This is a genomic window from Sphingorhabdus contaminans, from assembly GCF_007280415.1.
GTDB classification, from domain to species: Bacteria; Pseudomonadota; Alphaproteobacteria; order Sphingomonadales; family Sphingomonadaceae; genus Sphingorhabdus_B; species Sphingorhabdus_B contaminans.
Map to the genome: position 1 here is coordinate 1 of NZ_VKKU01000001.1, position 114583 is coordinate 114583.

Annotated in this window: 110 protein-coding genes and 2 tRNA genes (1 of these 112 cut by a window edge); 59 read left to right on the forward strand and 53 right to left on the reverse strand. The window is 57.2% G+C overall.

The annotated features are described in order from the left end of the window. The 3 genes from FOM92_RS00005 to FOM92_RS00015 form a co-directional block, all read left to right on the forward strand. Positions 1–289, forward strand: a 289-nt coding sequence (locus tag FOM92_RS00005; protein ID WP_281285535.1) for a transaldolase family protein, incomplete at its 5' end; no start/stop codon positions are given. Between the two features lie 266 nt (positions 290–555). Continuing rightward, positions 556–1176: a GTP cyclohydrolase I FolE gene (gene folE / locus FOM92_RS00010; RefSeq protein WP_143776241.1), complete on the forward strand. Its 621-nt coding sequence runs from the start codon at positions 556–558 to the stop codon at positions 1174–1176. Positions 1177–1259: 83 nt separating this feature from the next. Next, positions 1260–3212, forward strand: coding sequence for an alkyl/aryl-sulfatase (locus FOM92_RS00015; protein WP_143774733.1), 1953 nt, complete (start codon positions 1260–1262; stop codon positions 3210–3212). A 16-nt stretch (positions 3213–3228) separates the two neighbouring features. Here FOM92_RS00015 and mltG read toward each other — a convergent pair whose 3' ends face one another. The 7 genes from mltG to FOM92_RS00050 form a co-directional block, all read right to left on the reverse strand. Next, on the reverse strand, positions 3229–4200 hold the full coding sequence (gene mltG / locus FOM92_RS00020) for an endolytic transglycosylase MltG (RefSeq protein ID WP_143774734.1): 972 nt from the start codon (positions 4198–4200) through the stop codon (positions 3229–3231). A gap of 42 nt (positions 4201–4242) precedes the next feature. Next, the gene (gene fabF / locus FOM92_RS00025; protein WP_143774735.1) at positions 4243–5502 is read right to left on the reverse strand and encodes a beta-ketoacyl-ACP synthase II; all 1260 of its coding nucleotides are present in this window, start codon (positions 5500–5502) and stop codon (positions 4243–4245) included. Between the two features lie 132 nt (positions 5503–5634). Next, on the reverse strand, positions 5635–5868 hold the full coding sequence (locus FOM92_RS00030; protein WP_143774736.1) for an acyl carrier protein: 234 nt from the start codon (positions 5866–5868) through the stop codon (positions 5635–5637). Positions 5869–5949: 81 nt separating this feature from the next. Next, on the reverse strand, positions 5950–6687 hold the full coding sequence (fabG, locus tag FOM92_RS00035) for a 3-oxoacyl-[acyl-carrier-protein] reductase (RefSeq protein WP_143774737.1): 738 nt from the start codon (positions 6685–6687) through the stop codon (positions 5950–5952). Position 6688: 1 nt separating this feature from the next. Further along, positions 6689–7483, reverse strand: coding sequence for a crotonase/enoyl-CoA hydratase family protein (locus FOM92_RS00040; protein ID WP_143774738.1), 795 nt, complete (start codon positions 7481–7483; stop codon positions 6689–6691). 4 nt (positions 7484–7487) lie between these two features. Further along, positions 7488–8426 (reverse strand): ACP S-malonyltransferase, encoded by a 939-nt coding sequence (fabD, locus tag FOM92_RS00045; RefSeq protein WP_143774739.1) that lies wholly within the window; start codon positions 8424–8426, stop codon positions 7488–7490. 32 nt (positions 8427–8458) lie between these two features. Further along, positions 8459–9295, reverse strand: coding sequence for an LD-carboxypeptidase (locus tag FOM92_RS00050; protein WP_143774740.1), 837 nt, complete (start codon positions 9293–9295; stop codon positions 8459–8461). Positions 9296–9384: 89 nt separating this feature from the next. Between FOM92_RS00050 and FOM92_RS00055 the strand changes: the two genes are divergently transcribed. The 7 genes from FOM92_RS00055 (at position 9385) to FOM92_RS00085 (ending at position 14226) form a co-directional block, all read left to right on the forward strand. Then, on the forward strand, positions 9385–10776 hold the full coding sequence (locus tag FOM92_RS00055) for a glutamate ligase domain-containing protein (RefSeq protein WP_143774741.1): 1392 nt from the start codon (positions 9385–9387) through the stop codon (positions 10774–10776). 107 nt (positions 10777–10883) lie between these two features. Continuing rightward, a complete protein-coding gene (locus tag FOM92_RS00060) occupies positions 10884–11957 on the forward strand; it encodes a diguanylate cyclase domain-containing protein (RefSeq protein ID WP_170226750.1) in 1074 nt (357 codons plus the stop codon). Positions 11958–12145: 188 nt separating this feature from the next. Then, positions 12146–12565, forward strand: a complete 420-nt coding sequence (gene rpsF / locus FOM92_RS00065) for a 30S ribosomal protein S6 (RefSeq protein WP_143774743.1) — start codon at positions 12146–12148, stop codon at positions 12563–12565. 3 nt (positions 12566–12568) lie between these two features. After that, the gene (gene rpsR / locus FOM92_RS00070) at positions 12569–12793 is read left to right on the forward strand and encodes a 30S ribosomal protein S18 (RefSeq protein ID WP_143774744.1); all 225 of its coding nucleotides are present in this window, start codon (positions 12569–12571) and stop codon (positions 12791–12793) included. Between the two features lie 11 nt (positions 12794–12804). Continuing rightward, entirely contained in the window at positions 12805–13485 is a 681-nt protein-coding gene (rplI, locus tag FOM92_RS00075) for a 50S ribosomal protein L9 (RefSeq protein WP_143774745.1), read from the forward strand. An 80-nt stretch (positions 13486–13565) separates the two neighbouring features. Then, positions 13566–14072 (forward strand): 2'-5' RNA ligase family protein, encoded by a 507-nt coding sequence (locus tag FOM92_RS00080; protein ID WP_143776242.1) that lies wholly within the window; start codon positions 13566–13568, stop codon positions 14070–14072. A gap of 77 nt (positions 14073–14149) precedes the next feature. Then, a tRNA-Met gene (locus FOM92_RS00085) sits at positions 14150–14226 on the forward strand. Positions 14227–14258: 32 nt separating this feature from the next. Here the strand turns inward: FOM92_RS00085 and FOM92_RS00090 are convergent. Then, entirely contained in the window at positions 14259–15764 is a 1506-nt protein-coding gene (locus FOM92_RS00090) for a tryptophan halogenase family protein (RefSeq protein ID WP_143774746.1), read from the reverse strand. Positions 15765–15919: 155 nt separating this feature from the next. On the opposite strand from FOM92_RS00090, the gene FOM92_RS00095 reads away from it, so the two are divergent. From FOM92_RS00095 to FOM92_RS00110, 4 genes are all read left to right on the forward strand, one after another. Continuing rightward, a complete protein-coding gene (locus tag FOM92_RS00095) occupies positions 15920–19117 on the forward strand; it encodes a TonB-dependent receptor (RefSeq protein ID WP_246087092.1) in 3198 nt (1065 codons plus the stop codon). A gap of 105 nt (positions 19118–19222) precedes the next feature. Beyond that, positions 19223–20200 (forward strand): glycoside hydrolase family 16 protein, encoded by a 978-nt coding sequence (locus tag FOM92_RS00100; RefSeq protein WP_143774747.1) that lies wholly within the window; start codon positions 19223–19225, stop codon positions 20198–20200. 3 nt (positions 20201–20203) lie between these two features. Further along, positions 20204–21265 carry a LacI family DNA-binding transcriptional regulator gene (locus FOM92_RS00105; RefSeq protein WP_143774748.1) on the forward strand — a complete coding sequence of 354 codons (1062 nt, stop codon included), beginning with the start codon at positions 20204–20206 and terminating at the stop codon, positions 21263–21265. Then, positions 21225–22457, forward strand: coding sequence for an MFS transporter (locus FOM92_RS00110; protein WP_246087093.1), 1233 nt, complete (start codon positions 21225–21227; stop codon positions 22455–22457). Before FOM92_RS00105 ends, FOM92_RS00110 begins: the two co-directional genes overlap by 41 nt. A gap of 6 nt (positions 22458–22463) precedes the next feature. On the opposite strand, the gene FOM92_RS00115 is transcribed toward FOM92_RS00110, so the two are convergent. The 6 genes from FOM92_RS00115 to FOM92_RS00140 form a co-directional block, all read right to left on the reverse strand. Next, the gene (locus tag FOM92_RS00115) at positions 22464–23741 is read right to left on the reverse strand and encodes a sugar MFS transporter (protein ID WP_143774749.1); all 1278 of its coding nucleotides are present in this window, start codon (positions 23739–23741) and stop codon (positions 22464–22466) included. Between the two features lie 18 nt (positions 23742–23759). Next, positions 23760–26168, reverse strand: coding sequence for a glycoside hydrolase family 3 protein (locus FOM92_RS00120; RefSeq protein WP_246087094.1), 2409 nt, complete (start codon positions 26166–26168; stop codon positions 23760–23762). 150 nt (positions 26169–26318) lie between these two features. Then, positions 26319–27137 (reverse strand): hydrolase 1, exosortase A system-associated, encoded by an 819-nt coding sequence (locus tag FOM92_RS00125; RefSeq protein WP_143774751.1) that lies wholly within the window; start codon positions 27135–27137, stop codon positions 26319–26321. Further along, positions 27125–27814 (reverse strand): alpha/beta hydrolase family protein, encoded by a 690-nt coding sequence (locus FOM92_RS00130; protein WP_143774752.1) that lies wholly within the window; start codon positions 27812–27814, stop codon positions 27125–27127. The genes FOM92_RS00125 and FOM92_RS00130 overlap by 13 nt, the downstream gene beginning before the upstream one ends. Further along, the gene (locus FOM92_RS00135; protein WP_143774753.1) at positions 27811–28071 is read right to left on the reverse strand and encodes a phosphopantetheine-binding protein; all 261 of its coding nucleotides are present in this window, start codon (positions 28069–28071) and stop codon (positions 27811–27813) included. The genes FOM92_RS00130 and FOM92_RS00135 overlap by 4 nt, the downstream gene beginning before the upstream one ends. Positions 28072–28085: 14 nt before the next feature. After that, entirely contained in the window at positions 28086–29132 is a 1047-nt protein-coding gene (locus FOM92_RS00140; RefSeq protein ID WP_246087095.1) for a GNAT family N-acetyltransferase, read from the reverse strand. 30 nt (positions 29133–29162) lie between these two features. On the opposite strand from FOM92_RS00140, the gene FOM92_RS00145 reads away from it, so the two are divergent. Beyond that, positions 29163–30683, forward strand: a complete 1521-nt coding sequence (locus FOM92_RS00145; protein WP_143774754.1) for an acyl-CoA ligase (AMP-forming), exosortase A system-associated — start codon at positions 29163–29165, stop codon at positions 30681–30683. A 57-nt stretch (positions 30684–30740) separates the two neighbouring features. On the opposite strand, the gene FOM92_RS00150 is transcribed toward FOM92_RS00145, so the two are convergent. Further along, a complete protein-coding gene (locus FOM92_RS00150; protein ID WP_143774755.1) occupies positions 30741–31541 on the reverse strand; it encodes a hypothetical protein in 801 nt (266 codons plus the stop codon). 217 nt (positions 31542–31758) lie between these two features. Between FOM92_RS00150 and FOM92_RS00155 the strand changes: the two genes are divergently transcribed. Then, a complete protein-coding gene (locus FOM92_RS00155) occupies positions 31759–32985 on the forward strand; it encodes a pyridoxal-dependent decarboxylase, exosortase A system-associated (protein WP_143774756.1) in 1227 nt (408 codons plus the stop codon). Here the strand turns inward: FOM92_RS00155 and FOM92_RS00160 are convergent. From FOM92_RS00160 to FOM92_RS00170, 3 genes are all read right to left on the reverse strand, one after another. After that, a complete protein-coding gene (locus tag FOM92_RS00160; protein WP_143774757.1) occupies positions 32982–33176 on the reverse strand; it encodes a zinc-finger domain-containing protein in 195 nt (64 codons plus the stop codon). The genes FOM92_RS00155 and FOM92_RS00160 overlap by 4 nt on opposite strands. Before the next feature lie 39 nt (positions 33177–33215). Further along, positions 33216–33764 carry a DUF4402 domain-containing protein gene (locus FOM92_RS00165; protein ID WP_143774758.1) on the reverse strand — a complete coding sequence of 183 codons (549 nt, stop codon included), beginning with the start codon at positions 33762–33764 and terminating at the stop codon, positions 33216–33218. Positions 33765–33830: 66 nt separating this feature from the next. Beyond that, positions 33831–34373, reverse strand: a complete 543-nt coding sequence (locus tag FOM92_RS00170) for a DUF4402 domain-containing protein (protein WP_143774759.1) — start codon at positions 34371–34373, stop codon at positions 33831–33833. Between the two features lie 83 nt (positions 34374–34456). On the opposite strand from FOM92_RS00170, the gene FOM92_RS00175 reads away from it, so the two are divergent. The 3 genes from FOM92_RS00175 to FOM92_RS00185 all read left to right on the forward strand — a co-directional run bounded on the left by FOM92_RS00175 (position 34457) and on the right by FOM92_RS00185 (position 38259). Next, positions 34457–35374, forward strand: a complete 918-nt coding sequence (locus tag FOM92_RS00175; RefSeq protein WP_143776246.1) for an ABC transporter ATP-binding protein — start codon at positions 34457–34459, stop codon at positions 35372–35374. After that, positions 35374–36948, forward strand: a complete 1575-nt coding sequence (nadB, locus tag FOM92_RS00180; RefSeq protein WP_143774760.1) for an L-aspartate oxidase — start codon at positions 35374–35376, stop codon at positions 36946–36948. The genes FOM92_RS00175 and nadB overlap by 1 nt, the downstream gene beginning before the upstream one ends. Positions 36949–37017: 69 nt before the next feature. After that, the gene (locus tag FOM92_RS00185) at positions 37018–38259 is read left to right on the forward strand and encodes a dipeptidase (protein ID WP_246087096.1); all 1242 of its coding nucleotides are present in this window, start codon (positions 37018–37020) and stop codon (positions 38257–38259) included. Positions 38260–38318: 59 nt separating this feature from the next. Here the strand turns inward: FOM92_RS00185 and FOM92_RS00190 are convergent, their stop codons facing one another. From FOM92_RS00190 to hflK, 4 genes are all read right to left on the reverse strand, one after another. Next, entirely contained in the window at positions 38319–39521 is a 1203-nt protein-coding gene (locus FOM92_RS00190; protein WP_143774761.1) for a M20 metallopeptidase family protein, read from the reverse strand. 43 nt (positions 39522–39564) lie between these two features. Continuing rightward, positions 39565–41061, reverse strand: coding sequence for a trypsin-like peptidase domain-containing protein (locus FOM92_RS00195; protein ID WP_342778146.1), 1497 nt, complete (start codon positions 41059–41061; stop codon positions 39565–39567). A gap of 119 nt (positions 41062–41180) precedes the next feature. Further along, complete coding sequence (gene hflC, locus FOM92_RS00200; protein ID WP_143774763.1) at positions 41181–42026, reverse strand: protease modulator HflC; 846 nt, start codon at positions 42024–42026, stop codon at positions 41181–41183. Next, entirely contained in the window at positions 42023–43159 is a 1137-nt protein-coding gene (gene hflK / locus FOM92_RS00205) for a protease modulator HflK (RefSeq protein WP_143774764.1), read from the reverse strand. Before hflK ends, hflC begins: the two co-directional genes overlap by 4 nt. A gap of 71 nt (positions 43160–43230) precedes the next feature. Here hflK and FOM92_RS00210 point away from each other — a divergent pair, with 71 nt between their 5' ends. From FOM92_RS00210 to FOM92_RS00230, 5 genes are all read left to right on the forward strand, one after another. Then, a complete protein-coding gene (locus tag FOM92_RS00210) occupies positions 43231–44205 on the forward strand; it encodes an Mrp/NBP35 family ATP-binding protein (RefSeq protein ID WP_143774765.1) in 975 nt (324 codons plus the stop codon). Next, on the forward strand, positions 44202–46478 hold the full coding sequence (locus FOM92_RS00215; protein ID WP_143774766.1) for a xanthine dehydrogenase family protein molybdopterin-binding subunit: 2277 nt from the start codon (positions 44202–44204) through the stop codon (positions 46476–46478). Before FOM92_RS00210 ends, FOM92_RS00215 begins: the two co-directional genes overlap by 4 nt. Further along, positions 46478–47476, forward strand: coding sequence for a ferrochelatase (gene hemH, locus FOM92_RS00220; protein WP_143774767.1), 999 nt, complete (start codon positions 46478–46480; stop codon positions 47474–47476). The genes FOM92_RS00215 and hemH overlap by 1 nt, the downstream gene beginning before the upstream one ends. Before the next feature lie 91 nt (positions 47477–47567). After that, positions 47568–48290 (forward strand): acetoacetyl-CoA reductase, encoded by a 723-nt coding sequence (phbB, locus tag FOM92_RS00225; RefSeq protein WP_143774768.1) that lies wholly within the window; start codon positions 47568–47570, stop codon positions 48288–48290. 35 nt (positions 48291–48325) lie between these two features. Beyond that, on the forward strand, positions 48326–48565 hold the full coding sequence (locus FOM92_RS00230; RefSeq protein WP_143774769.1) for a ribbon-helix-helix domain-containing protein: 240 nt from the start codon (positions 48326–48328) through the stop codon (positions 48563–48565). 326 nt (positions 48566–48891) lie between these two features. Here the strand turns inward: FOM92_RS00230 and FOM92_RS00235 are convergent, their stop codons facing one another. Continuing rightward, positions 48892–49500: a PAS domain-containing protein gene (locus tag FOM92_RS00235; protein WP_143774770.1), complete on the reverse strand. Its 609-nt coding sequence runs from the start codon at positions 49498–49500 to the stop codon at positions 48892–48894. A 104-nt stretch (positions 49501–49604) separates the two neighbouring features. Then, positions 49605–50885, reverse strand: a complete 1281-nt coding sequence (gene murA, locus FOM92_RS00240) for a UDP-N-acetylglucosamine 1-carboxyvinyltransferase (protein WP_143774771.1) — start codon at positions 50883–50885, stop codon at positions 49605–49607. Positions 50886–50945: 60 nt separating this feature from the next. Here murA and FOM92_RS00245 point away from each other — a divergent pair, with 60 nt between their 5' ends. Next, positions 50946–51299 (forward strand): energy transducer TonB, encoded by a 354-nt coding sequence (locus FOM92_RS00245; protein WP_143774772.1) that lies wholly within the window; start codon positions 50946–50948, stop codon positions 51297–51299. An 18-nt stretch (positions 51300–51317) separates the two neighbouring features. Here the strand turns inward: FOM92_RS00245 and FOM92_RS00250 are convergent, their stop codons facing one another. The 6 genes from FOM92_RS00250 to FOM92_RS00275 form a co-directional block, all read right to left on the reverse strand. Beyond that, entirely contained in the window at positions 51318–51917 is a 600-nt protein-coding gene (locus FOM92_RS00250; RefSeq protein ID WP_143774773.1) for a 2-hydroxychromene-2-carboxylate isomerase, read from the reverse strand. After that, positions 51917–52645 carry an SDR family NAD(P)-dependent oxidoreductase gene (locus FOM92_RS00255; RefSeq protein WP_143774774.1) on the reverse strand — a complete coding sequence of 243 codons (729 nt, stop codon included), beginning with the start codon at positions 52643–52645 and terminating at the stop codon, positions 51917–51919. The genes FOM92_RS00250 and FOM92_RS00255 overlap by 1 nt, the downstream gene beginning before the upstream one ends. Further along, the gene (clpS, locus tag FOM92_RS00260; protein ID WP_342778147.1) at positions 52642–52971 is read right to left on the reverse strand and encodes an ATP-dependent Clp protease adapter ClpS; all 330 of its coding nucleotides are present in this window, start codon (positions 52969–52971) and stop codon (positions 52642–52644) included. Before clpS ends, FOM92_RS00255 begins: the two co-directional genes overlap by 4 nt. Before the next feature lie 222 nt (positions 52972–53193). Then, entirely contained in the window at positions 53194–53826 is a 633-nt protein-coding gene (locus FOM92_RS00265) for a phasin family protein (RefSeq protein ID WP_246087097.1), read from the reverse strand. Positions 53827–54015: 189 nt separating this feature from the next. Further along, positions 54016–55155: an acyl-CoA dehydrogenase family protein gene (locus tag FOM92_RS00270; protein ID WP_143774777.1), complete on the reverse strand. Its 1140-nt coding sequence runs from the start codon at positions 55153–55155 to the stop codon at positions 54016–54018. Positions 55156–55227: 72 nt separating this feature from the next. After that, complete coding sequence (locus FOM92_RS00275) at positions 55228–56421, reverse strand: acyl-CoA dehydrogenase family protein (RefSeq protein ID WP_143774778.1); 1194 nt, start codon at positions 56419–56421, stop codon at positions 55228–55230. A gap of 209 nt (positions 56422–56630) precedes the next feature. On the opposite strand from FOM92_RS00275, the gene FOM92_RS00280 reads away from it, so the two are divergent. After that, positions 56631–57398, forward strand: coding sequence for a CsgG/HfaB family protein (locus FOM92_RS00280; protein ID WP_143774779.1), 768 nt, complete (start codon positions 56631–56633; stop codon positions 57396–57398). Between the two features lie 64 nt (positions 57399–57462). Here FOM92_RS00280 and FOM92_RS00285 read toward each other — a convergent pair whose 3' ends face one another. After that, a complete protein-coding gene (locus FOM92_RS00285; RefSeq protein ID WP_143774781.1) occupies positions 57463–59142 on the reverse strand; it encodes a PHA/PHB synthase family protein in 1680 nt (559 codons plus the stop codon). A 60-nt stretch (positions 59143–59202) separates the two neighbouring features. Between FOM92_RS00285 and FOM92_RS00290 the strand changes: the two genes are divergently transcribed. From FOM92_RS00290 to FOM92_RS00305, 4 genes are all read left to right on the forward strand, one after another. Then, on the forward strand, positions 59203–61026 hold the full coding sequence (locus FOM92_RS00290; protein WP_143774782.1) for a DEAD/DEAH box helicase: 1824 nt from the start codon (positions 59203–59205) through the stop codon (positions 61024–61026). A gap of 82 nt (positions 61027–61108) precedes the next feature. Next, on the forward strand, positions 61109–62320 hold the full coding sequence (locus FOM92_RS00295) for an LL-diaminopimelate aminotransferase (RefSeq protein WP_143774783.1): 1212 nt from the start codon (positions 61109–61111) through the stop codon (positions 62318–62320). 1 nt (position 62321) lies between these two features. Continuing rightward, on the forward strand, positions 62322–62792 hold the full coding sequence (locus FOM92_RS00300; RefSeq protein ID WP_143774784.1) for an acyl-CoA thioesterase: 471 nt from the start codon (positions 62322–62324) through the stop codon (positions 62790–62792). 4 nt (positions 62793–62796) lie between these two features. After that, positions 62797–63543, forward strand: a complete 747-nt coding sequence (locus tag FOM92_RS00305) for a class I SAM-dependent methyltransferase (RefSeq protein ID WP_425473359.1) — start codon at positions 62797–62799, stop codon at positions 63541–63543. A 183-nt stretch (positions 63544–63726) separates the two neighbouring features. Here the strand turns inward: FOM92_RS00305 and FOM92_RS00310 are convergent, their stop codons facing one another. Continuing rightward, the gene (locus tag FOM92_RS00310) at positions 63727–64263 is read right to left on the reverse strand and encodes an adenine phosphoribosyltransferase (RefSeq protein WP_143774787.1); all 537 of its coding nucleotides are present in this window, start codon (positions 64261–64263) and stop codon (positions 63727–63729) included. Positions 64264–64404: 141 nt separating this feature from the next. Between FOM92_RS00310 and FOM92_RS00315 the strand changes: the two genes are divergently transcribed. The 3 genes from FOM92_RS00315 (at position 64405) to FOM92_RS00325 (ending at position 66363) form a co-directional block, all read left to right on the forward strand. After that, positions 64405–64935, forward strand: coding sequence for a DUF2975 domain-containing protein (locus FOM92_RS00315; RefSeq protein ID WP_143774788.1), 531 nt, complete (start codon positions 64405–64407; stop codon positions 64933–64935). Then, positions 64935–65147, forward strand: a complete 213-nt coding sequence (locus tag FOM92_RS00320; protein ID WP_143774789.1) for a helix-turn-helix domain-containing protein — start codon at positions 64935–64937, stop codon at positions 65145–65147. The genes FOM92_RS00315 and FOM92_RS00320 overlap by 1 nt, the downstream gene beginning before the upstream one ends. A 301-nt stretch (positions 65148–65448) precedes the next feature. Then, positions 65449–66363, forward strand: coding sequence for a hypothetical protein (locus tag FOM92_RS00325; protein ID WP_143774791.1), 915 nt, complete (start codon positions 65449–65451; stop codon positions 66361–66363). Positions 66364–66440: 77 nt separating this feature from the next. Here FOM92_RS00325 and rplL read toward each other — a convergent pair whose 3' ends face one another. After that, positions 66441–66815, reverse strand: coding sequence for a 50S ribosomal protein L7/L12 (rplL, locus tag FOM92_RS00330; protein ID WP_143774792.1), 375 nt, complete (start codon positions 66813–66815; stop codon positions 66441–66443). A 74-nt stretch (positions 66816–66889) separates the two neighbouring features. After that, a complete protein-coding gene (gene rplJ / locus FOM92_RS00335; RefSeq protein ID WP_143774793.1) occupies positions 66890–67405 on the reverse strand; it encodes a 50S ribosomal protein L10 in 516 nt (171 codons plus the stop codon). A gap of 446 nt (positions 67406–67851) precedes the next feature. On the opposite strand from rplJ, the gene FOM92_RS00340 reads away from it, so the two are divergent. Genes FOM92_RS00340 through FOM92_RS00355 form a run of 4 tightly spaced genes read left to right on the forward strand, consistent with a single transcriptional unit; the run spans position 67852 to position 70690 of the window. Further along, complete coding sequence (locus FOM92_RS00340; RefSeq protein ID WP_143774795.1) at positions 67852–68265, forward strand: ketosteroid isomerase-related protein; 414 nt, start codon at positions 67852–67854, stop codon at positions 68263–68265. Continuing rightward, positions 68262–68852 (forward strand): GNAT family N-acetyltransferase, encoded by a 591-nt coding sequence (locus FOM92_RS00345; RefSeq protein WP_143774796.1) that lies wholly within the window; start codon positions 68262–68264, stop codon positions 68850–68852. Before FOM92_RS00340 ends, FOM92_RS00345 begins: the two co-directional genes overlap by 4 nt. Further along, positions 68849–69754 (forward strand): carbon-nitrogen hydrolase family protein, encoded by a 906-nt coding sequence (locus tag FOM92_RS00350; protein ID WP_143774798.1) that lies wholly within the window; start codon positions 68849–68851, stop codon positions 69752–69754. The genes FOM92_RS00345 and FOM92_RS00350 overlap by 4 nt, the downstream gene beginning before the upstream one ends. 27 nt (positions 69755–69781) lie before the next feature. Next, positions 69782–70690, forward strand: coding sequence for an EamA family transporter (locus FOM92_RS00355; RefSeq protein WP_143774799.1), 909 nt, complete (start codon positions 69782–69784; stop codon positions 70688–70690). Between the two features lie 107 nt (positions 70691–70797). Here the strand turns inward: FOM92_RS00355 and FOM92_RS00360 are convergent, their stop codons facing one another. The 4 genes from FOM92_RS00360 to rplK all read right to left on the reverse strand — a co-directional run bounded on the left by FOM92_RS00360 (position 70798) and on the right by rplK (position 74498). Beyond that, the gene (locus FOM92_RS00360) at positions 70798–71916 is read right to left on the reverse strand and encodes an MvdC/MvdD family ATP grasp protein (protein WP_143774801.1); all 1119 of its coding nucleotides are present in this window, start codon (positions 71914–71916) and stop codon (positions 70798–70800) included. An 18-nt stretch (positions 71917–71934) separates the two neighbouring features. Next, on the reverse strand, positions 71935–72786 hold the full coding sequence (locus tag FOM92_RS00365; protein WP_143774802.1) for a hypothetical protein: 852 nt from the start codon (positions 72784–72786) through the stop codon (positions 71935–71937). Positions 72787–73366: 580 nt separating this feature from the next. Then, entirely contained in the window at positions 73367–74062 is a 696-nt protein-coding gene (gene rplA, locus FOM92_RS00370; RefSeq protein ID WP_143774804.1) for a 50S ribosomal protein L1, read from the reverse strand. A 4-nt stretch (positions 74063–74066) separates the two neighbouring features. After that, the gene (gene rplK / locus FOM92_RS00375) at positions 74067–74498 is read right to left on the reverse strand and encodes a 50S ribosomal protein L11 (RefSeq protein ID WP_143774806.1); all 432 of its coding nucleotides are present in this window, start codon (positions 74496–74498) and stop codon (positions 74067–74069) included. Between the two features lie 241 nt (positions 74499–74739). Here rplK and FOM92_RS00380 point away from each other — a divergent pair, with 241 nt between their 5' ends. After that, positions 74740–76035: a sensor histidine kinase gene (locus tag FOM92_RS00380; RefSeq protein WP_143774808.1), complete on the forward strand. Its 1296-nt coding sequence runs from the start codon at positions 74740–74742 to the stop codon at positions 76033–76035. 45 nt (positions 76036–76080) lie between these two features. Further along, on the forward strand, positions 76081–76527 hold the full coding sequence (locus FOM92_RS00385) for a response regulator (protein WP_143774810.1): 447 nt from the start codon (positions 76081–76083) through the stop codon (positions 76525–76527). Between the two features lie 30 nt (positions 76528–76557). Here the strand turns inward: FOM92_RS00385 and FOM92_RS00390 are convergent, their stop codons facing one another. From FOM92_RS00390 to secE, 4 genes are all read right to left on the reverse strand, one after another. After that, positions 76558–77055: a DUF2846 domain-containing protein gene (locus FOM92_RS00390; protein ID WP_143774812.1), complete on the reverse strand. Its 498-nt coding sequence runs from the start codon at positions 77053–77055 to the stop codon at positions 76558–76560. After that, on the reverse strand, positions 77052–77639 hold the full coding sequence (locus tag FOM92_RS00395) for a hypothetical protein (protein WP_143774813.1): 588 nt from the start codon (positions 77637–77639) through the stop codon (positions 77052–77054). Before FOM92_RS00395 ends, FOM92_RS00390 begins: the two co-directional genes overlap by 4 nt. Positions 77640–77772: 133 nt before the next feature. Continuing rightward, positions 77773–78309: a transcription termination/antitermination protein NusG gene (gene nusG, locus FOM92_RS00400; RefSeq protein ID WP_143774815.1), complete on the reverse strand. Its 537-nt coding sequence runs from the start codon at positions 78307–78309 to the stop codon at positions 77773–77775. 27 nt (positions 78310–78336) lie between these two features. After that, positions 78337–78537, reverse strand: a complete 201-nt coding sequence (secE, locus tag FOM92_RS00405) for a preprotein translocase subunit SecE (protein ID WP_143774816.1) — start codon at positions 78535–78537, stop codon at positions 78337–78339. 219 nt (positions 78538–78756) lie between these two features. Between secE and FOM92_RS00410 the strand changes: the two genes are divergently transcribed. Further along, on the forward strand, positions 78757–79662 hold the full coding sequence (locus FOM92_RS00410; RefSeq protein WP_143774819.1) for a DUF808 domain-containing protein: 906 nt from the start codon (positions 78757–78759) through the stop codon (positions 79660–79662). A 30-nt stretch (positions 79663–79692) separates the two neighbouring features. On the opposite strand, the gene FOM92_RS00415 is transcribed toward FOM92_RS00410, so the two are convergent. From FOM92_RS00415 to FOM92_RS00435, 5 genes are all read right to left on the reverse strand, one after another. Further along, positions 79693–79768: transfer RNA gene (locus FOM92_RS00415), tRNA-Trp, on the reverse strand. Between the two features lie 124 nt (positions 79769–79892). Next, positions 79893–82133 carry a TonB-dependent receptor gene (locus FOM92_RS00420; protein ID WP_143774820.1) on the reverse strand — a complete coding sequence of 747 codons (2241 nt, stop codon included), beginning with the start codon at positions 82131–82133 and terminating at the stop codon, positions 79893–79895. Positions 82134–82284: 151 nt separating this feature from the next. Next, complete coding sequence (locus FOM92_RS00425) at positions 82285–83658, reverse strand: glutamate--cysteine ligase (protein ID WP_143774822.1); 1374 nt, start codon at positions 83656–83658, stop codon at positions 82285–82287. A 49-nt stretch (positions 83659–83707) separates the two neighbouring features. Continuing rightward, a complete protein-coding gene (locus FOM92_RS00430; protein ID WP_170226751.1) occupies positions 83708–84562 on the reverse strand; it encodes a proprotein convertase P-domain-containing protein in 855 nt (284 codons plus the stop codon). A gap of 162 nt (positions 84563–84724) precedes the next feature. Beyond that, on the reverse strand, positions 84725–86659 hold the full coding sequence (locus FOM92_RS00435; protein ID WP_246087099.1) for a proprotein convertase P-domain-containing protein: 1935 nt from the start codon (positions 86657–86659) through the stop codon (positions 84725–84727). 186 nt (positions 86660–86845) lie between these two features. Between FOM92_RS00435 and FOM92_RS00440 the strand changes: the two genes are divergently transcribed. Further along, positions 86846–88711 carry a CshA/CshB family fibrillar adhesin-related protein gene (locus FOM92_RS00440; RefSeq protein ID WP_143774824.1) on the forward strand — a complete coding sequence of 622 codons (1866 nt, stop codon included), beginning with the start codon at positions 86846–86848 and terminating at the stop codon, positions 88709–88711. A 9-nt stretch (positions 88712–88720) separates the two neighbouring features. Here the strand turns inward: FOM92_RS00440 and FOM92_RS00445 are convergent, their stop codons facing one another. Continuing rightward, on the reverse strand, positions 88721–89461 hold the full coding sequence (locus FOM92_RS00445) for a 16S rRNA (uracil(1498)-N(3))-methyltransferase (RefSeq protein WP_143774825.1): 741 nt from the start codon (positions 89459–89461) through the stop codon (positions 88721–88723). A 93-nt stretch (positions 89462–89554) separates the two neighbouring features. On the opposite strand from FOM92_RS00445, the gene ubiA reads away from it, so the two are divergent. Together ubiA and FOM92_RS00455 are read left to right on the forward strand one after the other, a co-directional pair. After that, positions 89555–90466 carry a 4-hydroxybenzoate octaprenyltransferase gene (gene ubiA / locus FOM92_RS00450; RefSeq protein ID WP_143776249.1) on the forward strand — a complete coding sequence of 304 codons (912 nt, stop codon included), beginning with the start codon at positions 89555–89557 and terminating at the stop codon, positions 90464–90466. A 9-nt stretch (positions 90467–90475) separates the two neighbouring features. After that, positions 90476–91495 (forward strand): aldo/keto reductase, encoded by a 1020-nt coding sequence (locus tag FOM92_RS00455; protein ID WP_143774826.1) that lies wholly within the window; start codon positions 90476–90478, stop codon positions 91493–91495. Between the two features lie 181 nt (positions 91496–91676). Here the strand turns inward: FOM92_RS00455 and FOM92_RS00460 are convergent, their stop codons facing one another. Together FOM92_RS00460 and FOM92_RS00465 are read right to left on the reverse strand one after the other, a co-directional pair. Then, complete coding sequence (locus FOM92_RS00460; protein ID WP_143774827.1) at positions 91677–93143, reverse strand: Ppx/GppA family phosphatase; 1467 nt, start codon at positions 93141–93143, stop codon at positions 91677–91679. After that, a complete protein-coding gene (locus tag FOM92_RS00465) occupies positions 93140–95296 on the reverse strand; it encodes an RNA degradosome polyphosphate kinase (RefSeq protein ID WP_143774828.1) in 2157 nt (718 codons plus the stop codon). Before FOM92_RS00465 ends, FOM92_RS00460 begins: the two co-directional genes overlap by 4 nt. 173 nt (positions 95297–95469) lie before the next feature. On the opposite strand from FOM92_RS00465, the gene FOM92_RS00470 reads away from it, so the two are divergent. The 4 genes from FOM92_RS00470 (at position 95470) to FOM92_RS00485 (ending at position 101127) form a co-directional block, all read left to right on the forward strand. Then, entirely contained in the window at positions 95470–98286 is a 2817-nt protein-coding gene (locus FOM92_RS00470; protein ID WP_246087101.1) for a TonB-dependent receptor, read from the forward strand. Then, positions 98286–99317: a phytase gene (locus FOM92_RS00475; protein WP_143774829.1), complete on the forward strand. Its 1032-nt coding sequence runs from the start codon at positions 98286–98288 to the stop codon at positions 99315–99317. The genes FOM92_RS00470 and FOM92_RS00475 overlap by 1 nt, the downstream gene beginning before the upstream one ends. A 47-nt stretch (positions 99318–99364) precedes the next feature. Further along, positions 99365–99802, forward strand: coding sequence for a hotdog fold thioesterase (locus FOM92_RS00480; RefSeq protein ID WP_143774830.1), 438 nt, complete (start codon positions 99365–99367; stop codon positions 99800–99802). A gap of 89 nt (positions 99803–99891) precedes the next feature. Next, entirely contained in the window at positions 99892–101127 is a 1236-nt protein-coding gene (locus FOM92_RS00485; protein WP_143774831.1) for an alpha/beta fold hydrolase, read from the forward strand. Positions 101128–101151: 24 nt separating this feature from the next. Here the strand turns inward: FOM92_RS00485 and FOM92_RS00490 are convergent, their stop codons facing one another. Beyond that, positions 101152–102351 carry an FAD-binding domain-containing protein gene (locus FOM92_RS00490; RefSeq protein ID WP_143774832.1) on the reverse strand — a complete coding sequence of 400 codons (1200 nt, stop codon included), beginning with the start codon at positions 102349–102351 and terminating at the stop codon, positions 101152–101154. A gap of 168 nt (positions 102352–102519) precedes the next feature. On the opposite strand from FOM92_RS00490, the gene FOM92_RS00495 reads away from it, so the two are divergent. Both FOM92_RS00495 and FOM92_RS00500 read left to right on the forward strand, forming a co-directional pair. Continuing rightward, complete coding sequence (locus FOM92_RS00495) at positions 102520–102702, forward strand: hypothetical protein (protein ID WP_143774833.1); 183 nt, start codon at positions 102520–102522, stop codon at positions 102700–102702. 1099 nt (positions 102703–103801) lie between these two features. Next, on the forward strand, positions 103802–104278 hold the full coding sequence (locus tag FOM92_RS00500; protein WP_425473369.1) for a TspO/MBR family protein: 477 nt from the start codon (positions 103802–103804) through the stop codon (positions 104276–104278). Between the two features lie 33 nt (positions 104279–104311). Here the strand turns inward: FOM92_RS00500 and FOM92_RS00505 are convergent, their stop codons facing one another. Both FOM92_RS00505 and FOM92_RS00510 read right to left on the reverse strand, forming a co-directional pair. Then, positions 104312–104824, reverse strand: a complete 513-nt coding sequence (locus tag FOM92_RS00505; protein WP_143774835.1) for a DUF4188 domain-containing protein — start codon at positions 104822–104824, stop codon at positions 104312–104314. After that, positions 104821–105480, reverse strand: coding sequence for a TetR/AcrR family transcriptional regulator (locus FOM92_RS00510; RefSeq protein ID WP_170226752.1), 660 nt, complete (start codon positions 105478–105480; stop codon positions 104821–104823). The genes FOM92_RS00505 and FOM92_RS00510 overlap by 4 nt, the downstream gene beginning before the upstream one ends. Before the next feature lie 293 nt (positions 105481–105773). On the opposite strand from FOM92_RS00510, the gene FOM92_RS00515 reads away from it, so the two are divergent. The 10 genes from FOM92_RS00515 to FOM92_RS00560 form a co-directional block, all read left to right on the forward strand. Beyond that, on the forward strand, positions 105774–107897 hold the full coding sequence (locus tag FOM92_RS00515) for a TonB-dependent siderophore receptor (RefSeq protein ID WP_143774837.1): 2124 nt from the start codon (positions 105774–105776) through the stop codon (positions 107895–107897). Next, positions 107897–108607, forward strand: a complete 711-nt coding sequence (locus FOM92_RS00520) for an ABC transporter ATP-binding protein (protein WP_143774838.1) — start codon at positions 107897–107899, stop codon at positions 108605–108607. Before FOM92_RS00515 ends, FOM92_RS00520 begins: the two co-directional genes overlap by 1 nt. Further along, on the forward strand, positions 108604–110049 hold the full coding sequence (locus FOM92_RS00525; protein WP_143774839.1) for a DUF3526 domain-containing protein: 1446 nt from the start codon (positions 108604–108606) through the stop codon (positions 110047–110049). The genes FOM92_RS00520 and FOM92_RS00525 overlap by 4 nt, the downstream gene beginning before the upstream one ends. Next, a complete protein-coding gene (locus tag FOM92_RS00530) occupies positions 110046–111296 on the forward strand; it encodes a DUF3526 domain-containing protein (protein WP_143774840.1) in 1251 nt (416 codons plus the stop codon). Before FOM92_RS00525 ends, FOM92_RS00530 begins: the two co-directional genes overlap by 4 nt. Before the next feature lie 354 nt (positions 111297–111650). Then, positions 111651–112898, forward strand: coding sequence for a tyrosine-type recombinase/integrase (locus tag FOM92_RS00535; RefSeq protein WP_143774841.1), 1248 nt, complete (start codon positions 111651–111653; stop codon positions 112896–112898). A 146-nt stretch (positions 112899–113044) separates the two neighbouring features. Further along, positions 113045–113242 (forward strand): helix-turn-helix transcriptional regulator, encoded by a 198-nt coding sequence (locus FOM92_RS00540; RefSeq protein ID WP_143774842.1) that lies wholly within the window; start codon positions 113045–113047, stop codon positions 113240–113242. Continuing rightward, a complete protein-coding gene (locus tag FOM92_RS00545) occupies positions 113239–113553 on the forward strand; it encodes a hypothetical protein (protein ID WP_143774843.1) in 315 nt (104 codons plus the stop codon). Before FOM92_RS00540 ends, FOM92_RS00545 begins: the two co-directional genes overlap by 4 nt. Beyond that, positions 113546–114109, forward strand: a complete 564-nt coding sequence (locus FOM92_RS00550; protein ID WP_143774844.1) for a helix-turn-helix domain-containing protein — start codon at positions 113546–113548, stop codon at positions 114107–114109. The genes FOM92_RS00545 and FOM92_RS00550 overlap by 8 nt, the downstream gene beginning before the upstream one ends. Beyond that, positions 114102–114332, forward strand: coding sequence for a hypothetical protein (locus tag FOM92_RS00555; RefSeq protein ID WP_143774845.1), 231 nt, complete (start codon positions 114102–114104; stop codon positions 114330–114332). Before FOM92_RS00550 ends, FOM92_RS00555 begins: the two co-directional genes overlap by 8 nt. Positions 114333–114345: 13 nt before the next feature. Next, positions 114346–114583: the 5' portion of a hypothetical protein gene (locus FOM92_RS00560; RefSeq protein WP_143774846.1), read on the forward strand. 56 nt of this gene lie beyond the right edge of the window; the window shows 238 of its 294 coding nt (coding positions 1–238); the start codon lies at positions 114346–114348; its stop codon lies off the right edge, out of view.

Consider the following 114583-nt stretch of genomic DNA (forward strand, 5'->3'; position numbering starts at 1 on the left):
TGCAAGTTTTGTCTCGCCTTTCGTCGGCCGGCATGACGATAACGGCTTCGATGGAATGCAGCTGATCAGCGACATCCGGCTGATCTACGACAATTATGACTTTGGTACCGAGATATTGGTGGCAAGCGTGCGCCACGGCATTCACGTGCTGGAGGCAGCGAAGATTGGAGCTGATGTCATGACGGCGCCGCCTGCGGTCATCAAAGGACTGTTTAAGCATGTCCTGACCGACAAGGGCATCGAAGGCTTCCTTGCCGACTGGGCAAAAACAGGTCAGGCAATCGGGTGAGAAATGCTTGAGGGAGAACGGAACGGGTCGCAAAAATTCCGTTCCCCCCCAAAACCCCCGTAAAACGAGGAACTGGATAACGAATCAAAATTAGCAGGATTCGGAAGCCATCGCTTGTATGTTTCCGACATCGGTTGAAAATCTTCTACACTTGCGGACAAATGCCTATGGGCTATTGTCTGTATAGGATTGAAAGGCGGGCGGGAATATTAGCCAATCCACGCAGACAGCGCGTTTGCGGGAGTCTAAATATGAACAAGCCCGAAATGGTGTTTCCCATCGCACATATTCATTATCACGACGAAATCGACGGCAATGGCAAGGTCATTGTCCCTGAAGATGTTCAGGATGCCATCCGCACTCTTATCCGGTGGTCGGGTGATGATCCAAGCCGCGAAGGTCTGCTGGATACACCGGCACGGGTCGGACGTGCTTGGCGGGAATATTGCGCGGGCTATGCCGAAGACCCTGCTGCCCATCTTTCCCGTACATTTCAGGAAGTCGGTGGCTATCATGAACTCGTGCTGTTGAAGGACATACCTTTTCAGTCGCATTGCGAGCATCACATGGCACCCATTATCGGCAAGGCATCGATTGCTTATATGCCAACCGATCGAGTTGTCGGAATATCGAAGCTTGCACGTGTGCTCCACGGATTTGCACAGCGCCTGCAAGTACAGGAACGCCTGACAGCCGAAGTTGCAAACTGTATTTGGGACAACCTGAAGCCCGAGGGTGTTGCTGTCGTCATTGAGGCGCAGCATGGCTGTATGACTGGCCGGGGCGTAAAGGTGCACGGGGTTGGAATGGTGACATCCAAACTGATTGGTTGTTTTCTGGATGACCAATCGAGCCGCAAAGAAGTCATGAGTCTGATGGGTTATTAATCCCCCCAACGCGTCGGGGAAATGTCTAATCAGCTTTACATTTTCCCTGTGCGCGCGCAATCTCCCGTGTGAGGGAGAGTGAAATGATCAGGAAAGCTTTGTTACTCTTAGGCTGCGCCAGCGGTTTCGCCGGGGCTGCTTTTGCCGAATCTGCTGAAAAGCCCGCATCGACCGCTACGATTTCCGCGCAGCGCCTCAGCGCGCAAAGTCTGCCTGTCGATGACGGTCGTGATGCCGACTTTTCGGATCGGGGGTTCATTGCCACTTTATCCGATCCCCAGATCAAGACAAAAGACGGCAAAATTGTATGGAATCTGGGTGCGTATGACTGGATGGCCAGCAATACCGCTCCTGACTCGGTAAACCCCAGCCTTTGGCGTCACATGGGATTATTGCGAAAGCATGGTCTGTTCGCCCTGTCCGAAAACATGTGGCAAGTCCGCGGTTTTGACGTGTCCAACATGACGGTCATCAAGGGGCAAAGCGGATGGATATTAATCGATCCGTTGACGACACGGGAAACTGCGGCAGCCGCGCTTAAATTAGTCAACGAGACCTTGGGCCCACGTCCGGTCAGTGCCGTCATCTATAGCCATAGTCATGGTGATCATTTCGGCGGTGTCCGTGGTGTCGTTAACGAAGCCGACGTGAAAGCCGGAAAGGTTCAAATCATTGCGCCTGAACATTTTCTGGCCGAAACAGCATCGGAAAACGTCATGGCCGGACCAGCCATGGGACGCCGTGCCAATTTCCAGTTCGGATCACATTTGCAGCCGGGACCTTTTGGACAGATGGGCAGTGGTATCGGGCGGGGTGTCGCAGGTGGCGACATCACGCTCATTGCACCGACCATGGAGGTTAGAAAAACCGGTGAAACACGGGAGATTGATGGAGTTACCCTTGAGTTCCAGATGGTGCCTGAAACCGAAGCACCCGCTGAAATGAATGTGTATGTTCCCGCCGCGCGGACTTTCCTTGCTGCCGAGATCGCCACCTGTTCGCTCCACAACATCTTGACGCCGCGCGGGGCGAAGGTGCGCGATGCCCATGCCTGGGCCGGCTTTCTTAACGAAGCCGTCAATCTCTACGGAGATCGCAGCGATATCGTTGCATCAAGCCACTGCTGGCCCCGGTTTGGCCAGGATGAAGTCAAGGGGTGGCTTGCAGGACAGCGGGATAACTACCGGTACTTGCACGACCAGACAGTCCGGATGATGAACAAGGGGATGACGCAAGCCGAGATCGCCGAGGCATTGAAGGCACCTCCAGCCATTGGCGACCAGTGGTTCAACAAGGGATATTACGGCACCTACAGTCATAATTCCAAAGCGATCTACCAATTTTATCTGGGGTGGTATGATGCGGTTCCGGCAAATCTGAATCCCCATCCGCCCGAAATACGCGCGGCGAAAATGATCGCGGCCATGGGTGGCGCTAAGAAGGTGTTGGCTGCTGCGAAAAAAGCGATGGCGCAGGGAGATTATCGCTGGTCTTCCGATTTGCTTAACAATCTGGTTTTTGCCGATCCGAAAAATTCGGAAGGACGCGCTTTGCTCGCTGATAGTTACGAGCAGCAGGGCTATCAGGCAGAGTCCGCCATCTGGCGGAACATGTTCCTTTCGGCGGCGCGTGAATTGCGCCAAGGCGTCAAGTCGAGCATCAACACACAGAGCATCGATATGATCTCGGCCGTCCCGACGGGCCTATTGCTGGATTCGGTTGCTACGCGGCTTGATCCTATTGCAATTACAGACCGGAAACTGGCACTCAATCTGCGTTTTACCGACAGAAACGAACAGGCCAAGATTTCGGTCGGCAACGCCGTCATGTTTAGTGAAATGGGCGCCGCTCATGAAAAGCCCGCAGTCACGGTCAGTGGACCGCGGCAGCTGTTTTTGGCATTGTTTTTCCTAAAGCTACCTTTGTCACAGCTAGAAGCGGCAGGGCTTAAGGTAGAAGGCGATCGTTCGCAGGTGGAAGCGTTGCAGGCGGCGCTTGATCCTATGCCAGGACCGTTCAATATTGTGGAACCGTAGGTCCATATCGGGCAGTTTACATTTCACCCCGTTCGCGGCGGATCGCGTACCATTTCTCAACATTGGCATTATGTTCTTGCAGGGTATTTGCAAAAACATGACCACCTTTACCATCGGCTACAAAGAACAGGGCTTTAGTCTTTTCCGGATTAAGGACAGCCTCGATTGCAGCACGTGAGGGGTTGGCAATAGGGCCTCGGGGCAAGCCAACCATGGCATAGGTGTTATAGTCGTTAACATCGGCGATCTCTGATTGGCGGATGCGGCGACCGAGAGGCTTGCCCTTTGTAATCGGATAAATAATTGTGGGATCTGCCTGCAGCATCATGCCCTGACGGATGCGGTTGGAATAGACGCCGGCGACCATGCGCAGTTCCGACTTCAACGCCGTCTCCTTCTCCACAATAGAGGCAAGCGTCAATGCTTCTTCTGGTGTTTTTACAACTGTGTCGCTGCTACGTTTCGGCCACAGATCCGCCATCGTGCGCGTCATGGCGTCCTGCATGCGTTTCAGTACCGCTGCCCGGCTTTCGTTTTTCTCAAAAGCATAGCTGTCGGGCAAAATGGACCCTTCGGCCGGAATTTCTATAGTACCGGTCAGACGGTCATTCGCCATCAGGCGCTCATACACCATGATTGATGGCCAGCCCTCAGGGATGGTCACCATGCGCTGTACGGTTTTTCCTCCGGTAAGAATGTCGAGCACATCGGAGTTTGAAGCGCCCGCAGGGATAATGAATTCGCCCGCCTTGATGGTGCTAGTGGCACCGAATATTTTTGCGCGGTTGATGAAAGCGTCGGCGGATTTGACAACACCTGCTTCTTCAAGAAGTTTCGCCGCCGAAGTAATACTTGATCCAGGTTTAATGACAACCGATGTCTCACGGGTCAGGGGGCCGGGAGCCGTCCAGCCGTAAACAAAGTTGGCAGCAATTGCGGCAAGCAGCACCAGAGCTGCAATAATTGCCCATTTGGCCAATTTGCGCATCAAACAACCGTTCCGATGTTCAAGCAGCCCGGATGCGGCACTTTAGTCGACTGCTTTCATGATCAGGCTGGCGTTGGTGCCCCCAAAGCCGAAACTGTTGTTGAGCACAGCTTTTACCTCACGCTTCTTTGCAACATGGGGCACCAGGTCGACACCGTCCGTGCCTTCATCCGGATTGTCGAGATTTAAAGTGGGCGGCACGATCTGGTCGCGTAATGCCAAAATGCAGAAAATGCTTTCCACTGCACCAGCGCCACCCAACAAATGGCCAATAGCCGATTTGGTCGAGCTCATCGAAACCGTGGATATCGCATCCCCGAACAACCGCTTGACCGCGCCCAACTCAATCGTATCGGCCATGGTCGAGGTGCCATGGGCATTAATATAATCAATATCGGATGGTGTCATGCCTGCCTTCTTCAGCGCCATCTGCATGGAACGGAATGCGCCATCGCCTTCAGGATGAGGTGCGGTTACATGATAGGCGTCGCCGGACAAGCCATAGCCCACGACTTCGGCATAGATTTTTGCGCCACGCGCCTTGGCGTGTTCATATTCTTCAAGAACAACGATACCGGCGCCTTCACCCATAACAAATCCGTCTCGGTCTTTGTCATAGGGGCGGCTGGCCTGCTCGGGCCGGTCATTAAATGTCATGTTCAATGCCCGGGCTTGAGCAAAACCGGCAATGCCCAGGGGGTTGACCGTGCCTTCGGCGCCGCCGGCCAGCATGATATCGGCGTCGTCATCGCGGATCATACGTGCCGCATCGCCAATAGAATGCGCACCGGTCGAGCAGGCGGTTACGACTGCATGGTTCGGACCTTTCAGGCCGTATTTAATGCTCACTTGTCCGGAAATAAGGTTGATGAGGCGGCCATGCACAAAATGCGGGCTCACGCGACCGGGGCCTTTTTCGGCCAAAAGCAATGCCTCACTCTCAATGCCCGGTAAGCCGCCGATACCCGACCCGATCGAGCAGCCGGCACGTAGCTTTTGCTCTTCGGTCATTTCTGTCAGACCGGCATCTTCCAAAGCCTGGCCCGCAGCGTCGATGCCGTAAATGATAAACGGATCCACCTGACGCTGCACCTTGTGGTCCACACGCTTGTCAGGGTCGAACCCCCAGGGGTGATCCTTTGGCTTCACTTCGCATGCGATATGACATTTCTGATCGCTGGTATCGAAGCGGGTGATAAGGCCTGCTCCCGATTTACCCGCTATCAGATTGGCCCAAGAAGTTTCGACATCCCCGCCCAAGGGCGTAACCAGTCCCAGTCCCGTAACCACAACACGACGCATGCTTTATCTCCTGGCGGGCTTTTGAGCGCCCAATAAAAACAAGTGGAGCCAAAATGCAAACGGCTTTCCGGTTAAAACCGGAAAGCCGCGCTATCCTTAAGATGTGCAACGCAAGCGCGCTGCTGCACCCGATCAACCGTTGGCGTTGATAAAGTCGATGGCATCCTTGACGGTTGCGATCTTTTCGGCCGCATCGTCTGGGATTTCCACATTGAACTCTTCTTCAAACGCCATGACGAGTTCGACGATGTCGAGGCTGTCGGCGCCGAGATCATCAATAAAGCTGGCTGCTTCCGTTACCTTGTCGGCTTCGACACCCAAATGTTCTACAACGATCTTTTTGACCCGGTCCGCGGTATCACTCATTTATTTGCCCCTTATAGCTTGGGAGGATTAATATCAGGACTCGCCCTAATGTCCAGAACGGCTGCTGGCAAGTGGCAAGCGTTAAAGCATCGCCATCCCGCCGTTTACATGTAATGTTTGGCCTGTGATATATCCAGCCTCCTTTGAGGCGAGATAGGCAACTGCGGCGCCAATGTCTGTGCCTTCGCCCATCCGGCCCATAGGGATGCGGGCATTCAAGGCTTCCTTCTGGGCTTCGGGCAAGACATCTGTCATCGGCGTCGCAATAAATCCCGGCGCGACGCAGTTGACGGTAATCCCTCGACTTGCAAGCTCTTGAGCCATTGATTTCGACATTCCGACCAGACCTGCTTTGGATGCAGCATAATTTGCCTGGCCGGGATTGCCTGTTGCGCCGACGACACTGGTAACCGAGATCATGCGGCCGAAACGGGCTTTCATCATCGGCCGGCTCGCTGCGCGCATCAGGCGAAAAGCGCTTTCCAGATTGATCTGGATCACTTCGTCCCATTCTTCATCTTTCATCCGCATCGTCAGATTATCGCGGGTGACGCCGGCGTTATTTACCAGAATATCGATCTGACCCAGTTTCTCCAATGCCGCCGGAACAAGAGCTTCAACACTTTCCGCATCGCCCAGATTGCAAGGAATCGCGACGTGATCACCGTCCAAAGAGGCGCGGAAAGTCTCCAGTTTCTCAACATTGGATCCAGAAACCGCCAGACGCGCACCCTGGCTAGCCAGAGCGTGGCAAATCGCGCTGCCGATGCCGCCGGATGCTCCGGTAACAAGGGCGGTCATACCGGTAAGATCAAACATATTATTCTCCCGTAAACTTTGGTGCGCGCTTTTCCATGAACGCATTGATGGCTTCGTCATTGTCGGCTGTTGAATGGGCAAGAGCCTGCATAGCAGCCGACATTTCAAGGATGTTTCGCAATTCGGCTGTCTGCCCTTCGCGCAACAAACGCTTGGTCATACGCACAGCATGCGGTGGGTTCGCAACTATCTTGTCCGCTATTCGCCGTGCGGTGGCCATTAATTCTTCAGGCGCAACCACTTCGGATACAAGACCGATGCGCAATGCCTCGGCTGCGTCAATCATTTCACCGGTCAGTGCCAATTCGGTCGCTTTGGAAAAACCTACTATGCGGGGCAAAAGCCAGGCGCCACCATCACCCGGAATGATCCCGAGCTTGACAAAACTCTCCGCAAACTTGGCGTTTTCGGAGGCAACCCGGATGTCGCACATGCAGGCAAGATCGCAACCTGCCCCAATGGCATGGCCATTGACTGCGGCAATGACCGGGACTTCCAAGGCCTGGAATAAGAGAGGCAGACGCTGTATGCCATATTTGTAATTGCGGCGCGTCTGAACAGATTTGCCGGAACGAAGGCTGCCCACGTCGGGAACCATCTGTTTCAAATCTCCACCCGAAGAAAAGGCGCTTCCTGCGCCTGTCAGGATTACACAGCCAATGGTGATGTCCTTGTCCGCCGCCTCCATCGCAGCGCACAAGGCGTCAACAACATCATTGTCGGATATGGGATTGCGCTTTTCGGGCAGGTTCAACGTTACTGTCAGGACAGCGCCATCGCGTTCTTGTATCAACATGGCTTTACAGCTCCTTTAAAAGGGCTTCGATATCGTCCATTGAAATGATGCTCGTGGTCGAAACATCTTCCCCGGCACTACGCTTCACCATGGGGCTCAGCACTTTGCCACCGAATTCGACAAAATGGGTCACGCCCGCTGCTGCCATGGCTATAGCAGATTCCCGCCAACGTACACGCCCGGTCACCTGCTCCACCAATTGCGCCCGGATCGTATCCGGATCGATGACCGCGTCTGCCGTGACATTTGCATATAGCGGCACAATGGGTGTTTGCAGATCGGTTTTGGCCAAGGCTTCGGCCATGGCGTCGGCGGCCGGCTGCATTAATGGACAGTGGAAGGGCGCAGACACCGGCAGCAATATACCGCGTTTGATTCCATGGTCTTTCACAAGCTCGATTGCACGATCAATCGCGCTTTTGTGACCCGATATCACGACCTGCGAAGGATCATTGTCATTTGCTACCGTGCAGGTGTCACCTTCGGCTGCCGCCTGAGCCAAGGCTTCGGCTTTTTCGATATCGGCCCCGAGCAATGCCGCCATGGCGCCGATACCGACAGGAACAGCCGCCTGCATTGCGCGGCCGCGCAGCTTCAACAGCCGTGCGGTTGTCGCAAGATCGAAAGTGCCCGCCGCACATAATGCCGAATACTCACCAAGCGAGTGGCCGGCGACGAAGCTGCATTTGCTTCCAAGGGAAACGCTTCCTTCAACCTCAAGCACGCGCAAAGTGGCAATGGCATTGGCCATAATGGCGGGCTGTGCATTCTCTGTCAGCGTCAGGTCGCTTTCGGGGCCTTCGCACATCAATTTGAACAGATTCTGGTCCAGAGCGTCATCGACTTCCTGAAACACCGCCTTTGCCGTCGGGCTTGCAGCAGCAAGTGCCTGGCCCATGCCAACGGCCTGACTGCCTTGGCCCGGAAAGATGAATGCGCGCATAGATGCTCCCTTTCAGATTTGTTTGCAGCCGCCTAGAAAGTGGCGCTGGATGTTGCAAGCCCGAACGGCACGATCTTGTTGTCTGCGTCATGGCCGATATCGGCATGCCCCATAAAGTTGAGCCCGTTCGTGCGGCACCAGCGCTTGGCAATTTCGGTTGCGCCTTCGCCAAAGGGGCGATCATTTTCAGGAACATCGCTGACCCGGCCCAAGCGCAAACCGGCAAGGCCCATATCTTTCAAATGGCTGCTCATGTGGAAAAAAGCGCGGTCAAAGGCATAGAGATATTCGCTGACTTCTTCGATCATCAGTACATGCCCCTTCAAATCCGGCATAAGGGGCGTACCTACCATCATGGCCAGCGTCATCAGGTTGAAGGCCGCATGGCGTTCACCCGCCTGAACATGCGGTTCCAGCGATTGAGGACTGCGATGGACAATCCAGTCCAGTGCACGAATAACGGCTGCATCGCCTCCTTCGCGCCTTATGTCCGCAGGCATGGGGCCGTGGGCGAGGTGGGGAAAACCGTGGCGCTGAAGGCAACCCAGCAAATTTCCCTGATCGCTATAGCCCATATAAAGTTTGCGATGCGCAACTTCTTTAAGGCCCGCCACCGCCTGTTCGGCGATGCGACATGCGCCATATCCGCCCCGTACGAACCAGATGGCGTCGATAGATGGATCATTGGCGAGATCGACGAAGGCGGTCAGGCGTTCCTGATCGGTGCCAGCGAAGTGACCTTTCTCGACAAAACATTGCGGGTCGAACAATAATTCGGCTTCGGGATGATGCAAAGCCGCCAATGCCGTCACGCGATCGGCATCCACCCGGGTAAAGGCGGTTGATGGGGCGCAAATCCCGATCTTCATATTTGTCCTTCCTCCCGTCCGACACTGTTCGACCACGCTTTGCCATCGTGCATGTTGCCAAAGCCAGCGCCACGCAATAGCGGGGATGGATGAGCAATACCAAATCCTATTTCTTCTGCGGCATTGGCGGGTCAGGCATGTTGCCGCTCGCCACCATTTTGGCTGAACAAGGCGCAGAAGTGGCGGGTTCCGACCGTGCACTTGACCAAGGGCGTTTGGGAGCCAAATTCGAGTATCTGCAGGCGCGCGGCATGGACTTGTTTGCGCAGGATGGTAGCGGCCTGACACGCAGTGACCAGATTTTGGTGGCTTCCGCTGCGGTCGAGGACAGTGTGCCTGATGTCGCCAAGGCCAAAGCGCTGGGCTGTGTGCGCATGACGCGGGCCCAATTGCTCGCTCAATTGTTCAACGCATCCCCACGATCTGTCGCGGTCGGCGGGACAAGCGGCAAGTCAACGGTAACGGGAATGATCGGCTGGATCGCAAGCAAACTGTCCTGTGACCCTACGATAATGAACGGTGCCGTCATGCGGAACTTCGCCGATGCCGATGCCCCCTTTGCGAGTAGCCGGGTCGGTAAGGGAGGGCTTTTTATCAGTGAGGTGGACGAAAGCGATGGTTCGATCGCGCTATTCCAACCTGAAATTGCAGTGCTCAATAACATTACGCTTGATCATAAGAGCCTGGATGAATTGCGGCAATTGTTCGGCGATTTCGCTGCACGGGCGAAAGGCACGGTCTGGAACGCCGATGATCCTGAAAGTGTCGCGCTGATGGCGAACAAATCGGATGCAGTTTCCTTTGGCTTTGCGGCAAACGCCGATTTTCGTGCAGTCGATATGGTCGAGAAACCTTTGTCCGTAGAGTTCCGCCTTTTGGTCAAAAATACAGAACATGAAGTTCGGCTGGCTGTCCCCGGGCGACATAATGCCGCTAACGCGCTCGCCGCGCTTGCGGCCAGCGCCGGACTTGGGCTTGATCTTGAACAGGCTGTAGCCGCCCTTGGCCAGTATAAGGGCTTGGCGCGCCGTTTCGAAATAGTCGGCACAGAACGTGACATTACCGTTATTGATGACTTTGGCCATAACCCCGACAAAATCTCGGCCACACTTGATACCCTGAAAGCATTCCCGGGTCGGGTCATCGCCTTTTTCCAACCGCATGGTTTTGGCCCCCTGCGGGTAATGGGGAAAGAGCTCGCCGAGATATTTGCGGCCAAGCTGGATAGGCAAGACAGGCTTTTCCTCTGCGATCCCGTATATTTCGGCGGTACAGTCGATAAAAGCATCGGTTCGGACAGCGTCGTCGCGGACGTCAACAGGTTGGGTACCGTTCAAGCGCTACATGTTGCTGATCGGGCGGAGTGTGGACGGCAAATCATCGCCATGGCCCGGCCAGGTGACCGTATTGTCATCATGGGCGCACGCGACGATACATTGAGCGCGTTTGCCACTGAAATTGTGGAAAAACTGCGCTCATAAATTTTTTTTGAAAACATGGTAAAGAAATTGCGACAGCGTCCGTTTCTCCAGCCATGAGCAGCATTTCTTTAGATATTGGTGAGAGTAGCGAGCCTTCGGGCGGTCTGTTGAAGTGGCTTTTGGGTCGCAAATCGGAAACCCGCACGCCGGGTGTGCGTGAGGAGCTGTCGCGTGACGACCGCTTCATGATGCGCCACGGTGCGATGGTGGAAGATATATGCGAGTTCTTGGCGCGGGCGGGGCTCGATCCGATCCCGGACCATTATGAACTCGCCTGGCTGTACCTCGCAGGTGCATCGAGCACACAACGTCACATGATCGAGGCCCATATGCTCGAGCATGGAGGTATTTCACCCGTTCATGCCTCGGGTTTGCTCGATGTCATGCGCAACGCAATCAGCGAGCGTGAACTGGCTGCAATGGTCGAAAAAGCCAAAAGCGACATCAACGAAGCGCAGTTGACAGCCGACCGGTCCGGTCAGGATGTCGCGAATTTTGGCGCGGCCTTGGGGGTTTCGGTCGATTCACTCTCCAATCCCGAAGCAGCGCGCGAAGCGATTTCCAAGCTTCAGGTTCTTACGCAGAATATGATGGAGCGAGCGGCCAAGGCCGAGGCAGAGTTGCGTGAACGCTCAAAAGCGATGTCTCAGCTAAAAAGTCGTTTAGTGCAAAGCCAGAAGCAGGCTTTGAGTGATGCGCTGACTGGACTTCCCAACCGTCGTGCATTCGACCTGCAGTTGGACGAGGCCATTGAGGTCGCTCATGAGACCAAAAAGCCACTATCTGTTGCCTTTTGTGACATCGACTTTTTTAAGAAGGTCAATGACACGCACGGCCACGCTGTTGGGGATCGTGTGATCAAGCACGTGGCCCAAGTGCTGAAAAACTGTGCGGGCGCGAAGGCGCATGTGGCGCGCCACGGCGGCGAGGAATATGCGTTGCTTTTCGAAAACATGAACGCGTCGCTTGCTTGCGATCTTCTGAATAGCGCGCGTGCCCGTCTGGATGCCAAACGTCTGGTTGCCAAGGACACCAATGTGTCGATCGGTGAAGTCACCATATCCTGTGGCGTTGCAACGCTCCAGATTGGCGAAACCGGCGCATCGATGCTTTCCCGAGCGGATCAGGCATTGTATGAAGCGAAGAACACAGGACGTAACCGCATTTGCATCGCGCCCTGAGTTCTCCAACGGCTGATTTCCCAGTTCAAAACTAATGGCGGCGCTTCAATGGCCGAATCGCTTGCATTTCCGGCAAAACCCACCTAAGCGCCCCACTTCGCTCAGGCCAGCCTGATCGAAAAGGAAGAAAGCCGGAGGGGCGTTCGCATGGTGCGGCGTCAGCGATCGGTAAGAACAAGGAAACGCCCATGCCGCTGTACGAGCATGTATTTTTGGCGCGTCAGGACCTGTCTCAGGCCCAAGTTGATGCGCTGGCTGAAAATGCCACCAAGATTGTGGAAGACAATAAAGGCAAGGTTGTAAAGACCGAAACCTGGGGTCTTCGCACATTGACCTACAAAATCCAAAAGAACCGCAAAGCGCATTTCGTGATGCTCGAGATCGATGCTTCCGGCGACACCATCGCCGAACTGGAGCGTCAGACTCGCATGAACGAAGATGTGATCCGCTACATGACCGTCCGCGTTGACGAGCATGAAAAGGGTCCCTCGGTGATGATGCGTAAGAGCGACCGTCCTGAGCGTAGCGAACGTGGTGGTTTTGGCGGCGATCGCGACCGTGGTGCTCCGCGTGGCGACCGCGCACCCCGTGCAGAGCAGGAGGCATAAATCATGGCACGTCCATTTTTCCGTCGTCGCAAGTCCTGCCCGTTCCAGGGTAAAGATGCGCCAAAGATCGATTATAAAGATGTACGCCTTCTTCAGGGCTACATTTCCGAGCGTGGCAAGATTGTACCGTCGCGCATCACCGCCGTTTCGGCAAAGAAGCAGCGTGAGCTGGGCCAGGCTATCAAGCGCGCCCGTCACATCGGCCTGCTTCCCTACATCGTGAAGTAAGGAGCCGCGATATGGATATCATACTTCTCGAACGCGTTGAAAAGCTGGGCGGCATTGGTGACGTTGTCACTGTGAAAGACGGCTATGCACGCAACTTCTTGTTGCCAAACAAGAAGGCTCTTCGTGCCAACGAAGCCAACCGCAAGGTTTTTGAAGCCAACCGTGCCAAGATTGAAGCCGACAATGCGTCGCGTCGCGAAGCTGCGATGGCTGCTTCGGGTAATGTCGAAGGCAAGCAGATCGTTCTGATCCGCGCTGCGTCGCAAACCGGACAGCTTTACGGTTCGGTATCGGTCAAGGATATCGTTGACGGCCTGAATGCCCAGGACGCAAAGGTAGCCAAGAGCATGATCGTGCTGGAACGCCCGATCAAGACCTTGGGTCTTTTTGACGTGAAGGTTGTTCTGCACCCTGAAGTTACCGTCACTGTTCAGGTCAATGTCGCCCGTTCGGACGACGAAGCCGAGCTGCAGAAAGACGGCGTCAATGTTCTCGAGCAGATGTTTGAAGCCGAACAGGCCGAAATCGCTGCCGAAGCTATCGAAGCTCAGGTTGAAGCCGAAGCAGCTGCCGACGCAGCCGCGGCAGCGGAAGCCGAAGCCAATGCGAAGCGCCGCGAAGAGCAGGCCGCAGCCAAGGCTGCCGCTGAAGCAGAAGGCGGTCTTTCCGCAGACGCTGGCGACGACGCTTAAGTTTTTCGTCACGAAACAGAATGGCCGCCTGATTGAAAGATCGGGCGGCTTTTTTGTTGCCCCCTGAAAATTTTCCGGCATTGAACGCACCTGTTATCATTACTGCGGAAATGGGAAAGGCGGACCAGGCCTGGGCAAACGCATTGCGCCGGGAACATTACCCCGCCGACCGGAATGTTGTTGATGCCCATATCACCCTTTTCCACCATCTTCCGCCTGACAGCCTGGACGAAATCAAATCCAGACTATCGACCGTTGCAAAAGAATATCCTGTCCCCGATGCCTTTTTGTCCGATGTCATCCTGCTCGGAAACGGAGTTGCCTATCGGATTTTGAGTGAAGCGTTGCTGGCGATCCGCGAAGATCTGGCGTCGGGCTTGCAGGGATTGCTGATCCCCCAGGATCAAGTGCCGCCGCGGCTGCACATTACGATACAAAATAAGGTTGAATCACGACGCGCCAAAGCCCTCCATGCGGTTTTGAGTCGTGACTTTGTGCCGCGTCCGCTGGTCATAACAGGACTTGCTGCCCATTATTATCGTGGCGGACCATGGGCTAGGATCGGAAGCTGGAAATTTCGGGGCTGACAGCCCTTGACCCGCCTTTAACCCCCGCTTATAGCGCCGCGTGCTTTCCCGCCACTGACGGGATTCATGCTTGGTATGGCGAAGTAGCTCAGCTGGTTAGAGCGGTGGAATCATAATCCATAGGTCGGGGGTTCAAGTCCCTCCTTCGCTACCAAGACATTCTGCCCCCCTCAAACTTGTATGCACTCAAGCCGGTGCCGGGCAATATTTCTGCAAATAGTCTCCATGACTCGGCATATGCTGCACAACGAAGCGGATCGATTGCTCCATGGCATCCATTTCCTTGGCAGTCGCAGGTTCCCTGACGGCGTCAGCCATCGGGTTATGTCCGCCCATCATGATACCCTGGCCCATCATTACCGCTGCCCAGCTTGTTTCTGTGAACAACTCGTCATCCTCGCGGAAAATCTGCCCATTCAAGCGGAACAGGTCGGTTTTTTCAGTCAGGGTCTCGGGCACGGCCATGTTGCGGCAATAGTCCCAAAAGGGACTGTCGTCGCGGGTGGTCGTATTATAGTGGAGGATCAGGAAGTCCCGGATACGGGCATATTCTTTGCCGGTAAGGCGGTTGAAGGCATCTTCCTGTGCCTGTGTGATACCATCAAGCGACAATAGCGCGATCAGCTTGTTTATACCTGTGTTGATTAAGTGGATTGATGTCGATTCCAGCGGCTCCATGAAACCGGCTGACAGGCCGAGAGCCACGACATTTTTGTTCCAGAACTTCTTCCTGCGGCCGGTTGTAAAGCGCAGATAATTGGGGTCGGCACCCGGCTTTCCTGCAATGTTCCCGAGCAAAATCGACAGCGCCTCGTCATCCGACATGAACTCACTGCAATAAACATGTCCGTTGCCGTTGCGATGTTGCAGCGGAACCTGCCATTGCCAGCCCGCTGTGTGTGCGGTGGCGCGGGTGTAGGGCAGGGGACCGCTTCCATCCTCACGCACACAGGGAAGAGCAACCGCCCTGTTGCAGGGAAGAAAATTGGTCCAGTCTTCATAACCGGTTTTCAGCGCCTGCTCGATCAATAAGCCGCGAAAACCCGAGCAGTCCACGAACAGATCGCCCTCAATGACGTCGCCATTGTCCATTGTTACCGAAGAAACAAATCCATTCTCGCCGTTGAGCGCGACATCGGCCACTTTGCCTTCACGGCGGACAACGCCCCGCTTTTCGGCATAGGCGCGCAAATAGCGGGCATAGCGGCCGGCATCGAGATGATATGCGTAGTTTACGGGCGGCAAGTCTTCGCGCTGGTAATCCTCGGTGCGCGCAAATCGACCAAAATGTGCGGCCATCGTTTCGATATTGAATACCTGGATCGGTCGCTTGTCACCTGCCTGATGATATTTGTGCCAGACATGATGGAAGGATATGCCTTCCACCTGATATCCATATGCGCCGAAGGGATGGATATAGCTATCGCCCAATTTGCCCCAATTCACGAACTGGATGCCAAGCTTGAAACTGCCTTGCACAGCGGACAACATCTCGCGTTCGTCTACTTCAAGCAGGCGGTTGAAATCGAGGAAGGGTGGTATCGTCGCCTCGCCCACGCCAACCGTGCCTATTTCTTCGGACTCGATCAGGGTAATGTCGACAGGACGGCCTGCGCGAAGCCGTGACAAGGCTGCGGCAGTCATCCAGCCTGCCGTTCCTCCACCTACGATGATTATTTTTTCGATAGCCATGATTACCTGCCATTCATGATAGTCGGGGCATCATAGCGCAAGTGTGAAAATTGTGAACGTTCATTTTGTATCTTGTGAACGCTCTCAATTCAAGTTATGCCTTGGGATAACGGTGGGAGAAATGCCCCCGGCTAAAAGCATTCAGGGAGGATCATTTGGCTCGCAAATCACTATTTAAAATGGCGCGTTCTCAGCGGTTTGTCGCGCTGACGACCGCTTCGGGTCTGGCGCTGTCTGCCTTTACGGCGACTCCGGCATTCGCGCAAACCGCCGACCAGCCAGAACAGGTAGCCGAAACAACGGAAACCGAAGACGCGATCATTGTTACCGGCTTCAAGAAATCGCTGGAAAGCGCCCAGAATATCAAACGCGATGCCGATACATTTGTCGATGTCATTACCGCAGAAGATATAGGTGCACTCGCTGACCGGTCTGTTGCCGAAGCGTTGCAGCGGGTCCCCGGTGTTAACATCTCGCGCTTCGAACAGCGCAACGACCCTGACCGTTTCTCGGTGGAAGGATCGGGCGTCATCATTCGTGGTTTGCCCTTTGTCCGTTCCGAACTCAACGGTCGCGATATTTTCTCGGCTAATGGTGGACGCGAGCTGTCGTTCAACGACGTCTCTCCGGAACTGCTTGGCCGGGTCGAGGTATTCAAGAACAACACCGCCGACATGATCGACGGTGGCATTTCCGGTACGGTCAATCTTGTCACGCGCAAACCCCTCGACAAAAGGGGCTTCCACATTGCAGGGACACTTGAAGGAAATTATGGCGACCTCGCAAAGAAATGGTCGCCCGGCTTTTCGGTTCTTGCATCGAACACTTTTGAAACCGGTATCGGCACCTTTGGCCTGCAGCTGGCCTATGCGCAGTCGGAGCTGGTTACCCGCACAGACGCGTCACAGATTACCGACCCTTGCTATCGTGCACCCGCGCTGAATGCGCCCTGTATCCGCGTCCGTCCTGTGGGCTCCGGTGGATTCGGTGGGACGCAGCAATTCGATCCCTCGAACTTTCCGCCTCCAGGCGCGCTGTTTGTACCCAAGGGTGCTGGCGTGCGCACGACAGACCTGACACGTGACCGCAATGCCTATTCTGCCGTGGGTCAGTGGGAAAGCAATGACGGCCGGGCGTTGGTAACGTTCGAGTATCTTCGCGCTGAAACCGAGGCTACGCTGAACGAGTTTGCTGTATTGGCGCTGGTAAATGACGATGGCTTGTTCCCAGTCGTCGCACCAGGCACCACAGCAACCTTTAACGGCAACCAATTTGCAACCGGCACGCTGACGCAGCTGCAGCCCTTTACCGGCGGTCGCGGTATTCCGACCGAGTTGCTGCGCTTCCAGCGCGAAGACGCGGCGATGACCGAAGATTATTCCGTGAACATCAAGCTGGATCCGACCGACCGCCTGCGTTTCAATATCGAGGCGCAGCATATCAAGTCGGACCGGACGGAAGATGGCTTTATCTCGGCCATGCAGACATATACCGATGTGTTCATCGACAACACCGGCAACACGCCGATCGTCCAGTTTCTGGAACCGGGTACTGCCAATTCGCCTTCCAGCTATTTTAACAATCCGGCACGCACCTTCTATTGGTTCCTGCTGGACAATCAGGTTAAGAATGAAGGCGATCTGACTACGCTTCGTTTTGATGCGGAATATGATGTCAGCGATGAAGGCTTCTTCAAAAAGGCGCGTTTTGGTGCTCGTTGGGGCGACCGGAACCGCGTCACCCGCAACGCTAACTTCTCCAACTGGGGGAATTTGGGCGCACCCTGGACCGGACGTGGCGGCAACTGGAACTGCGGTGACTTCCAGGCCTTTGGCTGTGGCGGTGCCTATGTGTTCGACTTCCCGAATTCCGCACAGGTTCGCAATCCGTTCGGCAATAACTTCCAGCGTGGTAATGCACCTGTGCCACTAGGTAATGGTTCTGCATTCTTCTTTGGCGGTGACAATCTGGTTGCCGATTATCTGAGCGGTGCGATTCAGCAGCAGGCGTCAGCCATCACGGCATTCACCCTGACACCCAATGCCTGGTTCCCGATTTCGGCACGCACCAACGCCTTGCCGGGCGGACCTTGGACAGCCGGGGAAATTTCGGACGTCGAAGAAAGCACCTTCGGTGCCTATGCACGTGTAGATTTTGGTACCAACTTTGGTGCAAATACCACGCTTACCGGTAATATCGGGCTTCGCTATGTCGAAACGATCGTGCGGAGTGGCGGCTCCATTGCATTCCCGACGGGGCAATTCTTCGATACACCTCCGGGTGGTAATGGGGATGGCCGCGTGAGTGTTGCCGAACTGCAGACCGCATGCGGTGCTGTTCAGCCCGGACAGATTGCACCCGGTTATTGCAGCCTGAGCCCGGCCCGACTGGCGCAATTTGCATCGGTCTTCACCGGCGAAGTTATTGACGACAGTGCAAACATCAAGTTCGATCACTGGTTGCCTAGCTTTAACGCTAAGCTGGATTTCGGTAACGGCATGCTCGTTCGTGCCGCTGCATCAAAGAGCATTTCACGGCCGGATCTCTCGAGCTTTGCGACCGGTGGCGGAATTTCGGATAACACGACCAATCTCCGGTCGGGTGGTACGCTGGATACTGGGCCACTGTTCCAGATATTTACCGGCAACCGCCTGTTGCGGCCTGTGCAATCGTGGAATTACGACCTTTCATTTGAATGGTATTTTGATGCCGTCGGTTCTGTATCGGTATCGGCGTTCCTGAAAGACATTAAGGGCATCGTAAACAGCGGCGCCACGGTTCGAAGCTTTACCAGCCCGAGCGGTGTCACGACCGACGTGCTGGTCAATGGACCGGTCAACAGCGATGGCGGCAAGTTGAAGGGTGTCGAGGTTGCCTATCAGCAGACCTATGACTTCCTGCCCAGCTTCCTGAGCGGTTTGGGTGCGCAATTGACCTATACCTATGTCGATGCGGGCGATTTTAACAACTCGTCTCTCGGTGCCGAGCAAAGTCCCTTTGCCGGAGGTCTGCCTTTGGCTGGCGTATCAAAGCATACGATCAATGCAGTCGGTTTCTATGAAAAGGGACCAATATCGGCTCGATTGGCCTATAACTGGCGTTCCGATTTCTTGCAGACACCGCGCGACGTGATCTTCCCATTCTCTCCCATTTATGGCGAGGCGACGGGCCAGTTGGACGGATCAATTTTCGTTACAGTCAGCAAGCAGTTGAAATTGGGCATCCAGGGCGTGAACCTGCTTGATGAGGTTACACAAACCTCGCAAGTGATCGATTTCAACGGAACGAAGGCGACAAGGTCCGCGTTCCGGAACGACCGTCGCTTCACCTTCCTGGCGCGGTTTGAATTCTAAGACGTCCGTAAACTGACGGAAGTGAACGGGCCTTAGTCATGCGACTTGGGCCCGTTCTTTGTTTGATGAAAATTGGCGTCTATGTCCTGTCATGAAAGGATGCGTATGACTCATATCGGAAAGTATCTGCTTGCGGCTGTGGCGGCATGGGCGGGATCCACTGCAGCCTATGCCGACGCACAGCCTTCTTCCACAGGATGGAAACTGGTGTGGGCGGATGAGTTTAACGGGACCGAACTTGACCGGACAAAATGGAAGCCGGAACAGTCCTGCTGGGGCGGCGGCAATTTTGAGCGGCAATGTTATACTGACCGAACCAAGAATATCCGCGTGTCCGACGGTGTACTGCGGCTTATTGCGCATAAGGAACGCTTTACAGGTCCCGACCGGCCACCTGAAATTGCGGACGATCCCAACCCCCGAAAAACCCAAAATGTTACGTCCGGGAAAATCCGGACGCTGGGGCTGGCAAGCTGGAAATATGGAAAAGTCGAATTCCGCGCCAAACCGCCAAAAGGGCAGGGTACCTGGCCCGCTGTCTGGATGATGCCTAGTGACAACCGTTATGGCGGGTGGCCGCGTTCCGGCGAGATTGACATATTGGAAGGTGTCAATCTGGGCGCGACCTGCACCGTTTGTGAAGGTAATGTGGGCGAAAACCGCATGATCAGTGCGCTTCACTTTGGCGATTTTGCCCCCGCCAACAAATTTCGCGACACGCGCGTGGCATTGCCGTCCAAAGCCTTGCCGTCTGACGACTTCCATATCTGGACTTTGGAGTGGGCTGAAGGCCTGATGCGCTTTTCACTTGATGGCCGGCTTTACTGGGAAGTGAAGGCGGACCAATGGGAATCCGCATCTCCATTGGCCAAAGGAAATGACGTTGCGCCATTTGACCAACCCTTTTACATCATGGCCAATCTTGCCATCGGGGGAAGGCTTTCAGAAGAGAATAATGATAAGGGTGTTGCAGCGGACACTTTGCCTGCGGAGTTTCTGATCGACTGGATACGCATATACCAGTGTGCAGAAGACCCAGACAAAGGTTTAGCCTGCCTGCAAAAGGCCAAAGGGGACGAATAGAATATGGCGAGACGCCGTCAGGCTGTCACGATCAAGCATGTAGCGGCGGATGCAGGGGTTTCTCTGCAAACGGTCAGCCGTGTCATCAACAATGAACCCAATGTTCGTCCGTCTATGAAAGAGCGGGTGCAGGCGTCCATCGACAAGCTGGGTTATGTGCCCTCGATCGCCGCCCAGCGGATGAGCGGCTCGCGTTCTTACCTTATCCTCGCGATAAATGACCGGGAACGCACGATTGCCGACTGGAAATCACGGCAAGGTACCGATTGGGTGGACCAGATGTTGCTCGGCGGGATGCTAAAATGCGCCGAATATGGCTACCGGATGATTTTCGAACTTGTCGACACGCATAATGACCATGTCGAACGCGAGTTGGGAGCGACCCTGGCCGCACTTCAACCCGACGGCGTGATATTGACGCCACCACATTCCGAAAACCCCCTGATTACCGGTTTTCTGTCCAAACGAAAAATTCCGTTCGCGCGCATCGGATCCATAACGCCGGGGCCCGGCATTGCGATGACAATGGACGATGAAGGTTCGGCGCGGCGTGCCACCGATCATCTCATTGCCCTGGGACATCAGCGGATAGGCTTCATTTCCGGATCGGTTGAATATGATTTGTCGACCTGGCGCATAGACGGCTGGAAAAACGCTATGGCAGCCGCGGGACTCCAGACCGGTGACCTTCTTGCGCGGGGTGACTTCGGATATGACAGTGGAATTGCGGCAACCAACGCTCTGCTCGCGCTCAAAGACCCGCCGACGGCAATCATTGCCAGTAACGATCAAATGGCGCTGGCGGCCCTTGATACTTTGACAAAATGTGGACTGAATGTGCCCGGGGATGTCTCCCTGATCAGTTTTGATAACACACCCGTAATGCGGTTTACCGACCCGCAATTGACCGCAGTGGATCAGCCGATCGCAGCGACGTTTTCGAAGGCGGTGGAGCTGCTGATTACGATGGGCGATGCGTCGGACCTTGCGCAACCCGTGGTGACCGAGGGTGGCCTGGTATTGCGTGGAAGTACAGCCGCACGCAGCGGTAGCCGCCCTGACTGATCCCGTTCTTCCGGGTCGGCAATCGCCAAGATTCATGTATCTCTATGCGCTTGCCGTTTCGGGCGGCGCTGTCGCTTATATGCCGTTTCTGACACTGCTATTGCCGCTGCGTGTCTCGGCAATGCCCGGGACCGAGGTGCTCGCAACACTCGCCATCGCAGCATTTGTAGGGGCAATATCGGCCAGCTTGTCGAACATATTGTTCGGATGGGCCAGCGACAGAACTCAACGCCGTAGAATATGGATATTGGCGGGTTTGCTGCTGTCTTCGGCGCTATTGGTTTCGATGCCCTACGCCCACGATGCGAACATATTGATCGGCCTGATCATATGTTGGCAGTTCGGTCTGAATATGATGCTCGCGCCTCTCGCTGCCTGGGCAGGCGATACCATTCCCGATGTGCAAAAGGGGATGCTTGGCGGGCTCTTGGCTTTGGCTCCTGCGTTGGGGGCATTATCTGGCGCTATAGTAACAACAGATATATTTGCCGGATTTGCCCACCGTGAGGCGCTTGTGGCGCTGCTGGTGGTATGCATGGTGGCCCCGGTGCTGTTTTTTGGCAATCCAGTGCCGATGCCGCATCTGCTTCGCCCGAAAGACAATGAAGTCGGGCAGGCTGAAGACAATCCGCCCACAGCGAACCCTGCAATTCGCATGTGGCTTGCCCGCCTGCTCGTGCAGATTGCGGAGGCATCCTTGTTCGCTTTTCTGCTGCTGTGGTTCCGCAGCCTTGATCCCGGTTTCGGCGAAAATGATGCCGCGAATATCTTTGCGGTTGTCTTGGGGTTTTCGGTCTTTGTCGCGCTGGCTGTGGGTAGCTGGTCAGATCGCACCGGCAAACCCATCATGCCGCTGATACTGACGGCATCCCTTGCCGCCGGTGGATTGCTGATCATGGCCTGGGCGCCCGACATGGCTTTTGCGATTGCGGGCTATGTTGCGTTCGGTCTGGCCAGCAGTATCTTCCTGGCCTTGCATTCCAGCCAGACTTTACGCGTTCTGCCCAGACCCCACACACGGGGACGGGATCTCGGCATTTTCAATCTGACCAATACGGTACCGTCACTCATCATGCCATGGCTGACCATGGCATTGGTGCCGACCTATGGTTTCGACGCGCTATTTGTGCTTCTCGCAGGGCTCGCCATTATCGCAAGTATCTTGCTGATGACGATGCCGCGGCGAATTTAAGGTGCCTTAGGCTGGCTTACGTGCGTAAATGCCAAAGGCTGCGATGACCGCGTAACATGCCATGGGCAGCACGAATGCAATGGCAAGGCTGGATGTCAGATCGGCGATTACGCCGGTCAACAGGGGGATGACCGCCCCGCCTACGATTGCGACATTGATGATACCGGAGCCATCTGCCGCACGTGAACCCAGTTTTTCACAAGCGAGCGTGAAAATGGTCGGGAACATGATCGCGTTGGTCAGCCCCACCGAAAGCAATGTGTAACCGGCGACTTCGCCGCTGGTCTGGGTCGACGTTATCAGCAGCAGGATTGCACCCACCGCAACGGCGGCCAGCAATTTACCCGGACTGACAAAGCGCAGAACAGCCGATCCGATGAAACGGCCAACCATTGCACCGCCCCAGTAGAGCGCAATCAGCTTACCTGCGGATTGCTCCTCCAGCCCCATGACATGGTCTTGCATCAGATAATTGACGATCAGCGATCCGATGGCCACTTCGGCACCGACGTAGAGAAAGATGCACAAGGCCCCAAAGCCGAAGCGGGGGCGTTTGAGCAGATCGAGGCCAGCAAGACCTTCACTTGCCTCATGCTTTTCGCCCTTCAATGCATTGCGGAACATCCAGACGACACCTGCGACAACTGCGAGTGCCGCAGCGATGCCAAGATAGCCATTCACAATCGCCTGGCTTTCCGCGGTGCGATAGGCGTCCAGCTCAACACCCGACAGTTGGTCAGCGGTCACGGTTGCAAGGCCACCCAGAATCAGGATCGATCCAAAAATCGGAAATACCGTCGTGCCGAGCGAGTTGAAAGCCTGGGCAAAAGTAAGGCGACTGTGCGCTGTTGCCGGCTTGCCCAGCAGGGAAATCAGAGGGTTGGACACCACCTGAACGATGACGACACCGCTCGCCAGTACGAACAACGCCAGCAGGAACACACCGTAAGTCGCGGTCTGGCTGGCAGGAATAAACAACAGGCAGCCCGCCATCATGGTGAGAAGCCCGGCGACAGCGCCGCGCATATAACCGATTTTTTTGACGAGCCGTGCGCCGGGAATGCCGATGACGGCATAAGCGGTAAAGAAGCAGAATTGCACCAGCATGGCCTGGGTATAGTTCAGCGTGAAGAGTTCCTTCAGCTTCGGAATGATCACGTCATTCAGGCTGGTTATGCCGCCAAAGATGAAAAACAGGCCCATGACGAACAATTGCAGTTGCGGTGCGTCGATATGGGAATCGTTCGATTCCGAAGGTCCGGCGGCACCTGGTGCTAAAGCCATGTTTCTCTCTCCACTGATTTAGCGACCTTTGCCAGGGCAGGGCACGCTTTCTTTTGTTTCTTCGATATGAACGCTGCGAATTGTGGCAACAAGCCCTTTCGGGGCCTGCATACGTATGGGTGAGCCCACGGATGCAAAATTTGCCCCGGATTCGGCAAAACAGCGCAGGGGAATGTGCGTTTGCACACGTTCTCCGATGGGTGCGCTGCGGATCGCTTCGCGAAGGTCCACCGACGCACCGCTGAAAGACAGCATGACGGGTCCTTTGACCTGGGCATCAATGCGCCAGTCGAGCGTCAGAGACCAACCCTTTTTCAAAGGCTCTTCAAGATTGATAGCGGGCCCGTTTACGGCGAATTCGCCATTCGCATTCCATGTGAACTGCCGGGCATCTTCCTGCGCCGACAGGTCAACTGCCTTTGTACTGATCGACCCATCCATGCCGAGATGCCATGGCGCGGGAACTTTCCCGCGGACGATATAGGCGGTGTTCTGTGCCTGGGAGGACATATCGACCTTCGGGTCTTCGTTGACCGGTCCCAGATTGGACGATGCCGTATAGGACAGGCCATAGCCAACGGGGAAAAGGGGGTTTTCAAGCGTCGCACGGGCATCTGCAGGCCATGCGAACGGCAAGCGTCCGGTAAAGTCGCGCGACGGTTTGCCATTTGGGCCGGAAACCAGCACATCGGCAATCCCGCGTCCCTGCGTGCCGGGAAGCCATGCGGCGACGAAGGCATCGGCCTGATTGAGCAACTGGCCGGTAAACATGGGACGACCCGATAGAAACAGCACGACAACAGGGATTTTCTGCGCTTTCAGACGTGCAATCAATTCCAGTTCACTGCTCGACGTCCGGAAAGCCAGGTCGGGAACGTCACCTTCAAATTCCGCATAGGGTTTTTCGCCCAAGACGACGATGGCAACATCGGGCTTGGCGTCAAATTTGCCTTCGCCCGACAGGATGGCCGAACCGCCACTGCCCTGTACAGCATCGCTGATTGCGCGGCCGATGGTCTGGCCATTCGTGAAGTCCGATGATTTAGTGTCTGTGCCCTGCCAGCTGATCGTCCATCCGCCGGACTGCATGGCCATATTGTCCGCGCCCGATCCCGCAATCAGGACGCGCGCGCCCTTGCGGACCGGCAGCACGCCGTCATTATTTTTGAGAAGCACAAGCGACTTTGCAACCGCTTCGCGTGCCAGCTCGAGATGCGCAGGAGCACCCACCAGACTGGTATCACCGCGCTTTATCTGCGTGGCACCCATTAATCCCAGCTTGTACTTCACCCGCAAGATGCGCCGTACAGCGTCATTGATGCGGGCCATAGGTATCCGACCGTCTCGCGCAGCCTTCAGTGTGGAATTATACAGCCCCTTCCAGCTATCGGGTGCCATGAACAGGTCAAGCCCGGCGTTGATTGCGGCCGGGCAATCAGTCGCGGAACATCCGGCAACCTGTCCATGCCCGTTCCAGTCGCCGACGACCAGTCCGCCAAAACCCATCCGATCTTTCAGCACATCGGTCAGCAGTGAGCGGTTTCCGTGATGTTTGGCCCCGTTCCAGCTGGAAAAACTGGCCATTACAGTCAGTGCCCCGGCATCAATGGCGGCAGGGTAACCCTGTGCGTGTTTGGCGATCAATTCCGCTTCGTTAATCTGGGCATCACCCTGATCACGCCCGTCCGCCGTTCCGCCATCCGCCAGAAAATGCTTGGCGGTTGCGGCAACATTCTGTGTTGCGAGCGGCTGTCCGGGCACCAATGGTCCTTGCAACCCGATTGTCATTGCCGTGGCATATTGGGCAACAAGCGCAGGGTCGGACGAATATCCTTCATAGGTCCTCCCCCAACGCAAATCCTGCGGAACGGCCAGAGTTGGGGCAAAGGTCCATTCAATGCCGCTTCCCGAAATTTCAGCCGCCGTGGCGGCGCCGATACGCTGCAGCAAGTCAACATCGCGTGCCGCACCCAGACCGATATTGTGCGGGAAGATGGTTGCATTGGGGACGTTGGAATGGCCATGCACGGCATCAATTCCGAACAATATGGGGATGCGCGCCCCCGATTTACGTGACGAAGCGCGAAAGGCGTCGACAAGCTCGGCCCATTTCTGCGCGCTGGCGCGTTCGTCTCCATAAGGTCCGGAATTGCCACCTGCCAATATAGATCCCAGCGGATAGCGTGCCAGATCCTTGGGCTTGATCGCACTGATATCCGCCTGAATCAATTGCCCGACCTTCTGCGCTACCGTCATCCGCGCAATCAGCGCATCAATTTCGGCTTCGACCTTGGCGTCCGTTATCGCGGCCGGGCTCGCCGCCGCTGGCCATATGGAAGGTGTAGCAGTGGAATCGGCGGCCATCAGTGCCGGGGTCGAAATCATGGACATTAGGGCAAGGGCAGCCATTGATTTCGATAAAGACATTTTCCGCGCTTCCATCATTCTTGTGAACGTTATCATTAGTGCTTGTGACTACATCAACCTGAATGGAAATCAAGTGGCAACGAACAAGGGGTTGTGGAACACAGGCCGCAAGGCGCGGCAGGCATGCGCGATTTTGCGCCTAATACACTATTATCCTGCTTGCAGGGTCTGCCGGATGCTATTGTAAAGCCAGTGCCGCGAAGCCTCATCGGCAAAACTGTGGGAGGCGGTGTCAAACTGATCCAGCTGGATATGCGCCTTAGCCCGCGCTTCCGCAAACTCTGCGCTATGCCACGCGCCCATGAATGCCATGGCCGTCGTATCGTGGCGCGCAATCAGCAGGCGGGTTGGAACCGTCGATTTTGCGAGCGATCCCGCCAAGCGGACCCCAAGGCCTGATACAGGCTCTTTCCGGCTGGCCGATGCCAGACCCTTTGCCAGTTTCCGCAAATCAATTTTTCCGGACAACAGGTCGATCAAGCTTCGCGGATTTCTGAGCCGCGCCCAATAGCGCGCCCTGATGGCCGTTGCGCTGGGGGTTGAGGGTTTTTCGTCAGATTCAGCAGGGGTTTCGATCAGCCAGGGGTTTGCAAGGATCAGGCCGTCAATCGCGTTGTCATGGTGAAAAAGCGCGAGCGCCGTCGCCGCGTCACAATTGCCAAAAGCGATGATGCGCTTCACTTCGGGTGCTGATTGCCGGAAAGCGGTTACCGCTGCGCCGATATCTTCGGCACTTGCTTCAAAGCCTGTATTTTGCCCTTCGCTCTCGCCGATGCCGCGGCGGTCATAGCGGAATACCGCATAGCCGGCTTCGGATAGTTTGGCTGCCAACGCGGATTGACCCCCGAAGGCCCCGCTGCGGATCTCGTTGCCGCCGCTGACGATGAGCAGACCGACGTCGCCCATGCCTTCGTCTAGGGTTCCAAGCAGCATATCGGGGCCGCACGAGAAAGAAATCATCCGGCGCATTCGGCGCTCCAGCGGGCAATATAGGTTGCAAAGGCGGCCGACATAGCCGGATCATCCTGCGGTTCCGCTCGCAGCCACAAGGGCGAACCGTTGATTTCGGCCAGGCTTACTTCTTGCACAAAAGGCAGGTCGGCTGGTGTGGAGTGCTCGAGTGAATCCACCATATCGGCGCTTAACATGTAGCCGGACAGTTCCAGCGGCCGGGATCGGGATTGGGCGACAAGGTCTTCGGCAGTGCTGGATTTTCCCGCCTCCTTGTCGGCGATAATCCGTGTTCGCAACATTGTCTTTAGCAGGCTGGTTCCCTTGACAGGCGCGAGCCGCAAGACCGGTACGTCCGCAACATTGTCGATAAGCGCTCCACCGCGCAGGGAAACAATATGCGTGACTCCCATTTCCGCCGTTATGGTGCACAGCGCTTCCCGCCAATTGTTGAGGCTTTGGTTTGCGATATCGGCCAAACTCTCATTGCAGCCCGGCATATCGGGTAGCACGGTGCGCATGTTGCGTTCGGCTAGCGCACGCATCACGGAAACCAGCATGCGCCGGGTCCGGTTCATTTCGTCAAACAATGGCGGGATGATCAGGACGCAGCGCGACGCCGCTTCATCCCCGAAGCAGAGGCAAAATTCCTGTTGCCCCCCATAGCTATAGGTTCGATGCAGCGGGTGCGTCACCCGTTGACCTTGGCCCGTGCAAAGGAGACAAGACTGCCGAATGTGGCAAACAGATCGCCGTCGACATCGTCGTCGTCGATCATGATATCCAGCCGGTCCTCCATCTCGGTCAGCAAGCCCGCAACCGCCATGGAATCCAGCTCCGGCAAGGCGCCGAAGAGTTCCGTATCTTCATCCATCGCGGCCACCTGTTCGGCAGAAAGGCCCAGAATGTCGGACAGAATGGAACGGACTTTGTCAGATAGGCTATCGGTCATATTTCTCTCTTTATTCAAGCAGCTTTGCGGCGCAGGTGCCGCAAGTGAAGGCGTGCAATCAAGGGCCAGTTGGCGACATGGTGCGGCCAGAACATATCCAGCCGGAAACGGGGGCGCACAGATTCCATCCAGTCACGCTTATAGGCATCGCTTCCGGTTCCAAAGTCGATCTCTTCAACCTTGTCGATATCAATGACATGCTGGAACAGCGCAACGGACAAAAGAGTGCCGGGCGATGCGTCCAGATAACGTTCGTCGTGGGCAAGCTTGTGTATGAGGGCAACGCCGTTTTCAACCGTCCAGAATTGCGCCGCAACAGGCTTGCCATCGATATAGGCAAGGCCAAGCCGTAATGTGCCGGCAAGGCTTTCCTGCTGAGCCAGCTGTTTCAGAAACTCCGGGCTGCCCTCATGCGGTTTCCAGCTACGCGCATATATCCGTTCATAATCGCTCCAGCTTTGTTCAGAAAATTCTCTTTCGACCCGCGTCGAAACGATGTTTTTCTTACCCTTGCGTTTAACGGTATTTTTCAACTGCCCGGGGCGGGTTTGCCAATATTCGTCGAAACTGCGGCCGTTGAGCCGCAGATAATGGTTTTCGTCGCACTCTGTCCGGTCGACAATCCATCCTGCTCCGGCAAAGGCGGCTGCGATCTGAGTTGCGGAACCATCCTCATCGGGCACCGGGGCGAGCGTTAGGCGGCGGGTACGTTGCCGTGCGGTCAATGCCAATTGGCGAAGGAGGGAAAGGCGCGTGGGCTCAGCGCAAGCGTCACCGTAAATCGGGCGCCATGTGAAATTATACCAGTTTGCAAGGGCGACATGATGGTTGTTGGCTTGCCGCATCAAAGGCATCCACGCTTCGGCATTTCCATCATGGGCCCGCAATAGCAACGGGGCTTTTTTGCGCAGCGCCATCCGGTGCAGGGGATCGATCCAGTCCAGACGGTCAAACAGGCAAGCCTGTCTGTCGCGGTCGAGCGCTCCACGTGCGGCAGCCTGCGCTGTCAGAAAATTATCGTGATATTCACCTTTTACCGGCAAATATGTTACCCCTGACATGCCCCGCAAACTCCACTCGAATATGACCCTATGACGAACGATTTGCCAGTTTTTCCGCTCGACCACCTTCCGCTCTTCGGTGAGGCCGATGCGCCTGCGCTCATCATTCGTGATAGCTGCTATAGTTATAAGGAGTTAAATCTCCGTATCGGTCGTCTTGCGGCTTTTCTGAAATCAAAAGGCTTCGCCCCGGGTGATCGGGTGGCCACATGGCTTGGTAAAGGGGAAATTGCCTGCCTGATGCCCTTGGCATCGGTGCGCGCAGGATTGGTGCATGTTCCGGTCAACCCGGTTCTGAAAGCGCCACAGGTACGGCATATCCTGTCCGACAGTGGAGCGCGGTTGCTGATTACCAATGCGGCACGTGCGACGATGCTGGATGATCAGGAAGACAGTGCCAGTTTCACGATTGCAGACGAAAAATCGGTTTTGGCGCATATCGGGGACAGTGAGGCGCAATGCTGCGAACCATTACCGTCCAACACAGACCCGGACGATTTGGCGGCAATATTATATACTTCGGGATCAACAGGACGGCCCAAAGGCGTAATGCTGTCGCACGCAAATCTCGCTTTGGGTGCCGTCAGCGTTGCCCGCTATCTTAACCTGCGCGCGGATGATGTGACATTGGCGGTGTTGCCGCTCAGTTTTGACTATGGCCAGAACCAGTTGCTATCGACCTGGCGCGCCGGGGGATGTGTTGTGCCTTTGGACTATCTTGCGCCGCGCGACGTTATAAAGGCATGCGAAAAATATGGGGTCACAACCTTGGCCGCTGTGCCCCCGCTGTGGGTGCAACTGGTGGAGCAAAATTGGTCTGATGAGGCGGTTTCTTCAATGCGCCGCCTGACCAATAGCGGCGGCGCGCTGACCCCCAGTCTCGTAAAAATGCTGCGCAGCATTTTTTGCAGCAAGACCGATATTTTTGCGATGTATGGCCTTACGGAAGCTTTTCGTTCTACCTATCTCGACCCGAGGCTGATCGACGAAAATCCGACAAGTATGGGCAATGCAATTCCCTTTGCAGAAATCATGGTGGTTGCCCCGGACGGGACAGAAGCCGCGCCGGGTGAAGCTGGCGAGTTGGTACATGCGGGGCCGCTGGTTGCACATGGTTACTGGCAGGATGCAACACGGACTGCCGAACGGTTCAAACCGGCACCGGCATTTTCGGAATATGGCGGGATGGCGGTCTGGTCGGGGGATACAGTTCGCAAGGACTCGGACGGGCTGCTCTATTTTGTTGGCCGCGACGATGCGATGATCAAGACAAGCGGCAACCGCGTATCGCCTACGGAAATTGAAGAAGTAGCCGTTGAAAGCGGTCTGGTCGCAGAGGCGTGCGCCCTGGGACGCAAGGACGAGCGGCTGGGCGCAGCAATCGTCCTGTTTGTGCGGGGTTCGGGTGACATGGATGCCTTGACGGCGCATCTGCGCGGAAATCTGCCGAATTTCATGCAACCTGCCGAGATTATCTGGCTCGATCAGTTCCCCAAAAATGCCAACGGGAAACTGGACAGGAACTTATTGGCCCAACAATTGGCGGCCTGACCCGGTACCATATAAATTTCCGCCGGGCCGGACAGAAAGGCCCGGCGGAACATTACATCATCTGCAGTTACGCTTACGGGCTGTCTGGACGGTGTAGACATATCCGTCCCGCGTATTCACCGTAATGCACTGCTCCGAAGCCTCGCGCCACCAAGTGGTGTAGCGGCCATTATAGTCGGTCTTGTCCGAATCGCGCATCACAAAGCCGCGTTGGCTGAGTGAAGAATTCGCGTAGCCTTTAGGTTGTCCTATTAAATCGTTCACATTCACATAGCCGCCATAGCCACCGCCATAACCGTAGCCTGGGCGATATGAGGTTTCATAGCCCCGTTGGCGAACACCTTTTTCAAAGCCGTGGGAATAGGCGTCGCTGCGGTTATAATTGTGGTACGACTGGTTATACAAACCGTCGCGATAACCGCGCTCAAACTCCGCCGTTCCGTTCATGTCATAATCGCGATCGTCACGGTGATGCGATTTGCTCGCAAGTGCTGCGATCCCCAACAAGGCAGCCGCACCGACGGCAATTGCCGCCGTTTTGTCGCCGCTGCTTGATTTTGCCTGACCGCAATCGATCGGCTGTGCTGTGTTGATGGATTCATAGCGGCCATCATAGGTTGTGACCCGAACACATTCCTTTTTGGAACTGTTCCACCAGTAACTTATCTTGCGGTCGTCTTCGGTTGAAACATGGGTACTGTAATACCCTCTGGATTCGAGCTGTTCTTCTCCCCCAGCTCCACGCGCGCCGACCAAATCGGATAGCGATGTTGGTGTTTTTGCATATGTCGGAACGGCGGTAAATATTAGCGCGAAGCTGCAAATTCCCGCGCATGTTTTCGTCGCAAATGTGGTCATTTCCATTCTCCCGGTTGACAGAATTCCCCAAAAATTTTGCGACCAGCTTATGTGCCAAAATTGAGACTCGCTTTGGCTATCGTGCAAAGAATATCCTATTGTAAAATAACTTTACACCGTTTTCTGGGCCGGGAAGTCGGCCGCCATATTATTTGGAACTAGGGAAAGCTTCGCCGTGGTTATCAAAAGCTTTACCCAATTCGCCTAGGGAAAGCGGATGAAAGCAACCGGTCCCATACCTCCAGGGTACGATATCATTGGTAGTGAACTCGCAATTGGCGGGGTGATGTGCAGTGCATTGGTTGAACAAGCGGGGGATACGCCGCTGTTCGTCTATTCCGCCGGGCATTTGCGTCAGCGCATGGCCGATCTGCGCGCCGCCATGCCGGAAAGGCTGGCGATCCATTATGCGATGAAAGCCAATCCCTATTCCCCCCTGTTGTCGTTGATGAACGGATTGGTGGATGGATTTGATGTGGCGTCGGGCGGTGAACTCGAACTGGCGCTTGGTGCAGGTGTTGAGGCGGCGCGGATCAGCTTTGCCGGTCCCGGCAAGCGGGATCGCGAAATTGAGCATGCCATTTCGTTGGGCGTAACGCTGAACTGTGAGTCGGAAGGCGAAGCGGCCCGCGCACTGGCGATTGGTGCGCAATTGGGGATGGCGCCGCGCATCGCGATCCGCGTTAACCCCAGTTTTGACCTGAAAGGGTCGGGCATGAAAATGGGTGGCGGAGCAAAGCAGTTCGGTGTCGATGCCGAACGTGTGCCAGCCTTGGCGCAGCATCTGATTGCCGCAGGGGCGGATTGGCGGGGGTTCCATATCTATGCCGGTTCACAGGCTCTGTCCGCCGACGCGATCATCGCGATGCAGGCGCAGACGCTGGCCTTGGTCGGCGAACTTACGGAAGCAATCGGAGTAGCCCCACCACATGTCAATCTGGGCGGCGGCTTTGGAATTCCCTATTTCCCGGGCGATGAGCAGGTGGATATTCAGGCTGTTGGCGCCGCCCTGTCGGCGGCATTTGATGCCTTGCCGGACATTCTGTCAGCGACCGATTTTTGTATAGAACTCGGACGCTATCTTGTGGGTGAAGCGGGCGTGTATCTGACCAGGATCGTTGACCGCAAGATCAGCCATGGGGAAATTTTCCTTATCACTGACGGCGGATTGCACCACCAATTGGCGGCAAGTGGGAATTTCGGCACGGTTATCCGGCGCAATTATCCGGTGGCGATCGCAACGCGCTTTGGTGCGGAGCCAGAGGAAGTTGCCTCTATCGTGGGATGCCTTTGCACCCCGCTCGACAAATTGTCCGACAGCGCACATCTGCCACGTGCCGATGTGGGTGATCTCGTCGCGATATTTTGTGCAGGGGCCTATGGGGCCAGCGCGAGCCCTGCCCATTTTCTGGGGCAGGGGCCAGCAAGAGAAATGCTGGTTTAGCCTTTGCCGTTGTCGGCAGGGCCACCGATCAAAATGAAGCGGCGGTCACAATAGCCACAGTCGACAAAGCCCTTTTCATCAATCTGCAACCAGACCTTGGGATGTCCCAATGCCGCTGGAATATCACCGCTGCCATCGCAGGAAATGCGGGTTTCGCGGACACGGATTGTTTCAGGCTGAAAAGTGCTCATGCGCGCCGCTTAGCAAAGCGATGCGGTCGCCGCAACGGCTCAAAAATAGTTGAGGGTGATTGACCAGTTGCCGGTATATTTACCGGGTGCCTGATTGGCCCCGACTTCCAGGGTCGCGCCTAGCGGGAAGGTGAAGATTCCGTTGGCTGCCGCGATCCGGAATCGCAGAGGCGTAGTCGTCAGGACTGCCGTCGGGGTGCTACCGATCACAAAGGTCCGTACGCGCATAGGCGCGCCGGGGCCGTTGATGAATATGCTGTTAGCACCCAAAGAGATATCGACGCGTTGGTTGAATGTCCCTTGCCCCGAAAATGTTGCGGGCGAATGGCCGCCACCAACCAGAACAATGCCGTTTGTAGCGGTACGCGCGCCAGTGGGCGCCATTGTGACTGTTCCGGCCGTCGTGCCCGGAATCAGGGAACCAAAGTCGAGATTATCATCGATGACAAAGGAAAGCGGGCGAACAACAGTGATTTCCGCGTTACCCGGCTCTGTATCGGCATGGGCCGGGCTGCACAAAAGCGCTGCCGCAAATGCGGTCACCGCCATAGCCGGCTTTACCCGCCAATTGAATTTTGCCCCACACATGCAGATGTCATTAAACCGAAAATAGTAAAGATATTCTGTATGCGCCGCCAGGGGCGGGGGACTTAACTACAGGAAATTGACCGTGACGGTGAAATTTCCTTGATACAGACCGCTTGCTTGCGACGGGTTAACCCGCAGACGCCCGCCAACATAAAAGGACAACTGCCCACTGGGTCCCATGATCTGGAAGGGTAACCCACTCTGTTGAAACTGGTCCAGTAGCATCTGGTCCGTGCCTGCAACCCGCGTAAGCTGTATATTGCTCGGCAAATTGATGAAGACGAAGGTTAGCGGAGCCGCGACGACATCAAAGCGTGCGCGGGAAACCGTTCCACCGACCGGAATGGCATTACCGGCCGAAACCACAATGCTGTCACTTGTCGGCGGAATGCGCAGGCGGCTTTGCACCGTGCCCGCTATGACTGAGCCGAAATCAAGGCTTGTCGCGTTTGTGACAAGGCCAGGATTAACGATCTGCGTCTGCGTGTCGCCGGGCAAGGCATAGGCGTTCTGGGCGCAGCAGAAGGCTGCACCTAAGGCGGCCAGACGGCCTGAAACAAGAAATGCCCCACATCTCACACCCGCACTGATACATATGCAGGATGCCATTTTGGTAACCGGAGAAGGTGAAGATTGCGGTTACCATGTTTCGGGCGATTGCGCCGGGGGCAAGGCTTCGCTATCGCATCCGCATGTCCAGCAAAGCCATCTCGATACAGAATCTCTCCAAAAAATATGCAGGCGGAAAGCAGGCGCTGGACGATGTCAGTTTTGACGTCGCTCAAGGTTCGATTTTCGGGCTGCTCGGCCCCAATGGCGCAGGCAAATCGACGCTGATCAACATTTTGGCGGGCCTCGTGATGAAGACGTCGGGGTCGGCGTCGATCTGGGGCTTTGATATTGATGTAAATCCGCGCAATGCAAAGGCCTCGATCGGGATCGTGCCGCAGGAAATCATGTTCGATCCCTTTTTCACGCCCAAAGAGGCGCTGGAATTGCAGGCGGGCCTTTATGGCGTGCCAAAGGCGAAGCGCAAAACGATGGAATTGCTGCGCGCCGTCCGGTTAGAAGACAAGGCCGATGCCTATTCCCGTACGCTTTCGGGCGGTATGAAACGGCGTTTGCTTGTGGCCAAGGCCATGGTGCATTCACCTCCCGTCATTGTGCTGGATGAACCGACTGCGGGCGTGGATATCGAATTGCGGCAACAATTGTGGGATTATGTGGTCGAACTCAATCGCGAGGGCGTGACCGTCGTGCTGACCACGCATTATCTGGAAGAGGCGGAGCAGCTGTGCGACCGGATTGCAATCATCAACCATGGCAAGCTGATCGCCAACAAACCGACCAAGGAACTGGTCGGCATGGCACGTGAAAAGGCGGTTGTCCTGACGCTGGATCGCGACGTGGCTGAGGCCCCGACTCATGCGGCGTTTGAGAAATCGGAACTGGTCGGCGACCGGACCGTGGAAATCACCTATAACAAGGACCGTATGAACGCGGGCGAGGTGTTGGCGACCATGCAGGGACTTGGCCTTGGAATTGTGGATGTCACCACGAAGGAAGCGGACTTGGAAGATGTGTTCCTGCGGTTGACCAGCAACCCGTGATGGAGGCGGATGTCCTCATCATCGGTTCCGGCGCCGCGGGTTTGACGGCAGCGTTACAGCTTGCGCAGAAATACCGGGTTGCGGTGCTTGCCAAAGGCGCATTGTCGGACGGTGCGACAGCCTGGGCCCAGGGCGGCATCGCCGCAGTGCTTGAGCCCGGCGACACATTCGAAAGCCATATCGAAGACACGATGATCGCAGGCGGTGGCCTCAACAACCGCGCTACGGTTGAATTTGTCGTTGAAAATGCACCCGAAGCGATTGAGCGGCTGGCAAAGCTTGGCGTCCCTTTCAATCTCGATGGCAATGACTGGCATCTGACGCGGGAGGGCGGACATAGCCACCGGCGCATCGTTCATGTCGACGATGCTACCGGCTGGGCAGTCCAGCAGGCGTTGGAGGCTGCGGCCAAAGCGAATGCGAATATCACTCTGGTGCCCGATATGGTTGCGATCGACCTGATCATGGGCCGGCATCAGGAACGCTTTTCAACCTCCGGCCGTATTCATGGAGTTTACGCCCTGAACCGCAAAAGCGGTAAAGTGGAAACCTTTACGGCGCGCGCAACAATATTGGCCTGTGGCGGGGCCGGGCGGACCTATCTCTATTCAACTGCCCCGCGGGGCGCGACGGGCGACGGCATCGCCATGGCCTGGCGTGCGGGTTGCCGCATCTCCAATATGGAGTTCATGCAGTTCCATCCTACGTGCCTCTATAATCTGGAGGTGAAGAATTTTCTGATTACCGAGGCGGTGCGCGGGGAAGGCGGGATCCTGAAGAACCCGAAAACCGGACACCGTTATATGCCCGATTATGACGAACGTGCGGAGCTTGCCCCGCGCGACATCGTCGCCCGCGCCAACGATGCCGAGATCAAGCGCGATGGTCTGGATTATGTGCATCTGGATATCAGCCATAAACCGGCGGAATTTGTGAAAGAGCATTTCCCTAATATTTATGAAAAACTGATCGGGCTTGGCATTGATATTACCAAGGAACCCATTCCGGTCGTTCCGGCGCAGCATTATACCTGCGGCGGCGTTCTGGTTGATCTGGACGGGCGCACCGATGCCCCCGGCTTGTATGCAGCCGGAGAAGTGACGCAGTCCGGTCTGCATGGTGCAAACCGGCTTGCCTCAAACTCGCTTCTGGAATGCTTCGTCTTTGGCGATGCTTGTGCGCGGCACATTGATGCCCATTGGGACAATCTGCCACGGCCGCCCGCGATCCGCCCGTGGGACGAAAGCCGCGTGACGGACAGTGACGAGGAGGTTGTCATTGCCCAATGCTGGCGCGAAATCCGCCAGTTCATGTGGAATTTTGTAGGGATCGTGCGTACCACCAAGAGGCTGGAACGCGCAAAACACCGCATTGACCTGTTGCGCCGGGAAATCGAGGATTATTACAGCCACTTCCGCGTCACCCCGGACCTGATCGAATTGCGGAACCTGGTTGAAGTCGCCGACCTGATCATCCGTTCCGCGCTTTCGCGGCACGAAAGTCGCGGATTGCATTACACGCTTGATTATCCGGCACTGTCTGGAAAGGCGGTGGATACCATTTTGGTGCCCTAAGCCGATAAAAAACATTTCTGGAAACGCCAATATCAGGCATGATCAGCTATCGATTTCAGGAGATATACTGTGGCAGGACAAACCGGCGTGAGAGCAAAGGCTTTTCGGCAAATTCTATATGTTTCGGCGCTGGCAATGATGGCGGCGACCTCTATCCCGGCAGGTGCCGCAACGCCTGAAGAGACCGCGCGGGAGGTACTTTCCAAAACGCCAATTATTGATGGCCATAACGATACACCGCACCAGATTGCGGAGCTTTTTGACCGGGACTTTTCCAAATTTGATCTGAAGGCTCTGCCGCCCGAAATCTTGGCCAAAACGCATACCGATATCCCGACATCGCGGGCCGGTTTTCTGGGCGGGCAATTCTGGTCCGTCTATGTTGACGCCGCCTTGCCAAAGCATGAAGCGGTGACGCGCACTATTGAGCAGATCGACGTCGTGCGCCAGATGATCGCCCGTTATCCCGATGTGTTCGTCTATGCCGACACGGCTGCGACGGCGGAAGCGGCGATGAAAAAGGGGAAGATTGCCTCGCTTATCGGGATGGAAGGCGGGCATTCCATCGGCAGCTCGCTTGAGATTTTGCGCCAGATGCATGCCCTTGGCGCACGCTATATGACCATCACCCACAGCCTGACGACCGATTGGGCGGACAGCGCCACAGATGCGCCCAAACATGACGGCCTGTCGCCTTTTGGCTTTGAAGTGATTGCCGAGATGAACCGCCTCGGGATGATTGTAGACATCAGCCATGTATCCGAAGCCACAATGCACGACGTGCTGGACAAGACCCGTGCGCCTGTGTTGTTCACGCACAGCAATGCGCGGGCCGTCACGCCGCATCCGCGCAACGTGCCGGATTCGGTATTGAAGCGTCTGCCCCAAAATGGCGGTGTGGTGATGGTGACCTTCGTTCCGGGTTTCACATCGCCGGAACGCCGCCAATGGGAATATGAGCGTTCGGCAGTTGCGGGACGAGCCAAGATTGAGTTCACGGGCAATCCCGCCGGAGAAAAAGCCGCTGTCGACGCATGGATTGCTGCGAATCCTCAACCCAAGGCGACTTTGGTGCAGGTAGCTGACCATATCGACCATATCCGCAAAGTTGCGGGCATCGACCATATCGGCATAGGCGGCGATTTTGGCGGAGTCGATGAGCTGCCTGTCGGACTGGAAAATGTATCCACCTATCCCGCCCTTTTCGCCGAACTGGTGCGGCGGGGTTATTCCAAGGCCGATCTCGCCAAAATTGCTCAGGGAAATGCGTTAAGGGTTATGCGCGGTGTCGAGGCGGCGGCTGGAAAATAAAAGCACTCAAACACAGCTTGGTGGGAACAGGGACGTTATCGCGTCTTAGCGCGACAAAATCACTCAAACCCGTCCGTCAAAAACCTCTCCGCAATTGCCGCGTGCAACGCCGCGCCGCGGGACATGACACTGTCGTCCAGGACCATGCGGTTGGAATGGAGACCGCAACAGGAACGCCAGTCATCCCCTTCATGGCTGGCGCCCAGAAAGAACATCGCGCCGGGGACTTTTTCAAGGACATAGGCAAAATCTTCAGCGCCCATGATGGGCGTGTCGAGTGTGATCCAGCTTTCCTCGCCGAACAAATTTTCGACGACGGATTTGCCGAAATGGACTGCGCGTGCATCGCATAATGTGACGGGAAACCCGGGTTCGATATGCACGTCCGCCGTGCAGCCATGCGCCGCCGCGATGTTCGGAGCCAGCCGGTGCAGATGTTCGGCTACCTGAGCCCGTTGACGGGGGGACAGGGTGCGGATTGTACCCAGCATATGTGCGGTTTCGGGAATGATGTTGTTGGTCGTACCGGCTGTGATCTTGGCGATCGTCACAACGGCCGGGTCGAATACCGAAACGGTACGGGTCACCATTGCCTGAATGGCCGATACTATTTCGCACGCGACGGGCACGGGATCGGTGGCGTCGTGTGGCATCGACGCATGGCCGCCAGCGCCTTTGACTGTAATGCTCAACACGTCGGATGAGGCCAGCAACGGACCGGCCCTGCCGGTGAACACGCCGCGCGGGGCGTTGGGCATGATATGCAATGCAAACGCCGCGTCGGGCAGCGGGTCGATCAGGCCGTCATCCAGCATGAAGCGCGCGCCATGATGGCCTTCTTCGCCCGGTTGGAACATGAATTGCACGGTTCCGGCAAGTTCTTCGCGCCGGGCGCATAGCATCTTGGCGGCGCCTACCAGCATGGCGACATGGGTGTCATGCCCGCAGGCATGCATCGCCCCGTCGGTGGTCGAGCTGTAATCCAGACCGGTATCTTCATGAAGCGGCAGCGCATCCATATCGCCGCGCAGAAGAACCGTGCGGCCATTGGCTGGACCCTTTAAGGTGGCGATCAAACCCGTTGTCGACGGTCCTTCGCGAAATTCGAGGGGCAGGCCTGCCAATGCGGCCTTAATTTTTGCCAGTGTCTTGGGATTTTGCAGGCCCAGTTCGGGCTCGGCATGGATGGCCCGGCGCAGTTCAACGAGATCGGGCAGAATGGCTTCGGCATCATCATGCCAGGGGGTGTCGGTCAGATTCATGGACGCTGACTAACACCCGCTGGCGGTGATGAACAAGTGAGGATTATTCCTCGATGCGGACCGTTGCATATTGCGTGGTACCGCCACGGCGTTTGACGCCGAGCAGGATTGCGCTCCGCCCTGCGGTTTTCGCCGTACGGATCGCTGCGGCCAGAGCGGCGGGCGATGTCACGGGCTGGTAGGTAGCCGACACGATTACATCGCCGCGGCGCAAGCCAGCCTGTGCAGCCGTTCCTTGTCCTGCGATATCGATAACGACCCCTTTGACATCGGTGCCCATGCCCAACTGGCGCGCAATTTCGGCATCGAGCGGAATGACACTCAAGCCAATCGCATCGCGGATGATCTTGGCATCCGGGCTGTCGCTGTCTTTGTCAAAATCCTTATTCTCTTCCGGATTGAAGTTGCTCTGGGCGAGCTTTTCTTCCGGCGGACGCGTGCCGACAACTGCATTCAGGCGCAGCGGCTTACCTTCACGCAAAATGTCGAGCGGGATGCGAGTGCCCGGTTTGATGTTGGCAACGATGTAGGACAGGGTGGCCTCCGGTGACACTTCGCGGCCATCGACCTTGAGGACAATATCACCCTCTTTCAGACCGGCTTTGTCGCCGCCTTCGCCCGCGACAACACGGGCAACGAATTCACCACGATTCTTCTCCAGACCCAGCGCATCCGCCAGATCTTCGCCGACGGGCGTGATGCTGATACCCAGATAACCGCGTTCCGGACGGACGCCTTTTTTGAGAGACTCGATGACAGGCTTCGCCTCTTCGGCAGGAATGGCAAAGCCAACACCGATGTTCGCGCCAATGGGCGAGATCAGTCGGTTGTTGATGCCGATAACTTCACCTCTCAGGTTGAACAGGGGGCCGCCGGAGTTGCCAGGGTTAATTGCCGTATCGGTCTGGATGAAACGGTCATATGCACCGCCAGCACCGATATTGCGCTGAAGCGCCGAAATAATACCAGCCGTCACAGAACTGCTGAGACCCAAGGGGTTGCCGATGGCAATGACCCAGTCGCCAACGCGGCTTTTGGTCGAATCTGCCATGGCCACAAACGGTAGATTGCTTGCCTTGATCTTGAGGAGTGCGATGTCGGACTGCGGATCGCGGCCCACGATTTCAGCCGCATATTCCTTGCCGTCAAACAGCGTAACGGTCACACGGTCCACCGCATCACCTGCCGGTCCACCGGCGACCACATGGTTATTCGTGACGATGTAGCCGTCGGCGGAAATCAGAAAGCCCGAACCGCCACTTGCCTGTTCCTGCGTCACCGGGCGACGTTCGCCGGTGAAGGGGTTGAAGCTGGTCGCGACCTGGACCTTTTGCTTGGTCGAAATGTTGACAACCGCCGGTTGCAGTTGCGCGACCAGATCGGCGAAGCTGGCTGGAGCACCTGCAGGTGCGAGATTGGCCTGTGCCGACACGGGCAGCGCCGTCTGCGCCGTTACGGGCGAACCATTGACCAGCGCCAAAGCGCTTCCGGTCAGCAATAGAGCGGTTGTAGCAGCATAAGCGTAACGCACGGATTTCATTCCCTTCGTCTAACAATCTTGGGCAAAATGCCCGAATTTCGGCCATTCGATGGCGTTGTAAAGCTTAACGCCAATTGAATGGGAGCCGGACCAACCGGCGAATGTCATTTGCCGTTCGACTAACGACCGTTCCGGAACTTCTCCAGATACGCGTTTTGCGGTGACAGGATGATGTTGCTTGACCCTTCGCCATTCTGGAATGTCTGCCGGTAACTCTGCATTGCGCGGTAGAAATCGTAGAATTCCGGGTCCTTATTGTAACTGATGGCGTAGATACGCGCGGCTTCCGCTTCGGCTTCGGCGCGGATGATCTGGGCTTCTTTCTGCCCTTCGGCATCAATCGCAATCGCTTCCTGGTTACGGGCACTGCGCATCCGGTTATAGGCGGATTGCAATGTCGCTGCAGGAAGGTCGGCGCGCTTGATGCGGACGTCGATCACTTCTGCGCCATATTTGCTGGCTTCACGGTTCAGCGCGGTCTGGATATTCTCCATAACTTCGCCACGCTCGGCACTCAGCAGGGTTGCGAACGTCCGCTTGCCGAGTTCGTTGCGCAACGACGATCCCAAGATTGTCCGCAACTGGTCGCGCAACCGGTCTTCGGTGCGGATCGTGCGGTACATCTGGTCTGGCTTTGTTATCCGGAAACGGGCGAAAGCATCGACCTGCAGCCGGAGCTGGTCGGTGGACAATACTTCCTGCTGTTCCATCTCAACGCTCAATACTCGCTTGTCGATCAGCTGGATTTGCTCGACCAAGGGAATGCGGAAGGTCAAGCCGGCCCGCGTTTTGCCAAACTCTTCGCCTTTACGATAAGCGTTAACAACGCGGTCAACTTTACCATAGCTGCTTATAATCGCCTGTTGCTTTTCCGTTACCACGGTAACCGACATGCTGAGCAGGATCAGCACTGCTATTGCGGCAAATCCAACGTATAGCGGGTTTCTGAAGAAATTCTGGGTCATTGCTTCTTACCTGTAACGGTCACGGGTTCATTTTTTGGCGCCGCTTTTTTCTGAAACTCAGGAAGCGGGAGATAGGGCGTGACACCGCCTGTTTCGACGATGGTCTTGTCCACCTTGCCGAGCACCTGCTCCATCGTTTCATAATAGAGCCGGCGCTTCGTCACTTCCGGTGCTTCGCGATATTGCACATAGATTTTATCGAACTCTGTCGTCTCACCTATGGCAAGCTCGGTCACGCGGCTGGCATAGGCGCGCGCGTCGTTCAGATAGCTTTCCCGACGCTGCTGCGCGGCGTTCACTTCGCGGAATGCGTCATTTACTTCGGCAGGGGGATCGGACTGACGGATCGAGATGCTCTGTACCAGAACGCCCGAACGATATTCATCCAGCACCTGTTGCATCCGGCGCCGGACTTCGACTTCGATACCGCCACGACCTGGGCCGATCGCCTGCGTCAGGTCATAATTGGCCACTGCCGCGCGCATCGCACTTTCGGCGACTTCCTTGACCGTTGCTTCGGCATTTTCCAGTTGGAAGAGGAAAAGCTCGGGGTCTTTGATCGACCAGCGCACATCATAAGCCATGTCTATGATGCTCTGATCCTTTGTGAGGACCAGATTTTCGCTGCTTGCTTTAGGGGAGCCGACCGAAGTTGTCTGAATCTGCTTCGTATCGACCTTCTGAATATCTTCGAAAGGCGCTGGCCATGTGAGCTGGATACCAGGCGGGACCGTGCGCGAATATTTGCCTAAGAAGGTGACGACACCTTCCTGTTCCGGCCCAATCCGGTGGACGCTGGTCCACACCAGCCAAAGCGCGACAAAAGCGCCCAGGATGACCGGCCACCAGCTTTTGCCATCCCCGCGTGAAGGCAGTCCACCAAAGCCGCCGCCTTTACCGCCGCCAGTGCGGCGAAGCAGATCTTCAAGCGAGGGCCCGCGTTGCCGTCCGGACTGTGTCGATCCGGCGTGTGCCGGGTCCCAGGGGTTGACCGGTTCGGGTTTTGGATTGTCATCCCCTGCCGATTTTGGTTTTCCGGACGAACCGCTTTCCGACGGTGACGGTGAATCCCACGGTCCCTTGCCCTCGATAGCCAATATGGAGCCGCTCTCTTGATCAATTTTATTGCGCATGAAGCCTTTATAGGAACGGTTTTTCAGAAAAACAGTGTCAATCCCGCAATTCTGATTCTATTCGGCAAGTGATGACCGATTTCAATGCAATTTCCGACATAATATCAACTCTGGCAGGCCCCCGCGCGAGCGGGTTAAAGGTTGATGGCGGCCAGGTTTCTTTTGTGCTCGATGTCGCCGGCATGGACGCACCGCAGCGCGATGAATTGGACGCCGGTTTGCGGACGGCGTTGCAACAGGCAGGTGCACAGTCGGTGCGTATCGTCATGACGGCTGAACGCATCACGCCGCGCCTGATTGCGGTGGCGAGCGGCAAGGGTGGCGTTGGCAAATCGACGCTTTCCACCAACCTTGCGGTCGCAATGGCGCTGGCAGGCCGATCGGTCGGTTTGGTAGATGCCGACATCTATGGACCGTCGCAGCCGCGGCTGATGGGCGCAGAAGACCGCAAACCCGAAGCCGAGGGTAACAAGCTGTACCCGATCAAAGGGGCGGGCGGCGTCCCGTTCCTGTCGATGGGCCAATTGGCCAAACCGGGACAGGCGATCGCCTGGCGCGGACCGATGGCGGGCAATGCCCTGTCGCAGCTGGTGGATGCGCATTGGGGGAATGTGCGCGATATCGTCGTCGATATGCCACCGGGAACAGGCGACATACAATTGTCGATGATCCAGAAACACAAGCCCGTGGGCGCAGTCATCATTTCGACGCCGCAGGATTTGGCGCTGATGGATGCCGCGCGCGCGATCGGCTTTTTCGATACCGCGAAAGTGCCGATCATCGGGCTGGTCGAGAATATGGCCGGATATCTCTGCCCGCATTGCGGGGAAATGAGCGATCCTTTTGGTTCCGGTGGTGCAGAGGCGGCAGCCGCCGAGCTTGGCATACCGTTTTTGGGACGCATCCCGCTCGACATTGCCATCCGCAAAGCGAGTGACGCAGGCGCACCCCCCGCGCTGGGCGAAGGTCCGATTGCGGCCGCATATGCCGCCATTGCACGTCAGGTAAGTGACTGGGTGGATAATCCGAAGGTACCCCCGGCATGACGGACGGTCCGGACGACGAAAAGGGCATTTCGCGCCGCAAGATCCTGATTGGAGGCGGCGTCGGGGTCGGCTTGCTCGTGTCCTGGGCGCTTTGGCCGCGGCGCTATCTTCCCAATATGCGGGCGGCGAAAGGCGAGCATCTTTTCGGACCCTGGTTGAAGATTGCCGAAGACGGCAAAATCATTGTGGGTATTCCGCAGAGCGAATCGGGGCAGGGTGTTTATACCGCTCTTGCCCAGATCGTAGCTGGCGAACTGGGTGCCGATTGGCGTTCGGTTGCGGTGCAGCCCGTGCCACCCAGCCCCCTGTTCGCCAACAAACTGCTCGCCCGCGAATGGGCACCGGCATTCCTTCCCGAAAAAGCGGGATTGGAGGCTGAACAGGGTCCGGTGGCGACGGTTGTCAACGAACTTGCCACCCGCGAGATGTTTGTCGCGACCGGGGGGTCTACTTCCATCCGTCAGTTTGAACGCCCGTGCCGCGAAGCCGGCGCAACCGCGCGCGTGCTGCTATGTCAGGCCGCAGCGGCGCGTTGGGATACGGAATGGGAACAGTGCCAGGTCGATAAAGGTTTCGTGACATTCGGCAAAAAGCGTCTCGCTTTTGCCGATCTGGTTGCCGAAGCCGCCGAGCTTGAGCCGCCTTCGCCCATCCCGCTTAATCCATCGGCACGTAATAGGCTGTCCGGGCGCGATGCCCCGCGTCTCGATCTCGCATCCAAGGTGGACGGCAGCGCAACTTTCGCCGGCGATATAAGGCTGCCCGACATGCTCTTTGCCTCGGTCCGGGGTGGGCCGGCGGGCAAAACAACCCTGAAATCCTTGAACAGCAAGGCCGCGTTCAAGATCCGGGGCGTTGTAAACATTGTGAAGACCGAAAACTGGGTCGCATCGGTCGCAACAAACTGGTGGGCAGCGAACCGTGCACTGGACGCCATGGCGCCAGTGTTCGTGACCGAAGGACGGATGGCAGACAGCATCAAGATGGCCGATGCGCTGGCCAATGCCATCGCCAACGGGCCAGGCACGCGGATGGTTCGTCTTGGCGATGTCGAGGCGACTATGGCAGAGGGCTCCGCGACACGCGTGTTCAATGCGGATTATAACGTCGCGGCTGCTGTCCATGCGCCGATTGAAACACGCTCCGCAACCGCGGAATATCGCGATGGTCGTTTGCAGATGTGGCTCGCAAGCCAGGCGCCGAACCAGGCGAAGATTGCGGCGGCGCAGGCAATCGGGATCGATGCCGACGATGTCACGCTTTATCCCGTGATTGCGGGCGGAAGTTTCGATCGCAATTTCGACAATATCATCGCCGCACAGGTGGCCGTAATCGCAAAGGAAGTCGGCCGACCGGTCCAGCTTGTCTGGTCGCGGGCAGAAGACTTCATACGGGATCATGTGCGCACACCAGCACTTGGGCGTTTGTCCGCTTCGCTGGATCAGGACGGAACGCTGGCCGGTATGACAGTCCGCGTGGCGGCAGCATCTTCGATGCGTGAACTGGCCAACCGTCTGGACGGCGAAAGCCCGGCAGAAGCGCGTGCCAATGCCGCGGGAGAATTTGATTCCCTCGCGCTGGAAGGGGCAGTGCCGCCCTACGCAATCGCCAACTTAACTGTCGATCATTTCCCTGTCGACCTGCCCATTATGACCGGCCCGTGGCGTTCCCTCGCGCACAGTTATAACTGCTTCTTTATTGAATCCTTCATCGATGAACTGGCCCAAAAGGCGGGTATCGAACCTTTGTCATTCCGGATGCAGATGCTCGTCAACCAGACCCGGCTTGCGCGGTGCCTGACCGGCGTTGCTTCCATGGCAGGATGGGATGGCGGCATCTCGGGCAGCAGCAAGGGTCTGGCCTGCCACTCGATGCGCGGCAGCCATATCGCCATCGTGGCCAGCGCGCGGACAAATGAAACAGGCGTTCGTGTGGAACGGATTTCGGCGATGGTGGATTGCGGTCGCCTGATCAATCCCGACCTTGCGCGTCAACAGATTGAAGGCGGCATTGTTTTCGGTCTGGCGCAGGCTCTGGGTGCATCGACCGAATTTGAAAAGGGCCTCCCCACCGTACGCAGATTGCGGGAGATTGATCTGCCGGTGCTTGCCGATATCCCCGAGATCGTCGTGGAATTTATCCGCAGCGACGAAGATCCCGGTGGCGTTTCAGAACTTGGCGTCCCCGCGGTCGCTCCGGCGGTCGCGAACGCGTTGTTCTCCGCAGCCGGCGTGCGTCTGCGCGAACTCCCCTTATTGTCCCGAGGTCTTTGATGGAAAAGCCCGACACACATCCCGTCGTCGCGGCTCCCCGGGTGGGAGTTTTGCTGGTCAATCTGGGAACGCCGGATGCACCGACGACAGAGGCGGTCAAACGCTATCTGAAGCAGTTCCTGTCCGATCGCCGCGTTGTCGAAATTCCCCCATTGGTCTGGCAGCCAATATTGCGCGGGGTGATCCTCAACACCCGCCCGCAAAAATCGGCCAAGGCCTATTCCAAGGTCTGGACAGAAAGCGGGTCGCCACTCGCATTTTATACAATTGCGCAAATGAAGGCGTTGGCCGCACGTTTGCAGGGGCAGGCAGACGTGCGCTATGCGATGCGCTACGGTAGTCCATCCATCCCGGACCAGCTTGCGGCCATGAAAGAGGACGGGTGCAACCGCATCCTTATTGCGCCACTTTATCCGCAATATTCGGGCGCCACCACCGGCACGGTCCAGGACGAAGCCTATGCCGCTCTCACAAAAATGCGCTGGCATCCGGCAATCCGGACATTGCCCGCCTATCACGATGACCCGTCCTATATTGCTGCACTGAAATCGTCGGTCGAGGCATCTCTGGCGACCCTGGATTTCACGCCGGATGCGCTTGTGATAAGTTTCCACGGCATGCCGGAGCGCACATTATACCTAGGTGATCCCTACCACTGCCACTGCCAGAAGACCGCGCGTCTTTTGTCGGAGGCAATGGGGCGTGAACTTGTTGTCAGTTTCCAGTCGCGCTTTGGTCGTGCCAAATGGCTCGAACCAGCCACCGATGACACCATCATGCAGCTTGCACGTGACGGACGTAAAAAGATTGCGATCTTCGCGCCGGGCTTCTCGGTAGACTGTCTCGAAACGCTGGAAGAACTTGCTATCCAGGGGCAGGAACAGTTCGAAGAAGCGGGGGGCACCCATTACGCCTATCTGCCGTGCCTGAACGATAGCGACGTAGGTATGGATATGCTCGAAAACCTTGTGCGGCGGGAACTGTCGGGCTGGCTCTGAATAGCTATGCGCTAACGCTCGCGTCAACTTGCACTTGCGGCGGCTCTGGCTATTCTTCATTTGAAATCAAGCCCAAGATCAGGAGAGAGATATGTCACGTATTGCGGTCGTAACCGGGGGAACGCGGGGCATTGGCGAAGCAATCAGTCTCAAATTGAAAGAAAAGGGACGGATCGTCATTGCAAACTACGGCGGCAATGACGCTGCCGCGAAGGAATTTTCCGAACGGACCGGAATTCCTGTCCGCAAATGGGATGTCGGCAATCACGAGGCCTGCCTTGAATCATGCGCCGCGATTGAGGCCGATTTTGGCCCTATCGATATCATGGTCAACAATGCCGGTATCACGCGGGATGCCACCATGGTCAAAATGACCTTCGAACAGTGGGACGAGGTGATCCGCGTCGACCTGACGGGCTGTTTCAATATGGCGAAGGCGGTCTTCAGCGGCATGCGTGACCGCAAGTGGGGCCGTATCGTCAATATCGGATCGGTCAATGGCCAGGGCGGCCAGATTGGCCAGGTCAACTATGCCGCGGCAAAGTCGGGCATCCACGGCTTTACCAAGTCGCTTGCGATGGAAGGGGCCCGCCATGGCGTAACCGCCAACGCGATCGCCCCGGGCTATATCGGCACCGAAATGTTGTCGACCATTCCTGAAAATGTGATGGAAAAGATTGTGGCGCAGATTCCCGTCGGGCGTCTGGGTAATGCGGACGAAATTGCGCGCGGTGTTGAATTTCTGACCAGCGACAATGCCGGCTTCATCACGGGATCGACGCTGTCGATCAACGGCGGGCAGCACATGTATTGATGCGCATTGCGTGTGACGGGCGGGTGACAGGATAAATTGTGCAGGGCAATTCCATCTATCATCCGCCGGTAAAGCGCAGCATGACCATCGCAGGGCATCAGACGTCGATCAGTCTGGAGCCGCTATTCTGGGATGCATTGAAACGGGCCGCCGACAGAAGGTGCCTGCCGGTCAATGCGCTTGTCGCCCAGATCGATGTGGAACGGTTGGAATCCGCTTCGCCTTGTGGTCTCGCCAGCGCTATCCGCCTGTGGGTCAGCGCAAACCGCGAATAAAAAAGTACCGCCGATAGCGGAGCCATGGCGGTACAATTGCGACCCAAAAATGCTCGAATTTCCTGATCAGGCATTCGTTAGAGGGTTACAGGCGGACGGCAAAGAGTGTCTAATTGGTGCGATGGAGGGTTATCGCCATATATTCCAAGCGCCCTTCGTTTTGAGGGAGGGATAAGACCGGACGCTCTTCCGACCTGCATTGCCGCCTACCTGTACGTACTTAATGCCGCATTAATGCTGCACCCGAAATACCGGATTTGGCCCATATAGGCGAATGGCTGTAGCTGAACGATGTCACCCGGAAAACTGAGCCGGAAATCAGTATCTTAAAGCCCTGCTTCGACCGCAATACGAACCGCGTCTGCTGCATTTGACGTCGACAATTTTTTGAACATCAGCATGCGGTGCATTTGGACCGTCTTCTCGCTGAGCGACAGCATATGGGCGATCTGTTTTGTACGGAAGCCTTGCGCCATTTGCTGCAATATTTCGCGTTGGCGCGGGCTAAGCCGGTGCACAATCTCGGCCGCCTGCTGCTGGCGGACAACGGCTATGCTCTCCTCTTCAGGAAGGACTTCGATCTGGGACCCGACAAAATATTCGAGCTTGCCGCCGCTGTCGAACAGGGGGGCTATCATAACCGCATTGCGAAAAGGCGACCCGTCTTTGCGATAGTTGATCAGTTCCGCCAGAGTCGCTCGCCGCGCATTGATCGATTCCCGCAGCTTTTCGGTCTGGCTATTTTCCGTATCGGGTCCGCGCAGGAAACGGCAGTTGCGGCCCAGAATTTCGCTTTCGTCATAGCCCGTCAGTTTGCAAAACGCCTCATTCGCAGCGATAATCGGGTTATCCGCTTCTTTGGGATCGCTCACCACAGTGGCAATTGGACTGTGCCTTATGGCATCCAATACCGGGTGGCGTCCGCGTCCAGACATTATCATGTGCATCATCATCGGGTCTTCTCTTGTTTTAAAGATGACGCACTTGGGCGCACTTAGCAATAGGCCATTAAAGACAAATCCGATTTGACGGTCGCGTCCTACTCGGCGCCAACGCGCTCCACATCGGCGCCGACAAGCTGGAGCTTCTCTTCCAGCCGTTCATAACCGCGGTCGAGATGGTAAAGGCGGCTGACATGGGTTTCGCCTTCCGCCACGAGTCCGGCGATGACGAGGCTCATCGACGCGCGCAGGTCGGTGGCCATTACCGGCGCTCCGGTCAGGCCCTTGACGCCGTGCACGATCGCGGTGCGGCCCTTGGTCTCGATATGGGCACCCATGCGGTTGAGTTCGGGCACATGCATATAGCGGTTTTCGAAAATCGTTTCGGTCAGCACGCTGGCGCCGTCGGCAAGGCACAGCATCGCCATGAACTGCGCCTGCATGTCGGTGGCAAAACCCGGATAGGGTGCCGTGGAGATGGTCAGGGGCTTCAACTTGCCATCCGAAGATACCCGGATACCGCCTTTGGTTTCCTCAACCGCGACGCCCGCCTGTCGAAGAGCGTCGACCGTTGCGTCCATCTCGCTTGCCTTTGCGCCGACCAGCTCGACATCGCCGCCGGTAATCGCCGCGGCACAAGCATAGCTGCCGGCTTCGATCCGGTCGCTCATCACGCGATAGGTCGCACCATGCAGGCGGTCCTTACCGTGGATAATCAGGTCGGACGTGCCGATGCCCTCAATTTCGGCGCCCATGGCAACGAGCAGATTGCACAGGTCCACAATTTCCGGTTCGCGCGCGGCATTGTGCAGGATGCAGGTGCCTTTGGCGAGGCTGGCTGCCATCAACGCGTTTTCGGTGGCGCCGACCGAGACGACCGGGAAAGTATAGGAGCCGCCGGGGATGCCGTCGGGGGCCATGGCTTTCACATAACCTGCGGCCAGTTCGATTTCGACGCCGAAGGCTTCGAGCGCCTTGAGGTGCAGGTCGATGGGCCTGTTGCCGATGGCACAACCACCGGGAAGCGAGACGGTGGCTTCGCCTGCGCGCGCCAGCATCGGGCCCAGCACGAGAATCGAGGCGCGCATCTTGCGAACCAGTTCATAGGGGGCGACATTGCTGGTGATGCGGGTTGCCTCGAGCGTCATCACGCGGCCGAAATCTTCGGGACGCGATCCGGCAATGCTTGTCGAAATGCCGAACTGGTTCAAAAGATGCTGGAACCCGTCAATATCGGCCAGTCGGGGCAAGTTGCGCAGGGTCAGCGGCTCATCGGTCAGCAAGGCGCACGGCAACAGCGTCAGCGCGCTGTTCTTTGCCCCTGATATCGGAATCTTCCCCTTGAGTGCGTTGCCGCCGCGTACGATTATCTTGTCCATCGCCCGTATTTAGCGGCATTGTGTGTGGAGGCAAGCCAGACTAATACAGGGGCGGAAAGCATGGCGATGAAACCGATCCTCTACACTGGGATTTGTGCCGCCATGCTGTGTGCCGCGCCCTGTAGCGCATCGTCTGCAGAAGGTTCCGGGGTGGCCTCATCTGTCGAAGCAATCACCGCCGATTATCCCGTCCGTGCGTTGCGCGAGGGGCGACAAGGGACGGTTATTGTACAGGTGACAGTGGCGCCGGACGGACGCCCGAAATCCTGCCTCGTGTCCAGCAGCAGCGGACATGCCGATCTGGACAGGGCTGCATGTACCAGCGCGATGCGGGCAGGCGGTTTTCCGCCTATATCTGCGCAAGCAGGCGAGCGGCATTATCTGCGCAAGGCGGAATTCCGGATTGAAGAGTAAAGGTGGGCAGCCGGCCGCTTAAGCGGCTAAAGCATCTTCGACCTGACCCATTCTCTCCTTGCCCCAGAACATTTCCGTGCCGACAAAGAAAGTAGGCACCCCGAAAGCCCCGCGTTCTGCGGCTTTGTCGGTATTTGCCACAAGCTCGGCCTTCACATCCGGGTCATCGGCCTTGGCCAATAGGGCAGCGCTATCGAGACCGGCGTTGTCCAGGACGCTGCGAACGGCATCGGGATCACCGGTATTGATTTCCTTTTCCCACATGGCGGCCATGATCGCCTCGACATAGGGCATGAAGCAGCCCAAATGCTGCGCCGCAACCGCGCCCCGCATCAGATGGAGCGAATTGATCGGGAAATGGGGATTCATCCGGAAGGGGATGTTGTGAGCTTTGACGAAGCGTTCAAATTCCAGCATTTCATAATTGCGCTTCGCGGGTGTCTCTGCGTAGCGGATCAGCGGTGCCTGGTTATTGGTCAGTTTGAACAATCCGCCCAGCAAAATGGGCGTGTAGACCGCTTCGGCACCGGTTCGGGCGCACAGATCGGGCAGGACCTTATGCGCCAGATAACTGTTGGGTCCGCCAAAATCGAACAGGAATTCAATCGTCTTGGACATCAAAATGTCTCCGCCCATGGTCTGAGGTCAAGTTCATGCGTCCATGCACTGCGATGCTGCTTGTGCAGAGCGACATATTGCGCCGCAATGGCATCGGGCGAAAGCACTTTGTCCTGCGCTTTCGCTTCTTCGAAATCGGGACGAAGGCCGCGGATAAACTCGGTATCGATGCCGCCGTCGATGACGACATGGGCGACATGGATATTCTGCGGACCCAGTTCGCGCGCCATGGATTGCGCCAGCATTCGCAGCGCACCCTTTGCACCTGAAAAAGCGGAAAAACCCCTGCCACCACGCAGCGATGCGGTTGCGCCTGTAAAGATAATTGTGCCGTGTCCGCGCGTAACCATGCGTTTCGCAACTTCACGGCCCATTAAAAACCCCGCAAAGGCCGCCATCTCCCAGACTTTCCGGTACACCTGCGCCGTGGTGTCGAGGATGGAGAAGTTCACGTTCGCACCGATATTGAATACCGCAACATCGATAGGGCCGACGTCACGTTCAATGGCACCAACCATTTCAACGACATCCTCTTCGAGTCGCGCGTCGCCGGGATAGGCTTTGGCAGCGAAACCTTCGGCTTCGATGGACTGCATCAGGGATTCAAGTTGCGCTGCGTTGCGGGCCCTCCGGTTAACGCAGGCGGTGTAGCCTTCGCGTGCAAAGGCTCTGGCAATCGCCCCGCCGGTGGCATCGCCGGCCCCGACGACCAACGCGGCTTTCGTCACGCCTTTTCAAGCGTGCATTGCAGGGGATGCTGGTTCTTCTGCGCGAAGTCCATCACTTGCGCGACCTTTGTTTCGGCGACTTCATAGGTAAAAATGCCGCAAACGCCCACGCCCTTTTGGTGGACGTGGAGCATGACGCGTGTGGCCTGATCGGTGTCCATAGAGAAAAAGGCCTTCAGGACATGAACGACAAATTCCATCGGCGTATAATCGTCGTTGAGCAGCAATACTTTATATTGGCTCGGCTTCTGGGTCTTGGGCCGCGTGCGCGTGGCAAGTCCTACACCGGGGGTACCGCCTGCTTTGTCGTCGTCATCTTGGGCCATAAAAATATCCATGCCGATAAAATAGGATAGGGCAGGGGGGCTGCGCAAGCCCTGTTAATGATGATTCGTCGTGTGACAAAAAGAAACCGCCCTTTCCACGGGGGGAAAGGGCGGTTTTTGTTTCATTGCGCCGGTTCGCGTCTGCTTTCCCGCCACCTTAGAGGAGAGGAGAGAGAGGGCGGCAGGTGCATTTTGGCGCACCGGCACAATATTCAAGCGAGCTTAGGCAGCTTTCTTGAAAAGTTCGGTCGTCGCCGCAATGCGGTTCGAAATCGGCTGGAACATGTCGCTGACCAGCTTGACCATGGCTTCGGTGTTCTTCGAACCCTGGGCAACGGCGGTGTCGAAGCCCTTGCGAGCCCATTCACCCTGCAGCTTGACGAAATCGGTCGGCGACTTGACTGCGGTCAGTTCCTTGACGGCAACCTGTGCTTCTTCGAAATTCTTCTTGGCATATTCCATGTTGGTCTTGCCGAGATCCTGAGCGCCCTTGGCAACAATCTTGCCGGCTTCGATCATGGCTTCAACATTTGCCTTGTTGAATTCAACAGCTTCAGTGGCGAACTTCTTGCCTTTTTCAGCAGCTTCGGTTGCCTTTTCGCGTACGTCGGCGAAAAATTCGGTAGCCTTTTCGGTGGTGGCTTTAACAGTATCGGTCATTTTGGTTACTCCTTGAGCAATCGGTTTGGGTTCAACAGACACGATCTTGGTGACCAGAGCGGTCGCAGGCTTTTCAGCCTCAACCTTCTTGGCTTCTACCTTTTCAGCGGCCGGAGCGGCTTTTGCAGGCGCAGCTTTCGCCGCTGCGGGTTTCGCAGTTTTGGAAGTTGCAGGGGTAGTTGCCTTGCTGGCCATATTGAGCACCATTTCTGTTGTGTTGCACTGCACAATAATGATTCATGCTCGCAATGTCAACGATAAATGTTGCACTGCACAAAAATAGAGAAATGGCGGATTTGCGCAAAAATTCGGGGACGGTCCCTTTTGGGACAGTCCCCGTTGATGCGCTATCTCGGGGGACGCCCCCGACAGCTCGGAATAAAGTTATGCTGCCAAAGTCAGCTTTTCAAAGCGATCATAATGATGATCGGCGGAGCCGAACTGGCCTTCGATCATGGTGGCGCGTTTGAAATAATGGCCGATGGCGAGTTCCTGGGTAATGCCGATACCGCCATGCGTCTGGATGGCATTCTGGCCAACAAATTTGGCAGCGCGCGATACCTTCGCCTTGCATGCGGAAACAGCGGCCATACGCTCGGCTGCAGGCAGGTCGAGCTTCAATGTCGCCATGGTCGTCATCGACTTGCACTGTTCCACTTCCATGAACATGTCGACCATGCGGTGCTGCAGCACCTGGAACCGCGAAATGGGCTGGCCGAACTGGTTACGTTGCCGTGCATATTCCAGCGTTCCCTGATGCAGTTTGAACGTCACGCCGCAGGCTTCGGCGCAAACGGCAACGGTCGCCTCGTCAACAATCTGTTCGATCAGCGGCAGGCCGGTGCCTTCGCCGCCGAGCAGTGCGTCGCCGGGAATGGCAACATTTTCAAAATAGATTTCGGATGCCTGGAACCCGTCGACGGTCGGATAGTCTCTACGGACAATGCCGGGCAGGTTGGCGTCAATCAGGAACAGTGAGATGCCCGCGGCTTCACTGCCCGACCCGCCGGTGCGGGCGGTCACAAGCAGATGGCTGGCCCAAGGTGCAGCATAAACCACACCCTTATGGCCGTTCAGCACATATCCGGCGCCGTCCTTCTTTGCAGTGGTGCGCAAATTGGCGAGATTATAGCGGCCCTGTGGTTCGGCATAGGCAAAGGCAATTACGACATTGCCGCCGATGATTTCGGGAATGACCGCATCGGCAACGGCACCGCCGACCGCTTTCAGGGCACCGCCGCCCAGAACAACCGTCTGCAAATAGGGTTCGATCGCAATGACCTTGCCCAATTCTTCCATGATCAGTGCATTTTCGAGGTGTCCGCCACCCAGACCGCCATGCTCCTCACTAAAGGAAGCGCCCAGCATGCCCAGTTCCTGTGCGAGGGCTTTCCAGATACCCGGATCGCGTCCTGTGGTGCTGGCAATCATCTTGCCGCGGCTGTCGAAATCATAGGTGTCGGCGAGAAACCGGCTGAGTGTCTCGCGGATCATGTCCTGCGTTTCGGTGTAGCTGAAATCCATGTGGCTGCTCTCTCTCCGTTATTCTATTATTCGGCTTCCCCCTCCCACGCCGGGAGGGGGCCGTTATGTCGCTTAAATCCCGAGCACCATCTTGGCGATGATGTTGCGCTGGATCTCGTTCGATCCACCGTAAATCGTCGTCTTGCGGGTGTTGAAATAGGTCGGCGCGGCGCGGTGGGCGTAGTCGGGACCAATGGGATGTTCGTTGTCGCCTTCGCCAAAGCCGCGGAAATAGGGCGCGCCATAATGGCCGACCGCTTCGAGGGCGAGTTCGGTGATGCGCTGCTGGATTTCCGAACCCTTGATCTTCAGCAGGCTCGATTCAGGGCCAGGGCCTTTGCCAGCCGCTTCACCGGCCAGGCTGCGCAGCTCGGTGAATTCGAGGGCGGTCAGGTCGATTTCCAGTTCTGAAATCTTGCGCTTGAAGAAGGCGTTGGCGAGCAATGGCTTGTCACCGTCCATTTCGGTGCGGGCAATCTGCTTGATCTTTTCCACGCCACGTTTCGAACGGGCAACAGCAGCAATGCCGGTGCGTTCATGGGCGAGAAGGAATTTGGCGCAGGTCCAGCCCTTATTCTCTTCATAAACGCGGTTTTCAACCGGAACACGTACGTCCTCGAGCCAGACTTCGTTGACCTCATGCTCACCGCCCAGGGTGATGATCGGGCGGACAGTGACGCCGGGCGACTTCATATCGATCAGCAGGAAGCTGATACCTTCCTGCTGCTTTGCGTCCGGATCGGTACGGACGAGGAAGAAGCCCCAATCGGCATGCTGCGCCATGGTGGTCCAGGTTTTCTGGCCGTTCACGATATAATGGTCGCCATCGCGCACAGCTTTTGTGCGCAGCGAAGCAAGGTCGGAACCGGAGCCGGGTTCCGAATAACCCTGACACCACCAGTCGTCGCCCGACAGGATGCCGGGCAGGAAACGTGCTTTTTGCTCCGGCGTACCGAAGGTGTAGATTACGGGGCCGACCATCGACAGGCCAAAGGGCATGGTGCCGACGCAATCGGCCGCGGCCAGTTCCTCGGACCAGATGAAACGCTGCGTCGCGGTCCAGCCGGTGCCGCCATATTCAACAGGCCATGCAGGGGCAATCCAGCCTTTTTTGGCAAGGATGCGGTGCCATGACAGGAAATCCTCTTTCGAAAGGTCATGACCTTCATCCTGCACCGAACGCAGGTGTTTCGGATAATTTTCGGCGATGAAGCTACGTACTTCCTGCTGGAAGGCGATTTCTTCGGGACTGAATTCCAATTGCATGGCGACTCTCCTCTGAAGCGTTTGTCCGGTGTTACCGAACGTTTACGTAAACGTCAACTCGCGCCTGTCTTAAATTCGGCCTTTTTTGGGTGATGCGGTGCTTTGCACTTGGCAATCATGAAAACAGGTGGATATACAAGTTGCGACGGGTCGCACCATAATTTCTGTTTGAGGCAAACTACCGATTTGCCGTTACCGGAGGGATCGAGATGCGACGGATTATTTCCACATTATTGGCAGGTGCACTTTTAAGTGTCGGGGCACCCGCCTTTGCGAAGGAAGACAAGTCTTCCGCAAAGAAGGCACAAGACAAGAATATGACCGAGATTCCGGTCTGCACCCGCAAATTGGGCACCGTGGCGATTACCGAGCCCGAAACCCAGTGGTGGAGCGAACTCGGGCTTTCCAACCCCGAAGCGATCATCAAGTTTTTCGTGCAGAAATCGGGATGCTTCTCGCTTGTCGATCGCGGCGGTGGTCTTGCTGCGCGTGCGGTTGAACGCGCGCTGGCGGATTCCGGCGAATTGCAGCGCGGCTCGAACATCGGCAAGCGGCAGGTCAAGGCCGCCGACTATGTCATCGTGCCCGATATCATCAGCCGTAACAGCAATTCGGGCGGCAGCAATGTCGCAGGCGCCTTGGGCGGTTTGCTGGGCGGTCGCCTGGTGGGCGGCCTGATTGGCGGTCTTAAAGTGTCCAAGAAGGAAGCCAGCGTATCGCTGTCGGTCGTCAACGTACGCACCACCGAGATCGAAGCGCTTTCCGAAGGCTATTACCGCAAGTCGGACCTGAGCTGGGGTGCAGGCGGCGGTGCATGGTGGGGCGGTGGCCTCGCCGGTGCGGGTGGCGGCAGCTACCAGAACAGCGACATCGGCCAGGTTATCGTTTTGGCCTATCTCGACGCTTATAAAAAGATGGTCGGGGAACTGGGCGGCTTGCCTGAAAATGCGAGCGATGCCGCGCCGCAGGCAGAGTGAGTTTGTTGAGGACAGTCCCCGTTGAGCCGAAGCGGGGACTGTCCCTTATCGCTTCCGCCGCCAGTCAGCGCGCCTTTACATAACTGCCGGGGGCAGATTCCAGCGCCTTCAGCTTGCCTTCACCCGGCACCCGTCCGCCTTTGACAGCTACCATCGTGTCGCTGCCCTGTTTCAGCCAGGAAAGCCAGTCTGGCCACCAGCTTCCTTTGGTTTCGGTTGCGCCCGCGATAAATTCCTCCAGCGAGGCGGCTTTGGCGTCGTTGGTCCAATATTGATATTTTTGCTGCACCGGCGGATTGACGACGCCTGCAATATGCCCGCTGCCTGCCAACAGGAATTTGATTGGCCCTGTAAAATGCTCCTGCAGTTTCCAGACGCTCTCGACAGGGGCGATATGGTCCTCGCGCCCTGCCTGTATGTATGTTGGTGTTTTGACCTTGGTGAGGTCAATGGGCGTGCCAAGGGCGGAAAGGGCGCCCGGCACCACCAGTTTATTGTCGCGGTAAAGATCGCACAGATATTCGCGGTGCCATTTGGCCGGAAGATTGGTGACATCGCCATTCCAGTGCAGCAGGTCGAAGGCAGGATATTCTTCGCCCAGCAGGTAGTTTTTGACGACGGTGGACCAGATCAGATCCTTGCCGCGCAACATGTTGAAGGTCAGCGCGAGGAAGCGACCGTCCAGATATCCCTGCGGCGCGGCGAGGGCTTCGATCATCTGGAGCTGGTGCTCGTCAATGAAGTTGAGAAGTTCGCCGCCCTTGCTGAAGTCGACCTGCGCGGTGAAGAAGGTCGCGCTTTTGACCTTGTCGGCTTCCCCCTTGGCCGCAAGAATCGCAAGGGTAGCCGCCAATGTCGTGCCGGCCACGCAATAGCCAATGCTATGCACATCATCGACCTTCAATCCGGCGCGGACGGTATCGATCGCGTCAATCTGGGCCGCAATATAATCGTCCCAGACAATATCCTTCATCGAACTGTCGGCCGATTTCCAGGACACGACAAATACGGTGATGCCCTGGTCGACACACCATTTGATAAAGCTCTTCTCCGCCGTCAGGTCGAGAATGTAAAAACGGTTGATCCAGGGAGGAAAGATGATCAGCGGCGTTTCGAGAACCTTTTCCGTCGTCGGCTCATATTGCAGCAACTGGTATAGCGGCGTCTGATGGACGACCTTTCCGGGTGTCGCCGCAATATTTTCACCCAAGCGGAAGGCATTGGGGTCGGTATGGGTCAACTGGCCGCGCTGCATATCGTGCAGCAAATGCTGCATGCCCGCCATCAGGCTCGCGCCCTTGGTCTCGACCGCCTTTTCCAGGGCAACGGGATTGGTGAACGGCGAATTGGCGGGGCTCATCGCCTCGACAACCGTGCGAATTGCAAAGCCGATCTTTGCCTTTTCCGCCTCGGGTATATTGTCGAGCTGTTCGGCTGCGCCCAGCATATAGTCCGACATCACCTGATAACCCTGCCGCACAAGGTCAAAAACCGGATGCTCCCATTGCGGGCCCGAAAAGCGCCGGTCTTTCGGATCTACCTTGTCACGCCCGGCCTTTGCGAGCGGCGCCAGCACCTGTCCCCAGGCATCAAGCGCCTTCTGATAGGCCGTAAGGGGATCGGTCGATACCGCGCCCGTCCCTTCAATCATTTTGGTAAATTGTTCGGGGTCCATGAAGGGCGGGAAGGAAGGTGAATCAGCCATTTGGATTGCATAACCCAACATGGTCTTTTGGCGAAGCATCGATTTATTGTGCAGCGCAGCATGGACATTGCACCAAAAAGGGCGCAAGGGGCGGCGCATATGACATTTGAAAATCTCCCCCCGCTTCTCGACGAAGCGCTTACCGCGCGTGGCTATACCGCGCTGACCCCTGTGCAAACCGCTGTAATCGCGGCGGAAGCCGAAGGACGTGACCTTGTTGTGTCGGCCCAGACCGGCTCCGGCAAGACCGTTGCCTTTGGCCTTGCCATGGCGCCGCAGATATTGGACGGCGGTATCGTCAGCCTCGCCCGCGAGCCTGCCGCGCTGATTATTGCGCCCACCCGCGAGCTCGCATTGCAGGTCAGCCGCGAACTGATGTGGCTTTACGGCAAGGCAGGGGTGCGGATCGCAACCTGTGTCGGCGGCATGGACGCATCAAAGGAACGGCGTAACCTGAGCCAGGGCGCACAGATTGTTGTGGGAACACCGGGCCGTCTGCGCGACCATCTGGAACGCGGCGCGCTTGACCTGTCTGCGCTGAAGGTCGCGGTTCTGGATGAAGCGGACGAAATGCTCGACATGGGATTCCGTGAAGAGCTTGAAGAAATATTGAACGCGACGCCCGATGAGCGCCGGACCTTGCTGTTTTCGGCAACAATGCCGAAGCCGATCATATCGCTGGCCAAACGCTATCAGTGCGACGCTTTGCGTATTTCGACGGTCGGCGAAGATCGCGGGCACGGGGACATCAGCTATCAGGTGGTCACGGTCGCGCCGCCCGACATTGAAAATGCCGTGGTCAACCTGCTGCGCCTGCACGAAGCAGAAACCGCGATCCTTTTTTGTGCGACGCGCGAAAATGTCCGCCATCTGCACGCCAACCTGACCGAGCGCGGCTTTAATGCCGTGGCGCTTTCGGGCGAACATAGCCAGAGCGAACGGAATCAGGCGCTTCAGGCGCTGCGTGACCGGCGCGCCCGGGTGTGCGTTGCAACCGATGTGGCAGCGCGTGGTATCGATCTGCCCAACCTTTCGCTGGTCGTCCATGTCGAACTGCCCCGCGACGCCGAAGGATTGCAGCATCGTTCGGGCCGGACAGGTCGTGCCGGCCGCAAGGGCACGGCGGTGCTTATTGTGCCCTATCAGCGGCGCAAGCGGGTCGAATCCATGTTGCGCGGGGCAAAGATCGAGGCCGACTGGATCAAGGTTCCGACCGCTGCCGATATTCGTGCAAAGGACCATGACCGTCTGCTGGAAACACTTCTCGCCCCGGTTGAGGTCGAGGAAGAAGACCGCGCACTGGGCGCGCGTTTGCTGGAAACGATGTCGGCGGAGGATATTGCAGCAGCCCTGGTCCGCGTGCACCGGGCGCGCATGCCGCAGGCCGCGGACATGCTCGATGACGGCAGCCGTGAACAGCGGCGCGACAATCACCGTGCCGGCTTTGATGACTCGGTCTGGTTCACGCTCAATATCGGACGACGGAATAACGCCGATCCCAAATGGATTTTGCCGTTATTGTGCCGCCGTGGCGGTGTGACAAAGAACGATATTGGCGCGATCCGCATTGCCGCCAACGAAACCCATGTCGGGATCGCGGCGGCGGCTGTGGCTAAATTTGCCAAGGCCATTGCGCAGCCCGGGCATGATGAAGACAATGATGTCGAAATCGTACAGGCCAGCGGCCCGCCCCGCGAAGCTGCACGCGAAAACAAGCGCCGCGGCCGCGACGGCGAACGTCCGCAACGACCGCAGCTTGGCGTGAACCCGCGTGGCGACAAGCCCCGCGGCGACCGTCCCCGCGGCGACGGCCCGCGTGGTGGCAAGCCCCCGCGCGATGGCGGTCGCCCGTTCCGCAAGGATGGCCCCGCACCTTCGAAACATGGGGTGAAGCACAAGGCGAAGGGCAACCGTCCGCGATAATCGGTATAGTTTTTCTGGAAATGGGCGGAAAGTTCGACCATGAAGGTCGGACTTGAAACCCTCTAACCGGAAACGGGAGCCCATGTCCGAAGAATTCTACCGCATCAAGCGTTTGCCGCCTTATGTCATCGCCGAAGTCAATGCGATGCGCGCGGCCGCCCGTGCGGCGGGTGAGGACATAATCGACCTTGGCATGGGCAATCCCGATTTGCCGCCGCCGCCCCATGTGATCGAGAAATTGTGCGAAGTGGCGCAAAAGCCGAACGCCCACGGCTATTCCGCGTCCAAAGGCATCCCTGGCCTCAGGAAAGCGCAAGCCAATTATTATGGCCGCCGCTTCGGTGTAGACGTGGATCCCGAACATGAGGTTGTCGTCACCATGGGGTCGAAAGAAGGTCTGGCGAGCCTCGCCACGGCGATTACCGCCCCGGGCGACGTCGTGCTTGCGCCCAACCCCAGCTATCCCATTCACACCTTTGGCTTCATTATCGCAGGCGCCACGATCCGGTCGGTGCCGACGACGCCCGATGAAAATTATTTCCGCTCGCTGGAACGGGCCATGGCCTTCACCGTGCCGCGTCCGTCCATCCTTGTCGTGAACTATCCGTCCAACCCCACGGCCGAGACTGTCGATCTGGCCTTTTATGAGCGGCTGGTCGCATGGGCGAAAGAGAATAAGGTCTGGATCCTGTCCGACCTTGCCTATTCCGAACTTTATTTTGATGGCAATCCGACACCCTCCATTTTGCAGGTGAAGGGTGGCAAGGATGTTGCCGTGGAATTCACTTCGCTGTCGAAAACCTATTCCATGGCAGGATGGCGGGTCGGTTTCGCCGTTGGCAACCGGCAGCTGATTGCCGCGATGACGCGGGTGAAAAGCTATCTGGATTACGGGGCCTTCACGCCGATACAGGCCGCCGCCTGCGCGGCTCTCAACGGGCCGCAGGATATCGTCGAACAGAACCGGCAACTTTATCACAAGCGCCGCGACATTTTGGTCGAGGCATTCGGACGTGCCGGCTGGGACATTCCGCCGCCACGCGCATCCATGTTCGCCTGGGCCCCGTTGCCACCGGCGCTGGCGCATCTGGGCAGTCTTGAATTTTCAAAGCAGTTGTTGACCCATGCAAAGGTCGCCGTCGCTCCCGGCGTTGGTTATGGCGAAGACGGGGAGGGCTATGTCCGCATCGCAATGGTCGAAAACGAGCATCGCCTGCGTCAGGCGGCCCGCAATGTGAAACGGTACCTGCAGTCAATGGGCGTCAACACACCCGGTCAGTCGAAAGCAATCTGACATGGCACGCAGCGATTTTGCCTTCAGCCACCGTTTCCGCGTGCGTTGGTCCGAAACAGACGCGCAGGGCGTTGTCTTCAATGCCCGTTATCTGGACTATGCCGACATCGCGATCACCGAATATTGGCGTGAAACCCGTGTCCGCGAACTGGCAGGGGACATGCCGCTCGAATTCCATGTCAAAAAGGCGACGGTTACCTGGTTTGCACCGATCCTGCCTGATGAAATGATCGACGTGATGGCCCGGACGGTTGCTACCGGCCGGACGAGCATGACCCAGATTGTTGAGATACACGGCGCAGGCGACGACGGCGTTGATGATCTGCGCGCAACGGTTGATCTTGTCAGCGTCTATGTCGATCTGGAAACGCACCGGCCGATGCCGTTGCCGGAATGGGTTGGCCCTGCATTTGCGGATTTCGACAGGAAAGCCCCTGCGGCTGCGGCAAATCTGGAAGAGAGCGGAGTTTAGGATTTTGAGCAGCACTTTCGCGCGCGGTACAAAAGCTGCCCTGGTGCTGGCCGCGCTGGGGACGACGCTGTTGGCGTGCAAGCCGGTTGAAGAGGCCAGCGACCGGCCGGCGACTTCGCTCGAATTTCCGAAGCCCTATCGTCCGGTGTCGGAAGCCGGCGATACACAATTTTCCACCGAAGCCGCCCGCGACGAGGCGGGCGAAGCCAAATTCGTTATGGACTGGGCGGGCATAAAGCTTGGAACCACCGTCGCGGATATCGGTGCGGGCGAGGGCTATTATACCATCCGCCTTGCCGAACGGGTGGGGCCCAAGGGCCGTGTTCTGGCGCAGGATATCAACCGCGGCGCGCTGGACCGGCTTGGCGAGCGGGTTACCCGCGAACAGTTGGACAATGTGGCGATCAAGGAAGGTGCCATCGACGATCCGCGCCTGCCCGAAAAAAGCTTCGACCGTATCTTCATGGTGCACATGTACCATGAAGTTGACGAGCCCTACGCATTCCTCTGGCGTCTGCGGCCTGCGCTCGCCAAAGGTGGAGAGGTCATCGTGGTCGACCGCGACCGTGCAACTGACCAGCATGGCATACCGCCCAAATTGCTGTTCTGTGAATTTGCCGCCGTCGGCTATCGTCTGACAGGATTCAGCGAGGAGCTGAAGCTGGGTGGCTATATCGCACGCTTCACTCTGTCGGGTCCGCGCCCAGAACCGTCCGAGATCAAGACGTGCGGCACACCGCCCAAAAAATGACCCCCAAACCTTACGCAGGGTTGAGGGTCAGATGCGGATCGCCGGTTGGTTCTTCGGGGGTTGGCGATCCGAGTCGGGGGTAAATTCGCACAGACAGTTTACTCTTTTGTGTCGCCTGTGACAAATGACGCACGATCCGGCCCTGTCCAAAATGAACTCACGCAGGCAGAAAGAGGCGATTGTTCAGTCGCCTTCAAAATCGATAAGGCATTTCACCTCGATACCCTGATCGCGCAGCCGGGCGGCGCCGCCCAGATCGGGCAGATCGACGATGAAGAGAGCCTGTTCGACATGGCCACCCCCCTGCCGGATAAGCTCCACACCCGCCGAGGCTGTTCCGCCTGTTGCGATCAGATCGTCGACCAGCAGCACTTTCTGCCCCGGACGCACATGGCCGACATGCATTTCAATACGGTCGGTGCCATATTCCAGCGCATAATCGGCACCGATTTTTTCACCCGGCAGCTTGCCCGGCTTGCGCAGCATCAGCTTGCCCAGACCCAAGGCGTAAGAAAGACCCGCAGCAACTACAAATCCGCGCGCCTCGATCCCGGCGATCAATTCGGTATCCGGCGCCACCAAGGCCGCAAGCCGGTCAATCGTTGCCCGGAAACCGGGACCGTCGAGCAGCAATGTTGAGACATCGCGAAACAATATTCCCGGCTTTGGATAATCGGGAATCGTTCGAATCAGGGCGGCGAGGTCGGCATTGTCGGTCATGGGCAAGAAGTGCCGTGAACAACCCCAAGTTTCAAAGGAAAACCGCAGAATTCAGCGATATTATCGAAAAACAATAAAACTATTGACGGGAAACAATGCAAGCCTTATTGAATAACAATAATCTTGATATTGGAGATCGATATGACCGAAATAGCCGACAACCGTATTTTGCGGATGGCAAGATGGCTTGTGTACCTGATCATGGGGTTCGTGGCTTTTGCCGGTTCCGTCCTTGCATTGGTATGCGTGATCCTGCCTTTCTACTGGACCGAGGCGATTGCCGAATTGTCCAAAGTGCATCCCGACCTGAACCCCCTGACCCTGCTGCCCCATCTGTTATCGGTGTTTGCACTGGGCATATTGACGCTGGGTCTGATCTGGACCGTGATGCGCAAATTGCTGGCGATCATCGCGAGTGTCGAAGAGGGCAATCCATTCGTACGTGCCAACGCCATCCGGCTGAAGGCCATTGGCTGGCTGATGGTCGGGCTGCAGATTGTGGGCGTGCCGCTTGCCATTGCTGCGGGAACGGTGGCCGATATGTTCGGCGAATCCGATACCGGATGGGACTTTTCGCTCAATGGTATCCTGGCAATCCTGCTGGTGTTCATACTGGCCGGCATCTTCGAACGCGGCGCTGAAATGCGCGAAGAACTGGAAGGAACGATCTGATGCCTGTCACGGTTAAACTGGACGACCTGCTTTACGCCAAGCGCATGACGCTGACCGAACTGGCCGATCGGGTTGATATCACGCTCGCCAATCTTTCGATCCTGAAAACGGGCAAGGCCAAGGCAATCCGTTTTTCGACATTGGAGGCAATCTGCAAGGTGCTGGAATGCCAACCCGGCGACCTGCTGGGATTTGAAGAAGGAGATGCATGATGCAACTCGCATTCAAAATTTCGATACCGCGGCACATAGTTCTTGTGCTGGCACTGGTCGGACTGACGGCGCTTCTTGCAAGCTGAGCCGTCTAATCAACCAAAGGGGAAGCGCGGCCATTTCGGTGGTCGCGCTTTACTTATAACCGCATCACCCAACTATTGGGCATCTGCGTGAACCCCAGATGAACCCGCCGCTATGATCCTCAACTCGCCGTTGAGACGGCACGATGTACCCCAACATCCATGCCCGAATTTTGCGGTGAACCGTTTTCTCCCTGTCCCAATGACAGGAGATTGAAATGACCCCACAACATAAGCTGACCCTTGCCGGGAAGACGGCAGTCGTTGCAGCGCTGATGAGCGGTTCGTCCCTCGTCTGGGCGCAAGAGGCTGCGGTACCGTCGACGCCCGTTCCCGTACCTGTTGCGGAAACAACCGTTGCGCCACCCCCGATTGTCCGCACATTGCCGACGGAAAATGACGTGGTGAACCCGGCCGCAGCCGAACAGGCCGCACAGGAAAAGGCCGCAAAACAGGCAGCAAAGCCCGCCGCAAGGTCGACAGCTACGCCCCCTGCCAGAGTGCGCAGCGAAGCGCCCGTGCGGTCAACCACCGCCGTTGCACCTGAACCGGTCGCCGGTGATAATCAAACGACCCAGCCCGCCGTAGCGACGCCGCCCGCAACCGATGCGATGGAGCCATCCGCATCCACATTGCAGGTGACCGAAGATCCCGTGGCGCCTGCGCCTGAAGACACTGTTGTGAATGAGGATGAAGCAACGGCTGAAGATATCACCCTGATCGGTGGTATGGCCGCTGCTTTGGCTGCGCTGGGTATTGGCGCCGCCTTCTTCGCCCGCCGTCGCCGTCGGCCTTTGGAGGCCGATCGTGCTGCACCTGTTGAAGCATCACCGGCATTTGCCGCACCGCAACCGGTGCGCGAAGCGAGTGCTTTCCAGCATTTCGAACGCACGCCCGCACCGCAGACAATGGCGCCGCGCCAGACTGTTCACAGCCGTCCGGACATTCCCGTCACCGACCCGCTGTTTACGACCCCGGTTGTTGCAGGGCCGATCACCGACCCGCTGTTCGCGCCGCGTAATGCGGTGGAACCGCCGATCACCGATCCGCTTTTCGCCAAGCATTCCCGCTTCACCGGCCGGGCACGACCGGAGAATGATGTGGAGCCCAAAAAGCCCGAGCTTGTTTCCTGACAAGGTCTTGAGCGTAAATGAAAAGGGCGGCCTATTGCTAGGCCGCCCTGTTTCTGTTTCCCGAAGGAAAAACCGAATTACTTCAGTTCGACAGTACCACCAGCAGCGGTGATCTTCGCCTTGATTTCTTCGGCTTCGGCCTTGTTTACGCCTTCCTTGATCGCCTTCGGAGCCGACTCAACAAGAGCCTTGGCTTCGGTCAGGCCGAGGTTGGTGATGGCGCGTACTTCCTTGATGACGGCGATCTTGTTGCCGCCGTCGCCGGTCAGGATTACGTCAAATTCGGTCTGCTCTTCAGCAGCCGGTGCAGCGGCACCAGCAGCAGGTGCTGCAACAGCAACAGCAGCAGCGGCGCTTACGCCCCACTTTTCTTCCAAAGCCTTTGCAAGGTCAGCCGCTTCAAGAACGGTCAGCGACGAGAGCTGCTCAACGAGCTTTTCGATATCAGCCATAAAAATAACACTCCGATTTTCTAGTCTATCTGTAGGGCCCGTCCGGATGGACGCAGCCGGTTAATCCAAAAAAATTACGCTGCTTCTTTCGCAGCATAGGCACCAAATACCCGTGCCAGTTTCGCAGCAGGTGCGGTCGACAGCTGGGCGATCTTCGTTGCCGGTGCCTGTACCAGGCCGACAATGGTTGCGCGCAGTTCGTCGAGCGAGGGCATCGAAGCCAACGCCTTCACACCATTTACATCGAGGAACGTGTCACCCATCGCACCGCCGACAATTTCAAGTTTGTCATTGGTCTTGGCGAACTCGACCGCAATCTTTGCAGCAGCGACCGGGTCCGACGATGTGGCGAGCGCCGTAGGTCCGGTAAGCAAATCTGCTACCGCACCATATTGCGTGCCCTCAAGAGCGATTTTGGCAAGACGGTTCTTGGCGACCTTGTAGCTTGCGCCAGCTTCACGCATCTTCAAACGAAGATCGGTCGATTGTGCAACCGTCAACCCGAGGTTACGGGTTACGACGACAACCGCCGCTTCGTTAAAAGTGGCGTTCAGCGATGCAACTGTTTCGGTCTTTTCAGAACGGTTCATGCATTACTCCTTTTTCGGGTCTCTCCGGCGGACCGGACAAACCCAACACGAAATTCGAACCACGCAAATGCATGGCTCGTAACTTAGTCCGTGGGGAAGTTTCATGCCGAACTCGCGACAAATAGCGTCGGGAGTATATGGCGAAGGCAGGCACAAGGGCCAAACCTGAAATCTCTATCCCCGTCTAGGCTGGACATTAAGATGGGCAAATTCCCATCACCAACTGTCTCGGACGGTTGTCCGGAAAGGCCGTCGCCTCACCGAACGTGGCCGCCACTAGCAGGATCAGGCGCAGAGTCAAGGGCGTTGCGGAAATCCACGCTCTGCGAAGCGGTGGAAATCCCGAAATCTTGTGCAGCTTTGGACAATTTATCTTACTGGACAAGCTTTGTCGCGCTGACCTAATCGGGGCGCCGGAAACTGCCAAGGCAATGACAGGAGAAGATATGCCCGAGTCCCCTGAAACCACAGAGGCGTTGATCCAGCGCTATTATGCCGCGTTCAATGCCATGGACATTGATGGCATATTGGCCTGCCTGACCGACGATGTGGCGCATGACATCAACCAGGGCGACCGTGAAAACGGCAAGGATGCATTCCGTGCGTTTCTGGGCCGGATGGATCATGCCTATAGCGAGCAGTTAAAAGACATCGTCATCATGACCAGCCGGGACGGCGCACGCGCGGCGGCCGAGTTCATGGTGCATGGTATTTACAAAGTGGCCGACGAAGGGTTTCCGCCCGCGCACGGTCAAAGCTACACCTTGCCCGCAGGCGGCTTCTTCGAAATCCGCGACGGAAAGATCGCGCGGGTGTCGGTCTATTATAATCTTGCCGACTGGATCGCCCAGGTTTCATGACGGTCAGCGTCCGCACACTGACCGATACGCAGGAACGGCATGCCGCCATCCCGGCGCTGTCCGACCTGCGCATCCGTGTATTCCGTAACTGGCCCTATCTCTATGACGGGACGGCGGACTATGAGGCGGAATATCTCGCCGAATTTATCCGCGAGCCGGGGTCCGTTCTTGTGGTGGCGCAGGATGGCGATGCTATTGTCGGCGCGGCCACCGCATCACCCATGGCGGGCCAGAAGCCGGAATTTCAGGAACCGTTGCGGCGTCACGGACTTGATGTTGCGCGCATTTTCTATTTCGGGGAATCGGTGTTGCTGCCTGCCTATCAGGGACAAGGCATCGGCCACCGCTTTTTCGATGCCCGCGAGGCTGCCGCCCGCGCGGCGGGGGCGGCAAGCACCGCATTCTGCGCCGTGGTCCGCCCCGACGACCACCCGATGCGCCCCGACGCGCCCCGCGATCTGCATCCTTTCTGGCGCGCCCGGGGCTATGCGCCGGTTCCGGGATTGACCGGAACGCTTGAATGGCTGGATCTGGGTGACGCGGATGAAAGCGAACATCTGATGCAATTCTGGATGCGGGACCTGTGACGGCGCCCGTCCGCATCGCCGCCGCCCAATATAGCATCGGGCAGCCGGACAGCTTTGCCGACTGGCAGGCCAAGGTGGCGCAGTGGGTCACGGATGCTGTGGGGCAGGGCGCACAGCTTCTCGTTTTTCCCGAATATGCGGCGATGGAACTCGCCGCGATCGACCGTGCCACGGCAAGCGACCTGCATGCATCCCTGCGGGCCGTGGTGGCGCTCGGGCCTAAGATCGATGCCCATTATGCCGATCTGGCGCAGCGTCATGGTGTTACCGTGCTGGGCGGGACGCGGCCGCATGGTGCGGACGGGGGTTATATCGTCAACCGGGCAACGCTCCATCTTCCCGATGGCCAAAGCGGGCATCAGGACAAGATCATGATGACGCGCTTCGAACGTGAATCCTGGGACATCAAGGGCGGGACCCGCCTGCGCGTTTTCCGGACGCCTTTGGGTATGCTGGGCATATCGACCTGCTATGATGTGGAATTCCCGATGATCGCGCGTGCACAGGCCGCCGCGGGGGCGCAAATCGTCCTATGTCCATCCTGCACCGACAGTTTGCAGGGATATTACCGCGTCCGCATCGGGGCACAGGCCCGGGCACTCGAAAACCAGATTTTTGTGGTGCAGGCGCCAACGGTCGGCATGGCACCCTGGTCACCCGCGCTTGACGAAAATTATGGCGCGGCAGGCATATTTGTTCCCCCTGATGGCGACAGTCCGGACGATGGCGTGGTGGCCATCGGTACCGAAGGGCAGGGGGCATGGGTGTTTGCCGACGCGGACCCGGGCCGGGTCCAACGCTGGCGGACCGAAGGCGCGGTGCGTCCCTTTGCCCATTGGCCCGAACAATATTGCGGTGCCGACGCCGGCGATCTTCCTGTCGAGATTGTCCCGCTGGATTAATCGGGGTCGAGCCGCTAGGGCAGCGGGATGCCGCAAAACGCCACCCTGCCACGCCTGCATCTGCTGCTTGCTTTGGCGGTGATGGCGGTATGGGGCACGAATTTCGTCGTCATCAAACTGGCGCTCGCGCATCTGCCGCCCCTGTGGCTTGCTACCTTGCGCTTTGCCTGCGCCTTTTTGCCGGCTGCATTCTTTCTGAAACGGCCGTCAGTGCCGCTCACCAATCTGGCCGCTTATGGCATTCTGATCGGTTTGGGTCAGTTCGGGCTGCTGTTTCTTGCGATGAAAAGCGACATCACGCCGGGGCTTGCCTCACTGGTTGTGCAGATCCAGGTATTCTTCACCATTGCGCTGTCGATGCGGCTGACGGGTGAGCGGGTGCGCGGTTTCCAATGGGTCGCGCTTGCACTGGCGACCAGCGGGCTTGCGGTCATCCTGACCCATTCGGACGGCAGCGCGACGCCTCTGGGGCTGGGGCTTGTCGTGACCGCCGCCTTTTGCTGGTCCAGCGGGAACATGGTGTCGCGGGCCGCAGGCAAGGTCGATATGCTCGCCTATGTGGTCTGGGCCAGCATCTTTGCCGTCCCGCCCTTGTTCATCCTCGCCCTGCTGTTTGAAGGCGCGCCTGCCTTGATCGCCGGTGCGCAGGACGCGACGCTGACCACCTGGGCGGCTGTGGTCTGGCAGGCGGTGGGCAATACGATGTTCGGCTATGGCGTCTGGGGCTGGCTGCTCGCCCGGCATCCCGCGGCAACGGTCGCGCCGATGGCCCTGCTGGTACCGGTGTTCGGCATGGGGGCGTCGGCCCTGTATCTCGGCGAGCCCTTGCAGGGGTGGAAGCTTCTGGCGGCGGCGCTTGTCATGGGCGGTCTGGCGCTCAGCCTGCTCTGGCCGCGCTACACCGCAAAAAAGATGGCCGCGAACGGCCGACAATGAAAAAGGGGCCGGAGGTTTCCCTCCAGCCCCTTCGTCTATCGTGTTAGTGAGGGCAAGGAACATTGCAGATTTATCGGATCATAAAAGAAGGGATGCTGCGAGTTTATCTAGCTTTCAAACACATAATGACTCGCATTTGTATTCGGATTAGCGTCGAGTTCCGACGATATAATTTTAGAAATATCTACCTTATCAATGAACTTTTTTAGCGAAATACGATCATCGAATTCTTTGTTTGAATAACTTTTACATCGAGATTCTAGAAATTTTGCGAAGTTTTGTAACAATGGGATTTTATCGTTGTATAACTCAATCCATAGAAAATTTCCCATAGTATTTACCTCTAGAAATACCCATTCCCCTTCTGGAGTGACGATAAAGTCAAAGGCGCCAAAATAGATATTTAAGTATTCCATTAATATAAATATTTTATTTTCGATGTTTATAGGCGTCTGAATCAAATCATATTTAAGAGAAGACCAATCTTTTGCATTTCTAAAATCAATAGATGAATGAGCATCTGATTGAGAATCAATTTTAACGCTATAAATGTTTTTCCCGATTACGGTACATCTAACCTCGTAATCTTTTTTGACTAACTTTTGGTAGATTGCGGGGCAAGTTCTTGTGTCTGCGTTTTCCAAATCCGAAAGATTAACTATCGTAGTGGGTAGGGCAAACTCTCTTTGGTCGCTCGAAATCCAGCTTGCTTGAGAAAGGGGCTTTATGATGCATTGTTCATTCGCACCGCGTTCGACAAAAGATGCTATCTGCTCAGGGTCATTGCTGACCAAAGTCAATGGTATGTTAAATCCGATACGTGATGCAGCGTCCAACTGGGTAATTTTGCAAATGTTCCAAGAGCTTTTGGGTTCGTTTACTGAAAACGCAGCATTTTCAGAGCCGTAAATCTGTAAGGATCGAAATGCACTTGCCCAGTCTCTTAAGGCAGTTTCGACATCGGCTGGGTGGCAAGTGGGATCTGGTATTGCTCTTGGAACGCGTCGAAACCAAACGACGTCATAATTAGACATATCAATTTTGCCATTTTCCGAGTCAATCACGGTTTTTGGAAGTTTGTTTCCGCCCGCAAAAAATGAGTAAGTACTTTTCATCGGAATTGAGGACGATAGGAAATGTGTGACATCGTGTCCAAGCTGTTCCAGTGCCCACTTCACAGCATGTGAATGAAAGTCTCCTGATTTCGAGAAAATCAAAATTTTCAAAAGCTAACACCCATTTGATTAATGCTTTATATTTGGTTCAGCGATGCTGGGTGACGCTGCTAGTTCTTTTTGAGTTGGCACATTCGCCGCTGACCTAAGAATGTCAGGAATGATTTCATCTTCCGATGGTGCTTTGGAATATGCTCCATCTTCCGCTCTCACCGTTTGAGTGCCGTATATTTGCTTTTTTCCGATGGCCAATAAATATCTATCCAGGCTAGCTGCTGCGATCCAGGCTGCGTCTGGTTCGTTTCGCATGAGAGCGGTCATGGCAAATGAGTGGGCCCGTAAATAATCTTGCGGTGTTTCGCTGTGCTGGAAAATAAAGGCCGCGTAATAGAAATCTCTTCCGCTTTTTAATCGATTGTCGTCAATTAATTTGCTGAGTTGACTGATTCTTAATTGGTCCCTTTTCTTTATTTCCAATTCGGACAAGCGACCGCTTTTGCGATCATTTTGATCGTCCAAAAATAGTTTTCTAACTTCGTCATTGGAGTCATAATAGACGGTGCGATTATAGCGTTCGGAAATGTCCCAGTTGCCAAGATCGGCAACAGAGCAAGTGCGAATGAGAGTGAAATCTTCGAACGGAGAATTAATCAAAGATAAGCTAGCCCGCCTGCCGTCCCGAAGTTCAAACTGGAAGTTTTGAGGCCGCTTTTCCGCGCCGTTATGAGCAAAGCTTACCGTGAGCATTGTAGACGAACTGGTTAACGCGCGCGCTTCACTGTCGATGCGTGTGTTTCCAACGTTGAAAAAACTACGACGAGAAATATTATAAGCCGAAGGTCTCGTCCATTTTACAGAATATTCTGCTGGCGCAATTTGTGAAATTTCAAACTTCATGATCGCCGTATCGTCAGCAATCAAGACCCACTCCCCTCGAAGTGTAGATGGGTCGTAGCAAGTCGCAGAATTAGCGTTGCCCGGAGGAGGCATCGCAACCAGAAAGACTAACGATAGAGCATTTGGGAACATGGAGAACAGCTTTCCAAAGTAAGTCCCGTGCGTATTCTATCAATGAGATGCCCAGTGAACGAACTGAGCATCTCAGTCTATCTCACTGGTCAAATTGCCGTTCGGAGTCACCATTTGGGCCCGTATTTGTTGGTACAGTCACTTCTGTAACAAAAGTGGGTTCTGAAAAGGGTCCGCCGCCACTAACTTGCGAAGCTTCGCAATCATTAAGTTCAACCGCGAGTGAACGAGTAATGATACGTTGGCTGTTAGACTGAATCATGGTGCTACCTTTCAATAGGATCACAGCGGTTGCTACAGAAAGAAAGCTAAACCAAAGTAACATAGTGTCAATATGTTAAATATTCAAAAATTTACAAAAGTTTGTTTGAAAGCCGTAATTGAATATGCACCACGGAAATTTAAGGCGCCGACAATGAAAAAGGGCCGGAGGTTTCCCTCCAGCCCCTCATTCTAATTCTGCTGTTCGCGCTTAGGCGCCGGCAACGTCGGCCAGATTGACCTTCAGGCCTGGGCCCATCGAAGAGCTGATGGCAACCTTGCGGAGGTACTTGCCCTTCGAACCGCTTGGCTTGCTCTTGATTACCGCATCGACCAGCGCGTCGAAATTCTTGCGCAGGTCGGCGTCGGAGAAGCTCTTCTTGCCGATGCCGCTGTGGATGATGCCCTGCTTTTCAACGCGGAACTCAACCTGGCCTGCCTTGGCAGCCTTGACGGCTTCGGCAACGTCCATCGTAACCGTGCCCAGCTTCGGGTTTGGCATCAGGCCCTTGGGGCCCAGTGTCTTACCGAGACGGCCAACGATACCCATCATGTCCGGCGTCGCGATGACGCGGTCATAATCGAGGTTACCGGCGAGCATGTCTTCCATCAGGTCTTCGGCACCTACCTTGTCGGCACCAGCAGCAGTTGCTGCTTCGGCCTTGTCGGCACGTGCGAATACGGCAACCTTCATTTCCTTGCCGGTACCGGCAGGAAGCGAAACCATGCCACGGACCATCTGGTCGGCGTGACGCGGGTCAACGCCCAGGTTCAACGCAACTTCGATCGTTTCGTCAAACTTGGCGGTCGCCAGTTCCTTGATGGTCTTCAGCGCTTCGTCAACGCCGTAAAGCTTTTCACGGTCGAGATGTGCGAGCGACTTTGCTTTCTTGGTCAGCTTGGCCATTGGTTCAGCCCTCCACAACTTCGAGGCCCATGGCAATTGCCGAGCCTGCGATGATTTTTACAGCCGCGTCCATGTCGTTCGCGTTGAGGTCAGCCATCTTCAGGGTGGCGACTTCTTCGAGCTGCTTGCGGGTGATCTTTCCTGCGGAAACCTTGCCAGGCTCTTTCGAACCGGACTTCATGCCCAGAACCTTCTTGATCAGATAGGTTGCAGGCGGCGATTTCATCACGAAGGTGAAGCTCTTGTCCGCGAAAACGGTGATCTTGGTTGGAATCGGCGTGCCTTTTTCCATGTCGCCCGTGGCGGCATTGAACTGCTTGCAGAATTCCATGATGTTGACGCCGCGCTGACCCAGTGCAGGGCCGATCGGCGGGGAGGGGGTGGCAGAACCTGCAGGAACCTGCAGGCCGATATAGCCGTCAATCTTCTTGGCCATCAGTGGCCTCCTTTCATTCTTTCTCCGCCTTTGCATGGGCATCGGCGGATCAAATTAAGCGGTCAAACGGCGATTCCGAAAAATGCCTCCCGCACGGTTTTTCCCCCGGGCGAACCAGGAGGAAGCGGGCCGATAGCCGAAGTTGGCGCAAAAGGAAAGACCTTTAAATTGGGACAGGACATACCGGTCATTGACGCCCCGCCGCACCTTGTTATGGCAGTACTTTGAACGGAGACGTGGCTTGGACAGTTTTCCCGGTGCAATTTCGGCATGGTGGCACCGCCATCTGCCCAAAATGACACTAGCGACGCTCTCGCTGCTGATCATCGCGATGGTGTTTGTCTTCCTTCAGGCCACGGCAAAGGAAAGGGAGGCGCGTGCCGAAGCCACGGCGGTGATCGATATCCTTGCCGACCTGCGCGATGTCGTGCGGACCGGAGTCGATGCGGAAACCGGTTCACGCGGCTACATATTGACCGAAGACCCGACTTTTCTTGAGCCCTATGACCGGGCGCGCAGCATATGGCTGACGGATATCGACCGGCTCGAATCCAAATTCGACCTTCTGGGCGAAGATGAAAATGTTCTTGCCGCCCAACGCATACGCGATCTGGCGAAAAAGAAACTGGATTTCATGGGCAAGGTCGTCGCCCTGACCCGGCAGGGGCAGCGCGACGTTGCCATTGCCGAGATCAAGACGAAATATGGCAAGCTCCTGCTCGACAATATCCGCGAAATTGTGCGGGATCTGGAAATCAGGGAACGGCAGAAACTGGCCCAGTCGGTCGATCGGGTCGACACCACCGAATATGGCATTACCGCAACGCTGATCGGCCTCATGCTGTTGATTATCGGGCTCGCCTATTTTAGCTTCCGTCAGGAACGCCGGGCCAGCCGTGTCGCCTTGCTCGATCAGGAGGCGCTGCTGCTTCGGCAAGGCAAGGAGCAGGCCGATCTGGTGGCGCGGGAATTGAACCACCGGGTCAAAAACCTGTTCGCGGTGATCCTGTCGCTCATCACCCTGTCGGCGCGGGGTGAAAATGATGTGCCCTCGACCGTGAAGAAGATCCGCGACCGTATCCACGCGCTTTCGCTGGCGCATTCGGTCAGCCAGGGCACGTCGGATATCAATTCGGTGGATATACGGGAGCTTCTGTCTGCGACGCTTGCTCCATATCAGGATACGCAGAATCCCATCAGCTATGATGGCCCGCAGATAAATCTGCCGACAGCCGCCATGACGCCGCTGGGTCTGATCATGCATGAACTGGCGACCAACGCCCTCAAATATGGCGCTCTTTCGGTGCCGGAAGGATCAATAACGATCCGCTGGGAAGCAGGAAAAAGCGCAGACGGCACGCAAATCGCGCTCTATTGGGTGGAGCAAGGGGGCCCATGTCCGCAAGCGGACGGCGCGCAAGGGTTCGGATCGTCAATGATCGCGGCGTCGGCGCAACAGCTTGGCGGGCATGTGGAACATCATTGGCATGCACAAGGTTTAGAGGTAAATCTCCGTTTTCCCCTCGCAAGCCCATAGGTCGCGATCGGACCATCGCGGGCGCAGCATAGATTTGGATGGATCATGATGCAGTTTTCATCGGGGCAGGACCAGTGCAGTGGCGCACCCCACGGCCAGATTTTTGATCATGACGACGACGGGGAGAAGGGGCGGCTCGGGAATCTGCGTATCCTGCTTGCCGAGGACGAGATTTTTGTCTCCATGGCGCTGGAAGCGGAGCTGATGGCAGAAGGGGCCGAGATATTGGGGCCGGTCATGACGCTAGCACAGGGTATCGAACTGATCGATTCCGGTGTCGAAATGGATGGCGCGATACTGGACGTCAATCTGGGGGATGCGCTGGTGTTTCCGATGGCGGAAATCTTGCGCGACCGGGGCGTACCGATCATCTTCCACACCGCGCTGGGCGAGCGGGACGAATTCGCCCGCGATTTTCCCGACGCCGGCGTCTGCGTCAAGCCGACATTGCCGCAGGATCTGATCGGCCAGGCCGCAGCACGGTTCAGCTGAAAACAGCCGCACCGCGCTGGCGTTTAAGGCTTATTTCTTGGCGGCGTCTTTCGCGCGTTCCTTTTCAAGCTGATCAACCGTTTTCAGTTTCAGCTTTGCCGATTTTTCATCGAAGGTCGCCTTGTCGCTGGGCGCGATATTCGGACGTCCGGCCACAACACCCATGCCGATGCCGCATTTGACATAGTAGGTTTCGCCGGATTCGATTTCCATGTTCAGCGTATCGGTGGTTTCCGAATGGGTGGTAAAGACATGCTTGCCGGGCTCGAACGCCTGGATGAAATATTTGCCGTTTCCAAGGCCACCGATCAGGGCGCCATTCTCACGCACATTGCATCCAAGGGCCATGCCCATCATGGAGCCGGGGCGGAAAAATACGACCTGCCCTTTGCCAGCCGGAGGTGCGTCAACGACCACAGCCGTTTTTGCGGCAGCCGCCTTGTCCTTTGCTATGGCAGGTGCAGTGACCGGACCGACCGCCAATGCAATGGCAAGCGTCGCCAACAGGGTAATCTTGTTTTTTGTCATGGTTTTCCCTCTTCCTTCGTGATCGGCCCGCTGGGTATGATGCGGACATCTTGTGATAGTTTTGCGGTCGCGGGCATTCCGGCGGGAATGTCGACCTGACCGCCCGTAATGAACAGCGCAAGCGCCGATGAAATGGCGGCACTCGCCACAATCGCGGCACCGGAATTATTGTCGCCGGTCATGTCGGCGCCATATTTCAGGCTGCGCAGGGGCAATTTTGTGCCTTCATAATCCAGATAGCGGGCCGCAATGATCAACTCGCCCGCCTTGCCGGCCGCCCGTGCACGCGCCGCGTGGATAACCTCGCCCTGACCGGTCGCGCCGGCCGGGATGATGACCTTTCCGTCCAGCGTAATCGGCGCACGCAGCCGGATGGCGAACATCTGCCCGATCTTGCTGGTCTTGGAATTCAGCGCTTCGGTTATTTCGATGCTGACAGGATGCATCGCAGGAAGGGTGATGGCATTATCGGCCTCGGCCGTATCCGGCGCAGTTTCCTGGGAAGAGACGCTTTGGGTGCTTTCCTGGCCAAAGGCCATGGCAGACATGGCCAGCAGCCACGCGCACATAAGATAAAGCTTCACGAAATGCCCCCCATTTAGGGTGTATCTGCCATCTGGATGGGGACAAATCCAGCGATATTATTGCCGGGGCCAGTCTGGTGGGCCGGTCAAAACCCATTGGCCGCACATCAGGCAGCCAATGGGTTCGATTGCATTATTTCATCAATTCGACTTCTTCGAAGTCCAGCTCGACCGGTGTGGCGCGGCCAAAGATCGAAACCGATACCTTGACGCGGTTCTTGTCGAAATCGAGTTCCTCGACCAGACCGTTGAAGCTTGCGAACGGGCCGCCCAATACCTTGACCTGATCGCCGATTTCGTAATCGACCGACACGCGCTTCTTCGGCGCGGCTTCCAGTTCCTGCTTGGTATTCAGAATGCGTGCAGCTTCGGCTTCGCTGATCGGCTGCGGCTTGTTGCCCGCGCCGAGGAAACCGGTCACCTTCGGGGTGTTTTTGACGAGGTGATAGACATCGTCATTCATGTTCAGCTTGGCCAGCACATAGCCGGGGAAGAATTTGCGTTCCGCCTTGATCTTCTTGCCACGGCGCACTTCGGTCACCTGTTCGGTCGGAACCTCGACGGCTTCGACCAGTTGCGAAAGGCCAATGCGCTCCGCTTCGGCGAGTATCTGGTCACGGACCTTGTTTTCAAAGCCCGAATAAGCGTGAATGATGTACCAGCGTGCCATATCTTCTATTCTTTTCTCTTGCCGCGCTTAGCCCTGAGCCAGCGACAGCAGCCCCTTCACAATCGCGGCAAAGACCGCGTCGACGCCCAGGAAGAAGAAGGCAAGTATGATCGTCATGATCAGCACCATGATGGCGGTCTGCACGGTTTCGGCCCGCGTAGGCCATACTACCTTGCCGATTTCGGTCCGCACCTGACGGATGAATTCACCGGGGCTTGTCTTTGCCATAATCTGTCTTCCTGTTTCACTTCCGAGGGTAGCCGCCATCGCTCCGACCGGCGGGGTCGAGAGCGATATAGGTTCCGATTTCGGAAAGACTAGGCCTTTAGCCAGAGATTCGCGTCGAGGCAAGTAGCATTAGGCAGCACGGCCAAGTTGAACGGCCTTGAACTCTCGGCGCGTTTGGCTATCCCTTCATCAAACGCCAGTCACAGGAATTCTTCACCCATGCCATCCGGTCTCGCCGCCTTACTCGACGATATTGCCACCATCACCAAAGTCGCCGCCGCGTCGGTGGATGATGTTGCTGCCGCGGCTGGCAAGGCCAGCAGCAAGGCCGCAGGTGTGGTCATCGACGATACCGCCGTGACGCCGCAATATGTAACGGGCTTTACGCCGGATCGCGAATTGCCGATCATCTGGCGCATCGCCAAGGGGTCGCTGTTCAACAAGATTGTGATTATCCTGCCGGTTGCGCTGTTGCTCAGCCTGTTCCTTCCCTGGGCGATCACACCGCTGCTCATGCTGGGCGGGGCCTATCTGTGTTTTGAGGGGGCCGAAAAGGTCATCGAAAAACTGAGCCCGCATGAAGAGGAGACACTTGCGGAAGAAGTCGCGGAAATGACCAGTGCCGAGCATGAGCAGGTCATGGTCAAGGGCGCGGTGCGCACCGACTTCATCCTTTCCGCCGAAATCATGGCGATTGCCCTCAATGAAGTAAAGCAACTGGCCGAAACCTCGGTCTGGCTGGAGGCGGCGACATTGGCGGTCGTGGCGGTTGCCATCACGATCGCGGTCTATGGCGTCGTCGGGCTGATTGTGAAGATGGATGACATCGGTCTGCACATGGCGAAGCGGGAAAATGGTGGTTCTCAGGCGATCGGCCGGGCAATGGTCCGCGGGATGCCAAAACTTTTGGCCGCTCTATCGACCATCGGCACCGCCGCGATGCTGTGGGTTGGCGGACAGATCATCATCCACGGCTTCGGCATCCACCCCGCCGAATATGTCGGCCTGCACGAAGGCGCGCTGGCCTGGTTCGTCGACGCGGCGCTGTGCGGCGTGTTCGGCCTCGCCCTCGGCGCGATCATCGTATGGGTCCACCACAAGGTCGCGGGTGCGAAGGGGCATTGAGCCCTGATCATTATTATCGGTGAAAGAAAATGGCAGGAGTTGGGGGACTCGAACCCACGACCCTCGGTTTTGGAGACCGATGCTCTACCAACTGAGCTAAACTCCTGCGCTTCACGTTTCCGCGAAGAGATGCGCCCTTAACGCTGTTGGCGCGGCGGGGCAAGTATCAATGTGCCGCTTGCGGCCTAAGCGTGGGGGACAATCGCCAGTGCGACTGTCCCTCACGTTGATCAGAACTTGATCGATGCTTCCAGACCGTAGATCCGGGGTTCGTTGACGAAACCGGTCAGGTTGTTGAAGTCGATGCCGCCGACGGCCGACGCGTCATTGGTGATGTTGCGGACATAGCCGGCAATATCGAAACGGTCGGTGCGGTAGCCGAGGCGCAGGCCGCCTTCGAGCATATGGTCGTCGTTAAACTCCGCCGAGGTGTAGAGGAAGAAGTTGACGTTCGACCGGTACGCCCAATCGGTGAAGGCATAGATTTCGCCGCCTGCAACCGGTACGCCATAGCCTGCGGTCCAGTTGACCGACCATTTCGGTGCCTGTGGCAACTGGTTGCCGTCGATCGAGAAGATGCCGGGGCTGCCCGGGCGGACAGGATCGGTCACGGTGCAGCCGCCGCCGCATCCGGTAATGAACGCGTTGGCATCGTCGATTTCGGCGCTGTTATAGCTGATCCCGGCGGTCAGGCTGAGATTGTCGACGGGGCGTGCCTCCAGTTCGGCTTCAAAGCCGTAACCGGCGACATTGTCCACGTTGATCAGGCGGGCTGCGTTGCTAGCCCCGCCCACTGCGGTCAGCTGCGCATTGTTCAGGTCATATTTGAACGCCGACAGGTTGAAACGCAGACGGTTGGAAAACTGCGTCTTGATACCGGCTTCGTACGACATGATCGTTTCGGAATCGGCGGTGCTGATAGCATCCTGAACCGTGGTGAAGACGAACAGTGCGCGGCCCTGGATCGAAGGCGCGCGATAGCCCTTGGCCACGCGGGCGTAAAGGTTCACGGCGTCCGAAGCTTCGTAGGTGGCGCTGACATCCCAGGTCAGGTTGTTGTCCTGCACCCTGGCAAAGCCGTTGCCGATGGCACCGAAAAAGCCGCCGCGACCAACGTCCAGACGGCGCTTGTCGTCATTATAGCGCAGGCCGGCGGTCAGCGAGAGCTGCTCGGTCACGGGATAGGTCAGCGAACCGAATACGCCCCATGCCTTGGAATCCTGCTGCTGCAGCGCGGTCACGCTGGGGCGCAGGCCTGTGGGAGTGTCGTAATTGAAGGACGCAATGGCGAGGCTTTCGTCGAAATAGAAGACGCCAGCCTGATATTTCAGGCCTTCGTCATTGTTCGAGGAAATGCGCAGTTCCTGCGTGAACTGGTCGAGATCCGGAACATCGTCCTGCGAGTTGGCCGAGAAGGGGATGAAACCGGGGCCGGCAGGCACGCCGCCGTCGATATCGCCGCGGCTGGTATATTTGCCGCTCCACCAGGAGGTGACCGAGGTCAGGGTCGCGGGGCCGAAATCATATTCGAAGTTGCTGGCGACGCTGTACAGTTTCAGCTTCTGGAAATTCAGGCCGTCGGCGCGCACCTGATCGCGGCGGAACGGTGTGTTGACGCCGCCCAGACCGACCAGATTGTTGGTGCCCGGCGCGAACAGGTTGGCGCGGAAGACGCGGGCGGTGCCGTCAAAGTCGCGATACTGGCCGGTGACACGCAGCTTCACATTGTCGGCGGGCGCATATTGCACCTGCAGACGGGCGGCGAGGTCGGCATAACCTTCCAGATCACCGCCATTGTTGAAATTGTCGATATTATCGACCCAGTCGCTGCGGCGCTGCCAGGACAGCGAGCCGCGGATCGAGAGGCTGTCGGTGACCTTGCCGCCAATACCGGTTTCGATGCCGGCGGTGTTGAAGCGGCCGAAGGAAGCCTTCAGATAGTTGGCGCCTTCCTTGTCGGGGCGGACGCTGTCGAACTTCACGATACCGGCGGGCGTGTTGCGGCCAAAGAGAGTGCCCTGCGGTCCGCGCAGCACTTCGACCCGGTCGACGTCGAATACGGGGAAGCCCTTCAGGATCGGGTTTTCCAGAACGACATCGTCATAGACGATGCTGACGGGTTGCGATGCGTTGAGGTCGAAGTCGGTGTTGCCAAGGCCGCGGATGTAGAAACGCGGGAAGGTGCGGCCGAACGAGCTTTCGATGTTCAGGCTGGGGACGCGGCCGGCAAAGGCGCGGATGTCGCCGCCGCCTGCGTTGATCGCATCAAGCTTTTCACCTGAAACCACGTCGACAGACAAGGGAACATCCTGCAGATTTTCTTCGCGACGCTGCGCGGTCACGACGATTTCGGTCAGGCCTTCCTCTTCGGCAGCAGCGGCATCCTGTGCAGCGGCAGGCGCGGCGAACAGGCTGGTGGAGGCAATGGCGATGGCGACGCCAGAAACAAATGTCTTGCGGAAAGAAAGCATGGAAGACTCCCTGAAGTCATTGGGTCGATGGAGAATCGGTGCACTTTCGGCACCGTTATCCGCGCCATCATTCTTCACGATTAAAGGGTCAACCTTACATTGCAGTTTTACGACAATTTTTGCCGCAACTGTGGCCTATTTGCACTGCTGTTCAGAAGCTCATTTCGTCATAGACGCGGCGCACATCGCCGCCCCATTCGCCATGATATTTGTCGAGCAATTGTTCCGACATCGTCTTGCCCGACGCCACGATTTCGCGCAGCGGATCGAGGAAACCCGTTTCATTGTCGCCGCTGCTGTTCAGGCAATTGCGGGCGGTCAGGCCAGCCGAGGAAATGTCCAATATGCGCCCGGCGAGGTCGAGAAGCTTGCCGCCACCGGGTAGCGGGGCATTCAGCCCCTGTGCCGGAACCGCCGAGCGCAGCGCCTCGCGCTCTTCCATTGTCCAGTGCTTCACCTCGTCCCAGGCGGCATCCAGTGCGCCCTGATCGTAGAGCAACCCGACCCAGAAGGCGGGAAGGGCGCAGATTCGGTTCCACGGGCCGCCATCGGCTCCGCGCATTTCGAGGAAACTTTTCAACCGGACCTCGGGAAAGGCGGTCGACATATGGTCTTCCCAGTCGGAAATAGTGGGCTTTTCACCCGGCAGCACCGACAATTCGCCTTTCAGGAAATCTTTGAAATCGAGACCCGCCGCATCGATATATTTGCCATCACGATAGACGAAATACATCGGTACGTTCAGCATATAGTCGACATAGCGTTCATAGCCGAAACTGTCGTCGAAGACGAAAGGCAGCATGCCGGTGCGATGCGGATCGGTATCGGACCAGATATGGCTGCGGTAGCTCAGGAATCCGTTCGGCTTTCCTTCCAGAAAGGGCGAATTGGCGAACAGCGCCGTCGCGAGCGGCTGGAGCGCGAGGGACGTGCGGAATTTGTGCGCCATGTCGGCCTCGCTCGAAAAGTCGAGATTGACCTGGATAGTGCAGGTGCGCAGCATCATGTCGAGGCCCATGCTGCCGACGCGCGGCATATGGCGCAGCATGATGGCGTAGCGGCCCTTGGGCATGATGGGCAGCTCTTCGCGGGTCTTGTCGGGCCAGAGGCCAAGGCCCAGAAAGCCCTTGCCAGTCTTTTCGCCAATGGCCTTTACCTGCTTTAAATGCCGCCCCGTTTCGGCGCAGGTCTGGTGCAGATTTTCAAGCGGCGCGCCGGACAGTTCCAACTGGCCCGCAGGCTCCAGACTGACGGTGCCGTCAGGGCCGCTCATCGCGATGACATTGTCGCCCTCCATCACCGGTGACCAGCCAAATTCGGTCAGCGCCATCAACAGGTCGCGGATACCGCCGGACTCGTCATAGGAGGGGGCGTTGTAATTTTTGCGGCAGTAAACAAATTTCTCATGCTCGGTGCCGATGCGCCACCGTTCCTTGGGTTTCTCGCCCTTGGCGATCGCGGCAACGAGTTGGTCGCGGTTCTCGATGACGGGTTCGTTGCGATTCGAAACTGTTTTTGTGCTCATGGCGGGGGTTTAGAAATGTCGCGGCTGTATTGCCAGCAATTTCATTCCGTCAGTTGACGGTCACCAGAAAAGCCAGCGCAAAGCTGGCGGCGTTCGCCATGGTAGGGGCGGACAAGGAGAGCACCGATCCCGATACCGACGCGCCCATCGGGTCGGACTCGTCGGCGCCCACGGCATCGTCATCTTCCGCCGTCAATGTGCTGGCGCAGTCGGTGCCCGATCGTAACGAATTGGGCACATAGCTTGTGTTGGGCGGGATGATGTCGGTCCCCGCTATTGTCGTCGCCAGGCCCGGACCATTGTTGGAAATGGTAATGCAATAACGGATGCGCGCGCCCGGTATGCTTTTGTGATTGGCAGAGCTGACAAAGTCGGTCTGTGCGACGCTGATTTTCGTGACGTTCAACGTTGCCGGTAAGGGCAATATCGTCAGGGTCGAATGGAAAAAGGTTCCGGTGTTGCCGGTTACACTATCGCAAATGGATAGCGTCCAAATTCCATTGGCATTCTGCCCGTTAAATGCGTTGAGGGACTGGAGCGGTGCGAAAGTGCGCTGATAGGGCGGTACCACCGTGGCTGCGGCTGCGGTGTCGTTTACCGTATGGGTATTGATTGAGGTGGCTGAAGCGCTGTCGAATAGCACATTCAAATTGCGCGCCGTCCCACCGGTCGTGCGAAATAGCGTAATGGTTGTTCCAGCGGGCGACCGCAGGCTTATGGTCAGGTTGTTTCGCCGGACATGCGCCAGAAGAACGCCGATATTCACGTCGGCGATCGTATAGACCTCGGGAACGGTAAAAGTGCGCGACAATGGCGTCGCGCAGGATGTCAACGTTTCCGAAATCGGCGCGTCTACCGTCGAGGTGTAGGAAATTGCCGACTGCGCATGGGCGGGCGCGGCCATACTACCCCACATAAGCAGAAGCCCCGCGCAGAGGCGCAGTAACAGGGGCAGGCAAAACCGAACGATGGCCAAATATATAACCATAGTTATACATCTAGCGCGAAAATCGCAAATTTCACGCAAAAAATGTGGGTATCAGCCTAAAGTCCCGGCGGAGACTGTTCAGTTGACGGTTGTGTTGAACACCATGGCGAAGCTGGCCGCAGGACCAAGCGATGCAGCGCGGCCGGTCACGACATTCCCGGCAAAATCCATACCGAAGGGGTCGCTTTCGTCCCCGCCGCTATTATTGTCATCTTCTGCCGTGGTTGCGGCCGCGCAGGATGTGCCGGACAGCATGCTACCGGGAACAAAGGTAAGATTGGCCGGAATGCTGTCGGTCGCGACGACATTGCTGCTGGTGGCGCTGCCCGAATTGGAAACGAGCACGCAATAGCGGACAACAGCGCCGGGAACCGATTTGGGATTGCTGCCGCTAACACCGTCGCTCACTACATTGCTGAGCTTTGTAACGCTGAGCGTGGTTTGCGGATTGCAAAAGGTGAAGTCGTTGATCGCAATGGCCTGGCCATCCGGATCGGCAGGGGCGGTCGTATGGTTGCCATAGACAATCGTGATCGTATCGACGGGCGATGAAAATGTGGCGACTACGGTGCCCTGATTGGTGGTGTCGGACGCCGTGACATCGCCGATGGCGACATTGCCGAAGACATAATTGGTGACGCCGTTGGTCAGTGTGGGCGTAACCGATGCACCATTATAGGTTCCGGTGATGGTCATCTTGTCCGCAAAATCGTTGGGCGCATAGTCGACATCGAATATCGTGAATTGCGCGCCGGGCACGGCGGTCGGCAGGGTGACTACAGTCGTCGTTGTCTGCGTTCGTGTCGTATATTCGACATTTTGGTACAGCGAATTCTGGCCCGTGGTGCCACCGGTGATCGTCGCGTTAAGCTGCAACGGGATGGTGAATGTGCCCTGTGTGGTCACATTGAACCCGATCGCGCCAATATTGGCCACGGTCGCGGTCCCGGTCGAACTGCCGCTCGTCCAGCTTTGCGCGTTCCAGTCCAGCAGGGTGGTGCCGTTCGGACAGACAAGCGTTGGCGGCGTCCCTGCCGTTCGCGTTCCGGTCGTGGTGAAGCTGACGGCGGCATCGTCATCTTCGTTGATGGACGCGTTATTTGGTGTTGAATCGAGATCTGCCACCGACGATGCGCTGATTTCGGTATCATTCTGGATGGTGGTTCCAAGCCCTGCCGTTACCGTCACATTGATGGTCAATGTCCGGGTGGTACCGGCAGGTATGCTGCCAACGGTCCAGACTCCGGTGGCGCTGTCATAGCTGCCAAAACCGGATGCACTGACAAAGGACACCCCGGCGGGCAGGATGTCGAGTACGGTGACGCCCGAGGCAGCCGTGGGTGAGGATGCCGAATTTGTGACCGATAATGTGTAAGAAATCGCGCCGCCACTTGCCGGGTTGGCATTGCTGACCGTTTTGGTGAGCGACAAGTCGGCGTAGCTTGCAGGAGCGCTGGTCAGGTAAAGGTCCGCGCGTGTGAATGTTCCGACGTCCGCCAACACGGAATCGCAAATCACCATCGTCCAGGTTCCCAGGGAACTTTGCCCGTCAAATGCCGTCAAGGCTGCCGTCGGGCGGAATGTGCGCAGATAGGGCGGAACGGCGCCGGTCGTGTCGTTCGTGCTATGCGACGATATGGCCGCAGCGGCTTCATCATCGAACAGGACATTCAGGTTGTCCGCCGCGCCACCCACATTGGTCATGATCTGGACGCTGGTACCAAGGGGCGAAGTCAATGTGATGCGCAAATCGGAACGGTAGGTGTGGCTCAACAACACACCCAAATTGACGTCGGCAACGGTGAAATTCGTCCCCACGGTGAAGGTACGGGTGACCGTTGTCGCACAGGTTGTGGAGTCGACGATATTCCCGGTCGTGCTGTTTGTATATTGGTTGACCGTTTGCGCAAATGCGGACGCGGGCAGCCCGCACGACAGCATGACCAGCACCCAAAAGGTGCCGATGACACGCCACAATGCGGCATTCCAAACAGGAAACGATCCCATTTTCATTTTCGTTCCGGTCCACACATCCAACGGAACGACTAAATCATAGGGCTTAATTAATGATAAAGAACCGCAGAAGTCCCAGCATCCAAATTGTAAAATCTGGTCATTTTGCAGCAGAAGTTAACAGTATTACGGGTCGTTAACCTTAGCCCGTTACATAAGTCCGGATCGTTACGACCAGGACCTTCCTTGCAAAGACTTCTGATCCAAAAGCTTCGGCTGCTGCTGGCGACTTTGTTCGTTCTCCTGATGGGCTTCGGATCGACATCCGCCCAGGCGCAAAGCTGTGCGCCTGCCACGACGCAAGGCACCGCGCCGCAAGGGTGGGAAACCTACTGCTGGCTGGATTTTTCGACCTATAATGATGCGACCGCGCGTTCGACCGCGGGGCAGAATTTCTCTTTCAATCTAAGCGACGGATCGACGCTTTCGTTCAACCTGAAAGTGACGCCGACCACCGCAACCGCGTTCAGCGCGATTGCCGCGCCTTCCTGGACGGGCGCCGCCGTGGGTAATACGGCGTTTCTGGGCATTCCGGGGCGGCCGGTGCTGTACACCGCGTCGGCGGGCAACAAATCGATTACCTTTTCCGGTATCACGATCACCCCGCCGCCTGGCGCACCTGCGGTCACGGCTTATTCCTTTGTGGCGGCTGATGCGGAATCCACCAATAATGGAGAAAATCTGCAATTCGTCACCAATGGTTCGGGGTGGCAGATATTGGACCAGGTGAACCCGATCAGCGGCAATACCTATCCCACCATCACCGGCACCGGCACCTCGACCTTTACCGAGACAGGCGTCGCGGGAACGGTTGGGGGCTATATTGTCGGGTCGAACAGTCCCACAACCGTTACCACCAATATGCAGGCGGGTGGTTTGCAGGGCGCGATGTTCGCGGTGCGTTTTGCCTCCATCCGGTTGCGCAAAACCATTACCGGTGCCCGCGTCAATGCGGCGGACCAGTTCACCTTCCGCGTGTCGGCAACATCATCGGGAACGACGCTGGCATCGGGCACGACGTCCGGCACTACAAACGGCCCCTTTCAGGCGACGCCGCTTTCGCTCGCTTCCGGTATTCCGCTGACCCTGTCGGAAGCAATGGCCGCAGGCAGCGTCAGTACGCTGGCCAAATATGAAAGCCGGCTGACCTGTACCAACAGCACGACCAGTTCGACAACACCGCTGCCCAACAATCTGCTGACCACCAATTACAATTTCGGTGCCCTGCAATTCGGGGACGCAGTTATCTGCGTGTTCAACAATGCGGCCTATCCGCATATCCAGATCAGCAAGGCGCTCGGTACCGGCGGGCGGCGGTTCAGCACCGACCAGTTTAGCGTGCGCATCAACCAGGGGTCGACTGTCGTGGCATCGGCAACGACGACAGGGACCGGCACGACGGTGACGGGCGGAAACACCGGACTGGTGCAGGTCACGCCGGGGACCGCCTACACCTTGGATGAGATCATGTCAGGCCCGGGAAGCCTTACCCAATATACGTCGACGCTTTCCTGTACCAACGCCACCAATGGCGTGACGACGACATTCCCGACAACGGTGCCGGGGAATATCACCCCGGTTCTGGGGGATATCATCAGTTGTGTAGTCACCAACACCCGGCTTGCGGGCAACGCAACGCTGGTGGTGACAAAGACATCGACGGTGCTGTCCGACGGGGTCAGCGCGGCCAATCCCAAATCCATTCCCGGCGCGATTGTGCGCTATACGATCACGGTGCAGAACACAGGCAATCTGGCGGTGGATGCCAACAGCATTGTCGTCGTCGACAGCTTCCCTGCAAATTTCACGCTCGACGCCTCGACACCCTTCACCTTTACCGAAGGCACAAGGCCAAGCAATCTGAACGCGTTCAACCAGGGGACGATGGTCACCTATTCCAACACCGGAAGCGCGCCCTTCACCGCGCCCCTGGGCAGCGGCTACAACGCTGCGATCCGTGCCTTCCGCTTTGCGCCAACGGGAACGATGCAGGGTGCCAACGCGTCAGGGCCATCCAGCTTTTCGATTTCGTTCGTCGGCCGCCTGAACTAGGCCCTGACCCTAAATCCAGTCGCCCTGCGCCGCCATCCACACCGATAGCGCGGCGACCGCCGCTGTATCGGCGCGCAATATCCGCGGACCAAGCGAGACCGCAACCGCCGCCGGATGCGCGCGGATGGCGCTGTTTTCTGCGTCGGTAAAGCCACCCTCCGGCCCGATCAGCAGCGCGGCTGGCCCTGACGTGATGGCCGATCCGAACGGCGCACCGCCGCGCTCGTCACAGAAATAAAGCGTCCGGTCGGCCGGCCAGTCCCGCAGCAATGCGTCCAGTTTGGCAAGCGGCGCGATGTCGGGCAGGGCCGTCCGCTCGCACTGTTCGGCGGCTTCGATCACATGTGCGCGGAGACGATCTTCCTTGACCTTGTCGACGACGCAGCGGGTCGTCAGCACCGGCACAAAACGCGCGGCACCCAGTTCGCAGGCTTTTTCCGCGATCCAGTCGAAACGGTCTTTTTTGACCAGCGCCTGACACAGCCAGATGTCGGGCACAGGCTCCCGCTCACGCAACCTTTGTGCCACCTGCAAAGTCAGGTCGCGCTTTCCGGCGCTTGCCACATGGGCCAGATATTCGCCGGTCCGGTCATCAAACAGGACAACAGGTGCCCCGACTTTCAGCCGCATCACCCCGATCAGATAATGGGCGGCACCCCCTGAAACGGCGACATCCTGTCCTTCGGCCAGTGTCTGTTCGACAAACAGGCGGGGTGTGGATTTCGGGGGCCAGGCGGGGGTTGCGGGCATGACGGTTCCCTAACGCCAAACGAAGCGGGCGTCATCCTGCTTTTGCTTCAAGTTCGGCGTGACGGCGGGCGGATTTTTGTGCAGAGCATTGCCATGGCGATTCAAACGGTTCCGGACAGTGAATATAGCGGGGTGATGGGCCTGTTGCCTCCGAAGCTTCGCGCCTTTGCCCTGCTGGCCCGTTTTGATCGGCCGATTGGCTGGTGGCTGCTCTATTGGCCCTGCATCTATGGACTGGCATTGTCGGGCGGATTGATTGCGCAATGGGATCTGGCGCTGTGGATGCTGCTGGGTGCCATAACCATGCGCGGCGCAGGATGCGTGTATAACGATATCGTCGACCGCGACCTCGATGCGCAGGTGGCGCGCACCGCGCTCCGGCCCTTGCCCAGCGGACTTGTCACTGTGAAGGCCGCATGGGCGTGGCTGGTGGCCCTGTGCCTTGTCGGTCTCGCCGTGCTCATGCAACTGCGGTGGGAGGCGCAGCTGGTGGCGCTGGCCAGCCTTGCACTTGTTGCGGCCTATCCCTTCATGAAGCGGATCACCTGGTGGCCGCAGGTCTGGCTGGGGATGGTGTTCAGTTGGGGCGCACCTGTCGGCTGGGTCGCGATTACGGGGCAAATCGACGCGGCGATGCTGTGGCTTTATGCCGGGACCATATTCTGGGTCATTGGCTATGACACGATCTATGCCATGCAGGACCGCGAAGACGATGCGCTGGTGGGTATCAAGTCGAGCGCCCTGCGTCTCGGCGGTCATATCCGGAGCGGCGTGGCGCTGTTCTATGCGCTGGCGCTCGGTGGCTGGGGCATGGCGATCTGGAGCATCCGGCCCGAAAAACAGGCGCTGGTCGCGCTGGTGCCTGTTGCTATTCACTTGATGCTGCAGCTTTTCTCGCTCAAACGGGACGGCAGCAATGCGCTCGGCCATTTCCGGTCCAACCGGGTGGCCGGGCTGCTGGCGGCCCTGGCTTTTCTGGTCGTGGGCGCAGCAGGCACAGTTTAGGAGAGAGTTATGGAGCATCGCCGTCTTGGGAAAAGCGCCGTTGTTGTGTCCGACATCTGCATGGGGACGATGACCTTCGGTTCGCAAACCGAAGAGGCAGAGGCGCATCGCATATTGGACAGATGTCTTGATGCCGGCATCAACTTTTTCGACACGGCGGAAGGCTATCCCGTACCCCCCGACACCAAATGGGTCGGCCGGACCGAAGAAATTGTCGGACGGTGGCTGAAGGGCAAGAACCGCGACGCGATCATCTTGGCGACGAAGGTTTCGGGCCCAAGCCATCTGTGGTTCAAATCGCCCAAGCGTGGCGGCATGACGGCGCTCGACCGGCATAATATCACCGTCGCGATCGAAGACAGCCTGCGCCGGTTGCAGACCGACTATATCGACCTCTACCAAACCCATTGGCCCGACCATGACACCGCCTATGACGAGACAATGGAAACGCTGGACGAGCTGGTCCGCGCCGGAAAGGTGCGTGTGCTGGGTTGCTCGAACGAGACCAGCTACGGCCTTATGAAATCGCTTGCGACATCGGAACGGCTGGGCACGGCGCGTTACCATACGATCCAGAATAACTATTCGATCAACAACCGCCGGTTCGAGGATGAACTGAAACAGGTCTGCCGTCAGGAAGGCGTGTCGCTTTTGCCCTATTCGCCGCTGGCCGGTGGCGTGCTGTCGGGCAAATATCTTGGTGACCAGCGTCCCGAAGGCGCACGGTTTTCGCGTTATCTGCAAATGGAAGGCGCGCGCCAGTTCGACATGGCGCAACGCTTTGCCGGTCCCCGTGCACTGGAATCGACCGCGCGGATCGTGGCCATTGCACAGGAAGCGGGCATGTCCCCCGTCACGCTTGCCACCGCCTGGTCCAAACAGAATGACTTTGTCGCCTCGACCATTGTCGGGGTCAGCCGCGAAGACCAGCTGGACGAGATTTTTGCGGCAATCGACCTGAAGCTCAGCAAGGAAGTGATGACGGCGGTGCACAAGGTAACGAAGGAAATCTTGTACCCTATGGGGTAGTGGTTGGGGCGAGAACTCCAAGCCCGCATCCGTCACCCTGAACTCGTTTCAGGGTCTTAGTTTTCAACGTTGCGGTATTAAGACCCTGAAACAAGTTCAGGGTGACGGGGTGGATGATGGGGTGACGGTGTGTATTATTTCGATGGCACCTACGGCTTCACACCCAGCTTCGTCTGCTCGCTCAGTCCGTCGCAATCTCCGACCGGCCATAGCCCAGGGCTTCGGCGAGGGCCTGCAAACGGCGCTGGACCGAGTTGGAACGCAGCCGCGTTGCCTGACCGCTGAGCCGCAGGCGCAAGATGGCGTCATCGCCTTCGATCCTGCTGTCGGACAAGGCGCGTCCGGTGCCACCGTCCAGCCGCTGCGCCAGACGGATGGCAAGGCCCCAGATCACGGCCTGCGCCAGCGCCCCCGGCTTGGCGAGATTGGCCAGCATTTCGGGCAGCGTCCGTTTGCCCGCATGCACAGTCCACAGGGCGGCGGCGATGATGGCACGGTCGCTGGCGACCACACCGGGCCAGTTTCCGTCGAGCGCCAGATCAAGCGCATGATCGGCGCGATATTCGGGGTTCACATTCCAGACGCTGTCCGACAACAGACAGGCGGCGCGGCACAGACGCGCATCACCGTCGCTCTGGCCTGCAAATACCGGCGCAATCCAGTCCGCCAGCGCATCGCCATGAAAGGGAAAGCGGGCGAGGCGCTCGCCTTCAAAGCGGGTTGCGGCGATCAGGGGGTCTTCGCGGCGCTCGGCATCCGACAACTGATCGAACAGCAAACCTTCGCGCAGGCCATAGACGCTGGTGACCAGCTCGCGCGGCTCCAGAAGGCGGACGACCGCCGCCAGCAGGGCTGTTGCACCGGGCAAGGCCGCCATACGGGCGGATGCAATGACCTTGGTCTGCATCAGGGCGGCTTCGTTGTTGATTAACGGCATCAGCCGCGTCGGCGCATCGGGCGGTATCTGGTAATTGGACAGGATGGTCAGCGGATAACCGGCTTCATGCATATGCAGCCGCGCAAAGGACCGCCACGACCCGCCGATCATGTAAAAGGGCAGGTTGGGTTCATAGGGAAAGCCGTCTTCACCCTTCAGGGCATTGATTTCCTGCCGCAGCATCTGCGTGATTTGCTTGGTCGTTTTGCCTTTGAGGGCATCCTGCCGCAATGTGCCGAGTGGAAGCGAAACCCGTTCGTGCAATTTGCCGTCCGCAATACGGATCAGTTCCAGACTGCCGCCGCCCAGATCGCCAACATAGCCATTGGCGTGGGGATTGTCGCTGATGACACCAAGGCCCGCGGCTGTCGCTTCGGTTTCGCCGTCCAGCACTTCGACACGGATACCCAAGGCGGCCGCACCTTCAACCAGCTTCTGTCCGTTCCTGGCTTCGCGTGTGGCCGCCGTGGCGACAACGCGCAGCGTATCTACTTTCATGCCCCGGGCCAGCGTTTCAAACCGGCCAAGCGCGGCCAGCGCCTTTTTCATGGTCGCGTCGCTGATAACCCCGTCACCCGCCAGACAGGCGCCGAGAGCGACACGGCTTTTTTCATTGTAAATCGGCATCGGCGCACGCGGCAGGCCGTCATAGACGACCAGACGGATCGTGTTGGAGCCGATATCGATGACGGCCTTGCGGGTTGATCTCATCTCCGCCGGACGAGGCTGAGCGTCGGCACTTTCTTATCATCGGCCAAAGCGCCGCCCCGGCCGGACAAGGACGCATTGGTCATGAAATAATGGTGCAGATTGAATGGCATATCGCCAGCCTTTAACCTTTCATAACGGCCATCGGACCGCAGCATCCAGCTTTGCTGATTGTCGAGAAGGTTTGCAACCATTACCTGATCCAGAATCTGGTCATGGACCGTCGGGTTCTCGATCGGCAGCATATATTCGACGCGCCGGTCAAAGTTGCGCGACATCCAGTCCGCCGACGAGATGAAGACTTTCGCCTTGCTATTGGGCAGATCCGCGCCGTTGCCCATGGCCCAGATGCGGCTATGTTCCAGAAAACGTCCGACCACCGATTTGACGCGGATGCGCGAAGACATGCCCTTCACGCCCGGCCGCAGACAACATATGCCGCGCACCACCAGATCGATTTCGACCCCGGCCTCGCTCGCCTCGTAAAGCTTGTCGATGACCTCTTTGTCGACCAGCGAATTCAGCTTTGCCCAGACCGCGCCGGGTTTTCCTGCCTGCACATTGGCGATTTCCTGATCGATCAGCGCCATCACCTTTTCACGCAGGCCCAGCGGGCTCATCGTCAGCAGTTGCAGATTGCTGGGCGGTATATAGCCGGTGATATAGTTGAAGATCTGTCCCGCATCATGCCCGACGCGCGGATCGGCGGTGAAGAAGCTGATGTCGGTGTAGATCTTGGCGGTAATCGGGTGGTAATTGCCGGTGCCCAGATGGCAATAGGTGCGAAAACCATCGGCCTCGCGGCGGACGACCAGCGAAATCTTGGCATGAGTCTTCATGTCGACAAAGCCGTAGACGACCTGCACGCCGCTATTTTCCAGTTGCGATGCCCAGTGGAGATTCTGTTCCTCGTCGAAACGGGCCTTCAGCTCCACGATCGCGGTAACAGACTTACCCGCTTCGGCCGCTTCGCACAGCGCGCGGATCACTGCCGATTGCTTGCCCGCGCGGTAAAGCGTCTGCTTGATCGCCACGACATCCGGGTCCCGCGCTGCCTGCTGCAGAAAGGCGAGCACCACGTCGAAGCTTTCATAAGGGTGGTGGATGACGATGTCTTTTTGGCGAATGGCGGCAAAGCAGTCGCCATCATGTTCCAAAATGCGTTCGGGAAAACGCGGCGAATAGGGCGGGAATTTGAGCGACGGGCGGTCTTCTTCGACCAGTTGCGCCAGATCGCCGATCCCGAGAAAGCCGACCGTTTCCGCAACCAGTGACGACCCTGCGCCCAGTTCGTTGCGGATCAGGGTCGACAGTTCGGCGGGCAGGCCCTTTTCCAGTTTCAGCCGGATGATCTTGCCCCGCCGCCGCCGTTTGATGGCGCTGCGGAAATAACGGACGAGGTCTTCGGCCTCTTCCTCCACCTCGATATCGCTGTCGCGGATGATGCGGAAGGCACCGGCGGCGATCAGGATATAGTCCGGGAACATCTGCCCCACGAAATGGCGGATCAAATCTTCGATGGTGACAAAGCGGGTTCCGGCACCCGGCAGACGCACAAAGCGGCGCAGCGAGGACGGGATCATCACCAGTTGCCGTACGACTTCGCCATCATCCTTACGGCGCATATCGAAGATCAGGCTGATGCCCTGGTTGGGAATGAAGGGGAAGGGATGGGCAGGGTCCAGCGCCTGCGGTGTCAGCACAGGTAATATCTGTTCGCGGAAATAACGTTCGACTTCGGCGGCATGGGTTTTGCCAATGGCGGCAGGTTCCACGACCTTGATGCCTTCGGTGGCCAGTTCCTTGAGCAGTTTCTTCCAAAGCTTTTGCTGCTCCGCCATCAAGGCGTCGGCAGCGGCGACCGTGGCCGCCAACTGTTCGGAGGGCGTCCGGCCGTCAATGGACAGCTCTTCAATCTTGCGGGCCTGTTGCCCGCGCAGGCCGGCCACGCGTACCATGAAAAATTCGTCGAGGTTCGTGCCCGAGATCGACAGGAACCGCAGGCGTTCCAGCAGCGGGTGGGCGGGATTGGCGGCTTCTTCGAGGACGCGCTGGTTGAATTTCAGCCAGGACAGTTCGCGGTTGAAATAGCGGCTGGCGGCCAGGTTTTTCTCGTTTTCCAAACTGTTTAGACCGGGCGCGGGCTTCACGAACATTGTCCTTTTCGATGGTTCTGTGCGCGGTGGCACGGAAACATTACGCTTTTACGGCAGTCGCATGCAAAAAATGTAATATTTCAGACGTTATTTTGTAATCGTACATAAGCGAGCGAGTCACAAGCCCTGCCTAATGCGCCCGAAACCATGTTGGTTAGCCAGGGGCAAGGTACATGATTTCGCATACAGCAGCATCCGTTCGTCTTTTGAAAGCATCCATGTGGGCAGGTGCCGCTCTGGTGGCATTTTCCGCGCAAATTGCGGCCGCGCAAGAGGCCCCGCCTGCCGACGCGGCGGATGAAGGGGATGCAATTGTCGTCACCGGATCGCGTCCGATCGCCGAATCCGAAGCCGCCGCGTTGCAGGTGCAGCGCAATTCCGATTCTCTTGTTACCGTCGTGGCATCGGACTCGGTGGGCCGTCTGCCGGACCAGAATATCGCGCAGGCCACAGGCCGTCTGCCGGGCGTTGCGGTCGAGCGCGACCAGGGTCAGGCACGCTATATCTCGCTGCGCGGGGCGCCCAATTATTGGACCACGCTGTCGTTCGACGGCATCAATGTCGTCAGCCCCGAAGGACGCGATGCGCGTTTCGATTCCATTCCGTCGGCGCTCGCCGCGCAGATTGTCGTATCCAAGGCGGTAACACCCGACATGCCCGGCGAAACAATTTCGGGCAATGTGAACATCATCACCCGCTCCGGTCTTGATTATGACGGCTTTCACCTTTCGGGAAAACTCGGTGCCGGACAGACGGAATTGGGCAAACGTGGCGAATATGAAGGCTCGCTCACCGTTTCCAACAAGTTCGACACCAACATCGGTGAAATCGGGATACTTGTTTCGGGCAGCTATTATGAACGCAACATGCTGACCGACAATTTTGAAATAGATTGGGAACAGGTTTCCAACGACCGTCGGCCCGGATTTGAATCGCGCTTCTGGGCACGCGAGACGGAAAACAAGCTTTATCGATTGACCCGTAAAAACTACTCGATTTCCGGACGTATCGATTTCCGTCCCGATCCCGGCAATGTGATTTCGGTCCGGTCGCTCTACACCATCTTCACCGACGACGAGGCACGCGACAATTATATCTTTGATATGGACGACCGTCAGGGCGATCTGGTGGCCAACACCGCGGCCTGCACCGGCGGAACGACAACGCCGACGACATCGGCCTATGCCGATGCGTGTATCAACAGTCCCTTTGCCGGAACCGTTTACGGGGTGGATATCAACCAGAGGTCGACGCTGCGCGAATTTCGCCAGTCGGTTTTTACAAATACGATTGAGGGCAAGCATGAACTTGGTGAAAATTGGGGGCTGAAATGGGTTGCCAATTATACCAGGTCGATAGATGACCGCTCTGTCGTGGGTGAGACGCGCTGGGACAGCCCGTCGACCCGCACCCTGCGTCCGACGGTCGCTTATGATTTTACCAACAACAATCTCGCCCGTGTGCAGTTGTTCACGACCAACCAGCTCAGTGCGCCCACACGCTTTTCGGCAGGTACGCCTGTTACGGCGATCGACACTTTCACAAAGCCGCTGACGTCGTTCCGCTCGCTTGATGCTGTCGATCCGACCAAAGCCTATACGTTCAAGGGCGAATTGTCGCACGACACCAATTTGTTTGGCGGCGAAACAACTTTCCGCGTCGGCATCCAATATGACCAGCGTACGAAGATCAACCGCGAGCGTGAGCTGCTCTTAAACAGCGCGGCACAATTTACGGCGGCGGGCATCGGGACGACATATGACCAGTTTTCGCTCGACATCCCCTTCAAGGGCAAGATTCCCCTCGGTTACACATTCCGTTATTTCGATACCGAAGCGATGCGCGACTATCTGGAACGTGCAAAAACGGTGCGTGGTTTCACGCCGGTATCGGGCAACCATTACAATGTTCGCGAGCGGGTTCTGGCGGGATATGTAATGGCGAACAGCAAGTTCGACTGGGGCAGCGTCGTAGGTGGCGTTCGCGTGGAAAAGGTAACTAACCGGGGCCGTTCGCTGGCGACAATTCCCGGCGTGGTCGGCGAGATTGAGGCATCCAGCAGCAGCACGCTCGCATTCCCCAGCCTGCATATGAATTTCGACGTCACCGATGATGAAAAACTGCGTATCGGGTTTACCAGCGGCGCGGCGCGCGCCGATTATGACCAGTTGCGTCCCAATGTTGTGGTCAATGACGCTAACCAGTCCATTTCCGGCGGCAACCCGGCGGTGAAGCCGGAGCGCGCCTATGGCGTCGATGCCTATTATGAATATTATGTGCAGCCGCAGGGCTATTTCATGCTGGGTGCCTTTTACAAGCGGGTCGAGGATGTGCTCTACAATTCACGCCGCACCTTTGGCTCCAATGCCCTGGATACCAATGGCGTTGACCGTTCCGGATATGCCTTCAGCGGGATTACCAATGGTGGCACCGGGCGGATCTTTGGTTTCGAGGCTGCTGCCCAGATCCAGCTGGAACCCTATGTCGCCGATCTTGGTCTGCCGGACTGGATGGGTGGTTTCGGCCTGACCGCGAACGCGACCTATAATGACAGCGAAGTGAAAAAGCCTGCCATCGTCAATGCGTTGGGCGTCATCACCTCGCCCGAACGCCGCGTGCCGCTGCCCGGTACGTCACAGGTTGTCTACAATGTCGGGGCCTATTACGAAAAATACGGCCTGTCGCTGCGCCTGCAATATCAGAACCGCACGACCTGGGCCGACGGTTTTGCCGATGACCTGGCCGATGCCGGCGACACCTATTGGGCCGATGATGACGAGCTGGATTTCTCCGCCCGCTATGAAATTTCCAAGGGCTTTGAAGTCTATTTCGATGCGTCCAACCTGCTCAACAATCCCGGCCGCCGTTATTCCGATCCGTCCAACCTGCTGAACGCCAGCGGCATTCCGGCGGTCCGCAACGGGCAGTATACCATCGAGTGGGAACAATTTGGCCGTCGCTATTCGGGCGGCATCCGCGTCAACTTCTGATGCGCGCTGTCTTTGTTCTGGGGACCCTGCTTCTCGCCGGTTGCGCCACGCCGCAACCGGTGATGAGCCCGCTGCCCACCACTTCTGTCACGGCCTTGGTTGAAACCGATCCGGTCGGGACGGCCGATGACGCGGCGGACGATCCCGCGATCTGGCGCAACGCGGCGGATCCGGCGGGCAGCCTTGTGGTTGCGACCGACAAGCAGGCCGCGATCCATGTCTATGACCTGAAGGGCAAGCGCCTCCATTCCGCGCCGTCGCCCCGGCTGAACAATGTCGACCTGCGCGATGTGGGCGGCGCAACCGGCGTGCTTGTCGCGGCCAGCGACCGGCAGGATATCGCCAACGCCAAAATGGCGCTGTTCCGGCTCGACACCACCGCCCGGCAACTGGTCCCCATCGGCAGCATCGCCGTTGGCGCTGGGGAGGCCTATGGCATGTGCCTGTGGCAACGGGCATCGGACAAGGCGCTGTTCGGCTTCCTCGTCCTGAAAGACGGCCGCATCGATCAGGTCGCGCTGGACCTTTCGGGTCCTGTCCCCACCGGCAAGGTGGTACGCAGCATGAAGCTTGCGACCCAGTCCGAAGGCTGCGTCGTCGATGACCGCACGGGCATCCTCTATGTCACCGAAGAGGATGTGGGCCTGTGGAAATTCAATGCCGCACCCGATGCCCCCGTCACCGCCACCGCGCTTGCGAGCGCCGATGGCAAGGAAATCGTCATGGACGCCGAAGGGGTCGCGCTGGCGCCCGAAGGGGCCGATGGCGGCTATCTGCTGGTGTCGAGCCAGGGCGACAATGCCTATGCCGTCTACCGCCTGCCTGCCGTCACCTATGCCGGACGCTTCCGCATTGGCGATGGCGCGCTTGACGGTGTGCAGGAAACCGACGGTATCGAACTGGTGCCGGGCGATTTCGGCCCTGCCTTTCCCGATGGACTGTTCGTCGCGCAGGATGGTGACAACCGGCCGCAGACGCAGAATTTCAAATATGTCGGCTGGGCCGATATCCGCAAGGCACTGGGGCTATAGGCAAAAGTCGGTGTTGCAATGGCGTGCCTGCGGGTTATGGGCAGGACATGACAAAAATCTGGTTCGACGACACACTTGACCTTGAAGGCCTGACCCAGGGCAGCAGCGATTGTATGCCCGGCTATGTCGGGATCGAATTCACCGCCTATGGCGATGACTGGCTGCAGGCTCGTATGCCGGTGAACGAACGGACGAAGCAACCCTATGGCCGCCTGCACGGCGGTGCGTCGGTGGTATTGGCCGAAACCATCGGGTCGACCGGCGCGGCCTTGACCGTCGACCGCAGCAAATTTGCAACCGTCGGCATGGAGATCAACGCCAACCATATCCGCCCGGCAAAGGACGGCTATGTCATAGCAACCGCCCGCCCGGAATCGATCGGCCGCACCACGCAGATCTGGTCCATCCGTATCGAGGACGAGGCAGGCAAGCTTGTCTGCATCTCCCGCCTGACAATGGCTGTCATTCCGACCGACAGGGCGTAAAAGATACCGGGAGCCAGACAATTGCCGCGCGCGGCATGTCCTGCTATCGGGGATATGACACCGCTGGACAGATTATTGGAAGCAGACAGATGACGATCAGATATGTCCGTGAATTCAAGGGGTTTGCCGGCATCCGGCTCGAATCGGATGATATCGGCACGGCGGACGATCCGTCGATCATCCTGCTCCACGGCTTTGGCCAGACCCGCAAGGTGTGGGAAGATGTCGCGCTCGGTCTGGAACAGGCGGGACGCCATGTCATCAATGTCGACCTGCGCGGCCATGGGGGCAGCGACTGGCCATCGGACAGCCGCTACGGCTTTGACGCCTATGTCGAGGATCTGCGCGCCGTTCTGGGGCAGATGCGGACCCGGCCCGTGGTCGTGGCCGCAATGCACAGCGGCTGGATCGCAACGGCCGCCCTGGCCGAGGACGCGGCAACGCTCGCATCCGGCCTGATCCTGGTCGATCCCCCGGCGGAACAGGGCGCGCAGACGGTGCGCGCCGCCGCCGAGTCCCTTTCGGCATCGCTTCTGCAGGGGCTGGCAAAGCCCGATTATGACACGCGCCTGCTCGACATGTTCCATGTCGACGGCACGGGGGAACGCCTGTCGGTGGCGGCCCCGCATATCAATATCCCCGTCCTGCTGATCCGTGGTGCGCTGGGCAATGTGGAACCCGACACGGCATCCCCCGCCTTTGTCGCCGCCTTCCCCGATGTGGAGGCGATCGATGTCGATGGCGGCGGCCTGCTCGTCAACGCCGAACGGACCGAGGCCTTTAACGGCCTGCTCATCGACTTTCTGGAGCGCAAGCAACCGCGCTTCATCCCCGAATACCGCAGCGGTTCCGATGCGCGGACCTTGCGCGACGCGATGGGCTGCTTTGCAACGGGTATCACCATCATCACCGCACACGCCGCCGATGGCCGCCCTGTGGGCCTTACCGCCAACAGCTTCACCAGCGTGTCGCTCGACCCGCCGCTCCTGCTCGTCTGCATCGCCAACAATGCGGGCAGCGCGCAGACCCTGCGCGCGGCCGAAAGCTTTGCCGTCAACGTCCTGCAAATCGGGCAGCAACCGGTGTCGAACCTGTTCGCAGGCAAGGGGGAGGACCGCTTTGCCGGCACCCGCTGGGAAGTCGGCGAATATGGCGCGCCCATCCTGCCGAGCTCGCTCGGCATCTTCGAATGCACGCGCCACGCGCTGCATGAGGCCGGCGACCATTTCCTGCTGGTGGGCAAGGTGGAAAAGGCAAGCTTTGAACCGCGCCGCGATCCGCTGCTCTATTTTCGCGGGAAATACCGGCGGCTCCACTTCACCTGACCCGGCGCACCTGACGCGTCCCTGCTAGATCATCCTGCGCTGTTGCAGGATCGCGGGGATCTTCTCCTTGAACGGGAAAAATCCTTTGGTCGCATGGGGCCAGAAATCCGTGTCCCATGTGCGGCGCACGGGATATAGCGTGATGCCCGCCGCCTTCAGATCCCGCCCCAGCTGCGCCAGATTATCCGCCATCGGCCCGACCGGCGCATAGGCGGTCAGGACCTGCCGCACCCCTGCGAACTGCGCCGATGCGATCAACTGGTCCGCTGTGATCTGCGGATAGGGCGCAACGTCGCATCCCATCTGCGCCCGCACGCGCGACGCGGTGTCGCTCAACGCGCGCTCCACAAAATCCCCTGCCGCTTTCCCCCACAATGTCTGCTTCGCGCCCGTCACCACGGCCCCTGCGATACGCGCCGTGGGGATCAACTGGATTTCCGGAACCATATCCTCATGCGTGACCAGCAACAGCGCAGGTCCCGCCGCGTCAAACGGTTCGACCGGCGGCAGGGGCAGGGCAGGGGGCACCGGCTCCTCACTCAGGTCGAATGCCTGCGTGGCCAGACCCTGGGGCGCGAACCGGCCATTGGTGAAACGCGCGATATTCTCCCGCGTCGCCAGATAGCTTTTGCCCGGGGTCTGCAACCCTGCGACCCAGCGCCAGGACAGCGTGTTGCTGGCGGCGTCGGCATCGATCAGGTGCCGTAAAAAGAAATCCGCCCCCAATTCCCACGGCAGGCGCAGCGTGAATATCCAGATGGACGCAAACCACATCCGCGCATGGTTGTGCAGATACCCCGTTTCCACCAGCTCGCGTGCCCAATGGTCGAACCCGTCTATCCCCGTCCGGCCGCCTTGCGCATCGGCGAGACCGGCATCGTCGGCCAATGCCTCGCGCCACCGGTCGCGCGCGCCGAGGAACCGGGTCCACACCGACGGCCGCATTTCCAGCCACCCCTTCCAATAGGTGCGCCACAGCACCTCCTGCACATATTTTTCCGCCGCGGCCAGGCTATGGCGGTCCAGCACGGCGGCGACGACCTCCTCCTCTGTCAGCAACCGGTACCGCAGATAGGGCGACAGGCGCGACACGGCGCCCGGCTGATCCGGTCCGAAATCGGTGTTGCGGCCGGTGGCATAGGCGTGCCCGGCATGGGGCGCAAAATGGTCCAGCCGGTCCAGGGCATCTTCGCGTGTTGCCGGAAAACGGGGGGACGGTTTCATAGGCCCCGACCTATCCCAAGTCCCCCACCCTGTCAGTTAGGGCGTTTTGCGGTAGAAGATGACGGCCACTAGTCGTGGCCGGCGTTTTTCAGTTATTGTAACTTTGCCACTACTGATCGGGGATTTTCTCTAAGATAGCAGTCTCGTTGGCTAATTGGAGATTGAATCATGCGTCTTACCCTTCACGCCAAAATTGAGTTGGCGATAGTAGCTGCTTTGCTGCTTGGTAGTTGCGAGGCAGAGTGGGAAGATCGGCTGGATGTTGCGGACGTCAATGCACGCAATGCTCTTGCCCAGGCTGCTGATCTGGAAAGCAGGGTCTCCGACATCGAGGACCGATTAAATATGTGAGGTTGTGGATTAAGAACTTCGTCATGTTTAAAGTTAAACTTGACAATTGCCATGGCGCTTGCCGCCCTTGTACTGCTCTCCGACTGAAGACGAGGTCAAGAACGATGTCGGGATGAAGAGGGCGAACCTTAGTTCGCCCTCTTCAGGCTTAGGCGGCGCGTAGCCCTGTAATGTGACTGCCGCGTTTCCCGGTCTTGATTTCAGAGATGCGCCCTTGGTTTATCCCTAGGTCTGCCGCAATATCGTGTTGGTATTCGCCTAAGCGAACCCGGTCCCATATTATACGGATTATCTCGTCTGTCAGTTTGGCGCGGTTACGCCGTCTCTTGTCGTGTGCCATGCAGTTTTCTCCTTACTGGCCATTCGCTACGACTTGACGGGAGAAAGTTTGGAGCGCAGAACGTTCCAAGTCAGGTTTTCTCCAGCTTCGCGTCTTAAGCAAACAATTTTCTGCGAAGCTGTCCTGATCTGAGAGCCCAGCCTGGTACGCTGGGCTTTCGTCGTTTCAGGACTGCCGTACGATATAAATCCAGAGAATCGGTTAGTTCGCAAGAAAATACGATATTCAGTTCATCGCTATTCTTAATCCGTTTATCGCTCGAAAAATGAAGGAAATTCAACGACTCGTTGAGAACGAGGCGTGTTTTTTGTGTCAAGAGACGATAATGATTTTAAATTAACTGGGGAAAAGTATTGAATTCGTGGTTCGGCTTCTAAAGTAGCAGCCAATTTAGAGCTTTATTTTTCAAGAATAGTCTGAAAGATTTTGACCGTGCTCAATAGCCGAATAGCAGGTTGCTTCTTTTCATTGAAATGTAGGATCGCATTTGCCACTCCCGATGAGCCCTTTTCCCGTAGGGAAAAGGACGCGCTCTTTGAAATTGGGAATTAGCGAGAAAACTGCGGGGTTTTTCCTGCGTGGAGGGATGGAATGTCCGTTTTTTTGTGCGGGTTCCGGACCTCTGCTTGGCATATGCTGCGATGTTAAGTTTTTTTAACAAAAGGGCTGTGCAGGCTTCAGCCGGGTTAACAAACGGGCACGGAACCGGTTGTCAGCAGGGTCCCTTCGGCCCATAAGCGTGGCGTGCCGGAAACCCATATCATCGCCGCAATCGCCTGGGCCATCCTGTTGGGTGGGGCCGGGGGTGCCCTGACCACCATCGGTGTCTGGTACCGCAATCTCAAAAAGCCGAGCTGGCAACCGCCCGACTGGCTTTTCGGGCCGGCATGGACGGTGATCCTCGGCCTTGCGGCATGGGCCGCGGTGCTGGCCTGGGAAGGGGCGGCGGATACCGACGGGCGCAGGACGATCATCATCCTGTATGCCGTGAACTTTGTCGGCCATTTCCTGTGGTCGCCGTTGTTCTTTACCTTGCGCCGGCCGGACTGGGCTTTGGTGGAGGTGGTGTTCCTGTGGGCGTCGGTGCTCGCGCTCTGCATCGGGCTTGCGCCCTATTCGGTGCTGGCGAGCTGGCTGATCGTGCCCTATCTGGCGTGGGTCAGCTTTGCGGGCCTGTTGAACCTTGCGATCGTGCGGCTGAACGGACCGTTCCGGCCCAAGTTCCGGAAAGGGTGACAAGGCCCGTTGCGGGCAGGCCCCTGATCCGGATCAAAAGCCCCAGAAGCGCGGGGCCGGTCCGCGCAAGGGGGACGGGCTGGACAAGGATGCCTCGGATATGCCGTTGGGGCCGCCCACCGCGCAAATGGGGGCGACCGAGCTCAGCAATGTGCGCGGCATGTTGATGAAGCTGTTGTCGTAACGCCCCTGCTCGATGGCATAGAGTTCGTGATAGGCGCCCACGCTGTCGGTGGCCTCCACCGCCTCGTAAAAGGTGACCCAGGCCGGGGTCCGGTTCGGGTGCTTTATGGTGGCGTAATGCTCCAAATCCTCCATCGACCGCCAATATTGGATCAGGACCGTCGTGCGGCCGAACCAGGTTTGGCCGCCCAGAAAGCCCTTGGCCCGGTTGGTGCTGAGTTCGCGCAGCATGCGCCCCATCTGGAACACAAGGGGGAGCCAGCGGTGGACGTGCCACAGCTTGTTGATACGCATGCCGATCAGCAGCACGACAAAGGGTTCGTCGAGGCGAGCGATCCAGCGACCTTCGTAAATCTCGTTCATCGTTCGGTTTCCTTTGCTTGGGGTCCCGGGGTGAGCGACGGAGCGACCCCCAAGGCAACGCCAACACGTTGCAGGGCGATCATCGCAAAGCCGTTTCGGGTATCGGGACTGAGTTCCAGGGTATCGAGCGCATCGCTGCGCATCAGGCTGACAATGCCGTGCAGGCTGGACCAGATGAACAGGGCCTCGCGATTTACGGCCTCCTGGTCAAAGGGTTGCCCCCGCTCGGTGAATATCCGGGTCAGCAAATTCTGAAGCACGCCAAAGGCCGCCCGCGCACCGTTCAGCATTTCGCCATGCCGTTCGGGATCGGGAAGGGCGCCGCCGAAGATCAGCCGGTATTGCAGCGGGCGGGACAGGGCGAACTGGACATAGGCCATGCCCATGGCAAGCGCATCGGCCCCGACATTGTCCGTGCGCGGCGGCGCATTCAGCGCGGCGGCAAATTCGGCAAAGGACCGGCGGATGACTTCGGCAAGGACATGGTCGCGGCTGGGGAAATGGCGGTAGGGTGCCTGATGGGACACACCCAGCCGGCGCGCGACTTCCCGCAGGCTGAGGCTTTCGATGCCGCGCAGTTCGATGATCGCGGTCGCTTCTGCGATGCACGCCTCGCGCAGGTCAACGCGGGCTGGCTGGTCGGGCCCCGGGGTCATAGGAAATGGCACGGCTTCAGGCTTGAAGACCGCACGGCAAACGGCATGCGCATTATATTTATCCTCGACCCGGCCCCTCATTTTACATGAGTTGACACTGTCTACAAAACTACGCCCGCGCACCCCCGCTGTCAACGGGAGTCGCGCCCGCCGCCGTAAACATTTGTAAAGCGCGCAAGGTTTTTACAGGTCGGGGAAGACCGGCAACAGTGGCCTTCCGGCAGGAGGGGTTGACAATGTTATGATATTATATCACGTGCGGCCAAAATTGATATTTCAGGGAGAAAGACATCGTGCGTTCCATAGCCATTTTGCTGGCTGGCATATCCTGCCTTGCTGTTCCGGCTTACGCCGAAGAAATTGACGAAGCTGGCATCACGGTAAGCGGAATCCGTCAGGCGTATCGGGGCGATTTTGAACAGAAAGAAATTCCGCAGGCGATCGCAACCATCGACGCACAGCAATTGACCGACAATAATATATTGCGCCTGACCGATGCGCTTGACCTCAACGCATCGATTTCGCGTCAGAACAATTTCGGCGGCCTTTGGGATAGCTATGCTGTACGCGGCTTTGCCGGTGATGAAAATCTGCCGACGGGTTATCTGGTAGACGGGTTTAACGGCGGACGCGGCTTTGGTGGTACGCGCGACGTTGCCGGGGTGGAGCGGATTGAAGTGCTTAAAGGCCCCGCGGCGGCGCTTTATGGTCGGGGTGAGCCGGGGGGGACTGTGAACATCATTACCAAGAAGGCCGTTTTTGACGGTCTGAAGGTCAATGCCTCGGGTCTCTATGGCAGCTTCGACCGAATCCGGTTTGATGCTGACGCAAATATCCCGGTTGGCGAAAATGTTGCAGTGCGGCTGATCGGTTTTTCGGAAAAATCGGACAGTTTCCGTCAAACGGTCGACAGCAAGCGCTATGGCTTTTTGCCGTCCGTCGCCTTCAAGCTGGGTGAAAATACCGTGCTCAGCTATGAACTCGAATGGACGCGCAGCGAAGCCGACTTTGATCGCGGTATTGTCGCCCCCGGCGGTAATCTGAATATCGTGTCCCGCCGTACCTTTTTAGGTGAACCGGGTGACGGGCCGCTCAAAGCCAAGGTAAGTGGCCATCAGTTGCAGGTGCAGCATGATTTTTCCGACGATTGGAGCTTGCTGCTCGGCACCAGCTACCGCGAAACCGATCTGGAAGGTTTTTCAAGCGAGGCCGAACTGGCTGCTGGCAGGCAGTTTCTTGGCCGGGCCGCGACTCCCAATCTGCTGTCGCGACAACGCCGTTTCCGCGATTATGAAGGCGAACATTTCGTTGTGCGCGGTGAATTGTCGGGAGATTTTGAGATTGGCGGATTGCGAAACCGCCTGTTGATTGGCGCGGATTATGACGAATTCGACAATAGCCAGCTATTCCGTCGTTTCCGGCCAGCTACGGTGACCGCGACGTCTACCGAAGCCGCCCAATATGCAATCGACATATTGAATCCTGTTTATGGACGCTTTCCTTTGCCCGCAACGGCGGTGTTGACCGACCGCCTTGACCAGCAAAAGGCCTATGGCCTGTATCTGCAGGACCAGATCAGCCTGACCGACGGACTGCAGGTCCGCATTGGCTTGCGTTACGACAATTATGATGTCCGCTCTCTCAACCGCGCAACCGGGATCAGTCAGAACCGTTCATTCGAGCGGGTCAGCCCCCAATTCGGTCTGGTGGTAAAGGCGAGCGAAGCAGTGTCTCTTTATGCTGCTTATGGGGAGGGCTTTCGGTCCAACCTTGGCGCGCGGGCAAATGGAGAGGTGTTTGATCCGGAATTGAGCAAATCCTTCGAAGGCGGCGCGAAGTTCGGACTGTTTGATAACAGCCTCACCGGTACGGTTTCATTGTTCAAACTGAAAAAGCGCAACATTCTTGCCGCCGATGTTGCAAATCCCGGCTTCTCAATTCCGATCGGAAAGGCAGGAAGTACCGGATTTGAGTTTGACATAGCCGGGAAACTGCCCGGAGATATCGATTGGCTGTTTTCTTACGCCTTTGTCGATGCCGAGGCAAAAACGGATGTGCTTGATCCCAATTTTTCCCTGCAGATCCGCGCTGGCGACCCTCTGATCAATATACCCAAACACAGCCTCAACACCCAGGTTTCAAAGCGCTTTGCCCTTGGTGATGATCGTGGCCTGACCTTTGGGGCTGGTGTCCAACATGTAAGCAAGCGGTTGGGAGAAACGGCGACAAGCTTTTACCTGCCGGGCTACACATTGGTTCGCGCCTTTGCGAGGGTAGAAGTGATGGAAGGGCTTGAAGTGTTTGGCGATGTCAAAAACCTGTTTGACGAAACCTATTACACAAACAGCTTCGCCCGTCTTTGGGTAGCACCAGGCAGTCCGCGTGCATTCACCATCGGTGCAAGGGCAAGCTTCTGATGGCGGAGATCAGGATAGACGGCTTATGTGTCGATCGCGGCGGAAAAGCCGTGCTTGACTCGCTTTCGCTGAACATCGCGTCGGGCGAAATCTATGCTCTTTTGGGTGGCAATGGCGCAGGCAAATCGACGACGCTTTCGACTTTGCTCGGATTTCTGAAGCCTTCATCGGGCTCAGTTTTGGTTTCGGGTATCGATCCGTCCACCAATCCCGAAGCTGCCCGGCACAAAATTGCGTATTTGCCTGAAAATGTCGCGCTTTATGAGCATCTGACAGCGCGGGAAAATGTCGACTATTTTCTGGCACTTGCCGGCGAAGCGCATAGCGCGGACGAGATTGACGCCGCATTTGACGCTGCTGGCCTGCAAAATGAAGCGCGCAACCGTACGCTATCCGGCTTTTCCAAAGGTATGCGGCAAAAAGTCGCCATTGCGCTTGCCGTAGTCCGGCAGGTGCCGGTGTTGCTGCTCGATGAACCCACATCGGGGCTGGACCCGCGCGCTACCGCTGATTTCAATGCATTACTTGCGAAGTTGAAAGCGCGGGGCACTGCGATCCTGATGGTGACGCACGATCTGCTGGGTGCTGCTGAATGCGCCGACCGGATCGGATTTCTCGATTCCGGCCGCATAGTCGAGGAAGTGGGACGCGAGCAGGGCTATGATATCATGGCACTCCACCGCCGCTATGGTGAGGCCGTGGTTGCATGAGCGATATCAGGCTGATTGCCAGCGATGAATGGCGCCTACTGCGCCGCAACCGTGTTGCGATGCTCGGACTGGTTATGCTTATGGCGCTATCGGTGATCGCCGCATTGACCTCGATGGCCCAGCGCGACAACAGCGATGCCATTCGTGCGCGGTTCCAGCAGCAGGCCGATGCGGCATTTGATGGTGCTCCCGCACGTCACCCGCACCGCATGGTGCATTATGGCCATTTTGTATTCCGCCCGCTGCCCATACTCGCGGCGTTTGATCCGGGCGTCGATGCCTTTACCGGTAATACCATCTATCTTGAAGGCCACCGGCAAAACAGCGCCAATTTCGGCGATGTTCGGCAAAGCTCGCTGCTTGTCCGCTTCGGTCAACTTACGCCAGCGTTCGTGCTGCAGGCGCTGGCGCCGCTGATGCTAATCTTCATCGGTTTTGGCGCAGTGGCCCGCGAACGGGAAAGGGGAACAATCCGTCAGTTGTTCGCTCATGGTGTTTCGGCGCGCAGCCTTATTCTTGGCAAGGCGCTGGGGCTTGGACGCGCCGCCGCACTGATGCTCGCACCCGCCTTGCTGGCAATTGTCTGGTTAACTGTTGCCAAGGGAGCTCCACCGTTACCCAGCCTATTCCTATTGAGCGGTTATGCGCTTTATCTTGCTATATGGGTTTTGTTGATCGTCATTGTTTCGGCTTTGTCAGGGCATGCGCGAACTGCACTCATGGCCCTCATAGGTCTGTGGGCCTTTACGGTAATCCTGTTGCCACGGCTTGCACCTGACCTCGCGATCGCATCCAATCCTACCCTCACCCGGTTGGAGACCGATATCGCTGTGCAGAAGGATCTGCGGAATATGGGCGACAGCCACAATCCGGACGATCCCTATTTCAATGCATTCAAGGCACGTACGTTAAAGCAATATGGCGTCGACAAGGTCGAAGATTTGCCCGTTAACTATCGCGGATTGTTGGCGCTGGAAGGCGAGAAGCTGACATCAAAGCTATTCGATGACTATGCCGACCGCCAATTTGCCGCGCATAAATCACAGAGCAATCAAACGGATTTAGTCGGTCTCATCAGCCCGGTCATCGCATTGCGTCGTCTTTCCATGTCTGCATCTGGCAGCGACCTCGAAGGGCATCGCCGTTTTCTGACTCAAGCTGAAGCCTATCGTTTCGCAATCGTGCAGCAACTAAACGCGTTGCAGGCCAATGCCATCACCTATGACGATGACAGCAACCGTAACAAGAATCCCGAAGCTGCGCAGCGCGTGCGTATCGATCCTGAAAATTGGCGGGAGGTTCCGGATTTCCGCTACCAAGCTGCATCGACGAATGAGAAATTGACTGCCGCTATGCCGGGTTTCGTTGTTCTGCTGGGCTGGTTTGTTGTTCTTCTCTTTTGTTTGCGTGTTGCCGCGCGCCGATTGGGAGACGCGACATGAGGATATTGTGGTTCCAGGAAGCACGGCTCTTCCTCCGGCAAAAATTAGCATTGCCAGCCTTGTTGCTAATGGGAATTCTGGCCGCGGCAAGCGTTTGGGCGGGTATGGCCGAAATAGCGCGTCAGCAAGAAACGATCGCTCGGATTCAACCTAAGCAGGCCGAGGATGTCGCGGCCATTGCAAAATGGGTATCAAAGGATGGCGATGCCGGGAACGCGGCTTATTACACGTTTCACGCAACATGGGATGCGCCGTCAGCACTGGCTTTTTCTGCCATTGGCCAGCGAGACGTGGCGCCCTATATCCTTCGCGTTCGCGCCCTCGGACTGGAGGCACAGCTTTACGAAAGCGAGAATTACAATGCCGAACTAGCCTTACCGGGTCGGTTCGACTGGGCATTTGTCCTGACTTATCTTTCGCCCCTTTTTGTTATCGTCCTTCTCCATGATCTGAAATCGGGCGAACGCGAGGCGGGGCGTTTTACCTTGCTGGCCGCAATGGCCCGCGACGAACGCGGACTGTGGCGACGACGCATCGTCCTTCGCATCGGTCTTTTGTGGCTGGCGTTGATTGCGCCTTTTGTGTTGGGCGCTGTGCTTTCCGGCGCAGCCCTTGGCGGCATCGCCTTATGCCTTCTTGTATCTGCCGCTTATTTCGCTTTCTGGACGGGATTAAGCATGTGGGTTGGACTCAAGGGGTGGAGCTCGGTCACCAATGCCGCGACGTTGGCGGCGAGTTGGTTGGTACTCACCCTCATCCTTCCTGCGCTGGCACATATTGGGATCAACGCATCAATCCCCGTGCGTCAGGGCGTCGAACTAACATTGGAGCAGCGCGAAAAGATCCACGGTGGCTGGGATCGACCGAAGGAAGAGACCATGGAGGCATTTTTCAAAGCTTATCCGGAATGGCGAGACACCAAAGCGGTCGAAGGCGGGTTTCACTGGAAATGGTATTATGCCTTTCAGCATTTGGGCGATCTTGCAGCCGCACCGCAGGCCAAGGCTTATCGCAGGGGGCTCGAAGCGCGCGCTGAATGGACGGCGAGGATTGGTGTGGTTTTACCAGCGGTAGGCGTACAAACGCTCCTCCATCGCACGGCGCAAACCGACCTTCGGGCAGGCCTTGCCTACCAAGACCGCATACGCGATTATCATGAACAACTCAGGCGGTTCTATTACCCGTATCTTTTTAATGAAACTCAGTTCCTCGAAGCCGACTTTGAAAAGACGCCGAAGTGGAACTGAACGTCTGATGCGAGCGGTTTTGTGACGGTCGAGTGGACGAGTGCAAAAGGCGCGTTACAAATGGCTTTCAGCGAAGCGTTAAAGAGAACCAGACATTATGGGCCGGAGTAGCAGCAATGAATCTATGCCAACTGTCGGACCTATCATAAGGAAAAAATGGTAGACGCTGAGGGGTTCGAACCCACGACCCGCTGATTAAGAGTTAATGAAAAGCATCAGGACTTGTGAGACTTTTGAACGGAAATATAAAGAAATACTGCGCTTTTGCTATCTCCTGTTGTCAGAAATTGTTTCAAGCTGTATCCATCGTGATTGCTAGAATGATTATTCTTGGCAATCTGAAGGGGCTGAGCCATGTCGAAAAAATCTATTTCCAAAACCGAAGTTGACAAGGCACGGCCGGGTTCGAAGGACTACTTCCTGTGGGATGACAAAGTTAAAGGATTTGGCCTGAAGGTCACACCTAAGGGTGGCAAGATATACGTTTTACAATTTCGCATTGCTAAAGCCGGCAAAGCATTATCGGCAACTGCGCCTAGGCGTCGCGCGCTTGGCAAGCACGGGGCGCTGACGCCTGAACAGGCGCGTTTGCTCGCAAAGAAACGGCTTAGCTATATATTGGAAAAGGGTAGCGACCCTTGGGAGGACGAGGCTGAGCAGCTAGTCATCGCTGATGCGGAGAAGGCAGGTAAGGCCAGTCTGATATTTTCTCGCCTCGCTGCTGAGTGGCTGGACGATTACGAAAACCACAAGCGCCGCAGGGCGTCCAGTGTGTCACAGGCAAAGCTCGTGGTAAGGAACCACCTCGACCCAGCCTTAGGTTCAATTTCCGCACCTGATATCACCCGCACTGACATGCAGCGAGTGATTGACGCTATATCGCCGAATAAACGCGCAATGCGGCGAAACGTATTTGCCTATTCGTCTGTGCTGTTCGGTTGGATGCGCAGGCGCGGTTATATCGAGCGCAACCCGATAGAGTATATCGACAAGCCCGAAGCGCCAGCATCGCGGGATAGGGTTCTGAACGACGCCGAATTGTCGGCAATCTGGAAAGCCTCGTACAGTATTGCTCAACCCTTCGGCCCGTTCGTACGAATGCTGATCCTGACTATCCAGCGCCGCGGCGAAGTTGCTGCAATGAACTGGCTCGAACTAGACCGGAAAGCTGCAACATGGATAATACCTGCTGATAGGGCAAAGAACGGAATGGCTCATATCGTGCATTTGTCGAAAGCAGTCATCACAGAATTAGACGCACTGGCTGGAGGCGATGCGTGGCCAAAAGCAGGGTATGTGCTGACCACTACGACTCGCACACCAATCAGCGGGATCTCCAAAGCGAAGCGCGCTCTCGACATGAAGATTTCCGAAGAAATGCAAATGCCTGCTTGGCGGCTGCACGATCTGCGGCGCACTGGCGCCACACGATTACAGCAACAGGGAGTGCGCTTCGAAGTGACAGAAGCCGTGCTCAACCACGTGAGCGGGGCAAAGAGCGGCGTGGCGGGCGTTTATCAGCGCCATGATTGGAAAGCTGAAAAGAAAGCGGCGCTGGAATCATACGCCGTGCGCTTGATGAAACTATGCGAAAAAAAATAGCTTGCGATGCATTTTCCGCTTTTGAGCGCCTAGCATAATGAGCCCAATGGGGAAGTTGCCGCTAACAAACGGTGACAATTCCAGCGATACAACGGCTCTGGAATACGCTTGAATAGCACTGTCACCGAAAAATACTGAGGTGACATATGTCTATTACAGTGATGGATACCCGAGAGGCCGCCGCGTTCGTCCGGCTTGGGAAAAATACCCTTGAACGATTCAGACTGACCGGGGAAGGGCCTGCCTTTTTAAAGCTCGGCGGTTCTGTTCGCTACCGGCAAACCGATCTGGAAGCTTGGCTTGAAAGCCGCCTGACACATTCGACCAGTGAGCGTTCGGCATGAGCGCGCCGCCTAAACGAAAAACCCCTGCCGGTGTAGTGACCAAGGCAGGGGCAAAAACTTCCGTTTCGGTGGAAACTCAGTCTCCGAAATACAGTGAAACTGGAAGCGCTGCAAGTGATTTAGCGCCTTTGATCCGGGTTGTGAAAGACCAGGCTTTTTATCGGATTGTGGTTGAACCTTCTATCCCAGAGGGGCATCCGGATCGCCGCCCTCAAACATTTGGCTCGCTCATATCGGCAGGGCGCGAAGCGGGCCTGCTCGCCAAGATCATTGGTGGCAGTGTCGTTTCGACTGCGGGCGGTCATGGCTAATGCGCTGCGGCGTAAAGCAGAGCCGCGCCACATTCGGCTTTATCACTCGATCACCGGGACCGTTGCGTGGGCTCACCTTAGCGGCAACGCTATTAAGGTATTGTTCGCGCTGGTCCGCATCGATGATGGCAGCAAGAACGGTCAAATCTTTTACTCCGATCGGCAAGCTGCACTCGATACTGGGCTGTCGCGCAACACGTGCATCAAAGCTTTCCGGGAACTGGTTGAGAAGGGTTTTCTCTGCATTGTCGAGAAGGGCCATTTTGACCGCAAAGTTAGACACGCAACCGTGTGGCGATACACTTGGCAGGCTGCACCGGGAATCTGTGGACCGACACGCGAATTCGAAAAGTGGAGGCCCGAAAGCGAAAAACCACGGGCGCAAAAATTGACACGTACGGGCGCAAAAATTGAGCGATCGGATAATTTTGACGCGCTGACGGGACCAATAATTGAGCCCGATATTCCCGCAAAGCCGCACAAACTCGTTCGAGCCATTGGTTCAAATAATGAGCCACAAGTAGTTTACCAGGATGGAGGTATTCCAAATGACTGATAATCACACTGCAAACAGGTCCAAAATCATGATGGGCCAATTTCGGGCCGATGATTGGCTCACTCGTTGGACCGATGCGGGCGGTGGCTATGCGGCTGGCAGCGGCGCTGCACACCTTGTCCGTCCACCTTGCCAATGTGCTGCTCTGGATTTGCTCGCTATCGAGATTGCCGACCCGGACCGGCGGGAGGCACTGGCTGAGCATATTCGGTCAATGCAATAGAGGGGGCGCCGCTATGTCAGATGAAAAATCGAACATCGTTCCGTTCCGACCATTCAGGAAGGGAAAGTCGCACTCTTTCGAAATCGTTGAGATACTACGATACACAATGACAGAGCCTCCCGAACTTTGGGTGGCTGTTGCTGGCCCTTGGGGTGGTAAAGGGCGAGAGCCGTGGCAGTTGGTCTCGAAGTTTCCCCATACTGAAATTGAAGCGACGATCGCGAAGGCGCAACTGTTGGCGAGCGAACTCG

Coding starts and splice junctions, on each gene's coding strand:
- folE (WP_143776241.1), top strand. CDS start 556: ATGGTGTTTCCCATCGCACATATTCATTATCACGACGAAATCGACGGC.
- FOM92_RS00015 (WP_143774733.1), top strand. CDS start 1,260: ATGATCAGGAAAGCTTTGTTACTCTTAGGCTGCGCCAGCGGTTTCGCC.
- mltG (WP_143774734.1), bottom strand. CDS start 4,200: ATGCGCAAATTGGCCAAATGGGCAATTATTGCAGCTCTGGTGCTGCTT.
- fabF (WP_143774735.1), bottom strand. CDS start 5,502: ATGCGTCGTGTTGTGGTTACGGGACTGGGACTGGTTACGCCCTTGGGC.
- FOM92_RS00030 (WP_143774736.1), bottom strand. CDS start 5,868: ATGAGTGATACCGCGGACCGGGTCAAAAAGATCGTTGTAGAACATTTG.
- fabG (WP_143774737.1), bottom strand. CDS start 6,687: ATGTTTGATCTTACCGGTATGACCGCCCTTGTTACCGGAGCATCCGGC.
- FOM92_RS00040 (WP_143774738.1), bottom strand. CDS start 7,483: ATGTTGATACAAGAACGCGATGGCGCTGTCCTGACAGTAACGTTGAAC.
- fabD (WP_143774739.1), bottom strand. CDS start 8,426: ATGCGCGCATTCATCTTTCCGGGCCAAGGCAGTCAGGCCGTTGGCATG.
- FOM92_RS00050 (WP_143774740.1), bottom strand. CDS start 9,295: ATGAAGATCGGGATTTGCGCCCCATCAACCGCCTTTACCCGGGTGGAT.
- FOM92_RS00055 (WP_143774741.1), top strand. CDS start 9,385: ATGAGCAATACCAAATCCTATTTCTTCTGCGGCATTGGCGGGTCAGGC.
- rpsF (WP_143774743.1), top strand. CDS start 12,146: ATGCCGCTGTACGAGCATGTATTTTTGGCGCGTCAGGACCTGTCTCAG.
- rpsR (WP_143774744.1), top strand. CDS start 12,569: ATGGCACGTCCATTTTTCCGTCGTCGCAAGTCCTGCCCGTTCCAGGGT.
- rplI (WP_143774745.1), top strand. CDS start 12,805: ATGGATATCATACTTCTCGAACGCGTTGAAAAGCTGGGCGGCATTGGT.
- FOM92_RS00090 (WP_143774746.1), bottom strand. CDS start 15,764: ATGGCTATCGAAAAAATAATCATCGTAGGTGGAGGAACGGCAGGCTGG.
- FOM92_RS00100 (WP_143774747.1), top strand. CDS start 19,223: ATGACTCATATCGGAAAGTATCTGCTTGCGGCTGTGGCGGCATGGGCG.
- FOM92_RS00105 (WP_143774748.1), top strand. CDS start 20,204: ATGGCGAGACGCCGTCAGGCTGTCACGATCAAGCATGTAGCGGCGGAT.
- FOM92_RS00115 (WP_143774749.1), bottom strand. CDS start 23,741: ATGGCTTTAGCACCAGGTGCCGCCGGACCTTCGGAATCGAACGATTCC.
- FOM92_RS00120 (WP_246087094.1), bottom strand. CDS start 26,168: ATGTCTTTATCGAAATCAATGGCTGCCCTTGCCCTAATGTCCATGATT.
- FOM92_RS00125 (WP_143774751.1), bottom strand. CDS start 27,137: ATGCGCCGGATGATTTCTTTCTCGTGCGGCCCCGATATGCTGCTTGGA.
- FOM92_RS00135 (WP_143774753.1), bottom strand. CDS start 28,071: ATGACCGATAGCCTATCTGACAAAGTCCGTTCCATTCTGTCCGACATT.
- FOM92_RS00140 (WP_246087095.1), bottom strand. CDS start 29,132: ATGTCAGGGGTAACATATTTGCCGGTAAAAGGTGAATATCACGATAAT.
- FOM92_RS00145 (WP_143774754.1), top strand. CDS start 29,163: ATGACGAACGATTTGCCAGTTTTTCCGCTCGACCACCTTCCGCTCTTC.
- FOM92_RS00150 (WP_143774755.1), bottom strand. CDS start 31,541: ATGACCACATTTGCGACGAAAACATGCGCGGGAATTTGCAGCTTCGCG.
- FOM92_RS00155 (WP_143774756.1), top strand. CDS start 31,759: ATGAAAGCAACCGGTCCCATACCTCCAGGGTACGATATCATTGGTAGT.
- FOM92_RS00160 (WP_143774757.1), bottom strand. CDS start 33,176: ATGAGCACTTTTCAGCCTGAAACAATCCGTGTCCGCGAAACCCGCATT.
- FOM92_RS00165 (WP_143774758.1), bottom strand. CDS start 33,764: ATGTGTGGGGCAAAATTCAATTGGCGGGTAAAGCCGGCTATGGCGGTG.
- FOM92_RS00170 (WP_143774759.1), bottom strand. CDS start 34,373: ATGGCATCCTGCATATGTATCAGTGCGGGTGTGAGATGTGGGGCATTT.
- FOM92_RS00175 (WP_143776246.1), top strand. CDS start 34,457: ATGTCCAGCAAAGCCATCTCGATACAGAATCTCTCCAAAAAATATGCA.
- nadB (WP_143774760.1), top strand. CDS start 35,374: ATGGAGGCGGATGTCCTCATCATCGGTTCCGGCGCCGCGGGTTTGACG.
- FOM92_RS00190 (WP_143774761.1), bottom strand. CDS start 39,521: ATGAATCTGACCGACACCCCCTGGCATGATGATGCCGAAGCCATTCTG.
- FOM92_RS00195 (WP_342778146.1), bottom strand. CDS start 41,061: ATGAAATCCGTGCGTTACGCTTATGCTGCTACAACCGCTCTATTGCTG.
- hflC (WP_143774763.1), bottom strand. CDS start 42,026: ATGACCCAGAATTTCTTCAGAAACCCGCTATACGTTGGATTTGCCGCA.
- hflK (WP_143774764.1), bottom strand. CDS start 43,159: ATGCGCAATAAAATTGATCAAGAGAGCGGCTCCATATTGGCTATCGAG.
- FOM92_RS00210 (WP_143774765.1), top strand. CDS start 43,231: ATGACCGATTTCAATGCAATTTCCGACATAATATCAACTCTGGCAGGC.
- FOM92_RS00215 (WP_143774766.1), top strand. CDS start 44,202: ATGACGGACGGTCCGGACGACGAAAAGGGCATTTCGCGCCGCAAGATC.
- hemH (WP_143774767.1), top strand. CDS start 46,478: ATGGAAAAGCCCGACACACATCCCGTCGTCGCGGCTCCCCGGGTGGGA.
- phbB (WP_143774768.1), top strand. CDS start 47,568: ATGTCACGTATTGCGGTCGTAACCGGGGGAACGCGGGGCATTGGCGAA.
- FOM92_RS00235 (WP_143774770.1), bottom strand. CDS start 49,500: ATGTCTGGACGCGGACGCCACCCGGTATTGGATGCCATAAGGCACAGT.
- murA (WP_143774771.1), bottom strand. CDS start 50,885: ATGGACAAGATAATCGTACGCGGCGGCAACGCACTCAAGGGGAAGATT.
- FOM92_RS00245 (WP_143774772.1), top strand. CDS start 50,946: ATGGCGATGAAACCGATCCTCTACACTGGGATTTGTGCCGCCATGCTG.
- FOM92_RS00250 (WP_143774773.1), bottom strand. CDS start 51,917: ATGTCCAAGACGATTGAATTCCTGTTCGATTTTGGCGGACCCAACAGT.
- clpS (WP_342778147.1), bottom strand. CDS start 52,971: ATGGCCCAAGATGACGACGACAAAGCAGGCGGTACCCCCGGTGTAGGA.
- FOM92_RS00265 (WP_246087097.1), bottom strand. CDS start 53,826: ATGGCCAGCAAGGCAACTACCCCTGCAACTTCCAAAACTGCGAAACCC.
- FOM92_RS00270 (WP_143774777.1), bottom strand. CDS start 55,155: ATGGATTTCAGCTACACCGAAACGCAGGACATGATCCGCGAGACACTC.
- FOM92_RS00275 (WP_143774778.1), bottom strand. CDS start 56,421: ATGCAATTGGAATTCAGTCCCGAAGAAATCGCCTTCCAGCAGGAAGTA.
- FOM92_RS00280 (WP_143774779.1), top strand. CDS start 56,631: ATGCGACGGATTATTTCCACATTATTGGCAGGTGCACTTTTAAGTGTC.
- FOM92_RS00285 (WP_143774781.1), bottom strand. CDS start 59,142: ATGCTTCGCCAAAAGACCATGTTGGGTTATGCAATCCAAATGGCTGAT.
- FOM92_RS00290 (WP_143774782.1), top strand. CDS start 59,203: ATGACATTTGAAAATCTCCCCCCGCTTCTCGACGAAGCGCTTACCGCG.
- FOM92_RS00295 (WP_143774783.1), top strand. CDS start 61,109: ATGTCCGAAGAATTCTACCGCATCAAGCGTTTGCCGCCTTATGTCATC.
- FOM92_RS00300 (WP_143774784.1), top strand. CDS start 62,322: ATGGCACGCAGCGATTTTGCCTTCAGCCACCGTTTCCGCGTGCGTTGG.
- FOM92_RS00310 (WP_143774787.1), bottom strand. CDS start 64,263: ATGACCGACAATGCCGACCTCGCCGCCCTGATTCGAACGATTCCCGAT.
- FOM92_RS00315 (WP_143774788.1), top strand. CDS start 64,405: ATGACCGAAATAGCCGACAACCGTATTTTGCGGATGGCAAGATGGCTT.
- FOM92_RS00320 (WP_143774789.1), top strand. CDS start 64,935: ATGCCTGTCACGGTTAAACTGGACGACCTGCTTTACGCCAAGCGCATG.
- FOM92_RS00325 (WP_143774791.1), top strand. CDS start 65,449: ATGACCCCACAACATAAGCTGACCCTTGCCGGGAAGACGGCAGTCGTT.
- rplL (WP_143774792.1), bottom strand. CDS start 66,815: ATGGCTGATATCGAAAAGCTCGTTGAGCAGCTCTCGTCGCTGACCGTT.
- rplJ (WP_143774793.1), bottom strand. CDS start 67,405: ATGAACCGTTCTGAAAAGACCGAAACAGTTGCATCGCTGAACGCCACT.
- FOM92_RS00340 (WP_143774795.1), top strand. CDS start 67,852: ATGCCCGAGTCCCCTGAAACCACAGAGGCGTTGATCCAGCGCTATTAT.
- FOM92_RS00345 (WP_143774796.1), top strand. CDS start 68,262: ATGACGGTCAGCGTCCGCACACTGACCGATACGCAGGAACGGCATGCC.
- FOM92_RS00355 (WP_143774799.1), top strand. CDS start 69,782: ATGCCGCAAAACGCCACCCTGCCACGCCTGCATCTGCTGCTTGCTTTG.
- rplA (WP_143774804.1), bottom strand. CDS start 74,062: ATGGCCAAGCTGACCAAGAAAGCAAAGTCGCTCGCACATCTCGACCGT.
- rplK (WP_143774806.1), bottom strand. CDS start 74,498: ATGGCCAAGAAGATTGACGGCTATATCGGCCTGCAGGTTCCTGCAGGT.
- FOM92_RS00385 (WP_143774810.1), top strand. CDS start 76,081: ATGATGCAGTTTTCATCGGGGCAGGACCAGTGCAGTGGCGCACCCCAC.
- FOM92_RS00390 (WP_143774812.1), bottom strand. CDS start 77,055: ATGACAAAAAACAAGATTACCCTGTTGGCGACGCTTGCCATTGCATTG.
- nusG (WP_143774815.1), bottom strand. CDS start 78,309: ATGGCACGCTGGTACATCATTCACGCTTATTCGGGCTTTGAAAACAAG.
- secE (WP_143774816.1), bottom strand. CDS start 78,537: ATGGCAAAGACAAGCCCCGGTGAATTCATCCGTCAGGTGCGGACCGAA.
- FOM92_RS00410 (WP_143774819.1), top strand. CDS start 78,757: ATGCCATCCGGTCTCGCCGCCTTACTCGACGATATTGCCACCATCACC.
- FOM92_RS00420 (WP_143774820.1), bottom strand. CDS start 82,133: ATGCTTTCTTTCCGCAAGACATTTGTTTCTGGCGTCGCCATCGCCATT.
- FOM92_RS00425 (WP_143774822.1), bottom strand. CDS start 83,658: ATGAGCACAAAAACAGTTTCGAATCGCAACGAACCCGTCATCGAGAAC.
- FOM92_RS00430 (WP_170226751.1), bottom strand. CDS start 84,562: ATGGCCGCGCCCGCCCATGCGCAGTCGGCAATTTCCTACACCTCGACG.
- FOM92_RS00435 (WP_246087099.1), bottom strand. CDS start 86,659: ATGAAAATGGGATCGTTTCCTGTTTGGAATGCCGCATTGTGGCGTGTC.
- FOM92_RS00445 (WP_143774825.1), bottom strand. CDS start 89,461: ATGCCCGCAACCCCCGCCTGGCCCCCGAAATCCACACCCCGCCTGTTT.
- ubiA (WP_143776249.1), top strand. CDS start 89,555: ATGGCGATTCAAACGGTTCCGGACAGTGAATATAGCGGGGTGATGGGC.
- FOM92_RS00455 (WP_143774826.1), top strand. CDS start 90,476: ATGGAGCATCGCCGTCTTGGGAAAAGCGCCGTTGTTGTGTCCGACATC.
- FOM92_RS00460 (WP_143774827.1), bottom strand. CDS start 93,143: ATGAGATCAACCCGCAAGGCCGTCATCGATATCGGCTCCAACACGATC.
- FOM92_RS00465 (WP_143774828.1), bottom strand. CDS start 95,296: ATGTTCGTGAAGCCCGCGCCCGGTCTAAACAGTTTGGAAAACGAGAAA.
- FOM92_RS00470 (WP_246087101.1), top strand. CDS start 95,470: ATGATTTCGCATACAGCAGCATCCGTTCGTCTTTTGAAAGCATCCATG.
- FOM92_RS00475 (WP_143774829.1), top strand. CDS start 98,286: ATGCGCGCTGTCTTTGTTCTGGGGACCCTGCTTCTCGCCGGTTGCGCC.
- FOM92_RS00480 (WP_143774830.1), top strand. CDS start 99,365: ATGACAAAAATCTGGTTCGACGACACACTTGACCTTGAAGGCCTGACC.
- FOM92_RS00485 (WP_143774831.1), top strand. CDS start 99,892: ATGACGATCAGATATGTCCGTGAATTCAAGGGGTTTGCCGGCATCCGG.
- FOM92_RS00490 (WP_143774832.1), bottom strand. CDS start 102,351: ATGAAACCGTCCCCCCGTTTTCCGGCAACACGCGAAGATGCCCTGGAC.
- FOM92_RS00495 (WP_143774833.1), top strand. CDS start 102,520: ATGCGTCTTACCCTTCACGCCAAAATTGAGTTGGCGATAGTAGCTGCT.
- FOM92_RS00505 (WP_143774835.1), bottom strand. CDS start 104,824: ATGAACGAGATTTACGAAGGTCGCTGGATCGCTCGCCTCGACGAACCC.
- FOM92_RS00510 (WP_170226752.1), bottom strand. CDS start 105,480: ATGACCCCGGGGCCCGACCAGCCAGCCCGCGTTGACCTGCGCGAGGCG.
- FOM92_RS00520 (WP_143774838.1), top strand. CDS start 107,897: ATGGCGGAGATCAGGATAGACGGCTTATGTGTCGATCGCGGCGGAAAA.
- FOM92_RS00525 (WP_143774839.1), top strand. CDS start 108,604: ATGAGCGATATCAGGCTGATTGCCAGCGATGAATGGCGCCTACTGCGC.
- FOM92_RS00530 (WP_143774840.1), top strand. CDS start 110,046: ATGAGGATATTGTGGTTCCAGGAAGCACGGCTCTTCCTCCGGCAAAAA.
- FOM92_RS00535 (WP_143774841.1), top strand. CDS start 111,651: ATGTCGAAAAAATCTATTTCCAAAACCGAAGTTGACAAGGCACGGCCG.
- FOM92_RS00540 (WP_143774842.1), top strand. CDS start 113,045: ATGTCTATTACAGTGATGGATACCCGAGAGGCCGCCGCGTTCGTCCGG.
- FOM92_RS00545 (WP_143774843.1), top strand. CDS start 113,239: ATGAGCGCGCCGCCTAAACGAAAAACCCCTGCCGGTGTAGTGACCAAG.
- FOM92_RS00550 (WP_143774844.1), top strand. CDS start 113,546: ATGGCTAATGCGCTGCGGCGTAAAGCAGAGCCGCGCCACATTCGGCTT.
- FOM92_RS00555 (WP_143774845.1), top strand. CDS start 114,102: ATGACTGATAATCACACTGCAAACAGGTCCAAAATCATGATGGGCCAA.